Raw genomic sequence first — 112,120 nt, 5'->3', positions numbered from 1 at the left:
CGCTGGCCTATCTGGCATGGCGCAACAGCAAGCCCGCCCGCGCGATGAAGGCCGATGCCCTGGCTCTCTCTGCAGCGGAAATGGGCGTCGTCTTCTGTACCGTGGGCCTGGTAACCGGCTCGCTCTGGGCGCGGCCCGTCTGGGGCATCTGGTGGACGTGGGACGAGCGGCTGACCTCCACGACCGTGCTCTATCTCATCTATGTTGCATACCTGCTGCTGCGCCGCTTTGCTGCCGGGCCGCAGATGCGTACCCTGGCCGCGGTGATGGCCATCTTCGGCTACCTGGATGTGCCTATCGTCTACATGTCCACGCGCTGGTGGCGCACCCAGCACCCTGCCCCGGTGTTTGGCGGCGGCCCTGGGTCCGGCGTCGATCCGCGCATGATGCCCGCGATCTGGTGGAATCTGGCCGGGTGGCTGATGTGGGGAGTGCTGCTGGTGAGCATCCGCTACGCTGCCGCCTATCGTGAACAACTGAATGAAGAGCGAGCCGCGCTGCGCGCCCTGGAAGTTGCAGGCTGAGGAGATAGAAGCCAATGAACCCAATGTTCCACCGCCACCTCGTCCTCGCTTATACCTTCACCTGGGCGATCCAGCTCGCCTACTTCGCCTATGTCGGGCTGAAGTGGAAATCCTCCCGCAACCCTAAATGACTCCAGAAGAAACTTGAACACTCCTGCCTTCCTTGCCGTCTTAGCGGGTGAACGTTGCAGCAGCACGGGCAGCGCGCACAAGGAGCGGGCGGGAGTGCATGAGCGTGAAGAGGCGGAGTTTACGCGGTTCGTTGAGCGGCACTCCCGCTTCGTCTTTCGCGTGGCCTATGCCGTGCTCCGCAACGCGCATGACGCCGAAGATGCTCTGCAGGAGACCTTCTTGAAACTCTATCGAAACGGCGCCTGGCGCGACGTAAGCGATCCACACGCCTTTCTGGCGCGGGCCGCATGGCGCGTGGCTGTCGACCGGCTGCCGAAGCGCGACGATCGCGAGAGCGTCGCGCTCGACCTGCTGGATACGCCTGCATCCGATCTCGACCCGGAGCAGACGGTGATCGACGCCACAGCGCAGCACCTGATTCACCAGATGATCGACAGCCTGCCCGAGGAGCTGCGCCGGCCGCTGGCGCTCTCAACGATTGAAGAGCTGAACTCGCGTGAAATTGCGAGCGTGATGCAGCTGCCCGAGGGTACCGTGCGCACCAGGCTGATGCGCGCTCGGCAGATGCTGCGCGAAAAACTTGTGGCCGCTGAAAGGAGGACACATGCGACTGGATGATGAGCTGGACCGGCAGATCGAGGCCGCTCTCACGACTTACGCTGAACCGGCGGAGGGCATCGACGAACAGCTGCTGACCATGAGGACAATGGCGTTCCTACGCGCGTCGGCGAAGCCTCACAGACGGTGGCGCTGGATGGCGCTGGCAGCTCCGGCGTTTGCCTGCATGCTGCTCCTGGCCGCACTGCTCGCGCACCGGCCCGCGAAGCCCATCCTGCCGCCTGCGACGATGGCGCTCGCTCCCGTGCTGCCCACAAAGCCGGTGGAGACCGCAACTGCGCCGCAAAACAGGCCGCAGGAGGGACGGCTGCAGCGTGTCAGCTATCGGGCTGTTCCCCTCCGCCGGGCCGAGAGGCTGCCAAGATTACAGCAGTTTCCCACGGCCACGCCGCCGACGCAGCAGGAGCTGCTGCTGGCTGCCTTTGTAAAGATTGCGCCGAGGAGCACCGTACTGGCCATCGCAGAGGCGCAGCACCAGCCGATCCGACCGATTGAGATCAGCGGGCTGAAAATTTCACCCCTTTACCCAGAATCGCTGAACCAATAGGAGCTATCCCAATGCGTAAGTTTTCTACCTTCATGCTTGCAGCCGCAGCCCTGACGCTCGTCTCCGGACGAGGCGTTGCCCAGCAGCCGGAGAACACCAAGGTCGCCGCGCCCACCCACTACTACAAGCTGACCTACTCGGTTGAGGAATTTGGGGAGAATGGCAAGATCACCAACAGCCGTACCTATTCCACCGCTATCGCAGCCGGCTCAACCACGCCTGGAACAGTCGGGAATGCCATGTTTCTTTCCGCCCAGATTCGCACCGGGTCCAAGATACCTGTAACGACCAGCAGCAAAGGGGATATTCAATACATGGATGTCGGCGTCAATCTGGACGCGAACCATGCGCAGGAGACAGGAGGAAAATTGGCATTGGAAGTCTCTGCAGATATAAGCAGCATAACGCCCTCGCCCGCGACCTCTTCTTCGGCCGCGCCGATTATTCGCCAGAACAGGTGGGGATTTGCTCGTGTGGTCGTTCCGATCGATAAGCCGACTGTCATTCTGTCGTCCGACAATCTCGACAACAGGGGCAAGCTGCAGATTGAGCTGACTGCTACGCGAATGGATTAGGCTGCCACGGTTCCTCAAGAAAAATGCCCGCGTCTCTAGGTTGAGGCGCGGGCTCCTTTTTGGGGTTGACTAATTCTTCGTCACCGTCAGGTCCATCGGCTCTGTGAGGCTGAAGACCAGCCGCGAGCCCTGGGGCACGTCGACGACGCCCGGCTGCTGCTTGAGCAGGTGTACGGTGATGAGACCCGCGCCAACCGCGGTGCCAACCAGGGCACCGGTGGGGCCGGCGATCTTTGCGCCGAGCAGCGCACCTGTGCCTGCTCCCGCGCCGTACTCGACTGCATCTTTGCGGTAGTGCGTGCCGGGCTGGATGCCGCCCTCACTGCCGACGCGCGTGTTCTGGGCGCCGGAGGAGATGACCTGCGCGTAAAGGTGATAGGCCGAGCCGTCCGGCAGGATCACGCTTTCGGGACGAAGCCGCAAGGTCGCTGCCGGGCCGAAATGATGCCCCTGCTCCACTTGAACGACGCGTCCGCGCAGTTCTGAACCGGCAGGAATAATGACGCGTCCGTTCTTGTAGACATTGGAGGTGACCTGGGCGCGGAAGAGCGAGCCGTTCGCCGTCTCCTTGGTCGAGAGGCTGTCGATCAGGCGGGCATTGATGTTTGTGCCCTCAGGCAGCTGGTTGTTCGGGGATGGAATGACGCTGATCATGTCTGCGTCAGGGTCCGAGGGGCGCTTTGCAAAACCTGCGCTCGACGCCGGCTCATATTGCTGGGCAGGCGGATTCACGGACTGGATCATATCCGCATCCGGATTGGTGATCTTCGCCGGCACCACGGGAGGCGCATTCCGCGCGGGCAACACAGGCGATGCCGGAATCGCAGCCGAAGGTTTGGCCGCATGCTTGACTACCGGCTGAGGCGGCGCGTCATCGGTAGTTACGATCTGGTCATTGGCAGGGGGCTGGGAGACGCCCTGGTACTGATTGGGTGCAGACTGTTGCTGGGCAAACGATGCAGGCGCGGCAATAGCCGCTCCGAGAACTGCAGTGACGAGAACTTTCTTCATGTGCTGCTCCAATTTGGGCGATTCTACTCTATTGTGACAAACATGCATGCGACAGGCACAGGATACTGCTCTGCGGGCCAACAGGCGAACCATAGAGGTTAACTGCGCTGTGGCTGTCACCTCTCGATCACCACGCTTTGTTAGAATCACGACGGAGCAAAAGGGCGGAAAATCTTGCTGATTGACTTCATAGGCGGAACGAACGGGGATGCAATTCGGGTCGACCGCCGTCCAAAACTTAAGGAACGTTTAAGGCACCAGATTTCAAGGAGTGAAATGACAGAGATTGCTGCAATTCATGCGCGCGAAATACTCGACTCGCGCGGCAACCCGACCGTAGAAGCGGACGTGGTATTGGCTGATGGAACGATGGGCCGGGCGGCTGTGCCCAGCGGAGCCTCCACTGGCGAGCACGAAGCGGTCGAGCTACGCGATGGCGACAAGAGCCACTATCTGGGCAAGGGCGTCCTTCAGGCAATTGAAAACGTAGAGAGTGCACTGGCCCCTGAGCTTACGGGCATGGACGCATCCAACCAGCGGCTGCTCGACGCAACGATGATCTCGATTGACGGCACGCCGAACAAGAGCCGCCTGGGCGCCAATGCCATTCTCGCGGTTTCAATGGCTGCAGCCAGGGCGTCTGCCAACTCGCTCAAGATGCCGCTTTATCGCTATCTCGGCGGCGTCAATGCCGCGATCCTGCCCACGCCGATGATGAACATCCTGAACGGCGGCGCGCACGCGGACAACAATGTCGACTTCCAGGAATTCATGGTCATGCCCGTGGGAGCGGAGACATTCTCTGACGCTCTTCGCTGGGGCACGGAGGTCTTCCACACCCTCAAGGGCGTGCTGAAGAAGCGCGGCTACAACACGGCCGTGGGTGACGAAGGCGGCTTTGCGCCATCGCTCAAGTCCAACGTAGAAGCCATCGAAGTGATCCTGGAAGCGATCGAACTGGCAGGCTACAAGGCCGGCGAAGAGATCGCCATTGCGCTCGATCCGGCAGCCAGCGAGTTCTATGACAAGGAGTCGGGAAAGTACATCTTCAAGAAGTCTGACAAGAGCGCGAAGACCAGCGAAGAGATGGCTCACTACTGGGAGAGCTGGACGAAGCAGTATCCCATCGTGTCGATCGAAGACGGTTTTGCGGAAGATGACTGGGCAGGCTGGAAGTACTTCACCGATCTGGTGGGGCAGCGCATTCAGCTTGTCGGTGACGATCTCTTTGTCACCAATACGGAGCGCCTGCAGCGCGGCATCGAAGAGGGCATCGCCAACTCGATCCTCATCAAGGTGAACCAGATCGGCACGGTCAGCGAGACCCTGGAAGCGATCGAACTGGGCCGCCGCTACGGCTACACCTCGATCATCTCCCACCGCAGCGGCGAGACCGAGGACACCTTTATCGCCGATCTCGCAGTGGCGACAGGTGTGGGCCAGATCAAAACCGGCTCGGCCTCACGCACGGACCGCATTGCCAAGTACAACCAGCTGCTGCGCATCGAGGAAGAGCTCGGGCAGGCCGCTGAGTTTCTGGGGCTGGAAGCCGTCAACTTCGGCGAGTAGCACACACGGGCGCGGGGCTTGCACAAGCCCCGCGCTTTCCCCTCACCAGTTACAGATGGAGATGCAGTGTCGAACCTGAAGAAGCCGCTTGTCCTGACCATCCTCGACGGATGGGGTTATCGCCCGCAGATTGAAAACAACGCCATCGCCCTGGCACGGAAGCCTGTCTATGACAAGCTGCTCGCCGAGTATCCCAACACGCTGCTGCATGCCTCCGATCATTTTGTCGGTCTGCCGGATGGGCAGATGGGCAACAGCGAAGTCGGCCACCTGAATATCGGTGCGGGCCGCATCGTTCGCATGGATATCACGCGCATCGACGCGATGATCGCGAATGGCGACTTCTTCATCGATCCGGTGATCCTGGAAGCGATGAAGCGGGCAGGCGAAGAAGGGCGACAGCTGCACCTCTTCGGACTTGTCTCCGATGGCGGCGTGCACTCGCATATCAATCATCTCTATGCGCTGCTCAAGGTGGCTGCGCAGAATAATCTGGAGCGCGTCTTCGTTCATGCCTTCATGGACGGCCGCGACACGCTGCCCACCAGCGGCGCTGCTTATCTCTCCGCGCTGCAGCAGAAGATGCGGGAGTACGGCGTGGGCAAGATTGCCTCCGTCTCCGGCCGCTACTATGCGATGGACCGCGACCGCCGATGGGAACGCGAGAAGCTCGCCTTCGACGCAATGGTGACGGGCCGCGCCGAGGGTGGGGCCTATGCCGATCCGGTCGAGCGCATCAAGGAGTGCTACAACAACGGCATCACCGACGAGTTCATCGTTCCCTTTGTCGTCACCGACGAGCATGGGCACCAGAACGGCGTCATCCGCGATAACGATGTCTGCATCATGTTCAACTATCGCGCGGACCGCGCCCGCCAGATCACGCGAGTACTGGGCCGCAACAGTGGTTTCACGAAGCAGGCAGGCAGGGAGCTGCCCGGCGCGGACGATCTCGATCTGACGATTCCCCGCAATGAGGTTCCCTCAAACCTGCACTACGTGTGCATGACGCAGTACGACAAGCAGTTCTCGCTGCCGATGATTATCCTGCCGGAGTCGATGGAGAACCTGCTCGCGAACCTGCTCGCCCAGGCGAACCTGCGCAATCTGCGTATCGCCGAGACGGAGAAGTACGCGCACGTGACTTACTTCTTCAACGGCGGCATCGAGAAGCCCTTTCCGGGCGAAGATCGCGTGCTGATTCCCTCGCAGAAGGTGGCCACCTATGATCTCGCTCCGGAGATGAGCGCGTCAGGCATTGCCGATGCGGTCATCAAGGCGGCCGAGGATACGGCGTTCGACCTCGTGGTGGTGAATTTTGCGAATGCCGACATGGTGGGACACTCCGGCAAGCTGGAGCCCACGATCAAGGCTGTGGAGACCGTGGATGCATGCCTGGGCCGCATCTACAAGACGATCAGGCAGCAGGGCGGATCACTGCTTATCACCGCGGACCATGGCAATGCGGAGACGATGGTTGACCCCGTGACGGGAGGTCCGCACACGGCACACACCACCAACCCGGTGCCCTTCATCCTGGTAAGCGAGGACGCAGACAGGATGCGGTTGCGGCCAGCGGGCTCGCTTCGGGATATCTCCCCAACGCTGCTCGGCATTCTGGGACTGGCCCAGCCGCTGCAGATGACTGGCGGGGATCTGCGCCAGAAGATCAGCTGATCGCCCTTCCATTCCCACCAAGAAAGCGCCCCACCCTCCGCAAAGAGGCGTGGGGCGCAACTGTTTTCGGCGGTTAGTTATCGGTGCGACGGTGAAGCGTCGGGCGATCGTTGGGGTTCTGGTTATTCGGGTCGTTGGGATCGGTAGTGCTTGTGCGGCGCAGCGTCGGCTTGTTGCCGTTGCGCTTGTCGATCAACTTCCGCTTGTTCTCGATGCGGGCCAGCCGGGCCTTCACGTCTTCGAATTCAGAGGTCGTGACCATGTACTCAGGACGGGGCGGCAGATAACGCGCAATCTCCTCCTGCGTGTGCTGGATGCGATCGGGGGTCTGCGGATGGCTGGAAAAAGCCCTTGAGAGTGCTCCTGGCTTCTGCTTTTCCAGATTTTCGATCTTTTCGAACATGGCCACGAAGGCCTCAGGATCGTAGCCGGCGCGATACATGTACTGCACGCCGAGAAAGTCCGCCTGCGCCTCAAAGTCTCGCGAGAACTGGAGGAAGGCTATGGGGATGGCGAGCTGGGTCGCCTCATAGATGCCATAGCCGGTCATCGTGTAGCCGGTCATCATGATGAGAGGAATCGAGCCGATCTGCGCGTAATTCGCTCGGGTCAATTCGCGGGCCGCATGATGCGCGGCCACATGAGCAATCTCGTGGGCCATGACTCCGGCCATCTCGGCTTCGTCATCCGCGGCAAGAATCAGCCCGGAGTTCACATAGAAAAACCCGCCCGGCAGAGCCATGGCATTGATTTCATCGGAGTCGATCACCTTGATCGTGAAGGGCACCTTCGCATCGGAGTTGCGGACGATGTTCTGGCCTACGCGGTTGACGTACTCGTTCACAACCGGATCGGTGATGAAGCGGGTGCTCTTCTCAATCTCTGCCGCATACTGGCGACCCATCTTGATTTCGGAGTCGGTGGAATACCAGTTGCCCAGGCCGCGGCCGCCAATGGTGCGATTCCCTACCGCATTCACATCGTCGATGCTGCCCGGACGTACGCCGGGCATTGTCTGCTCGGAAGGCTGCGACGAGGCATCTGCGGCGGGAGACTGGTCCTTCTTGTCTTTTTTGTCTTTCTTTTTGTCCTTCTTCTTCTCGTTCTTGTCGCTCGACTGGTTCGCGGGTGCAGGTTGCTGGGGGGCGGCCGACGGTGGCCCCTGGTCGGGGGGCATGGCCTGCGCCCTGAGCACTCCTGGAGAGATCACAAGTGTTGCCACGACCGCGAGCGCGAGGCGGGAAAACGCTGATTTTGAGAGATGGGGAAACATGAGGTGAACCATGGGGCGCTCCGGGGATCCGCAGTGGGGAACCGGGCTACACCTGCCCTTATGTTCCTTAGACGTAGTATGCGCCTTTTTGGGCGGCAGTATCGATGCGATTATTTCCGGGCTTTGACAGTGACACAATAGAGCATGGGCTTGTTTCCGATGTTTTTGAAGCTGGCGGGGCGGCGCTGCCTGGTGGTTGGGGCCGGGGGCATTGCCGAGTCCAAGATCGAGAGCCTGCTGCGGGCCGATGCCGAGGTTACAGTTGTCGCGCCCTACGGGAAGCCATCCGTAGAGCAATGGGCCGCGCAAGGGGCTCTCCGGTGGAAAAGGCGAAGCTTTGAGACTGCTGACGTCAAGGGCATGTTCCTGGTCATCGCCGGTACGGATCAACAGTCGGTAAATCATACAGTTGCGGTCCAGGCGAGGAAACGCGGCATCATGGTCAACTCCGTCGACGATCCGCCTGATTGCGACTTCTACTACCCCTCCGTGGTGCGGAGAGGCGACCTTGAGATCGCCATCTCTACCGCCGGGCAGAGTCCGGCGCTGGCGCAGCAGCTTCGCAAGCGGATTGACGGGATGCTCGATGCGGACACCGGCCAATGGCTGGATGCGCTGGGCAACCTGCGCCGCGAGGTGATGGCCGAACTGCCGCTGGGCGAGGAACGGAAGGAATTGCTGCACAAGCTCATCTTCCGCGAGGTATGCGGCGAAGCCTTCTGCCCGTCGCGACGCATGGCGCAGGAGGAGATTGCACGGATCAAGACACAGGCCAAGGAGGCCAGATGAACGACGGCATAGGCAAGGTCTACCTGGTGGGCGCGGGGCCCGGTGACCCGGAACTGCTGACAGTGCGGGCAGCGCGACTGCTGAGCGAGGCCGACTGCGTACTGCACGACGACCTGGTTTCGGCGGAGATCGTCGCGATGGCGCGTCCCGATGCCGATGTGCGGAACGTTGGCAAACGGTGCGGAGATAAGACCATTACCCAGAATCAGATCAACGCGCAGATGATTGAGGCGGCCCGCGCCGGGCGCTTCGTAGTGCGGCTGAAGAGCGGCGACCCCATGCTTTACGGCCGCGCGGGTGAGGAACTGGACGCCCTGCGCCAGGCAGAGGTGCCTTTCGAGATCGTGTCCGGGGTGAGTGCGGCCTTTGCCGCCGCAGCCGCCGGCGGCGTCTCGCTGACGGACCGGCGCACCGCTTCCCGGGTGATCTTTGCCACTCACCACAAGGCGGCGGGCGAACCCTCGGCGCTCAAGGGGCTGCCGCCCGGCTCGACGCTTGCCCTGTACATGCCGGGCAAAGATTATGCCGGAATCACCGCCGATCTTCTCGAAAACGGCTGGACGCCGGAGACGGCCTGCCTGCTGGTGTCAAAGGCGAGCACAAAGCTGCAGCAGGTCCGCAAGACAACGATCGGGACGCTCACGGCGCTGGAGGGGTTACCCTCGCCTACAGTTCTGCTGGTCTGCGTGCCGCTCTGAGGCGATACAGATGGAAGCAGCAAAAATGCCTGGCATAGAAGTGAAGATTTAAAGGGGAGTGTGGTGCGCCCCGAGAGATTCGAACTCCCGACCTACTGGTTCGTAGCCAGTCGCTCTATCCAACTGAGCTAGGGGCGCACTTAGGTGTGTGACTCTCTAAAAATATCAGGACAGCCGCGGTTTCGCAAACCCTGATTGTGTTCAGCCTGCTTACTTCGCAGGAGCCGGCACCGGTTCGGCGGCTGGCTCGGGCTGCGGCGGAATCAGCGGCAGCTCTTCGGTGAGATTGATGCCGGCGCGGCGGAGGAGCTGGCCGACGATCGGTACGCTGAGGCGGGTGGCGTCATACTCGACGCGGATGGTCTTCCACTCTTCGTTGATCTGGATGCGGCGGATGCCGTAGACCTCGCTCAGCTTGCCGATGGCAAACATGGCGGCTTCTGTAGGGTGCTGCTCGTAGCGGAAAAGCACATCGACGGTCGTCATACTGTGGCAATGATAGCAGCGCTACAGGCCCTTGAGGTAGCCGACGATTTCCGGGCTGGTCCAGTCCTGCGGACCGATGAACTTGCGGCGTATTACGCCATGGCGGTCAATGATGTACGTCTCGGGCGGACGGGTGGTGCCGTAGGCCAGGTTGCTGCGCTGGGACTGGTCGATGGCCACCGTCAGGTCGATATGGTTGTCGACCAGGTATTGGCGATACGCTTCTGCGTCGGTATCGAAGCTGACCGCCAGCACGGCGATCTGCGGCATCTCGCGCTGCAGTGCCGTGAGCGAGGGAAACTCCTCCAGGCACGGCGGACACCAGGAGGCCCAGAAGTTGAGCACCACCACCTTGCCGCGATAATCGTGGAGCCTGAGCGTCTTCGCCCCATTGGTGATGGCAAAGCCGGGGGCCGGTTTGCCGATCTGGGAGGGGTGGTCACCCCTGTCGTTGCACCCTGAAGTAATGCCAATTGCGAGCAGACCAACAAGGGCGACGTGTAAGGAGAGGCGCATATTTCTATAATACGAAGACTCGTGGAAGACAGCGCAGCAACCAATCCGATTACGTTGAGCGTGCTGGTTCCTGCGCGCAATGAAGAAGCCTCCCTCGGCGACTGCCTCGCTTCGCTCACCGCGCAGTCAGAGGATGGCTGGCAGCTCGGCACAGACTGGGAGCTGATCGTCATCAACGACGGCTCAACGGATGCGACACGCGCCATCGCCGCCGGATATGCAGGCGTGACCGTGCTCGACGCAGCCGCGCCGCCCAAGGGGTGGACCGGGAAAGCAAATGCGCTCTGGACCGGCACGAAGGTCGCGCAGGGCGCCTGGCTTCTCTTTACAGACGCCGACACGGTGCACGAGCCGGGAAACCTGCGCCGGGCGCTCCACGAGGCGGAGAAGTACAAGGCGGCAATGCTGTCCTATTCGCCACGGCAGATTGTTTCAGGATTCTGGCAGCGGGCGCTGATGCCGCTGGTCTTCAGCGAGCTTGCCCTCGCCTATCCGCCCGCAAAGGTCAGCGATCCTGAATCGCGGCTGGCTGCGGCCAACGGGCAGTTCCTGCTGGTGGAGCGCGATGCCTACTTCAAGCTGGGCGGCCATGAGGCGGTCGCTGCCTCCGTGCTCGAAGATGTGGACCTCGCATTTCTCTTCAAACGGCGCAAGCTCGGGCTGCGCTTCCGGTATGCGCCGGATGCCCTCTCGACGCGTATGTATCGCAGCTTTGGCCAGATGTGGGAAGGGTGGACGAAAAATCTCGCGCTGCTCTTTGCCAATCCGCTGGTGCTGGCCGCGTGGCGGCTGCTCGACCTGGGACTGCTGATTCTGCTGCCACTGCTGGCGTTGTACTTTGCAGCCCCGCTCTCTCCGGCTACTCCGTGGATCACGGCGCGGCTGGTGTTGCTGCTGATCTGGGCACGGACGCTGTGGCGCATTTACCGGCGGGTTGCCAGGTCGCACTTCCCTGCCCTGGATGTGGCTTTGAGCATCTTCGGATTGCCTCTTTTCGCGGTCCTGCTCATCCGGAGCTGGTTTCATCACACTGTAAAGAAGCGCGTAATCTGGAAGGGACGCGATTACGAGAGCCGCCCGCGTTGAAGCGACGCGACGGCATGGAGCATCTCTAAGGGACACGCTATGGTATTGCTCACACGCAAGGCAGAGTTCTCTGCAGCCCACTACTACTGGAACGATAACTGGACGGCAGAAGAGAACGCGCGCGTCTTCGGCAAATGCTCCAACCGGAACGGCCACGGGCACAACTACACACTGGAAGTGACCGTAGAAGGTGTGCCCGATCCTGTGACTGGATTTGTCGTAGACCTGAAAGAGTTGAAGGACGTGCTGGAACGGGAAGTCGTCTCCGTCTACGACCATCGCCACCTCAACAAGGAGGTCGCGGAGTTCGCGAGCACGATTCCGACTACCGAAAACATGGCCATCGCCATCTGGCGCAGGCTCGATGGCAAGATACCCGGCGCAAAACTGCACCGCGTCCGCCTCTACGAGATGCCGGATCTCTTTGCCGACTACTACGGAGAAGCATGAGAGCCTACTTTTCGCGTCGATACCGGCTGAGCGCCTCTCACCGGCTGCACAGCGATGCGCTGACGGATGAGCAGAACCGCGCGACCTATGGCAAGTGCAATAACCCTTTTGGCCACGGGCATAACTACATCGTGGAGGTTACAGCCGGAGGCCAGGTCGATGCCGAAACAGGAATGGTCTGCAACCTCGTGGACCTGGATGGCTGCGTCCACAAACTGGTGATCGAGCGATTCGATCATACGAATCTGAACCTCGACCCGATGTTCCAGAAACTGGTCCCTACGACAGAGAATCTAACCATAGAGATCTTCCAAATTTTGAAAGAAGCTTTTCGCCCTGCTGAGATCGTCCGCGTGCGCGTGGAGGAAACCAGCAATAACTTTTTCGAGTACTCGGGCGAAGCATGAAAAGAGCCGCCATGTCCGAAGCAACTGCTCTCAGAGAACATATGATCACCGGGCTCGAAGATATTTCGACTCAGGACCTTTATCGCGAGATCATCCGCCGCTTTGACGAAGACCCGTCACGAGACGGGCTCGAGCGCACCCCCGAGCGCGTCGAGAAGGCGATGACTTTTCTCACCAAGGGCTATCATCAGGACCCGACAGCCATCCTGCGCGGGGCAATGTTCGACGTCGATTACGATGAGATGGTCCTGGTCAAGGACATTGAGATGTTCTCGCTCTGTGAGCACCACATGCTGCCGTTTTTCGGCAAGGTCCATGTCGCGTACATCCCCAATGGCAAGGTCATCGGGCTGAGCAAGATCCCCCGCCTGGTTGAGGTATTCGCCCGCCGCCTGCAGGTGCAGGAGCGGATGACGCGGCAGATTGCCGATGCGATCCAGGATGCGATTTCGCCGCAGGGCGTCGGCGTCGTGATCGAAGCCCGGCACCTCTGCATGATGATGCGCGGAGTCGAAAAGCAGAATTCCTCAACGGTCACTTCGGCGATGGTTGGAGTTTTCCAGAAGCAGAATACGCGCGCGGAATTCCTGTCGCTGGTGCGCGAGCGCAGGCAGGACGCCTTCTAGCCCTTATACTCAATCGAGTGAACGGGCTGCTGATTGTTGATAAACCAGGGGGGATGACCTCCCACGATGTTGTTTCACGCGTACGCCGCGCTGCCGGGGAGCAGTCGATCGGGCACCTCGGCACGCTCGATCCGATGGCGACCGGCGTGTTGCCGCTGCTGCTGGGCAAATACACCAGGCTGGCGCAGTTCTTTGGCCCCATGCCGAAGACCTATACCGGCTCCATTCGTTTCGGCTTCGCGACAGACACCTACGACAGGGAAGGAACCCCAGCAGGGGCGGAAGCGCCTCTGCAGTTCACCAGCGAGGAGCTGTTCGCCAGCGCAGCCCACTTTTCCGGCGAGATGGAGCAGATGCCGCCGCCCTACTCCGCCAAGAAGATCGGCGGCAAACCGGCGCACAAGATTGCACGGGCGGGTGAGATTCCCCAGCTGAAGCCTGCGCGCATTACGATCTTCAACTTTGAGATCACTTCGTTCGCGGGTGATACAGCGGACTTTCGCATCTCGGTTTCCTCGGGCGGCTATGTGCGCGCGGTGGCGCACGACCTGGGCCAGAGGCTAGGCTGCGGAGCGCACCTGAGCAGCCTGCGCCGGGTCACTGCCGGCCCTTTCGGACTTGAAGAGGCCTTGACCCTGCAACAGGTAGAGCAGCTGGCGCACGAAGGCAATCTGAGCGCGCGAATGCCACACCCTCGGCTCATCCTGCCGGACTTGCCCGCGGTCACCGCAGACGCGCAAACCATTGGCCGGCTTAGGAATGGCGCAGCCGTCAACCTGCCAGAGTTCGGCTCTGCCCCGCTGGTGAAAATCTTTGAGGGGCAACGGGAGCTGGTTGCCATCGGCAGGCGCATCGCAGGGACACTGTTTCAACCAATTGCGGTCATCGGCTGAAAGAGCGGTGGGCGCGATACGATAAAGAGAGTTATTCAAAAAAATTCCCGGAGTTCCCTTCCTTGAACGAGACCCTTACGGAACAGATTATTCGCCCGGCGCGAAACATTAACGGCAGCCTGCGCCTGCCGGGCGACAAGAGTATCTCTCACCGCTACGCGTTGCTGGGGGGGCTTGCGGAAGGCACGACGCGGCTTGCGAACTTCTCGACAGGCGCGGACTGCGCCAGCAGCCTGGGCTGCGTGGAGGCGCTGGGCGCCGAGATCACCCGCAGCGAGGACGGCGGCGTCGAGATCAAGGGCGTGGGTGGCAGATTCGCTGCGCCGGACGCACCCCTCGATTGCGGCAACTCGGGCTCGACTATGCGCATGCTGAGCGGGCTGCTGGCTCCACAGGCGCACACCTTCACCCTGGTGGGCGATGCCTCGCTGAGCCGCCGCCCGATGGAGCGCGTGCGCAAGCCACTGATGCAGATGGGCGCAGAGATTGAACTGACGGAAGGCCACGCCCCCGTGACGATCCGTGGCAAGGCGCTGAAGGGCATCGACTACACCACCCCTGTGCCGAGTGCGCAGGTGAAGACGGCGCTTCTCTTCGCCGGGATGCAGGCCGAGGGGACGACGACGGTTCACGAGTCAGTGCGCACGCGCGACCACGGCGAGCTGGCGCTGCGGGCCTTTGGCGCGAACGTAGAACGCACCCTGGACAGCGTGTCGATCGCGGGCGGCCAAACGCTCCGCGCCATTGAAGCCGTTGTTCCCGGCGATATCTCCTCGGCAGCATTCTTCTTCTGCGCTGCCGCACTCTTCCCCGGATCGAACCTGATCTTCGACGGACTGGGGATGAATCCCACGCGCGCCACCCTGTGCGATGTTCTGACCGCTCTGGGCGCCCACATTGGCGTGTTGAACCTTGAGGACAAATTCGGTGAGCTGGTGGGGACAGTGCAGATCAATGCCCCCAAGGACGGCATGACGGGAACAACCATCTCCGGAGGTCTCGCCGCCCAGCTGATCGATGAGCTCCCCGTGCTTGCAGCTATCGCTCCCTACACGGCGAACGGCATTCGCATTCGCGATGCCAAAGAGCTGCGGGTGAAGGAGTCGGACCGCATTGCCCTGGTAGCGAAAAACCTGCGCGCGATGGGCGCGGAGGTTGAGGAGTTCGAAGACGGGCTTGACGTGCCGGGTGGGCAGCCATTGCGCGGAGCGGTGATCGATGCAGGCGGCGACCACCGCATCGCCATGGCGTTCTCCGTCGCAGCCCTGCGGGCAGAGGGCGAGACACTGATTCGCGGTGCGGAGTCAGCGGCAATCTCCTTCCCCGAGTTCTTCACGCTGCTCGATCGCGTCTGCGAACGATAAGCGACCTCGAAGCAAAGCAAAGCCCCTGTCTCCGCAAAGAGACAGGGGCTTTTTCTGCAGAAAGCCACCTATGCCGGGTGGCTACTGCGGGTGCTGCGGAGTAGACTGCTGCTTCTGCTGCTGGAGATTCTGCTGCTGAGCAGGAACAATGGCTTCCGGCTCGTTCTTGGCAGGCTGGAGGCCGGGGATGACCGGCTGTTGATTGACCTGACCGCTCACCGCATCTCCCAATGCAATTCCATACTGATCGAGAGTGCTGGACAAGGTGTATTCGAGACCGGCCCGCGCGGTTGCGTAGGCGGTGGTGGCCGCAATCACATTGTTCTCGGCGACCGCCAGGTTGCGCTGCTGCTGCAGGACGAGAGCGGTGGTCGATGCGCCTAGCTTCAGCTTCTTCTGCTCGGCATCAAGGCTTTGCCGCGCATATTCGCGGGCCGCAAGAGCGGACTGCACCTGCGCACGATCGTTGGTCAGCGCGAACTGGCCATTGATCACATTCATGCGGGTCTGCACGTAGAGCTGCTCCAACCGCATCTGTGCCTGGCGATATTCCAGCACGGAACGAACCTGCTCGGCCTGAGCGGTACGGTTGCGGATGGGGATGTTGATGTTGAAGCCGACTCCCTTGTCAGGAGCGCTGCTGTTGAAGAGGTTTTGGAAAGTAGAGGCGTAGTTGATCGTAGGCACCGTGCAAGGCCCGAAGATCGGTTTGCAATCACGGCTCTGCGTACCGCCGATGGCGCTGGCGCCATAAAACGCATACGCATCCACGGTTGGCAGCAGGCCGTTCTTGACACCTTTTAACGTGATCTCATCGTTCTTGAGCGTCAGGATGGACTGCTCAATCGTTGGGCTATTGGCATCGGCCTCGCGCACCAGGTCATCGACCGACATCCGCTCTTCGGGCATCTCGATCAGGTTCACGCGGTCGGTGGGAATGACCGGCGCGTTGGACAGGGTTGGATCATCGAGATTGCGCGAGATCGCCTGCTTCATCACCAACTGCTGATACTCCAGGGCATTCTGTGAGGCCGTCAAAGCCTGCTTATCGCTGGCGACGGTGGCATCCACATTGACCACATCGAGCGGCGCGAGCGTGCCGATCTGGAGTTGCTTGCGGTCATCCGCGGCAAGCTGGGTCGACTGCTGAATGGCGCGCTGCTTAGCCTGAAGGTCCTCATACGCGCTCACCAGTCCCCAGTACATCGTCTCCACCTGGTTGATGGTGTAGAGAATCTGCGCGCGGAAGGCCGAATCCGTGATGCGGCGGTCGTTCTTGGCCTGCAGGATGAAGCGTCCGTTAATCCCGGTTCCAAAGCCCTGCAGAAGATGCTGGGTAAGCTGCGCCTTGAACGTCGATTGCAGCGTCGGGCTGTAGTTGTTGATGATGCTGTTATTCGTCTGGCGCGAGTTATTGAAAGTTACCGCCAAAGAGGTGCCGGTCAAAAATCCCTGGTTGTAGCCGAAGTTGTACTGGTCTAGATTCTGGTTCAGGGTGAGGGTGCCGGTCTGGAAGGTCGAAATCTGAGGGATCAGCGAGCGTTCAAGCTGAACCGTTCCGGTAATAACCGGGTCCATGTTTACCGGCAGCGGTCCGCCGCCATTGGTTGTAAGTGCAATGCCTGAGGTGCCGGTGGCCGCGCCGCCTGCTCCCGTCGTCGTTCCACCCGGGCCCGCGCCTGAACTTGTAGCAGTCGTGGAGCCGCCCAGCGTGCCCGTCACCAGACCGCTGTTCACGCCCAGCAGGGTAGAACCCGCCCGCGCGCGCAGCAGATCGGTATCCGCAATATCGAGGTTATAGCGCTGAATCGCGATGTCGAAATTATTCTCAAGCGCCAACACCACTGCATCGCTCAGGCTCAGATAGATCTTGCCGTTCTTCACCAGATCCTCAAGCCGCTGGGAGTTCGTGAAGCGCGGCACCGGAGCGCTGGTCGCCGTATAGGGCGCAAGCGGATTGGGGAAATAGCCCCGCGGCCGGGTGTAGTCACGGGCGTCAGGCCGCATGTAGAGCGGCTGAGTGAAGTTAGGCGCCGGCTCGGCGGGCAGGCCGCTGACCGTGGTCGGCTGGGGCGGCGGTGTCTGCTGCTGTCCATCTGCCGCATAGGCAGGTGCAGTGCCCAGCAGCAGGCAAGAAATCGCTGCCGCTGCCTGCAGGCGTTGAAACCATGAGGTTCCTGTTACCGTGGGATGGTTCTCGTTCCTGCTCTCAGCCTCAAACAGCAAATCCATTCGCCTCTCCATCTTCAACTGATTGCGCGGAATTTTGGTCTGCCGCGCAGCTATTTATCAACCCTCGAATTGGGGCACTTCCCGTTGTACGTTTGAAAAGGCAATTTCGTTCCACTTGCCTGAGTTCAAATCTGTTGCGCTTGCACGGGAAAGTCGAGTATATCGCAGCACATCTGATGCTTCGCGATCGACAAAGGACTTGAAATATTCGTTATCCTCGTCTTTGGTGCAGAACTGGAAAGTAACCCTCTCCTATGACGGCACGGAGTTTCACGGATGGCAGGTGCAGCCGGAGCACGCCACCGTACAGGGAACGCTCGCCGAAGCCATCCAGCATGTCACCGGCGAAAGGGTGCTGCCGCAGGGCAGCGGCCGCACGGACGCAGGCGTCCACGCGTTGGGCCAGGTAGCCAGCTTCGCACTGGCCGCTCCCATTCCCGCCGCCAACCTGATGAGAGCGCTGAACCGGTCGCTCCCCCCATCGGTACGAGTCTTAGCGGCCCACAAGGCAGCTCCGGAGTTCCATGCGCGCCACGATGCCCGGGCTAAGACCTATGAATATCGCATCTACCGGGGTGAAATCTGCCCTCCATGGCTGGCGCGCTATGTCTATGCGCTCAACTGGCCGCTGGATTTCGACGCGATGCAACAGGCAGCCCAGGCGGTCTGCGGGGAGCATGACTTTTCCTCTTTTGCAGCAAGCGACCCGGACCTGAAAACGCGCGGGGAAGGCGAACCGGTGTGCCATGTGCGGACTATTTTCCAATCCAGCTGGAGCCGCGAAGGCGATCTGCTGGTCTATCGGGTGCGCGGCTCGGGCTTTCTGCACCACATGGTCCGAAACCTGGCAGGAACATTCCTCGATGTAGGACGGGGGCATATCGCCGCCGAGGCGCTGCCCCAGGTGATGGCGGCGCGCTCTCGCAGCGCCGCCGGGCCCACAGCCCCGGCCCGCGGACTCTTTCTGGCCTCGGTCGAGTATGACCAAGAGGGACAGCCATAGGCAGGACTGCTGCACCGCCTATGGCTGCTTTTTCCTGCAAGGAGGTTTACTTCAGTCCCAGCTCGGCCATCGCGATCTGCAGGTCCTTCCATGCTTCCTTCTTCTGCCGAGGATCGCGCAGCAGGAAGGCCGGATGGTACGTCACAATCAGCTTCGACCCGCGCAGCTCATGCACGCGGCCGCGCAGCGCTGTCAGGGGGCTCTTCGCGCCCATCAGGTAGGTCGCCGCTGTGGAGCCCAGAGCTACGAGCACCTCTGGCCGCACCACGTCGATCTGCTGAAAGAGGAACTGCGAGCAGGTGTGCGCCTCTTCCGGCTCGGGAACACGATTCTGCGGGGGTCTGCATTTCACGATATTCGCGATGTAGACCTGTTCGCGCTTGAGCCCCATGGCGGAGATCATGTTGTTCAGCAGCTGCCCGGCGCGGCCCACAAAAGGCAGCCCCTGCGCATCTTCATCCGCGCCCGGGCCTTCGCCTACAAACATCAGGCGGGCATTTGGGTCGCCATCACCGAAGACAATCTTATTTCTGCCCTGCGACAGCGCGCAGCGGGTGCAATCGCCAATCTCTTCACGAATAGCGACCAGCGCGGCGGGACGCTTCGCCGGGGCAACGACCCCACCCACGGCGGGCTGGGCTGGAAGGGTTTTTCTGGGTGGAATGGCTTGCTCCTGAATCTCTACTTGCTCCTGAATCGCAGCAAGAGTAATGGGTTCAGCTACCGGAGGCGCGACTTCAACTGCGGCAGCCGGCTCACCGCGACGGTAAAAATCGAAGATCCCGAGGTCGCGGCAATAGGCAATCCGCGCCGCAAGCTGCTGATAGTACGCCGCGTCACTCATGAATCAAGAGTATCAATGAAAGCCGGGCTCAGCTGCCTGTCTCCGCCATGACCCGGGTGGGCCTGCGCAGCGCCAGCATTTCTTCGAGAATCCGGTCGGCGAGCTGCCGCTTCGGCATCTCCGGCAGGTCGATCGCCTTGTCCCGGGTCAGGAAGGTCACGGCATTGCGGTCGGAATCGAAGCCGATTCCCTCACGTGATACATCATTGAGCACAATCGCATCGGCGCCCTTGCGCAGCAGCTTGTCGCGCCCGTGGACGATGACATTCTCCGTCTCCGCGGCGAAACCCACAATCAACATCCCCGGCCGCCGCAACTCGACCACCTCGGCCAGAATATCGTTGGTCGGCTCCAGTTCCAGCGTCAACGGGCCGGATCGCTTGAGCTTCTGCTCTGCCTCTGCATGCGGGCGATAGTCGGCGACCGCCGCAGCCTTGATCACCATGGTTGTTTCACTCAGCCGGGCCAGCACCGCGGAGCGCATCTCCGCCGTGGTGACGACTGGGACAAGCTCGCAGCCAGCTGGCGCGCGCAACGCCGTCGGAGCCGATACCAGGATCACGCGGGCGCCGCGACGTGCTGCCGCATCCGCCAGCGCATAGCCCATCTTGCCGCTCGAACGATTGCCCAGAAACCGCACCGGATCGAGGGGCTCGCGGGTGCCGCCTGCCGTCACCAGCACTGTCTCACCGGCCAGATCATTGCGATAGTTGAGGGATTCGAGGACTGCCTGTGCAATCGTTTCAGGGGAGGCAAGCCTGCCGTCGCCCACCATGCCGCACGCCAGCGCGCCGCTCTCCGGCGGCACGATGCGGACGCCGCGCTGCGCCAGAGTCTCAACATTTGCCTGGGTCGCGGCGTGCTGCCACATATTCACGTTCATGGCAGGAGCCACAATCACCGGAGCGGTGGTCGCCAGGTACATCGTAGTCAGGAAGTCGTCCGCGAAACCGTGGGCAAACTTCGCCAGCACATTCGCGGTGGCCGGCACGACGACCAGCGCCGATGATGTCTGCGCCTCTTCGATATGTTCGATGGAAGAGGCGAGGGATGCGTCGCCAGTCTGCGACTCGTCCCACAGGCCGGTAATCACCTTGTGCCCGGTTAGCGCAGCAAACGTTAAGGGCTGCACAAACTGCCGTGCAGCCTCCGTCATCACAACGTGAACGTCAAGCGCCTGTCGCTGAAGCGCCCGAACTACCTCTGCTGCCTTATACGCCGCGATTCCGCCGGAGACGCCGACCGTTACTTTCATAGGAGTGATTTTACCCCTTCTTCACAAACGGCATCCCGACATCAGGCAGACCAGGGAGCGGCTGCCGAACGCACCCGGCTTTCCTGTCAGTTACAGTGCAAAGCGCGGGATATCCGCGCCTTCCACCTCAGGCTTCATCACCGGAACCTCGCGCTTCACATAAGGAATCTTGCCGGCCGCAATCTCGTCCTGGGCAATTTTGCAGGCCTTGCGGGAGCGAGAAGCCGTCAGCGGTTCGGAGCCATTCTGCAGCTGCCGTGCCCGCCTTGCCGCGACCAGAACGTAGCGAAAATTGCTGTCAAAGTCTTTTTCGAGACTGGCCTTTTCATCAACATTCATCTTCGTTTCCTCCGGTAGAAGTTGAGTTTCCTCTTACACGTTCGCAGGCTCCAGGCCAAACGCCCGCAGTACAGGATCAAGGCGACCTGCCGCCTTTGTCTGCCGGCACTCCTCCGCCAGTTTCGTCAGCCGCTCACTGTCGGGAGTGGTCACTCCCGGGTGATGGCGCTGCCGCTCTGCTGCGACGATGGCAGCCAACTGCTCCACTGCGTGGTCCAGAACGTCGTTGACGAGAATATAGCTGTAATCGCGGTAGTTCTCAATCTCATGTTTTGCCTTGTCCAGCCGCCGCTGGATCACTGCTTCATCGACTGAGCCCTCTGCCCGGCTGCGGTTGCGCAGCCGCGTCTCCAGCACCTCCGGCGTCGGCGGCATCACGAAGATACTCACCGCCTCAGGCATCTTCCCGCGCACCTGCCCGGCCCCCTGCACATCAATGTCGAGCAGCAGGTCCTTGCCGTTACGCTCGGCTTCGGTCAGGGCGCGGCGCGCTGTCCCGTAGTAGTTGCCGAAGACCTCCGCATGCTCCAGGAACTCATCCGCCTCCACCTGCCGCTCGAACTCTTCGCGGCTCGTAAAGTGGTACTCGCGCCCCTCCTGCTCAGAGCCGCGGGGCTTGCGCGTGGTCGTTGAAACAGAAAACTCCAGCCCATCGACCAGCGACCTCAACTGGCTCACCAGCGTCGATTTGCCCGACCCCGATGGGGCCGAAATGATAAAAAGTATCCCTGCCATTCTTGGCTATTCACTCCTGGCCTTAACTGGCCGTTCTTTCTGAGCCCTGTCCCTGCCTGACGCGCTGGCTTTTGCTGGTCTTTACTCCAGATTCTGCACCTGTTCACGCATTTTTTCGATAGCCGATTTCATCCCCAGCCCAAGTTCCGTTACTTTCGGACCGTTCCCGGCTACGCCGCCGGTCTTTGACAGCAGCGTATTTGCCTCTCGATTCATCTCCTGCAGCAGAAAATCCAGCTTCTTTCCCACCTCGCCGCCTGCCGCCAGCAATGTCCGAAAATGCTCGATATGAGCCCTGAGCCGGGCTGTTTCCTCTTCAATATCGCTGCGTTCGGCGATCATTGCCGCTTCCTGCAGCACTCGCTCGCGGTCGAAGCCGCCGCCCGTCATCACCGCGATCCGCTCCGCGACGCGCTCGAAATAAGCCCGCTGGACGTCTCCGCGAAGCGCGGCGACCTCTTCGACGGATGAGGCCAGCCTCGCCAGTTCCGCTTCGAGCACCGCTACGAGCGCGGCTCCCTCCTGCGCACGCATGGTGTTCATGGCCGCGATCAACGTGTCGAGCTCCCCCATGACAGCGTCATCCAAGCCGGCGAGTTCCTCGTCCCGCATGCGCTCTACACCATTGAACACTCCCGGCAGCCGCAACAAAGCATTCAGGTCGGGCTCGCCGCTGAGTACATGCTCCTGGGCGGCCTCGCGAAAGGCCGCCACATAGCCTGCCAGCAGAACCGCATCATAGCCGCCACCCGTCCGGGCCGCGCGTTCGAGCGTCAGGGTCAGCTCAATATGCCCCCGTGCGATCTTCTCTTTCAATGCGCGCCGCAGCCTCATCTCCAGCGCGTCTGTTCCTGATGGCAGCCGGAGATGCAGGTCGAGAAAACGGTGATTGACGCTCTTCAAGGTCAGGGTGAATCCCGCCTGCCCCGCAAGCCCGCGTGCGATCCGCGCAAATCCTGTCATCGAATAAATCGGCTTCTTCGTCATCACCTAACGTTTACTTCCTCCAGCAGGTTTTCGAAACTCTCCCTACACAGCATCCAGTTCTGCCACGCTCTGAAACTGCAGCTGATAAAGCCTCTGATAGGTCGGGGAGCAGCGCAGCAGTTCGTCATGGGACCCGATCGCAGTGATACGCCCTGACTCCACCACTGCAATGCGGTCGGCGCGGCGAACGGTCGAGAGCCGGTGCGCGATCACTACCACCGTCCTGCCGACCATCAGGTTTGCGAGCGCGGCCTGCACCAGCGATTCACTCTCAGAATCGAGCGCCGAGGTCGCCTCGTCGAGAATCAGCACCGGCGCGTTTTTGAGGATCGCCCGCGCAATCGCCAGCCGCTGCCGCTCGCCGCCCGACAGGCGAAAGCCCTTCTCGCCGATGGGGGTGTTGTAGCCATCCGGCATATTCAGGATGAAGTCGTGGGCCAGCGCAGCCTTTGCCGCCGCCTGCACCCGGCTCAGTGGAATATCGGGCTGGCCGTAGGCTATATTGTTCCGCACCGTATCGTTGAAGAGAATCGTCTCCTGGGTGACCTTACCGATCTGCTCGCGCAGAGACTTAAGGGTCACATCGCGCAGGTCGTGACCGTCGATCAGGATGCGTCCGCTGGTGGGATCGGAGAAGCGCGGAATCAGGTTCACCAGCGTCGACTTGCCCGCCCCGCTCGGCCCGACAAGCGCTACAACCTCGCCGCGCCGGATCGTCAGGTCAATGCCGTGCAGCACTTCCTTCTCGCCCTCGTCATCGCTATAGGAGAAGCCGACCTGCTGCAGCTCAATCGAGTCGCTGAAGCCTTTCAAGATGAAGGCGCGGGGCTTTTCAACCACCTCATCTTCGTCATCCATGAATTCAAAAATCGCGGAGGACGCGCCCAGCGCCTGCTGGAAGTTGTTGTAGTAGAGAGCGAACTTTCGAACCGGATCATAGAGCTTGAAGAGGGCGACGATAAAGGTGAAGAATGCACCCTCCGTCATCGTTCCTGCCTTGATCTGTCCGCGGCCCACCAGCAGCAGCAGCGCAATCGCGACGGCTCCGATCAGGTCCATCAGCGGCGAGCTGAGAGCCTGCGCCCGCACGGATCGCAGGTTCGCCCGGAAGAGCCGGTTGGCGGCTTTTCTGAAGCGCACCAGCTCCCAGAACTCCATGTTGAAGGCCTTGACGATCCGGTTGCCGGTGATCGTCTCGTGCAGGATGTTCTGAATCTCCGCGAGCTTGTCCTGCCCACGTCGCGTCGTCTGCCGGACACCGCGGCCAATCTTGCGGATCGACCCCGCGACCACCGGCACAAAGATCAGCAGAAACCATGCCAGCTTGCCTCCGAGAGCAATCACCACCGCGAGCGTAAAGATCAGCGTGAAGAACTGCTGCAGAAAATCGGAGAGCACCGAAGACATCGCATACTGCACCTTTTCGATGTCATTGATCAGCGCCGAAAGCAGCGTGCCGGTTGCGTGCTTCTGGAAAAACTTCACCGACCGGCGCAGGATCGCCTCATAGAGATCGTCCCGGAGATCAGTGATCATGCCGAAACCGGCATAGTTCACAAGATACGTACCGGCATAGTCGCAGATGCTCTTGAGCAGCGTGGATGCGACCAGCGCGAAAGCAACGATCGTCCAGTCGCCGTGCATATGGGGCGGCGTGAACTGCTGCAGGGTAAACCTGTAATGAGTATGAGGAATCTGGTAAAAAGTAATTTTCTCTGATGCACTACCGGGGCTGAGCACCCGGTCAAAGATCGGCCTGACCAGAAGAATGCGAAACGCATCGAAGAGGCCAACCAGCGCCATCAGCACTACCGACGAAACCGCCTGCAGCCAATATCGCCGCATGTAGTAGAGCAGGCGCAAAATCCGTTTCATCGAACCACCATCTGCCTATTTTACCCACGGCATAGTTGCACTTCCGACTTTGAACTGCCTAGCGCGGCATGTCGCGATGCGCTGTCTTCACTCTGTACGACTGCTTTGCCAGCCGCTTTTTGATCTCTTCGGCAATCATGACCGACCGATGCTGTCCACCGGTGCATCCGAACGCCACCGTCAGATAGCTCTTTCCCTCATGAATATAGTGGGGCAGCAGAAAGAGCAGCAGGTCTGTAACCTTGTCCAGAAATTCGCCTGTCTGCGCAAACTGCTTGATGTAGGAAACCACCTTGGGGTGCTTGCCCGTCAGCGGACGAAACTCCGGCACAAAGTGCGGATTCGGCAGAAAACGCACATCGAAGACCAGGTCGGCCTCAAGCGGGACGCCGTTTTTATAGCCAAAGCTGAGCGCCGATATCAGCAGGCTGCCGCTCGTGCTGCCGCCGGTAAACTTACTCTGAATATAGGCGCGAAGCTCATGGACGTTGAAGTTCGACGTGTCCACGATCACGTCCGCCACATTGCGGATCGGATCCAGCTTCTTGCGTTCTGACTGGATCGCCCGCTCGACCATCTCTTCCCGCCCGAGCGGGTGCGGACGCCGGGTCTCTGAAAACCGCCTCAGCAGCGCCGCCTTCGACGCTTCCAGGTACACCACCGTGGTCGGCAGGTCCTGCCTTACCTGTTTCAGAATCGCAGGAAAGCGTTCCAGCTTCTCACCCTCACGAATGTCCACTACCAGCGCTGCCCGTCGCGTGGCGCCGGATTCGCCGATCAGCTTGGCAAAGCGGGGGACAAGTTCGATGGGCATATTATCGACGGCGTAAAAGCCCAGATCTTCAAACGCCTTCAACGCGGAAGCTTTTCCTGAACCCGAGAGGCCGGTCAGGATTACCAGTTCGCGGGGGGCATCCGGCTTGGCTTCCTTGTCGCTACTTTTCACGGATTTCTTGCGGGGCATGGGCACATGCTAGCATTGCTGAGCAGTAAAAAAGCTGGAGAACCGGAGACTGTTCCCCAGGAAGACCATCACAAATAACTAACGGTGCAATCCTGCCGTTTACCACCGAACTCCATTCCGTAGGAGGGAGCATCCGCCCACGCTAAAAAGCAAAAGCCCTCAAGCGTCAGTGCTCAAGGGCTCGCCATATTTTACGTTCACATAGTCAACCAATACACCCCGAAAGCTACGATCCGATCTGGTCCAGATCGATCGACTCGAAATCTTTTCGCTCGATGCCCGCGCGAATCTGCTTCGCAGTCTTGCCCGCTTTCGTCATCTTGTAAACATAGGCGCCTTCCTTTGCGCAGGTGGAGCAGATGGCTCCATGGGTGCCCTCAAAACAGCTGTGCAGGCTCGTGTGGCCAAGCGCGCGGTCACAGTGGCAGTAGCAGGGCATCTGGTAGAGCATCGGCTGAACCTGGGCCGCTTCCTCGTAGACCTTCTTCTGCCAGGGGTAGCGGAAATACTCGCCGGTAAGCTGGCTGCCGGACATCACGGGCGGCAGCTTCTCGCCCCTGGCGGGAGGATTCACATGATAGGCCGGGATCTCTTCGCCCGGGTCAGACCACTGCGCATATCCCGCTACCGTAACCAGGCCCAGCACCATACCCATCAGCACACGCTTCATCGAGAACTCTCCTGTCCATCAGCTTAAACCAGCGCTACTGCGCCGGCGCAAAATCCCTGATCTGCGTTACCGTCTTTGCATCCAGCTCCGTCAGCAGATCGACAACCAGGTCAACGAGCTGGTCGAAGTCCTTCCGGTTCAGAATTCCGTTATGCGCATGAGTGTAACGCAGCGGCGCCACCAGGTTAATAGTCGGCACTCCACCATTGCTCTCCTGAATCTCTGCCGAGTCGTCTCCATAGCCCTGGACCAGGTCGAGTTGCAGCGGAATTCCCTTCTCCGACGCTGTCCTTTTGACGAGCGCGACGAATTTCCGGTTCGCCATCGCGCTCGAATCGAAGAGAAATAATCCGGGCCCGGCGCCGAGCTTTGCCTGCGTCTCCTCCGGATGATGTGCATAGGTGTCGCCCGCAATGCCGCCCTCGATGGCAATGGCAATCTCCGGCTTGATGACCTCAGCCGCAGTCCGCGCACCCCGCAGCCCGACTTCCTCCTGGGTGGTGGCTGCGAAGAACAGCTGGTTCGGATGGTTCTGCTTCGCCATGCGCTGCATCGCCTCGACCAGCACGGCGCAACCAACGCGGTCGTCCCATGCCTTGCCAAGATAGTTGTCCGTACCGTTCATCACCAGGAACTGGCTGTCAGGCACGACCGGGTCGCCCGGCTCAAGCCCCATGGCGGCAGCCTCTTCGGCATTTCTGGCTCCCACGTCGAGGTAGAGCATATTGCGCGGAAAGACCTTGCCTCGATCCTCCGCCGGGAGCACATGAATATCGCGTATCCCGGTCACGGCATGCACCGGACCCTTGGAGCCGAGAATGATCCAGCGCTGATCAACAAGCGCCTGATCGAGCCAGCCGCCCAGCATCTGCATGGTCAGAAAACCATTCGGCGTCAGCCGGCGCACCATGCCGCCCAGCTCGTCCATGTGGGCGTCCACCATCACGCGCGGGCCAGCGGAGCCCATCTGCGCGATCACCGAACCCATCCCGTCATAGCTCAGCGAGGAGGAGAGCGGCTTCATCTTTGCCACCATGATGGCGCGCACCGCCTCTTCCGCTCCCGGAGGTCCGGGCGCGTTCGACAGCTGCTCCAGAAGCTGCCGGGTGGCATCCTGGCCGAAAACCGGCGGCAGACACACCAGGCCCGCAAGCGCAAAGCACGCACAGACAAGTCTTTTCTTAAGCATTGGGGAAAAATAGCATAGAAATTCATCCGGCAACAGAACTTCTAAAGAGGGGAAAGGAGTCCGGCGCAAAAAAAAGGCGGCATGAACGGTACTTTGTTCATGCCGGGAGGCCAGTGACGCAACTTGCGGGTAAAGAGTCAGGAGCCAGGCTCGACTGCAACTCTTACCAAACCTGTTCTGCATATATAGACGCAGAGTCTAGAAGAAAAGTCGCCCAAAACTTAAAAAATATATTGTTTGGTGTAGCTCTCTTCCAATTTCTTGTAGCTTAGCCGAATTTCTATTTCGATTCAAGAACTATTTCAAATAATTCCATGAGGTGCGCTAAGCTCTCTGCATGAGCCCTGATCCGGAGACCGAACAGCATGAAAAACCGGTAAAGCCGGGGAAAACTGTGGTTCCGTGGCGCACTGGCCTGCTGATGGGGGGCTCTGCTCTTCTGGGAGGAATTGCGGTAGTTCTCTGGAATCGCCGTCTTCTGAGCGATCTGAGGGCCGAGATCAAGCCGCCCCCGGCGATGGAAGCCACCGACGAAGACTAGCCGAGCAGCGCGTTGCACGCCGCAGCAAGCTCGATGTCGCGCTCCGTCAGACCGCCGGCATCGTGAGAAACCAGCCCTAGGCGCACTTTGTTGTAGCGGATATCAATATCCGGATGATGGCCGGCAGCCTCCGCCTTGCGGGCTACTCGGTTGACGAAAGCCATCGCCTGCTCGAAATCGTCAAAGGTGAACTGACGGACAATCTCCTGGCCACTCAGTTCCCAGCCTGGGATCGACTTCAGCTTTTCTGCAACATGGGTGGGGCTAAGCAATGGCATGGCAACAACCTCTATCTCTCAAGGGCAAATGAAAACGGTGAAAACCTTGATTGACGGCTGATTTCCCGCCGCAACTCTTCCCAGATCCTGGTACCCATCGACAGGTAAACTTCCACAACATATGGATCAAACTGCGTCCCGGCACAGCGGGCAATCTCCTTACGCGCCTGCTCAAAGCTCTGCGCGCGGCGATAGGGCCGATCGGAAGTGATCGCGTCCAGCGTATCTGCAACGGCGAAGATTCTTGCCCCGAGCGGAATCTCCTCCCCGCGCAGTCCACGTGGGTAGCCGCTTCCATCATAGTGCTCCTGGTGGCTGAAGACGATCTCCGCAGGCTCCTGCAGATAGGGGATTTTCCGGAGCATCTCATAACCGCGCTCGCAGTGCTTGCGCATGATCATCTGCTCCTCTGCTGTCAACCGCCCCGGCTTCAGTAGAATGGCATCGGGGATGGCCATCTTTCCTATGTCGTGGAGGAATGCGCCCCTCGAAATGACGCTTATCTGCGCAGGCGTCAGGTCCATCTCCTGCGCCAACGCCATCGTATAGGCGGTCACGCGCTTGGAGTGCCCTTCTGTTTCCGCATCTTTCAGGTCCAGCGCATCGCCCAGCGCTTCAAGGGTAATATCGTACGATTGTTCGAGGTCAGCCATGGCCTGGCGCAACATCTCAGTACGGGCCGTGACTAACTCCTCCAGTTTCTGGCGATACATGGCGTTCTGCTGCACCAGCTTGCGGTAGTCCAGGGCGCGTCTAACAACCCCCAGCAACTGTTCCCGCTCAAAGGGCTTCAGCAGGTAGTCATACGCTCCCCTGCGCATGGCCGAAACCGCCACGCCGATATCATGAACGGCCGTCACCACCACGACAGGAACATCCGTCTGCAGCTTTCGCACCTGTTCCAGCAGCGCTATCCCGTCCAGGCCCTGCATCATGATGTCGGACAGAATCAGGTCAAAGGGTGCCTCTTTACTCACGCGTTCAAGCGCTTCCTGACCACTCGCAGCCATCACAGGCTCGTAGTCACTCCTCTCGAGCATCGCTGCGATGACTGTGCGAACATAGGGCTCGTCATCGACTACCAATATTCGTTCAGAACCCATTGTTCTCCGAGACCGTTTCAAGTGTACGCTGCCATAGCGTGCAGCCAAGCAAGGTTAGAAATCTTTCAATGAGACACTCTATCGGACTGCAAGGCAAAACTAAATAGTCCTTCCGGGTTAGTTGAGGAAATCAAACACCCAAAGGAAAAATTCATAAAATTCCTGACACTTCCCTGTGCCAGCTTCCTGATACTTAAGGTAATATTCGTTAAATCTAACTTATAGATGCGGTTCGCGCTTTCCAATCAAACTTTGGTATACCTGAAAGTAAGGTGATTGAGTGTTCGATTTCGAAAAGCAATTCTCTCAGGAGAAGACCGTGCGCATCGTCGCCACCCAGGGCCAGGAACGCACGCAGCAGGAAATTCAGCGGGACATCTACGATAGTCATCGCCATCGCGTCTTTTCCCTCGCCTTCTATATGACGGCGCACGAAATGCAAGCCGAATCGATTCTGACTGAAACCTTTACCGATGCATTTTCAGCTGCCAGCGAGCCGAATGCCGAGCTAATCGACGCCTCTCTGATGAACCGCCTGCGCAAGCATTTTCCGCTGAACGCGCATGAAGACTCGGCGCAGGCCACCCCGGAGGCCAATCTCTCCGGCCAGGGTGTCCGCCGTACCGACCTTGAAGAAGCCCTGCAGGATTTGCCACCCTGTGAGCGACTGGTCTTCCTACTTCATGATGTGGAAGGCTATGCTCCGGATGCAATTTCAAAGCTGCTCGGAGAAGATGTCAAGGCGGTGGGCAGGATCATGATCTCTGCCCGTATCCGGCTGCGCAACGCGCTGGCCAGCGCTGCCAACCGCCGTCGCGCCGCCTAAGACTTTGCCCGGCACAAAAGAGGCGACCTTAGTCTTTTTTCGGCTTGCGGGTTGTTGCCCAGTCCGGCTTCGTGACCTGCCGCGCCCGGCCTAGCGCCAGCGCATCCTCCGGCACATCTTCCGTGATAGCTGATCCGGCGGCGACATAGGCTCCGTTCCCGATCACCAGGGGGGCCACGAGGGTCGAATCGCTTCCGACAAACACCCTATCGCCAATGAGTGTCCGGTGCTTATTCACCCCATCGTAGTTGCACGTGATGACACCGGCTCCGATATTTACTCCGCTGCCAATCTCCGCGTCGCCCAGGTAGCTCAGGTGGTTTGCCTTTGAGCCCTTCCCCAGCTTTACTTTCTTCGTCTCGACGAAGTTGCCGACGTGCGCCTCCTGGCCAATTTCGCTCCCCGGCCGCAGGTGGGAATAAGGGCCAAGCAGTGCACCGCTCTCCACCCGCGCCTCGAGAATTACGCACCCCTGACGCACCAGAACTTTATCTGCCAGCGTCGCGTTCTCCAGCACGGAATAGGACCGGATGCGGCAGTCCTCTCCGATCACCGTGTCACCCAGCAACTGGACAAAGGGCTCGATCACCGTATCCGCGCCGACCTTGACCTGGGAATCGATTGTCACCGTCTCCGGGCGAAAGATAGTTACTCCTGAAGCCATGAGGCGCTGTGCCGTCTCCATCCGCATCGCCGCGTCGAGCTGCATCATCTCGGCGATGGTATTCGCGCCCAGCGTCTCAACCGCGTTGCCGGTCTTAACCGCGACGACGCGCGCGCCGTCGGCTGACAGCAGCTTTGCCATGTCTGTCAGGTAGTACTCGCCATGCGCGTTGTTCGTCTCAAGGGCGCTGATTCGCGCAAAAAGCGGCTCCGCCGCAAAGGCATAAATTCCGGTGTTGATCTCGCGCACCCGTGCCTGCTCAGGAGTCAGCGACTTCTGCTCGACAATCGCCTCGACCTCAGCTGATCCGGCGCTCTTGCGCAACACGCGCCCGTAGCCCGTAGGGTCAGCCGGCTCAGCCGTCAGGATCGTCATCGCCGCCTGCTGCTCCAGGTGAAAGTCGCGTACCTGGGCAATCGTCTCTGTCTTCAGCAGCGGCACATCGCCTGAGAGCACCAGCAGGTTGTCATATCCGGCCACGGCGCTCTGGGCACACTGAATAGCGTGGCCGGTGCCGCGCTGCTCAGCCTGCTCGACGAACCGCACTCCTGTCGCCTCGACAGCGCTCTTCACCTGGCCTGCCTGATGGCCGACAACAACAAAGATGTCCTTCGGCTCCACGATCTGCGCAGCCGCATCGATCACGTGCCGCAACAGCGCCTTGCCGCCGATCTCATGCAGCACTTTGGCCCGCTTCGACTTCAACCGCGTGCCCTTGCCCGCAGCCATAATGACGATTGCAAATTTCATACTTCCAGCATAAGCCACAACAGTGATCGCCCTGCCTCTGAAAACAGGGGCGAGGCGGCAGCCGTACTAGAATGATCCACGGAGGAAACCCAGTGCGTGCAGGCATCTTCACCCGCGAATACCCCCCTCATGTCTATGGCGGCGCAGGAGTTCACGTCGATTACCTCAGCCGCGAACTCGCAAAGAAGATCGAGGTCGACATCTATTGCTGGGGCGAACAGCACTCGGATGAAAGCAGCCTGCATGTCCGCGGCGAGCAGCCCTGGGCTGAGATCACCGAAGGCACGGAAGGCAAATTCAAGGGAGCGCTTGAGGCCTTCAGCCTCAACCTGACGCAGGTCAAGGCGCTCTCCGGCATCGATATCGCCCACACCCACACCTGGTATGTCTCGATGGCCGGCTTTCTTGCCAAGAAGCTCTACAACATCCCCTTCGTGCTTACCACTCATAGCCTTGAGCCGCTTCGTGCCTGGAAGGCCGAACAGCTGGGCACCGGCTACGCGATGAGCTCCTGGATGGAGCGCACCGCGATCCTCGACGCCGACGCGGTCATTGCTGTGTCGAACGGTACGAAGGAAGATATTCTCCGCGCTTACCCTGTCGACCCCGCGCGAATTCACGTCATCTACAACGGCATCGATCTCGCCGAGTATCAGAAGACCTCTGACCAGACCGCTCTTGCAACCTACGGCGTCGATCCTGCGGTGCCGTATGTGCTCTTCGTCGGCCGCATTACGCGGCAGAAGGGCGTCACCCACCTGGTCGACGCCATCCGCTACATGCCGCCCGAGACACAAGTCGTCCTCTGCGCCGGCGCGCCCGATACCCCTGAGATTGCCGCTGAACTCCGCCAGAAAGTAGACGCGGCGCGTCAGCACAACCCCCGCATCATCTGGATCGAGAAGATGATTTCGAAGCCTGAGGCCATCCAGCTCTACAGCAATGCGCGCGTCTTCTGCTGCCCATCTGTTTACGAGCCCTTCGGCATCATCAATCTTGAAGCGATGGCCTGCGGGGCGCCGGTCGTCGCCAGCGCAACCGGCGGCATCAAGGAAGTCGTCGTCGATGGGGAAACCGGCTACCTGGTGCCCTTCGAGCAGGACCCGGTCACCAGCTTCCCTTCCGATCCAGACAGGTTCGCCCGCGATCTGGCGGCCAAGGTCACCGCGCTGCTGGGCGATCCGCAAAAGTGCAGGCAATTCGGCGCAGCGGGTCGCCTCCGCGTGGAGCAGACGTTCAGCTGGACCGCGATAGCGAACCAGACCATCGCGCTCTATCGGCAGCTGATCGATCAGCAAAAGGCAGCCGCAAAGTGATCGAGTCAGGGTGAGGACGCGACCAGGAATGCTCGCGTCCTCGCCTCCGCTCAACAAAGCTGGTCGCACGCGGCTTTGCTGCGGGCTTCCGTTCCGCTAAGTCGCTTATCTATGTGGGAGATTCAAGGCCTGAATGGATGGAAAAGCTTATGGCGGAGAGGGAGGGATTCGAACCCCCGATAGCCTTGCGACTATGGCTGATTTCGAGTCAGCTGCATTCAACCGGGCTCTGCCACCTCTCCGCTTCACCCTTGCAAAGAGATTTTAGCATTGAGGACTGTGCAATAGTGGAGGCAGAAAGAGGTTTCCAGGCTGTGTCTGCCCTTCGGCTTCAGAATCAGGTCAAAGCGCTTGCGCTGGAAGCAGGATTTGCCGACGCCGGAATAGCACCGGTTCCCGTCTCAGGGTCTAAAACCGACAGGGAACACCGAGCTCGCTACCGGGAATGGGTTGATGCCGGACGCGCCGGCGAAATGGAGTATCTGAAGCGGACGAATGAAGAGGGGCAGCTGATTCGTTCCTCTCTGCGGATCGCAGCGCCATGGGCGCGGTCAGTGATTGTCTGCGCTGCCAATTACAATTCCCTCGCGCCGCGCTCGGTCGATCCTGCGCCAGCGGGCGCTGGATGGATTGCCCGCTATGCCTGGTCCGGACAGGAAGATGGGCGGCCTTCGGACTATCACAAGGTCTTACTGACTCGTCTCAGGAAACTCGAAGTATCGCTTTTTCAAAAACTTGGAAGCTTCGAATCGAAGTGCTACGTTGACACCGGGCCGCTCGTAGAGCGCGAAGCTGCCCGGCTGGCGGGGATCGGCTGGACGGGCAAAAACACCTGCACGCTCAACCAGGAGCTGGGCTCGTGGTTCTTTCTGGGCGTCATTCTGACGTCACTGCCGGTTCCAGAAGATGCTGCAACCCTGCCCGCCGCGGACCGCTGTGGAAGCTGCACCCGCTGCATCGATGCCTGCCCTACGAATGCCCTGATTGCGCCGCGGCAGATGGATGCCAGCCGCTGCATCTCCTACCTGACCATCGAGAAGCGCGGGGCCATCGACGAACAGTTGCGGGGCGGAATGGGCCGCCAGGTTTTCGGGTGCGATATCTGCCAGGATGTATGCCCCTGGAACCGTAAAGCTCCTGTTGCGAAGGACTTGCAGTTGCGGCCCCGCACTGCACTGGTGAACCCTGCGCTGGAGTGGCTTGCTTCGCTCGACCGCGATGATTTCGGCAAACTTTTCTTCGGATCACCGATAAAGCGCGCGCGTTATGAAGGATTGCGGCGGAATGTTGCGATTGCGATGGGAAACAGCGGGCTTCCGGAGTACCTGCCGACCTTGCAGGAATGGGCTTCCGGCACAGAAGAAGTGCTCGCGGATGCGGCACGGTGGGCGATTCGCCAGATTGAAAATAAGGGCTAAAACGGGGTCAAAAAGGGCGATTTTCGACCGGTTTTTGCGCGTTCTGGATAACTATTATCAAAGGATAATAGTTATCGCCCTACGAGCTCATTTCCGGGTAGAGACTGCAGATCGTCGCTGAGACCGCCGTAGCGGCGGTTGCGGCTCTGGTAGTTTTCAATGGCTTCAAGCATGTGGACGCCGCGGAAGTCTGGCCACAGGCGATCGGTGACAAAGATCTCAGTGTAGGCGATCTGCCAGAGCAGGAAATTGGAGATGCGCATCTCGCCGGAGGTGCGAATCAGCAGATCGGGATCGGGCATGTGAGCGGTGTAGAGATGCCGCTGAATGTCCTGCTCGGTGATATGTTCAAGCGCCAACTCCTTGCGCTGCACCTCCTGACAGAGGCCGCGGAAGGCGTCAACCAGCTCGGAGCGGGCTCCGTAGTTGAGGGCAAGGGTGAGGGTGGTGCCGGTATTCTGCTGCGTCTGTTCGGCGGCCCACTCCATGCGCTCTCTTACCTCGTGGGGCAGCTCGTCGGTGCGCCCGATGTAGCGGATGCGAACGTTGTTGTCGTTCATCCGCTTCACGTTGTTCGAGAGATAGGCGCCCAGCAGCCGCATGAGGAAATTGACTTCCGTCTTGGGGCGGCGCAGGTTGTTTTCGAGGGAAAAGGCGTAGAGCGTGAGCCACGGCAGGTTGATGCGCGAAGCGGTCTCAACTACAAACTGCACTGATTCCGCGCCCTGCTGATGCCCCAGAAAGCGCTTGAGACTACGCTTCCCTGCCCAGCGGCCGTTGCCATCCATGATGATGGCGACATGCTGCGGCAACCGGGAGGGATCGAGCCGGCGATAAATGGCTTGCTCTTCCGGAGACAACTCGTGGACGCGACTGGCTTGCAAACGACTCCCTCACGGTTGAACCTAGCACATGCGGCAGATGGTCGCAACGGCACGCTACCAGGCAATCTCCTGCGGAAAGAACTCCGCAAACAGATCGTCATAATAGGGTTTGATGGCCTTCAGGTCCGGTTTCGCAGCTCCCTTGGAGTAAAGATCATAGGGGTTGAATTTGCGGACCCACTCGAACATGGCCTCATCGTGCGGCGTCATCAGGTGCTTATACGCACCATGCTTGTGAGCAGGATAGAACGAGTGATAGCGCAGCATGGCCAGCGCCGGCTCGGGCAGGTAAGGCTTCATGACGTTGTAGATATATTCGTCATGGCCCCAGCTCATATGCACCTTATCAAGGCCGCAGTTAGGCTCGTAAATGCCGTAAAGAGTCTGATACTCAGGAACCTTGCTGTCCGGATTGGCGGCGAAGTACTCGGGGAAAACAATCTGATCGGAGTAGGCGCAGCCGACCGGGAAGGTATCTCCGACAACGGCCCACTGAGGCTCGCCGTAGAGGCAGAGAACTTTGCCCAGGTCGTGGACAAAACCGACTGCAACCATCCAGCGCGGGTGCCCGTCGTTGCGGATTGCCTCAGAGGTCTGCAGCAGGTGCTCGATCTGTGTGAGGTCGGTGTCGGGGTCGCTGTCATCGACCAGCGTATTCAGGAACTCTGCCGCTTCCCAGATCGATTTTTTACCGCGGGTCAGGCCAAGATATTCGCGCTCCTTGGCGAGGACAAAGTCGAGTGTCTGGTTGGCGTGGTTGAGCCGGTAAAACTCTGCGACACCGGGATTGGCCTGGGCATCGTAGACGCGAAACTCTTCCTGAGACTTGCCTTCGCGATAGCGGCTGGCAACAAAATCATCCCATTCTTCGAGCGATTCAAGCGGGTTGGCAACATCGAGGGTTCGCATGGAGTGCGCACCTCCTGACAGCTAGCTAGTATACGCGAGGCCATGCTTTCCATGATTATTTTGCTGATGCAGCGCTCGAGGCCAACCGGGGTCAACTGGGGGCAGAAGCAGGCGTGGCAAGGGCCTTCCGGATGTTGGCCTCGATCTCCTCCCGCGTGCCCAGGCCGCCTGTTTCCTCTACCACTCTGCCGTCGCGGCCTACGTAAATCGACATGGGGTAGTAGTCGCAGCAGTTGTAGGCCTTGTCCACAGCGTCGTCGCTGTAAAGCACGGGATAATTGAGCCCTACCTTCTGGCTGAAGGCGGGGACATTTTTTCTGTCCTCGGGCTCGTCTTCGTCGATGCCGAGGATCTCGAATCCCTGCGCTGCGTATTGCTTGCGAAGCTGCACAAACCAGGGCAGCTCCACGCCGCAGGGTGCGCACCAGGTGGCCCAGAAGTTAATGAGAACGGCTTTGCCGCGATAGTCCGAAAGCGACGTCTTTCTGCCGTTGAGATCACGCAGGGTAAACGCCGGGCTCATCCGGCCGCGAAGAGCCGGCAAGCCGTCGGCAGGTGCAGCATCGGAATCGGTGAGGACGGGGACGTGAGCGGGCGGCCTGACGCTCCTCTGTTTGACGATCTGCCAGCTCGACCACATGAACAGCGCAAGCGCGCAGACCATCACCGCGATAACAATCCGGTTCCGTTTCAAATCAAAACCTCGCAGGCGCTCTACAGGCTACGCAATGCGGCACAGGCGCGCTCCAGATCGGGCTGCTTCTTAGCAAAGCAGAAGCGCAGCAGATCTTCACCCCGGCCGCCGGTGAAGAAGGCAGTTCCCGCGACGGCGGCTATGCCGGTCTTCGCCAGGAGGGTGCGTGCCTTCTCCTTGGCAGTCGCGCCGGGAATGGAGCTGACATCGGCGAGCACGTAATACGCGCCGGTAGGGACCAGAGGGGTCAGCCCCGCATCGCGAAGCGCGCCGCAGAGCAGGTCACGCTTCTTTTCATATTCGGTGGAGAGGCCGGCGTAGAAAGTGTCGTCGAGCTCGACGAGGCCTGCAGCTGCGCCGTACTGAAAGGGCGACGGGCTGCAGACAAAGGTCAGATCGTGAAAGTAAGCGATGGACCCAAGCCAGCGGCGGTCGGCGCGCAGGTAGCCGATGCGCCAGCCGGTGATGCTGAAGGTCTTGGACAAGCCGGAGATAGTGATCGTGCGCTCGGCCATGCCGGGCAGCGAGCCCATGCTGACATGCTTCGCGCCGTCAAAGAGGAAGTATTCATAAATCTCATCGGTAATGACGAAGAGATCATGCCTGGTAGCGAAGGCGGCCAGCCGCTCCATCTCAGCCCGGGTGAAGACCTTGCCGCAGGGGTTGATGGGGGTATTGAGGACCATGGCGCGGGTGTTGGGCGTGACGGCTGCTTCAAGACGGTCGAAGTCGATCTCCCAGGTGTGCATGGCGAGCGGCACGGCAACCGGCCTCACCCGCATGCTGAGCAGAGTGTTGACGTGGTAGCCGTAGAGCGGCTCGAAAAGCAGAACCTCATCGCCGGGATTGAGCAGCGCCATCACGGTTGCGTGCAGCGCACCGGTAGCGCCGGAGGTGACGAGCAGTTCCGCATCGGGGTCCGCATCGATCCTGTTGTAGTGGGCAAACTTGCGGGCGATTGCATTCCGCAGGGGCGCGATGCCATCGAGGCGGGTGTAGATGTTGAAGCCGTCGCGGATGGCGCGGATCGCCGCCTCTTGGACCTGCGGCGGCAGCTCGGTGTCACAGACGCCCTGGGCCAGGTTGACTCCGCCGACGCGGTCACACTCGACGGTCATGGCGCGGATTTCAGACTGCATGATGCGCGGTGAGATTTCGCTGAGCTTGAGCTTTTCGGTCGCGGTTTGCATTGCCCTCTATCTAATCACGGAAAATGAGCGGAGGGTAGGGGCGATGAGCCAGCCGGCATAACACTTCCCGGTGAGGGGCATGCAACCCGGGCGAAGGGGACGATCTACACTAATCGCAGAGCCCTGCCCGATGCCCGAACCGCGCGAATCCGACCCGCAGGACGCAGCCACTCCCGGCAGCGAGTTGACCCGCAGGCACTGGCTGCGCAGAGCCATCTTTACGACGGAGCATCGCGCCATCGGCATGCAGTACCTGGCGCTGGCGCTGATCGCGGTCGCGATCGGCACGGTGCTTTCGCTGCTGATGCGGATTCACCTGGTATGGCCCAACCTGCGGCTTCCCTTCTTCGGCGTTGTTCCGCCCGAGGGGTATCTGGCGCTGGTCACGATCCACGGCACAATCATGGTTTTCTTTGTGCTGACGACGGCGCCGCAGAGCGGCTTTGCCAACCTGGTGCTGCCGGAGCAGATTGGCGCGCGCGGCATGGCGTTTCCACGGCTGAATGCGCTGTCCTTCTGGCTGACCTCGCTGGCGCTTTGCGTGCTGCTGGCGGCGTTCTTCGTGCCGGGCGGCGCGCCGATCTCGGGCTGGACCAGTTATCCGCCGCTCAGCGCAGTACCCGCCGCGGGCCCCGGCCAAGGCACGGGGATGGACCTGTGGATCGCGAGCATCGGCCTCTTCTGCATCGCGTCGTCGATAGGGGCGGTCAACCTGCTCACGACAATTGTCGGTGGCCGCTGCCGCGGCATGACCCTGATGCGGATGCCGCTGACGGTCTGGTCGTGGTTTGTGACTGCGATCCTGATGCTGCTGTCATTCAGCGTGCTCTTCGCCGCGATTCTGCTGCTCTGGTGCGATCGCCATTATGGAACCAGCTTCTTCGTCCCGATGGGCGATCTGGTGAATGGCACGATTGTGGGCAAGGGCGACGGCTCTCCGCTGCTGTGGCTGCACCTCTTCTGGTTTTTCGGCCACCCGGAGGTCTACATTGCAGTGCTCCCCGGGATGGGGATCGTCTCTTCGCTGATCGCCAACTTTACCCGCAGGCCGATCCTCGGCTATCGCATGATGGTGTGGACGACGGTGCTTATCGGACTGCTGGGGCTGCTGGTGTGGGGACATCACATGTTCGTCAGCGGCATGAACCCCTACGCCGGCACGGCGTTTGCCGTGACTACGATGGCCATCGCTGTACCCAGCACCGCCAAGGTTCTGAGCTGGCTTGGCACGCTGTGGGGCGGCGGCATCGAGCGCACGACGCCGATGCTCTACGTGCTGGGGTTTCTCTCCTTTTTCATCACGGGCGGGCTGACGGGGCCGATCCTGGCGCAGCCGGCGCTCGACACCTACCTGCACAATACGTACTTCGTGGTCGCGCATTTTCACCTGATCATGGGCATGGCTGCGGTCTTCTCCATCTTTGCCGGTGTCTGCTACTGGTTTCCGCTGATGACGGGACGCATGATGAGCGAGCGGCTGGGGCGGTGGCACTTCTGGCTGACCTTTGTGGGCGCTTACCTGGTGTTTTTCCCGATGCACTTTGCAGGCCTGGCCGGAGAGCCGCGCCACTACGCGCAGCTGACGGGAGCCACCTCGTCGCTGGCCTCGCTCGTGCCGCTGCAGACCGGCATCACGCACTCTGCCTTTCTGCTGGCTGCCGCGCAGTTTCTTTTCCTGTGGAACGTTCTGCGGAGTGCGCGGCGCGGAACTCCGGCAGAGGGCAACCCGTGGCGCGCGACGACGCTCGAATGGGCAGCGGGGCTGGACGCTCCAGCGGTTCACCGTGGGCCCTACGCGTATGATCCACAGGCTTTTCCTTCCGGCTTCAAAATGCAATGGGAAGCGGACGCAGAACAGGAGTAAGCTTTCTGTGAGAGGAAATCTCCCATGCCCGCCACCTTTACCCGTACACCGGTCGAGATTGAGCGCAAGGATACTGGCTACGGCGGCAAACCGCCTGTAGACAGGCGTCCGACTGGAGGCGGCGGCGATGGAGATAACTGGGACAAGCGTCCGCCTGGACGTCGCGGGCCCCGCGAACTGCTGAACCGCTATCGGCTGGGAGTGTTCTTTGCCCTGGCCGGGGATCTGATGTTCTTCATCGCGCTGGTCAGCGCATTTTTTGTGAGGCAGACGGCGGGACACTTTGACCCGCGAGAGAATTATGTCTCGGACTGGCACCCGCTCGCGATTCCGCCGATTTTGTGGATCAATACCGCGATCCTGCTGCTCTCAAGCGCAACGGTAGAGATGGGCCGCCGACAGCTCTTTCATGAGATCGATGTGATGGAGGAATGGCTGGGGCTGGGACGTCCGGCAGTGAAGCGCGCTGCCCCCTGGCTGATCGCGACTGCCGGGCTTGGAGTGCTCTTCCTGATGGGGCAGTGGATCGCATGGCAACAGCTTGCGAGCGAAGGGATGTTCTTCGCCACAAACCCTAACTCGCACTTCTTCTATCTCATCACTGCGACCCACGGCCTACACCTGGTTATCGGCATTGCGGCGCTGCTGACGGCGCTGGTTGCGGTCTTCGTTCTCCGCAAGATGGAGATGCGCCAGATCGTCGTGGACTGCACGGCGTGGTACTGGCACACGATGGGGCTCTTCTGGATTTTTCTCTTTGTGCTGATGGTTTACTTCCAGTGAAGCTGCTTCTGCTCCTCGCGCTTGCAGCATCTCCGCTGGCTGCTCATGCGCAGGGGTGCAGCCTTTGCCGCGACACGACAGCAGGCAGCAGCCCCCGCGCCCAGCAAGGGCTTCGGCGCGCTATTCCTGTACTGGGAGTGCCGGCGGCGGGAATCTTTATCAGCGCGCTGGTGATCGCGCGCAGGATCAAGCCGGGAGATTGACCGGCCACCCGCGAAGTTTTCCTTTATCGCTACATTCATATTCCAGCGCAAAAAACAGCCGCTCTACCTTTGCGCCGAATGAGCGCGGAAGGTAGAGCGGGCTAAGGGTGTCGGATCAGGCTGCGTGCTTTTTGACGAGGCCGTTGGGATCGATGACGAACTTCTTCGCCGCTCCCTTATCGAAGTCCTGATAACCCTTTGGAGCCTCATCAAGGGTGATGACGGTAGCGTTGACAATCTTGGCGATTGGCAGCCGGTCATGCAGGATGGCCTGCATGAGCTGGCGGTTGTATTGAAGGACCGGAGCCTGCCCGGTGTGGAAGTGGAGCGACTTCGACCAGCCCTTGCCGAAACGCACCTTGAGCATGCCGTGCTTGGCATCTTCATTGGGAGCGCCGGGATCTTCCACGACATAAAGCCCCGGAATGCCGAGGCCGCCCGCAACGAATGTCACATCCATCAGCGAATTGAGAACGCTGGCGGGCGCGGCTTCGCTTTTGGAGCCGTGACCGCTTGCCTCGAAACCAACTGCATCGACGGCTGCATCGACGACGGGCTCGCCGAGGATCTCGGCAATCTGGTCGCCGAGATTGTCGCTCTTCGAGATGTCGATGGTCTCGTAGCCCATCTTCTTCGCGTGAGCCAGCCTCTCGGGATTTCTATCTCCCACGATGACGACGGCTGCGCCGAGTATGTACGCGGAGGCCGCTGCTGCCATTCCCACTGGGCCAGCGCCGGCAATATAGACAGTAGAACCGACGTCCACACCAGCGCAGCGCGCTCCGTGGAAGCCAGTCGGGAGGATATCAGACAGCATGGTGAGATCGGTGATCTTTTCCATTGCCTGGTCTTTGTCCGGGAACTTCAATAGATTGAAGTCCGCATAAGGAACCATCACATATTCAGCCTGGCCACCAATCCAGCCGCCCATATCGACGTATCCATAAGCGCCACCCGGCTGCTGCTGATTCACGTTGAGACAGACACCAGTGTTACGTTCCCGACAGGCGCGACAGCGTCCGCAGGCCACATTGAACGGAACAGAGACGAGATCGCCAACATCGATGAAGAGGACGTCCTTGCCCTTTTCAATTACTTCGCCGGTGATTTCATGGCCGAGCACAATTCCTTTTGGGGCTGTGGTGCGACCGCGAACCATATGCTGGTCGGATCCGCATATGTTCGTGGAAACAATCCTGAGAATGACACCGTGAGTGATTGGCTTGCCGTTTGGGTCTTCAAACTTCGGATAATCGATGTTGTGGATTTCGACTTTCCCTGGACCTTCATAAACTACACCACGATTGCTCGCCATCTTTTTCTCCTGTTGCTGCTGTTGATGATTTACTTAGCGAAGGCGGCTGCGCCTGCTTCCGCGACGGTCTGATCCTGGACGCCGGAACCACCACTAATGCCAATTGCACCGACCACTTCTCCATTGCGCTTGAGCGGAACGCCGCCCGCGAAGATCATGACTTTTCCGTTATTCGAGGCATGAATACCAAAGAACTGATTGCCGGACTGGGAGTTCTCGCCAAGTGTCTTCGTATCGAGATCGAACGCACGGGAGGTGAAGGCTTTTTTCTGTGCAATGTCGATGCTGCCGATCCATGCTCCATCCATGCGCTCAAAAGCGACAAGATTGGCTCCCTCATCCACCACAGCAATGTTCATGGGCTGCTTGATCTCGGCAGCCTTATCTTTCGCCGCCGCAATGATGCGGCGAGCCTCTTCGAGCGTGACTCCTATTGCTTTCGGCATTTACTGCTCCTGTTTGCGCGTCGTTCGCAGCCTCGCTGGGTGAGTGAAAACCGCAACGTGCTACCAGAGATAAGATGCGAATCTCTCTCCAAGGAATGGATTTGGCACGAAACTTGTGTGTAAATTTACGATGCGCTGCAGCAATACCCACCTGCGCACGAACCCGTGCATCGACAGGAGACGGATGCAGCCCGTACACTGCACCTTAACTGGCGCGCAACCCGCAGAACCGGAACGCTACTGCGAAGCGCTGGAAGAATATCTCTGTTGGGCGCTGCTGCTCCCAGGCTTCGCTGCCGATGAATCGTGCATTCAAATGGATGGCCTCACCCAGCATGTGACTGAGGCGAGAGGCCAGCTCGAAAAGGCTGCATACTAAAATCAGATCAATGACAGAGATAGCAATCATCGGGGCGGGACTTGCAGGCCTGAACTGTGCGCTTACGCTGGAAGGCGCCGGAGTGGACGTCACCCTGATCGAAGCGGCAGATGCACCGGGTGGTCGTATCCGTACAGACATTGTCGAAGGTTTCAGGCTCGATCGCGGCTTCCAGGTGATGCTTACCAGGTATCCGGAAGCGGAGCGGGCATTTGACTACGAGGCTTTGAAGCTGCGGCCACTGCGCCCCGGGGCGCTGGTGCGGCATGATGAGAGGTTCCATCGCTTTGCCGATCCCTTTCGCGAACCACTGGCAGCGATGAGGTTTGCCCTCGATAATGTCATTCCGCTGCAGGACAAGCTGCGCGTCGCCAAGCTGCGCTCGTATGTGATGGCGGGCGAAACTGCTGACATCTTCGCTCATCCTGAAAATACGACGATGAAGTTCCTGCAGGAGTTCGGCTTCTCTGCGGCAATCCTTGAGCGATTCTTCATTCCATTTTTCGGCGGCGTTTTTCTAGAGCGTGAGCTGGGAACATCCAGCCGCTTCTTTGAATTTCTGTTTCGAATGTTTGCCAGCGGCCAGACCGCTGTGCCCGAGAATGGCATGGAGGAGCTTCCACGGCAGCTCGCGGCACAACTGAAAGCCGGAACACTGCTGACCCATGCGAAGGTAAGGCGGATCACAAGAAGCAATCGCCAGTTTGCGATCGAGACAGATACAAAAGGGATTATCGAAGCAGCCATTCTGGTGCTGGCGGTTGCGGAGCATGACTGCATTCCCCTGCTGAGCGGACTGGCGGCCAAGAGCAAGTTTTTGCCCAAGCCCCGCAAGTGGAACCAGACGACCACGTTTTACTACGCGGCAGAAAGCTCTCCGGTGGACGAGCCTATTATCGTGCTGAACGGCGAAGGCGCACAGGCGGGCCCTATCAACAATCTGGCGGTGATGAGCCGCGTTTCCTCGCAGTATGCGCCACCGGGAGCGGAACTGATCGCCGCAAGCGTGGTGGAGCAGGCACCCGATTCGGACGAAGGAATGGCCCTGCTCGAAAGAGAGGTTCGAGACCACGCGGCGCGATGGTTTGGCAGGACGGCGAACAACTGGCGGGTGATTGGAGGCTATCCGATCCAATATGCGCTTCCCTTTGCCAAGGCTACGCAATGGCAGTCAGGGCCGGTGCGGCCGGTGGAGGACGGAATCTATCTCTGCGGCGATGCGCAGGAGACGCCATCGATCAATGGCGCGCTGAAGTCGGGCCGTCGGGTGGCCGAAGCGCTGCTGGTCAGAACGGGAGCCCGGACGCCCCGTAATCGGGCCGACTTTGACGCATCCCCGAGCCTTTGATATAACCACAGAAGCGGATTTGTTCCACCCGCACCAAAACACTCCTCAGTAGCTCAATGGCAGAGCATTCGGCTGTTAACCGAAGGGTTGTAGGTTCGAGTCCTACCTGAGGAGCCAATTCTTTTCAACGACTTACGCCCCATCACAACTCCCCGAGTACCCTCAAAAATGCCCGACTGTGGGGACTTTTGTGGGTACTCCCCCTCAAAATGCTGCGTAAAATCAGGCGATTCTGAGCAATCGCGCGCGCCGTTTTTGCGTGCAATCGCGTTCTCGGTTGGCTCAGGCGCGTGACCGCTTTTGGGAGTCTTACCGCCGTTTCGGGGCGACTGTGGGGACTTTTGTGGGTACCCTTGCTGTGACTCATTCGCAGCGCTCGACTTACGGACAATTGCTTCGAGCGCACTGCGCTTTGCTTCCATCCGAATGTGGCTGTAATGCTTCAGCATCTGCTTCGAGACGTGGCCAGCGATGTCCATGATCGTCTGGTCGCCTGCGCCGCTCTCGGCAAGCTCGGTGATGAGCGTGTGCCGGTTGTCATGCCAGCGCCCCTTCACGCCCGCATTCGCGCGGACATTGCTCCAGACGGTCTTGAGCGTCGTGACGTGGCGCGTCGGGTCGGTCGGCTGGGGTGAGCCGAACGGAAAGACATACCACTCTGGCTTGGTCGCGCCGAACTTCTGCTTGTACCACTCGACGTAATTGGTCAGCACGGCGAACAGTTCCGAGTTCAAAGGTATGGTCCTGCCCTCCCCGCCCGCCGTCTTGGCGCGGCCTACAGCCAGATACTGCTTGGCAAAATTGATCTGCGCCCACGTCAACTGCTTAATCTCTCCATCGCGCATCCCGGCATTCAGGGCCAGTGTCAGCGCAAGGTAGATGTGGGGTGACCGGGCCTTCGCTGCCTCGGCAAGCATCCGCTGTTTCTCGTCCTCGCTATACGCCTTGCCGATGACTTCGCGTGTCTTCAGCTTGAGCATCTTCTTCTTGCGGAGGCGGACACGGATCAGGTCGCCCGGCTCGCCAAGAATGCGAAGCAGAAAGCCAACCTCTTCATTGATGGTCTTGGGGGACGCCTTTTCGCTGAGGCGGTCATTCTGATACTTGGCAACGACGGCCTCATTGAAATCGACCAGCATCTTCGCGCCCAGCAAGCGATTCAGGTGCCGGATCGCGTACTCGGCGAAGACAGCGGAATCTGGCAGCCGGAGTGCTGCAGCATCTCTTCGGCCTGCATATGTTTGAACTCGCTCCAACGTAGGGTGCGCCTATCGATGGCGAATTTGTCAGGCTCCGACTGAGTGCGGTACTCGGGGGGAATCCAAGTTCCCTCGAATTTTGAAACGTAACTTTCGCCTGTAAACTCTGCACTAGACTGGCGATTGCGATCCAGATCATCGAGACGCTTCATGAACAGCAGATAGGTGATCTGCTCGATGGCGGTAAGAGGGTTGCTGATACCCCCGCTCCAGAACTTGTTCCAAAGCTGGTCGATTTTGCTCTTGAGTTCGGGACTGTTTTGCAGCATGGAATTACCTGTTCCTTAGGCAGCTAACCCTTCGGTCAGCTGCAAGATCTCGTTGATTTCTGAAGGACTAAACACGCCGCGAATGCCTTGCGGATGAATTACCGTGAATGGCGCATTGATTAGGTCTTTCTTTTCCACCTTTTCGCGCTCGATGATGAAGTTCTTCAGCAGATTGAGAAATTCCATCTGTCGGCTGGAAAGAGTGGTGTGCGCGCGGATGAACTGATCAAAAGCGGCGCTCACTTCATCCGGGAAGCTCTTCAGCACTTCGATACCGAGGATGTGACGAATGAATTGGAGAAAATGGGCCTTGCGATTCTTGTAGACCTGGCGCAGCAGATCCTCCGTGATATGCGGATGTTCCTCGTGCAGTAACTCGGCCAGTTGGTCAGCTTCATCAGCACTGATAGCTTCGCCCCGCTTGATTCTTTGTAATACCGGGTTGTGCTCGGTAAGTTCGGCAATCAGAGCTTCGACCAAGCGGAAACGATCAATGCAGACCTATTGGCGTTTTTCAAGAGCTAAGGATATCGACTTGCCTGGCGGTCGATAACCGGCCAGCCACAAGCGGTTGAGTAGCGAACGCGATCTTTAGCCCTACCCCATCTCGTTTTGCAGAGGAAACATCTGCCATTCCTGTGGGAGGTGGCGCGCGGAAATATCTGATGGTTTCTGTAAATCGCAGCGCCACTCGGAACGGCGAACCCATTTTCAGGCACTTGATTCGCTCCACGAGCAGCGTAAATCATGAAGCTAAATGACAGAGAGATCCGTCTATGTAAATAAGTCAGCCTTCATTCCGATTCTGGCGCGTTCACGGCATCACAGGCTGACACGGATGAAGTCCATTTCTCTCGGCGAAGTGGTGGTAGTCGACCATAACTTTGAGAGCGATCAATCAGCCAAAAGTGATATGTTGTGAGCTATTACTCCCGTATCGGTTTCTCTTTGAAAATATCCCTTCTTCATGTTCTGTGAGGTGAGATCACATGCCGTTCCAACTTAATATCAATCGGAAGCCTCGAACGGTCGACGCCGCTGAGGACACCCCATTGCTATGGGTGCTGCGCGACGAACTCGACATGAAAGGCACCAAGTACGGCTGTGGCATTGGCCTGTGCGGTGCCTGCACGGTGCTCATGGATGGGACCGCCATTCGTTCCTGCCTGACGCCCGTCTCCGCCGTGACCGGCAACATCACCACCATCGAAGGATTGGGAGAGAACGGCAAACTGCATGCATTGCAGCAGGCGTGGATCGACCTTGACGTCGCCCAGTGCGGTTATTGCCAGGGCGGCCAGATCCTCAGCGCGGCGTCACTGCTCGCGCTTCATCCCAAGCCGACTGACGCCGAGATCGAAGAGGCGATGACCGGAAATATCTGCCGCTGCGCCACATACAACCGCATCAAGGCGGCGATCCATCAGGCTGCCGGGTCTCCGGCGGAGACGAAAGGAGAAGTCCATGCCGGCGAGTGAAACATTCGCACAATTTGATGCCGATATGCAGGCCCTGATCGCGGAGGTGGAGACCATCTCGCCTCCCGTTGCAATGATGGGGCGGCGATCCTTCCTGAAATTGGCGACCTTCGCCGGAGGCGGACTGGTGCTGGCTTTCCGGCTCGATACGCGCGCAGCCCTGGCGGAAGACAGCTCCGAAGCTGACGCAAGCAACCTCAATGCGTTCGTACGGGTTACGCCTGAGAATACCGTTATCCTCTATTCCAAAGGGCCGGAGATCGGTCAAGGGATCAAGACCGCCTTCGGTCTGATCATCGCCGAAGAGCTGGATGCCGACTGGAATACAGTGAAGGTCGACCAGGCGCCGATCAATTCCAAGGTCTATGGCTATCAGGGTGCCGGTGGCTCCACTTCCATCCCACGCGCCTGGGACCAGTTGCGTCAGGCCGGCGCCACCGCGCGGGCCATGCTCATCGCCGCTGCGGCCAAAGAATGGAAGGTGCCGGTGAGTGAATGCAGCGCCGCTGCCAGCGTCGTCACTCACACGCCCTCGGGCCGCAAGTTGTCGTATGGTGCTTTGGCAAAGGCGGCGTCGGCTCAACCGGTGCCCGACCCGACCAAAGTGCAGTTGAAGTCACGCGCCGAGTACAAGCTCCTGGGCAAGCGCTTTACCGGGGTCGACAACCTGAAGGTCGTCACCGGCCAGCCCCTGTTCGGCATCGATGTGCAGATGCCGGGCATGCTGTATGCCAACTACATCATGTGTCCTGCGGTAGGCGGCAAGGTTAAGAGCGCCAATCTGGACGAGATCAAGAAGATGCCGGGCGTAGTGGACGCCTTTGTGCTGGACGGTACCGGCACCCCGGCCGAGGTGATGCCGGGCGTGGCAGTCATCGCAAAGTCCACCTGGGAAGCGTTCAAGGCCAAGGCCGCCCTGAAAGTGGACTGGGACGAGAGCTCAGCATCGAAGGATTCGCTTACCCAGGCTGCGATTAAGGCCAAGGAGATCGGGGCTCAGATGCCGGCCCCGGCGAACAATGTCGGCGATGTCGATACCGCCTTTGGCTCCGCCGCCAAGGTGGTCGAGGCGTCCTACGACTACGCCATGGTCTCGCATCAGCAGCTGGAGCCACAGAACAGCACCGCATGGTGGCATGACGGCATCATGGAGATCTGGACGCCTACCCAGCAGGCGGATCGCGGCCTGGCAATGGTCGCCAAGATGTTGAATCTGCCCGACGAGAAGGTGACGGTTCACCAGATGCGCGCCGGGGGAGGCTTTGGACGCAGGCTGGCAAACGACTATATGTGCGAAGCCGCAGCCATCGCCATGAAGGTCAACGCCCCGGTCAAGTTGCAATGGAAGCGCGAAGACGATTTCGCGCACGACTTCTTCCGCGCTGGCGGCTATCACTTTTTGAAGGGCGCAGTCGACAAGACAGGCAAGCTCTCCGCCATCCAGAACCATCTGGTTTCTTTCTCGGCCGACGGAAGCCGTCCCGTCTCCGGTGGCGCGCGCAGCAACAACAGCTTCCCCACAGACATGGCGCCAAACGTGCGCTACGCCGTCAGCCTGATGCCGCTGCAGATTCCCTGTGGCCCGTGGCGCGCCCCCACTGACAATGTGCAGATGTTCGTGGCAGGAAGCTTCCTGCATGAACTCTCTGTAGCTGCGGGACGCGACCATGTGGAGTTTCTGCTGGAGTGGTTCGCCCGTCCGCTGGCCAAGTCCGAAGGTCCGCCGCCCGATCCCAGCCGCAGCTACAATGCCAGCCGGGCCGCCGGCGTACTCAAAATGGCTGCCGAAAAGTCGGGCTGGGGCAAGAAGCTTCCTTCAGGCAGAGGACTGGGGATCGCCTTCAGTTGCGCCTATGGCGGCCATGTCGCCGAAACGGTCGAGCTGAGCGTCGATGCGCAGAAACACGTCACCGTCCACAAGATCATCGTAGTCGCTGACATCGGCCCCGTCATCAACATGAGCGGCGCCGAGAACCAGGCCCAGGGAGGCGCCATCGATGCCTTGTCCACTGCCATGGGGCTGGAGATCGAAGCTGAGCAGGGCCGTATCAAGCAGACGAACTTCACTGGCTATCCAATTCTAAGGATGCCCAGCGCCCCACCGGTCGACGTCCATTTCATCCAATCGGACTTCCGTCCCGCAGGTCTGGGTGAACCTTGTGTTCCGCCTCTGGCTGCCGCGCTGGGTAATGCAATTTTCGCGGCGACCGGCGAGCGGGTACGAACCATGCCATTCAAGCGGGCGGGGTACACGATTTAGCAGTTACGCCGTCCCGCGGCCTGAATAAAAGTCCAAAGGAGCTTTGACTGGCACCGAAGCAGGTGACCATCCAATGAAGCCAGGAAGCAGAATGGCTGCAAGTATCTTGTCCTCGAGTGGGCGTTTCACCTTGCGCTTTTGGCTGCGCGGCGATTTTTCGCCAGTGCGATCAAGCCCACCCTTAGAGGCCGCACACCTGCGGCCTCTTGCGACGCTATTGCACCTCTATCGCGGAGACAATCGCGTCGCCTTTGCTCGGTCTAAACTGAATAATCACCATGCCATCCGTGGCCTTCACCTCGAAATCCCTTTGATAGGCGGTGAGGGAACCTCCGGCAGCGGCGGCCACATCCAGATTGGTGATAACCTTCTGCCCGTTCGCGAAGACGTCGAAGATGCGGTCGCCGCGATGCAGAGACGGCTCGACAAACGTGAGGATGACGTGGTGCGATCCGTTAGCGACAGAAATACGATAGGTGAACGATCCGGACCGGTAGGTGGCCGCTATCTCCTGCTTGTTGGTGCCGGCGATTTTCGGAGGAACCGGAACTCTTCCCCAAGCCGCCGGGCCGGAGATCGCACCGGCCGTTCCCCCTTCAAAGAACGTATCTGATCCAAAGTGTTTTCCTTCGCTATCCCCTGCGACCAGAGCACCGCAATCGATGTTCACGGTCTTCGCAGCAGCGTCGGATAGATGCCACTGCGTTTTATCTTCCACATCTCCGTTGGGAAACGACCCACTCGCGACGATGTTGTTCGTGCCGGGGCTGAGAACGACATCCTTCCAGACACAGATACGTTCCGGGCAATTTACAAGCACCCCAACGAGCCTACGGTTGATTCGCAGCGATGTCATTCGCGCGTTGCTGTACACCCGCACATCTGTTACGCGGTAGGCCCGTTCGGTATAAAGGCTGGAGTTGATGTGGACAGTAGGCGTGGCCGTCCAGTTGGCCTTGTAAAAGAAGTACGCGTCTTTCCGGTACTTATGGTCGAAGGTGACGATGCCCTTGGTATTGATGTCCTGGGCATTCCCCTCGTTGCGCCTTGTGCTACCGAAGTCGAAGGAGTTCCATAGGAACGTACCCCACAGATACGGTTTGCTGCTCAGAGTGGACCAGTTCTGCTCGTGAATGTAGGACTGGTATTCTTCCGCCTGGGGCCGATTGCGAGACTCCGGGCCACCGAGCGCATTGTCAGAGTGCAGCGAGATAGCGCCCCCGGCGCCGTACTCCGTTACAGCCATGGGCTGTAACGGGCGAGTGCGATGCAGGGCGTCAAGATGAGGGCCCAAATCGGAGGGCATGCCATAATACCAGCCGAAGTAGCGGTTTGCGCCGGAGAGGTCGGTGACCGAGGCTGTGATGGGCACGACGGTATCGGGTGCGTAGCGTATCCCCTCACAGCAGGTTGCCAGCGTTGTGGGCCTGCTCGGGTCCAGCTCATGCGCCAACTGGTTCAACTCTTTGAGTAGTGGCAGGGGATCTGGAATGGCACCTGTCTTGTTCCCCACGAAGGCCGGTATGCTGTTCCCAAAATCGATCTCATTGCCGATGGACCAGGTGATCACCGAGGGATGATTGAAGTTCTGCGCGATGAGCTCGCGCAGTTGCTGCCGGGCGTTCTCACGAAGCCCTTCGGTCGGCTGCAGGCTCTCGCCCAAGGTCCACTGGCTTACCAGGGGAATCTCGTCCCAGAGCACAAGTCCGTCCCGGTCCGCGAGATCGTGAATCGGCTCGCCATGCTGGTAGTGAGTGAGGCGTATACCGGTGACTCCCATCTCACGCATCATTGCCTCATCTGCGGCAACGTCCGCAGGCTCCGAGGCCCAGCCCTTGCCTTCGCGATCCTGGTGATAGCCCACGCCATGCACCGTCACGTGCTTTCCGTTCAGGAACAGCCCCTCGTTTGGATCGAATCGGACCTGCCGGATGCCAAAGGGGGAAGAGATACGGTCCACAAGCTGGCCGGACTTGTCTGAGAGTTCCACGACCAGCCTGTACAGATACGGATCCTCCACACCTTGCCAAAGATGCGGATGCGGCACAGCCAGGCTTGCGATACTCTCTGCCACACTCGCCGGTTCCACAGCGACGGTCTGCTCTTGTTGTGCCGCGACGTTGCCCATGAAGTCAATCAGAAGGGTTCGGAGCATCACAGTGCCGCTCTGCTCACTGTCGTTGCGCACCCTGGCGCGGACGTCTACTTGTGCCCTTCCAGACGCCAGAGACGTCGTCTTCGCATACACTCCGGAGGAGCCGTAGTCCATGAGATCGAGGTGCATCTTCCGGGTGAAGACCAGGCTTACCGGGCGGTACAGGCCACCGTATACGAAGAAGTCTCCCGTAAGCGGTAGTACGTCGGCGGTCGAGCTTCCAGGTGCGGGCTTTGTGTTGTCAACCTTCACCGTAAGCCTGTTCTCCTGACCCGGTTTCAGCGCGGCGGTGCTGTCCAAGCGAAAGCGCGAGAAGCCCCCCTTGTGTGTGCCAAGAAGGGTGCCGTTCAGCCACACGGTCGCGATGCGGCTTGCTGCGTCGAATTGCAGAAAGCTTTCCATGCCAGCCACATTCGCTGGAGGCGTAAAGGCGAGCTTGTACCATCCGACGCCCTGCGTGGTGACGACGTTCTGCGCGGTGTTAATGTGCGATGCAGGTGCGTCCTTGTAGTAGCCGACGCGGTTCCAAGTGTGAGGCACGCTGACGGTTGTCCATGTCGCATCCGGTTCAGCCTGGAGCTCTGTTGTGGATTCTGGTCCGAGTTTGAAGCGCCATCCATCGCGAAGTGACACTTCGACGCGAGGGGCTGCGGCCGTGGAACTGGCGGTGGTGCTCGTCTGTGTCTTCTGTGACTGACTTTCTATGGTGAGCGCACAGAGCAAGAGCAGAAACACGTAAAGGGGGCGGGGCATCATTGAGCTCCTGCAAGGTCCATGGGGCTGGGTGATAAGGACAGCCCATTCTAGATATCCCGCCAAGCGATGTCACGTAGATTGATCGCAGGGGGGCAAGCTCGGTCGAGCTCGCTGTGAACGTAGTTGTCGTTTCTATAAGACTGGCGATTCTCAGCCGCTGCCTCAAAATGGTTGTGGATTGACGACAACAGGCCTTAGCGCAAATCCACCGGCACGGATGCGAAGAGGCATCCGTGCCGGTCGTTCACTGGTTCCTCAAGATTCTGCTGTGACACTCGTTGTCCCAGATCATCGTCCGATTGGTTTCAGGATTGGTTGCCGCCCGATTTAGTCCCGGTATGCTGGGATTTCCGGTTGCAGCAAATGCGGCACACGAAGACGCCATCTTCTTCGCCAGCGCCTGCACCTCCGATGTATTCCCTGTCCCCTGCTCACAGCGCTTCTTGTTATCGAAGCAGAATTGAAGATCCGCCGTATGCCATGCGCCAGCCACGCCGTCGATCAGGAACGTGGTGGCCTCGCAACTGGTTAGCAGGAGAGCCAGTCGTTGAACACCGCGACTATCCCGGGTTCACCCGCACGAATGCCGGCGGCGGTGAACTGAGTCGCGAGAAGCGACTTCCCTGTCCCTTAGGCGCCACCGATGAGGAGGCTATCACCTTCCGGGATACCTCCGCCCATCATTTCGTCCAATGCCGGGATGCCCGAAGACAAGCGCTTTCTGTTTGTGCAATCAGTCGCTTCAAATGCGCCGCTCGCTTTAGCAGCACACTCCTCGTTATTCCGGCAGCGCGTATTGTCCGTCAACGCGGAATTTGCCCGTAGCGACAGGCGCTCCCGTATCAGGTTGGCCGCCGCCAATGCTGATTGTGTACTCCCCTTGGGCGATGATCGGATTGCCATCCTCCGTCACCATCCCCAAGTCGCGGGGCTTCAGGTCAAAGTGCACTTTCTGACTGGCGCCGGCGGCAAGATGCACGCGCTCGAATCCGCGAAGTGCAATCCGTGGCGCTCCTTTCACATCGGGGAACTTCAAATAGAGCTGAACGACCTCGTCGCCGGTCAGCTTGCCCGTATTCGTCACGGTCACATCCGCACCCACGGGCTGTCCGGCAGCAACGGCCTGTGTCGGGATATTGAGATCGTTGTAACTGAACTTCGTATAGCTCAGTCCGTACCCAAATGGATAAAGCGGCTTTCCGGTGAAGTAGCGATACGTACGATTCGCCATGCCGTAATCCTCGAAGTTCGGCAACTGATCGACGCCCTTGTAGAACGTGACCGGCAGCCTTCCCGCAGGATTGTTTTTGCCGCTCAGCGTCTCGGCGACGGCGGCTCCGCCCTCTTCGCCGGGGTACCAGGCCTCAACGATGGCGTCAGCGTGTTGGTTGATCCAGTTCACGGCCAGCGCGCTGCCGTTCATCAGAACAACTGCCAGCGGCTTGCCCGTGGCCGCCACCGCTTCCACCAAGTCTTCTTCCGGCTGGGGCAAGTCGATGCTGGTGCGGTCTCCGCCGAGAAATCCCGGTTCGCTAACGGGCATCTCTTCGCCTTCGAGCTGACTGGTGATGCCCACAACCGCAATCACGACATCTGCGGACTTAGCTGCGGTAATTGCCTCGGGCGAGACACCGGCCTGCGCCTTGTTCCAGATGAGTTCGGCATGCGGCTTGCTGTTCTGTGTGCCATAGGTCATGCTGATCGTCGCCTTGCGGCCCTTCTGCAAGTGAACGCGACCCATACCGGAGGACATCTCATCGCCCCCACCGAAGGCCGCTGCCACCTGCTTGTCATCTACGGTAAGCCGGCAGAACCCATGGCAGCGAACGCCGAGTTGATAGTCGCCCGATTCAGTGGGAGTGAGCGTCCCCGTCCATTGCACGCCGTATGCTTTCTTCCCGGCAACTTCCTTGGGCAGATTGCTCTCGCTCAGGTTCACGTTCGCTTCAGTGCGCGTGAGAATCGGCGTGGTCTTCGCCCCGGGAGACATGCGGCCTTCGCTGTATTCAGCTTTGAGGCCGGGCTTGCCATCGGGAGTGGCTAACAGCGTATCGGGCACGGGCTTTCCATCCGTGCGCAGAAACTGCGTGCCCGGAACGTAAGTGATCGTTGCATTGGGAAACTCAGCATGCAGGCCGTCGAGAACGGAGACGATGTGCGTGGGCTGCCCAGCGTAATTGCCAATCAGCGGCCGAGTCTGATCTGCCAGTGGACCAACGACAGCAATTTTTTTGATCTCAGGTTTGAGTGGAAGCATTCCATCGTTCTTGAGCAGCACCATGGACTCGTTCGCCAACTTGCGTGCATGATCGCGGTGTTCCTTGCTGTCGAGTTCCTTCTCATCGATTTTGGTATAGGGAACCATGTCTGCGGGATCGAACATGCCGAGTTTGATCCGCGCAGTGAAGAGGCGAATAAGCGCGGTGTCGAGCACGTTCTCCGGCAGGTATCCCTGCTGCACGGCATCAATGTAAGCCTTTTCGACGGGTTCGCCAAAGCGAGAGGTGAAGGTGACGCACTCGTTGTCCATGCCTCGAATGACGGAGATTGCGACGCCTTGGGCCTGCGTTGGGCGATACCTATGATTCGCCGCAACGTCCCGAACCGCATCGCAATCGGAGACAACGTAACCCTGGAAGCCCCACTTTCCGCGAAGCTGATCCTGAAGCAGGTACTGGTTGGCGCAAGCAGGCTCGCCGTTAATGGCGTTGTAGGCGCACATCACTGATCCAGCCTTGCCGTCGACCACGGCGGCGCGGAAGGCGGGTTCGTAGGTGTCCACTTCGTCGTGCTTGCTCACGTCGACATCTGCGAAGTGCCGGGTAGGCTCCGGTCCGCTGTGCACAGCGAAGTGCTTGGGCGTGGCAATGGCGAGGTAGTACTTGGGGTCATCGCCCTGCAGGCCAGTGACGTACGCAACGCCCATGCGGCCGGTGAGGAACGGGTCTTCGCCATAGGTCTCCTGACCGCGGCCCCAGCGCGGATCGCGGAAGATGTTGAGGTTGGGCGACCAGAAGTCCAGTCCGCCCATGATGCCCGTGTGTCCTTCGCGCTGGTTCTGCACGTGCTTGATGCGGCCCTCGATGCCAATCTGCGCGGCCATGGTGTGGATGCCGGGTGCGTCGAACGTTGCCGCCAGGCCGATCGGCTCGGGATACTCCGTCACACCCTGGTTGATTACGCCATGCAAAGCCTCACTCCACCATTGATAGGCGGGGATTTTGAGCCGGGGGACGGCGGCCGAGTTGTTCTGCATCTCGGATGCTTTTTCCGCCAGCGTCATGCGATGCACCAGGTCGGTGGCCCGCTGCTCCGGGGATAGCTGCGGATTCAAATAAGGAAGATTTGTGGCTTCCTGGGCAGCTGCAGTGTGTAGCGCTGCGGCAAGCAGGAGTGCTCCGCTGCAGGCTGCTATGCATTCGATGATTCGCGTCATGCGAGTTTTCATGGTTCCTCTCCAAGCGGTTTCAGCAAGCGGCACTTGTGGTCATAAAGCAGGTGGCTTCAGCTAATGCGGCTATCGATGACGCACGCTATTGTGCCTCCGGAGACTTGAAGACCAGCGCCGCGAACTGATGCAGATAGTCTCTCCAGTTAGGCCATGCGTGGAAGCCGCCGCTCTCATGCTCCTCCACATGGATTCCGGCATCTTTCAGGACGGCGACCGTGGCATGGCTGTTCTGAAGCGCAATGTCGTACTTGCCCGCATCCACCCAGAACAGGCGAAACGGCTTGCCCGACGCCCGGTACTGCGCCACGTCTGTGTCTTGCTCTTCCTTGATCGCGTTGGGGAACCATCCGGAGCTGAACACGCCCACGTAAGCGAAATCCGATGAGTCATCGAGCGCGATGTTCAGTGTCTGCAGGCCGCCCATAGACAGCCCTGCAATAGCACGGTGGTCGCGGTCGGCAACAGTTCGATAGTGCGCGTCGATGTAGGGCAGCACCACCTTTACTAGGTCATCATTGAAGGCGTCGTGGCCCATACGCGCGCCGGGCGTCAAACGGAAGTCCGTGGAGACGTGGCCTGCGGGCATGACGATCAGCATCGGGACAGCCTTCCCGCTGGCGATCAGGTTATCGAGAATCGCCCCTGCGCGTCCGACCGTAGGCCACGAGTCGTCAGAATCGCCTCCCCCGTGAAGCAGGTAGAGGACAGGCAATCTGGCGCTGCCATTCTCGTAGCCCGGCGGTGTGTAGACATGCATGCGGCGCTGGCCCCCTGTGGCAGACGAGTCATAGTAGATCGTTGCGATTACGCCGTGCGGCACGCCCGCTTTATACTCCATAAAGTCCGCGCCCGGAACCTCGTACATGCTGGATGCATGGGTCAGCGATTGCGAAGTGAGCGGGTTCCGCGGGTCTGTCGTGCTCACGCCATCCACCGTGAATGTGTAGCGATACATTCCAGGCTCGATGGGGCCGATGGTCGCTTCCCAGACGCCCTGATCTCCCTTGGTCAAAGGCACACCAGCCATATACTTACCCGTCTCTTCCGGAGTGATTCCCGGTGTGGCCTCCGGGCCCTCGGCATGCAGTTTCACTTCAATGGCGTTCGGCGCCCAAATGCGAAACCGGACATGGCGATCGGGCGTCACCTCGACCGACTTCAACGTGTCATTGGGTGTGGGAGCAGGCATTTGCATCGCGGGCCTCGGCGGCTGCGCTGCGGGTTGCTGAGGTGCTTGCTGCGCATGAACGCCAAGCCCAACGCAGAGCGCGCCGAATACAGAAACCGGGCTTAGGAACCTACTCCTTACCTGCATCATCCGACTCTCCTGTGAACTTCCAATCTTGTTCTCAGAACACCTCTTCGGAGCGCTGCCCGCCGAATGGAACGATGAACCATGTATGCAGACCTCTCACGAGAGTTGTAGGTTTTCACCGACATTGGAAGTTTCGGGCGTCCTGTGTGTCTCCGCTTCCGGTGTATTGCGCGTGTTTAGGATAGGCGCACAGCGGGCGGCTGCGTCCTGGAAACGCGCTGCCAGTGGCAACCACCGACTCGGGCGCCGCGCCCTTCTCTACCCACCCAACGAGTGCGCTGAGCATGTCGAAGTGATCCAACGACGGGCCGCCTCCACAGTGAGCCATTCCCGGCACAAGAAACATCCGACTCCACTCCGCCACCTTGTTCGCTCCGCCGTTCGTCGCGGCCAGCGACTTGTAGTATCCGAGTGTGTCGAGCGGTGAGAACCACGGATCACTGTCGCCATGGAAAAAGATCAGCTTACCGCCGTCCTGCGAGAACGTAGACAGATTTGTTGACGCTGGCTCAACCAGCGGATCCGACGCATGCAGCGCAGCGGCATCCACATCGAGTTCAGTAGCGGTGGTGTACGGGCCAAACAGACCATTCTTGCTCAGCGCCAGCAAACCGGGTATGCCGGTCGTCGAAGCAATACCCGTGTCGTAAAGAAAGCCAGGGTAGACCTGCGTTCCGTAAGTATTCTTTGGCCCTGCAAACGCCTTCTTGATTGCCGCAATCTTTTCAGGCGCAATGCACGTGTCCACCTGCCCCGATTTGCATGCGAGCACCGCAGGATCGAAGTCGCACCCTATGGGATCGAAGATCATGCCGTCCGCCACGCCATCGCGCGCGTCGCACTGCTTCATCAGGCCGTCCATAAAGATCTTGCGATCCGTCTCAGTCAAAAACTTATCGATCTCCGGCTTACCGGACGCGTCCTTTGGCGACGCCTTGTTGTAAGCCACCGGAATCCATTGTGCAATCGCGAGGTTTGACAGGCCGGTGCGCATCGCAGGATCGCCCGACACAATCCCATTGAACACGGTTGGAAAACGCTGCGACAGGATCATGCCCTCTCGTCCGCCTGTGGAGCAGCCGACGAAATAGGAGTAGGCCGCCGGCCTCGCGTAATAGCGGTCGATGATTTGTTTGGCGACTCCCGCCACCTCGGCGTTTGCCATATATGCGAAATCCAGATACGCCTGCTGGTCGCGCATGAAGGTGAAATCAAAGCCGCCAGTCTTCGCCTTGTGTCCAGAGTCCGTGCTTGCAACAGCGAAGCCGCGAGCGAGCGCCGGCTTGTCTCCTGTGTAGCTCGACCCAACAGGGTATGCTACGACACCGTTGCCGCCTCCGCCGCCCTGCATCATGAAGTCACCATTCCAGGCATCCGGCTCCGGAAGAGCTAGTGAAAACCCGATCCCGTACTCCACGCCATCAACGCCCTTGCGGCGGTTGATCATGCCGTCAACGCGGCAGTGCGCGGGCAGCGGTCCAACGGGCGATGCTCCCGGATAGGCAGGCGGGATAGTTTTCCCCTCCGGAACCGGCACGGAATCCGTGATCTCGACTTCGGTGAGTGTTGCGGTCTTCAGGGCGGCGCAGCGGTTCGAAGCTTCGGATTGTGCTTGTGCCGCGATCGAACATGCTACGAGCACGAGGATACCAATCTCTGAGTACCTCATTGGAATGGCCTTTCAGGAGGTCTGCACGGCGTCAGGTCCGCAGAACTCTCGACTATACCGATTTAGGAGCTACGGCGGCAACATAAATAAATCGCTTTATTGGAAGGGTTCCAACACTCTGCAGTGTCGACGTGGACGTAGCACGAGTTATCCGCGATGGGATCGTTACCGGGGTATTTTGAACAGGGTCACCGAGATCGTGGCGCCGAGAGGCAGTCGAAAACCTGGCCCAACTCGTCCTTTACGGAAACGGCTGCGGTTGAGCCGCAGCCGTTCAGAAGGTTCACATCTATCTTTGCGACATCTTACGGGCGGGGCGGAAGCTTTGGCGTCGGCGCAGGAGCGGAGCTCGTTACGTATGCAGCCGTAACATCGAGCCTCGCTTTATGTGGATCCTTTTCGGCCACCGGACCGTTTTCGGTGAAATCCATCAGCATGTCGGTTGCGGGCGAGTAGCGCGGCCATGCCGGCGTGTTGCCCGTGCTCGGATCGCCCGTCTTGGCGAAGGCCACCCAGTACTTCAGCATGGCCTGCGCGATCTTTTCATCCTCGGGCGCGAGCTCGTTTCCATACTTCGCCTGCACGGTATCGAAGACAAAAGGTATCTCGGTAGCATGGGGCGCGCCCGGCCATTTGCTTCGCATGGACTTTGCGACATATGAAAACCTGTACTCGTAGGCAGGCTGGCCTTCCGAAGCGAATACGCTGGCTACGAAACGAGCGGGCTCAACCATAAATCGATCCATGGAGACCTGGTACTGCACGGCGCGCAGCTCGCCCTTTCCGGTCGGATCGTACGCCGCGATCGCTTTCTCGCGATCCGCACCGAATGGCGCGAACAGCTCTTCCTTATCACGCGCGAAGCCGAAGCCGATATCCATGCTGTTGGTCCCGATCATCAGTGGGACATGCCAGCCGGCGCCGGACAGGTAAGCGGATTGCGGATCGGACAGGACCACGCGACCGTCGATAAAGGGTCCTGCATATCCGGGTTGATTCATGGTTGCCATGTTGAGATTGCCGAGCACCTTTTCGGCGGAGAGATGCCGTAATTTGTCCAGCGCGTCCTTATCGGTTCCGACCACTCCCAGGCTGCGCGCGAACTCGATGCCGACCGATTCAGCTGAGGTAGGCCCGTTCGGTAAGGCCGTGTTGAGGTAACGCTCTCCGCCAAGGTTGGTGCGGCCGCCGCCGGACTCAATGATCGCTTTGGAGAACAACCCCTGCGACAGAGGCGAGGTGAGCAACATGCTTACCGAGAAGCCGCCCGCCGACTCGCCGAAGACGGTGACGTTGGCGGGATCGCCGCCGAACGCGGCGATATTCTTTTGAACCCACTTCAGTGCGGCGATCTGGTCCATGAAGCCGTAGTTGCCGACCATCCCGTCCGCGTTCTCTTTTGTGAGTTCAGGAAACGCGAAGAAGCCGAAGCGGCCCAGTCGATAGTTGGCGCTGACAAAGACCACGCCCTTCTCGGCGAACTTGCTGCCGGCATACACCTCGGGGGAGCTGCCTCCATTGACGAAGCCTCCACCGTAGATCCAGAACATGACGGGCAGCTTCGCGTCCGCCTTGGTGCCGGCGGGACGCCACACGTTGAGGTAAAGGCAATCTTCTGCCGGCTTGGTGCCCAGCGGAGCAGCGTCACTGGGAAATGGAACCTGCATGCAATCTGCTGAGTAGGAGTTGGCCTGCCGCACATCGGACCACGGCTGCACAGGCTGCGGAGCGCGCCAGCGAAGTTCGCCGACCGGAGGTGCGGCAAACGGCACACCCTTGAATGATTCGACCTGCCCCTGCGTAACCCCCTGCAACTTGCCTGCATCAGTGCCGACTACGCCAGCCTGCGAAAACAAGGCCGGGGCAGCCAACAATGCAATTGCCGCCGCGGCAAGCTTCTTCAAACCATCCATTTACAGCCTCCGGGAACGTGTTACTTTATGCGATGCACGCGACTATAACAGTCCTCGGAAGCATGAGTACAATTCATTGATTCGAACGGAATAATCGAATTTCCCGATTACCTGTTTTTCACTCTTCTTCTTGTGTTCGTGGAAGCTGCGCTGCGATCTTCGCGCTTTCTAGCATGGAGTTTTTGCAAGAGATGGCGCACCAGGCTCTCGGAGGCCGGAGATAGAGTGGCATCTCTTCTCTGAAGCAGCTCAATCTGGCGGCTCGAAAACCGGTTGTTCAGTGGAATCATGCTGAAGTCCGAAGTGTCAGTGCCGGCTGCCGTCTCCGGCAGAATGGCTATCCCCAGATTGGCGCGAACGAAGGCCAAAGCGGTTGGCATGAAATTTGTCTCGTAGCGTATGTCGAGGAGCAATCGCTCGCGATGTGCAATGGCCTCAACTGCCTCTCTCACGCTGCTCTCCCGCCCCGGCAAAATTAATCCGTGAGCTGATGCCTCGCGAAGTGTGACGGTGCGCTTCTCCGAGAGCGGGTGCCCAGGAGGTGTAAAGACAACCAGGTGATCCTGAAACAAGGGAGTTGCGCGAAGCTCCGCATCGCGTCCGTGAAGGGTCCCGATTCCGAAGTCAACCTCTCGCTTGAGCACAGCTTCACGCACGCGTTCCGCGATCACGTCTGAAATCTGTACGCGAATCCCAGGGAAACTCTCAAGGAAACTTCGTACCAGTTCCGGGAGCGGTCCGGCGCATACGGTGGGTAGAGCAGCGATGGACACGAAGCCGGTTGACGCAGAACTCAGGTCGCGCGCATGCTCAACGATGGTCTGAGCATCGTGAAATAACCGTTGTAGCGGGCCGAAGACGTCCTTACCGGCTGCGGTGAGCATCACTCCACGCTTATTTCTGTCAAAGAGACGGACTCCCAGGCTCTCTTCAAGCTGTTGCACCTGGACCGTCAACGCGGACTGCGAAACATGCAGGTCATTGGCAGCACGTGTGAAGTTGCGCGTCTTTGCAATCTTGAGAAAGGCACGAATGTGACGGAGTTCGTGAATCATCGGAAATCCAGATTATAGACTTCTGATTTATGCAATGTACATATTGTGACGCAGCTCTCTATACTCGCACTATTTGGGAAAGGGTTGCATCAACGGTCGCTGTGCATGCTTGCCATCTGGGGTCTGATCACTATCCTCGGCATGATCGTGGCAATCGCCAGCCGCCGCGTGTCGCCCCTGATCGCCCTTTTTCTGTTTCCAGTAATCGCCTGCCTGATGGCGGGCTTCGGCTTGAAGACGGCGCAGTTTGCCCTATCCGGGCTGGTGTCAATCGCGCCTGTGGTGGCTATGTTCCTGTTTGCCATCCTGTTCTTTGGCGTTTTGACCGATGCGGGGACAATCGAACCGTTCCTCAAAATTCTGCTTCGTCGGATCGGCAAGAACCCCGTGCTCATCGTTCCGGGAACTGCTTTGCTGGCGCTGCTGCTACACCTCGACGGTTCCGGCGCAGTCGTATTTCTGGTTGCGATTCCCACCCTGCTGCCGCTGTATCAGGAACTCGGGATGGATCGGAGAATCTTGGCATGTGCGGTATCGCTCGCGGCAGGCGTAAACTTTTTGCCATGGACGGGGCCCACAATTCGCGCTGCGAGCGCACTCCACACCACGCCCTTGGCGTTGTTCAAGCCTCTCATTCCTGTTCAGATCGTGGGGCTGGTCTATGTTTTCGCGGTTGCCGTGTATCTCGGACACAAAGAGAGCAGACGCATTGGACAGACGAATTCAATGCCCATTCCAACGAGCACAATCGCAATAATCGCTCGGCCCGGTTCGCGTGTTCTCTTCGCCTGCAATTTGATTCTAGCTGCGGCAGTTCTAGGCCTTGTGATCAGCGGCAAGGTTGAGCCGGCAATCGTTTTCATGCTGGGCACAACACTGGCCCTGCTGCTCAACTTCGGATCAGTGCGCGAACAGAGCAAGGCGATTGATCGTCACGCGAAAGCGGCGTTGTCTATGAGTGCCATTCTCTGCTCGGCCGGCGTGTTCACGGGGATACTGAAAGGCAGCGGCATGCTCGCCGCCATGGCGAAAGCGTCAATCGCACACATACCGCCAGGGTTCGCGCCGCACATTCCCCTGGTGCTCGGCCTGGTCGCCATGCCGTTAAGCCTGCTGTTCGATCCTGACTCTTTCTATTTCGGAATTCTCCCTGTGCTTGCTGCCGCCGTTCAGAGCTTTGGATTGCCTGCGGCGAGCGTCGCGGAAGCCGCACTACTAGGACAGATGACCACCGGCTTCCCCGTAAGTCCGCTCACGCCGGCGACGTTTCTTGTGACTGGCCTTAGTGAAATCGAGTTAAGCACGCATCAGCGATTTGCTGGCCCGTTTCTGCTGGGAGCGTCCGTGGTGATGACGATCGCGGCGGTGCTGTTCCATGTCATTCCTTTGTAGGTCGGAGTCTTTATGCCAAACCGCAAAGGCACGGACGCTTTCATATTCCAGGCGAAGCTGGTGAAGATGATTTGTTGGGGTGAGCGCAGATGAAGAAAATCAGAATCGGCGCGGGAGCCGGCTTCTCCGGAGATCGGATCGAGCCCGCGGTGGAGCTCGCTGAGAAAGGACATCTCGACTTCCTTGTCTTTGAATGCCTGGCCGAGAGAACGATCGCGCTGAGTCAACTGCGCAAGCGTGAAGATCCTGACGCCGGCTTCGATCCGCTTCTCAGCGAACGCATGCATGCTGTTTTGCCGGCATGCCGCCACAATGAAGTTCGTGTGGTCAGCAATATGGGTGCGGCTAACCCGCGTGCCGCCGCGCGAGTGACAGCCGAGATCGCGCGAAGCCTGGGACTTCACGGGTTGCGCGTCGGATGTATCGAGGGGGACGACGTTCTGCATCTCAAAGACGCGTTCAGGCCCTTCGACGACGAGCCTCTTCCCGATCACACGAAGATCATCTCGGCGAATGCATATTTGGGCGCTGACGCCTTGGCCGAGGTGCTGGATCGCGGTGCAGATGTTGTTCTGACAGGAAGAGTAGCTGATCCCTCGCTGTTTTTGGGAGTACTGATCCACGCGTTTGGATGGCAGAAGGAATGGTGGGACTTAATGAGTCAAGGCACCGCGGTGGGCCATCTGTTGGAATGCGCCGGGCAACTTACCGGCGGTTACTTTGCGGATCCCGGATATAAAGATGTGCCGGATCTCGATCGCCTCGGGTTCCCGCTGGCAGAAGTAAGCGAAGACGGCTCAGCGCTCCTGACCAAGGTTGAAGATTCGGGCGGACTCATCACCATGCAGACCTGCCGCGAGCAGATTCTGTACGAGGTTCTGAACCCCTCCTCCTATATAACGCCCGACGTGATCGCTGACTTCACAGAGATTCGCTTTGAACAGCAGACACCCGGCGCAATGCGTGTGTCCGGTGCAAAGGGGAGGCCGCGTCCGCGGGATTACAAAGTCTCAATTGGAATGGATGACGGATTGATCGCTGAAGGTCAGATCTCGTATGCGGGACCGGGCACGCTGGCGCGAGCCGAGTTGGCACGGCAGATCCTCGAGAAGCGGCTTGCCCAAATTGGTGCGGAGGATCTAAGGATCGACCTGATCGGCCTGAGCTCTATGCACGGCATGCCGGCCGATTGGCCCGCACCCTACGAAGTGCGGCTGCGCGCTGCGGCGCGCTTCATGCACGAAATGGATGCGAAGCGCCTGACACATGAAGTGGAGAGCCTCTACCTAAATGGGCCTGCCGCAGGCGCAGGAGTCACATTCGCGGTGCGGGAGAACATCGCCATCGTGCCGGCGCTCATCGCGCGCGAACTCGTCACTCCGAGGATCTCGATAGAGGTGGCATGATGAAGCTTCGAACAGTTGCGCATGCGCGCGCTGGCGATAAGGGCAACCTCGTCAACATTTCAGTGTTCGCTTATCGCGATGAGGATTACGCGATGTTGGTTGAGCGCGTGACAGAGGAGCGTGTGAACGAGCTATTTCGCGAACTCATCACTGGGCCGGTCACACGATATTGCGTTCCGAATCTTTGCGGTCTTAACTTCGTGTTGCAGCGTCGATCAACCGATAGCGTTACGCGCTCCTTACGTCTCGACGCGCATGGGAAGAGTCTCAGCTCGCTTATGCTTTCACTGGAGATCTAATCAGATGAGATCTGCATACATCATCGCGTCCGCCGTAAGTGCCGCATTGAGCAGCTCCGCCCATGCCCAGACGGGACAAGGCGCCTGCGAACGGCTGCGATCTCTCCACAGCAGCTCATCGTGCATCCTCACAGCGGAGTACAGCGCGGCCGGGGAGTTTCGAGCGCCTGCCGCGGGGTCATTCAATCCGCCGCCTCTCCTGCTGTCGGCGCATTGCTCGGTGAAGGCCTTCACTCCTACCGGCTCTGATAGCGGAGTTACTTCAGACATCTGGCTGCCTGATGCAGCAGGCTGGAACGGCAAGCTGCGTGGCACGGCAATGTAGAGATGGTTCGGGACCTCATCACTCACAACGCTTCCATCAACGTCTTCGAGGCCGAGCATGGCGGCAGTCCACTCGCATGGGCGCTCCACGGCTCCCTGCATAGCTGGGAGCGCGAAAATGGAGATTATGCCGGCGTCACTCGGGCATTGCTGATCGCCGGAGCGGCCATACCAAAGCCAGAGCGTCCGCTGGAGGCCACTGAAGAGGTTTTGGCAATTCTCAAGCAGCACGTATCCTGAGTCTGGACCCGCGGCTACATTGGCGTTTCCCATTACCAATCTTTAAACGTGTTTTGAATAGAGTTCAGCATCAATGAGTGATTTCGCCGTGGGCATTAGTGGATGCGGGTAGACTGAGACAGGAAGTGCTTTGGAAATATGAGGGATTGATGGCGCTGAATGACGAAATCATTACCCAGATTGACGAGATTCTCGGCAGGTATAAGACTCTCCGGTCTCGATCCAAATGGTCAGATTTAAGCGACCTCAACGATACTGGCGAACCCACAGCGATTCTTACGCTGATTTGTGACACTGTTAAGAGATTTGCGCCGCCCAGGAGCCAATATTCTGAGTCCGTAAGCAGGCTCCTGCAAGAGTACGGCCCTGATGGCTGCGGTGCTATCACCCCTGCCATGGGAGTGTTGAGTGCATTGCGAGATGCATACAGCTCTGGCTACTCGAGGCGTTTCGCAGAACTCGTTCATGCTGAACTTTTCAGCGATTTTCTTGAAATGTCTGAATATCTACTGTCGGAGGGATTCAAGGATCCGGCCGCGGTCATAATCGGTAGCGTTCTTGAGGAACATCTTCGGCAACTCTGCGTTAAGAACAGCATTGACATAAATGCTCCCAGCGGCAAACCTAAAAAAGCAGACCAACTAAATGCGGACCTTGCTGGTCAGGGTGTCTACTCGAAGTTAGATCAAAAATCAGTGACAGGGTGGCTAGACCTGCGTAATAGGGCGGCCCACGGCAAGCACAACGAATACACCATGGAGCAGGTCACTATTCTGCTCACATCAGTTCAAAATTTTATGACACGTATACCGGCTTAGAGCCCTTGATGGCGACGTCCTCGAGCTGTCATCATTAGAGGCAAGATCGGCAATAGTGTTTAGCGCCAGTAAAGAGCGGAAGCGGCCACAAAGATAGCCTTCTCGTATTGGGTGAAGGATTCATCAGTCCTCATAAGTAGGCTTCTCGTTCGTAATGGGGTTCTGCTAACTGAAAACTGTTTCCCGATCCAATCGTCGATTCGGAACGAGTCGATGCTTTGTCGAGTGTCTAGCTGAGTCCGCGTTCCACCATGACCACTAGCCTCTCTCCCAGCGCCAGAACTATCTCACGTGGCATCTTGTGCAGCGGTCCCTCAAGCGCCAGAAGCGCCAGACCGTGAACTGTCGACCACGCGAGATATTCCGCATCTTTGCGGTCCTTTTTGCCAAGCAAGCCGCTCTCCTGCATGCGGTCCAGAGCTAGCGAAAGCAGTTGAAACGGGTTCAACCCCATCGACGCGGTGTTCGCCGGATTTTGCTCATGTACAGGCGGTGGAACCGAAAAAGCCGTGCGAAACATTCCCGGCTCGCTCATCGCAAATCCTAAATATCCCATCCCCACGGCACGCAAACTCTTTCGTGCAAACGCTTGTGAATCCCGGCCTGGGCGACACTTCTTCATCTCATCTTCAATTGCCGCGGCTAACCGTGACAGACATGCCGACCGTACGGCATCCAGCAGCTCAGCCTGGCCAGCAAAATGTCTGTAAGCCGCATTGGGAGAGACACCCGCCTGCCGGGTTGCCTCCCGCAGAATGACTGCATTGGGTCCTCCAGCACGAGCCATCTCAAGCCCGGCGGCCACGAGTGCGTTGCGCAGATCACCGTGACGAAAGGTCTTGCGTTTCTCAAGGATGACGTTCTTTTTCATTGCCTGTTTGAGTAGAGTGTACCGCGAAAGGCTAATTGTAGACAGCATCCACTTCCAGGTGATAGCGTATGTGGACTGTGTTTACTTTTGTGGCGATACGTCGCTGAGTGGAAGGTGCAAAATGGCAGACGGATTCATCTGGTACGAACTTGTCACCAATGACATGGACAAGGCAGTCAACTTTTACAAGAAGGTAGTCGGGTGGGACATCAGGGACGCCGGCATGCCCGGTTTCACCTACATGCTCTTCGGTAAAGACGGAAAAGACGTCGGCGGCATGATGACCTGGGCTGGCGCTGACGCGCCTGATCTTCCTCCTCAGTGGATGGGGCACATTCACACTGCGAAGCTGGACGAGGAGCTGAAGGCTGTAACAGCCGACGGCGGGACTATTGTGAAGCCGGCTCAGGATATCCCGGGCGTCGGACGTTTCGCGGTCGTGCTTGATCCACAAAAGGTGAAATACCTGCTCTTCGAACCGAGTCAGCAAGATGCTCCGCCTCGTCTGGATCAGATGGCGGTGGGTAATGTGGGATGGCACGAACTACTTACCGACGATCAAGCGAAGGCTTTTGACTACTACTCCAAGCATTACGGCTGGCAGAAGGACTTTGCGCACGATATGGGCGCCATGGGTACTTATCAAACCTTCCGGAGCGACCAGCCTCTCTACACCGGCGGAATGATGAACCGTAAAGGCCCAGGCATGCCCGAAGATATTCCGCCACACTGGCAGTTCTACTTCATCGTCGATGACATCGAGGCTGCGCAGAAACGTGTGATCGACGCCGGCGGCAACATCCTCATGCCTCCGATGGACGTGCCCGGAGGCTCGCGCATCATGCAGGCCACAGACGACCAGAACGGCCACTTTGCTCTCATGCAGGCACCAAAATCGTAACCGCGATGTACTTCATGCCCGGCGAAGCCGTTCTTCATTCGCAGAAGAACGGCGGCCGCCGAACTACCACGAACTTTGAAAAGCAGAAAGGAACGATATGTCCGAGAAGATGATCACTTGCCTGTGGTTCAACCAAGGCAAAGCCCGCGAAGCAGCCGAGTTCTATGCCGCCACCTTTCCCGACAGTCACGTCGGGAAGACAAGCGCCTCGCCTACAGATACGCCATCCGGCCCCGAAGGCCAGGAACTCCTCGTTGAGTTCACCGTCTGCGGACGAAATTTTCTGGGTCTCAATGGCGGTCCGATGTTCGTCCCGAACGAAGCGGTCAGCTTCGTGATTCTTACCGACGACCAGGCCGAGACCGACCGCCTGTGGAACGCCATCGTCAGCAACGGCGGCCAGGAAAGCATGTGCGGCTGGTGCAAGGACCGCTGGGGTTTTTCATGGCAGATCACTCCGCGTGCGCTGCTGGCGGCGACGGCGGATCCGGATCGCGCTGCAGCCAAGCGCGCGATGAACGCGATGATGACGATGCGGAAGATCGACATCGCCGCGATCGAGGCGGCGCGCGCGAAACAATAGCAGATCATCCACTCAAAGACGGAGAGCAGCTACGATGTGAGATCAAGTCGCCTACGCAGCCGGTGTAATGGATGGAGGAGGAAGGAATCATACTTTGCGGATCGTCAGGACTGGACAGGTCGCGCTTGCTGCGACCTTGTAGGCGGTTCCGCCGGCGAAATGGGAAAGGGCTGAGGTGAAGACGCCAGCTCCCCGCGCGCCAATCACGATGAGATCGGCCTTACGCGTTTTGGCTTCTTCGAGAATGACTGCTTCCGGCGTTCCGAATCCGACGATGCAATCTGCTCTGGGCTTGAGATCTGCGTGATCTGCGAGTAGCTTTTCAAGCTTCTCCAAGGGCTCTGCGGTGGCCATTGCCCGCTCAAAAGTGAAGGATACGTCTTGATCATCTTTTACGTGGAGCAGAACGAATGCTGCCCCGTGTTCTCTTACGATGGACGCGGCATAGCGAAAGCCAATCTCTGCACCCGGAGAAAAGTCTGTGGCGTATAGAAGCCTCCTTACCGCAATCTCCCTCTCGCCACTGCAATGGCAGTGCGGCCCGACGGTCAGTACCGGTATCGAGGAGGCTCGAAAGATGGCTTCCGCAGTCGATCCGAGGACGGCCTTTTCAAGGCCTGTCTCGCCCGCCGTTCCCACGACTATCAAGTCCGCATCCGCTAAATCATCCAGCAGATCGAGCGTGCCCCCGGCATGGAGAACGGTGGTGCAATTGATGCCCCGAAGAAAAGGCGCTTCCGTCTGACTCAGCAGACGATTTTCCAAACTCTGCCGCACGTCTTCTAAAACCTGGTAGGAAAATGCCATCTCGGGAGCGGCAAACGCATACGTCGGCGGAGTATAAGCATGAGCGATGACCAGGCCAGCCTTATATCCGCGTGCAAAGGTGGCCGCACAGCGCAGAGCAATGTCTGCATTCTTTGAAAAGTCAGTGAGGACAGCAATCTTTTCGATCTTCAATTTGGCGGGTGGCGTGACTCTAGGAACGGCGGTCATAGTGACCTCTTCTCCGGGACCGTGCAGAGTTATCATCCATGTCCAGTGGCGACACTTGAAGTGATCTCCGTCACAAGCTTTAGTATTGTGGCTGAGAGTTCCTTTGCGAGTTGCAGGGAGGCATCGCTCATGACATCCACTAACCGCCGTCACTTTGCAGCCATGCTCGCAGCGATCGGCCTGGTTCCTGAACGCGCGCTTTTCGCAGACGCGGGCCACGCGGCGCGCAAGCCCGAAGATGTAGAGCTGCTTAGACTCACCCACAATGGATGGGTTCCGAATAACGAGCAGCTTCCTGTTCTGATCTACCGCGGCGCGTTCGATGTGACAGGAGAAGACCCGGCGGCCATTTTCGAGAAGGCCTTCATGCGCAACGGCTGGCCGCCGCAATGGCGCAATGGCGTCTACGACTTTCACCACTACCACTCAACGGCGCACGAGGTGCTTGGATTTGCGGGTGGACAGGCGACGCTGCTTTTGGGGGGAGAGAACGGGCATGAAGTAATCGTGAGGAGCGGCGATGTAGCGGTGCTCCCCACCGGGACCGGCCATTGCAGGCTCAAGAGCAGCGCTGACTTCCTGGTGGTGGGAGCGTATCCGCCCGATCAGCAATGGGACATCTGCCGCACTCCTCCTTCGCAGTCCGCAGTCGATCGGATGCGCCACCTGCGCTTTCCAAACTCCGACCCAGTTACAGGCGGAGCAGGAAGCCTGACGCAGTATTGGCATCAAGCTGGCTGACGATCCGGCAGCCAGGCTGGCGTTGCCGTTTCACGACTTCGTTGACAAGAGCTATGGTCGCCCCTTACAAACGATATAGCTATGTTGAGGTGAAGGAGTTCGCCCTTAACCGCTGCCCATCCATGTTTCTGATGTAAGGACGAGCAGATGATAACTCCTGGCAGGGAACCCTGTCGGGAGTGAGTCGCGTCCCGACAGAGATCCCGAACAACCTGAACGATAGAACGCGCTCTGCCTGATGGCATTGGCGTGAGCAATGGTGTTTGTGTGGTTGCGCGGTCAAAACGCCAGCCTGGCAGAAGCAGGAGGGATACTTGCAGAAATACTTCTTTATGGCGGTGGGCGGTGCGTTTGGAGCTATCGCGCGCTACGCGGTAGGCTCTGTCGTTGCTGGCCGCATGGGTACGAAATTTCCCTACGGCACATTTATCATCAACATCAGCGCCTGCATCATCATCGGATTCTCACTGGTGTTTCTGGGCAGACGCACGGAACTGAGCGCTGCGTGGAGATTTCTTATCCCAGTTGGTTTCGTGGGAGCTTACAGCACATTCTCAAGCTTCGAGTGGGAGACCTTTACCAGCCTGCAGACCGGGGCATTCATGATTGCCGCCTTGTATGTCACTCTTAGCCTGTTGCTCGGCCTGCTGGGAGTGTGGCTGGGGGTTCTGCTCGCGAAGGCGGTCTCATGAAGATCAACAAGACTGGACTCTGGTGTGTTGCGTACTAAAGGGGGAAAGCATGTTGTCTGCCGGTAAAGCAGTCAAAGTCTCGATTTACCTCAGCGAGGGATCCACCCACCATGGCGTCCCCATCTATTCGACAATTCTCGATTTCCTTTTCTTCAGAGGAGTTGCCGGTGCGACGGTAACGAAAGGCATCGCAGGCTTCGGCGCTGACCACCACCTGCACTCCGCCAACCTCGTGGATCTTTCAGACCATCTTCCGCTCAAGATTGAATTTATCGAGACGCAGGCCAAGGTGGACTCGCTGCTCGGCCGCCTAGAAGAGATGGCGGGCTCCGGCATGATCGAATTGCAGGAAACGATGATCGCGAAGCCGGCTCAGGCAGGGAAAGAGAAGAAAGCTGCAGCGCAGCAGCAATTGAAGATTGAAGGCAAGGCAAAGATGATGCGCATCTATATCGGCGAAAGCGATCAGTGGCAGGGAAAGCCTCTCTACCAGGCGTTGGTGCAGGCCCTGCGAGCCAATGATCTTGCCGGAGCGACGGTCTATCGCGGAATCCTCGGCTATGGCGCGCATCGTCGGATTCATAAGGAAAGCCCGCTTCACCTCTCCCGCGATAACTCGATGATGCTTACGGTGATCGATACCGAAGATAAGCTGAACTCCTTTTTGCCAGTAGTAGAGAGCATGGTTCAAGAGGGGCTCGTGGTTCTCTCGGATGTAGATGTAATCAAGTATTCTCACCGGGCCCTGGACATGGGTGAGGACACGCCGGAGAAATGATTCGCTGTTGAGCAGAGGCCAGCGCTATGGCTGCTCGCAGTCCTCGTGAACAACGAGGACTGAAGCGTGTGCGCTTCGAACGAGCGTCTCAGACGTAGAGCCCTCTAGCCAATGTCGCACACGGCCAATTTCACGGCGCCCCACGATGATGAGGTCTACACCTTCCTCTTCGGCTTTGCGCTCAATTTGCGCTTCAGGTTCGCCGTCCGCAATCTCCGTCACCACGTCTGCGCCCAGGCTGCGAACCCGAGAGGCAGTCTTTTCGAGTTGCTCCTCCAGCCTCCTGCGCGTGCCTGATGCCTCCTCCAGCCCAAGTCCTTCGGCCTGTGCTTCAGCCGTGAGTGGAGGAACTACGCCCAATAGAATTAGCTTCGCATTCAGGCTCCTTGCCAGCGAAATTGCAACCTCAGCGGCACGGCTTGAGCCCGATGTACCGTTGAAGCCCACCAGTATCTTTTTGAACGCAGTCTCGGTTTCCATTTCAATCGCACCCTCTTTATAACCTGCCTGCGTGTCGATCAGCGCGTCGACACAAGCATCACTCTGTTTCAAACGAGCGGTTCCACGACTGTATGACTCGTGTCTCTCGCTCAAACCCAAGCGTGCTCACCGAACCTGTACCAAGGGTGAACAGCCGTCCCGCTTCCGGCGGCAGACCAATCCATGTCGCTGCAAGGATGCGAAGAAAATGAGCGTGCGAAAACAGGGCCACGCGGCCGCCTGCATCGAGCGCCCGCGCGATGATCTTCTGTGCTCTCGCAGCCACTTCCGGAAGCGCTTCCCCGCCCTGCGGGGCGCTCTTCCAGATGGACCAGCCGGGCTGCTCTTTTCGTATGTCAGCGGTTGTGCGGCCTTCGTAATCGCCGTAGTCCCACTCGCGCAGGTTTTCATCGATCTGCGCGACATCGGCATAGCCGGCAATGCGGCACGTCTCATAGGCACGCTGGCGAGGGCTGCTGAGCACAAGCGAAAAGCTCTTGCCCTGGAGATAGTTGTGAATCTCACGGGCACGCTCTTTGCCATGCCCGGTGAGAGGGATGTCAGTCCGGCTGGTATGTGCGCCCGACATACTCCATTCGGTTTCTCCATGGCGTATCAGCCAGAGTTCAGTCTTTTCCTGCTCCATCACCAAGTGTCCCTTTTTATATTGTCTTCGTGCAGGTCGCTGCTACAGATACGGAAGGTGTAATGATAAATGGTAGGATGCGGAGTTTCGTTCTTCGCTCGTGCTATGAGCGCGCTTGCGTTACGCTTTCGTCACTGCCTTCAAAAAGAGGCGCGCGTGCTTCAAGTTGCGACAGCACTACCGTTATGCTAATACTGAGATCAGGCGAAGGAATCCGCCTTTATGTGCCTTCCGATACGGAAAGGCTGATGACTCCTACCCTGCGTAGGAGCTTTTTTTGCTCCCACGCTGAAAGCGATTACTACCGAGCAAAATGACCGACTATCTCGACCTTCCTATCGGCGAAAACTCTCCTGAAATTGTCACCGCAGTCGTGGAGATTCCTCAGGACTGCATCAACAAATATGAATATGACAAGACGCTGCGGGTCTTCCGACTGGACCGCAACCTGCATTCGCCCGTCCACTATCCGGGGGACTACGGCTTTCTTCCGCGGACGCTGGCAGAGGATGGCGACCCGCTGGATATTCTGATTCTTGGCGATGCGCCTACATTTCCCGGATGTATTTATCACGCGCGGCCTATCGGTCTTTTTGAGATGCTCGATCAGGGCATTCCGGATGCCAAGATTCTTGCCTATGCCACGGGCAATCCCCGATTCTCCAGCATCCAGAACTATACCGACGTACCGTCGCACATCCTTCGCGAAGTCGTGCATTTCTTTTCTATTTACAAAGACCTCGAAGGCAAGCGCACTCAGGTTCTCGGATGGAAAGATCGCCAGACTGCGCATGAAGTTATTCTCGCCAGCCATGAGCGCTACATGAAACAACAGGCCTGATACCAGCCGTCGATCGCACTCGTATACTCGTCGATAGCACTCCATCTCTCGCGGCTGGAATGAGAACGCATGTTACGAATTTCATATGAAGAGCTGGCGGATACGCTTACGCGCGTGCTGCTGAAGCTGAAGTTTGAGGAAGCGCGCGCAAAGACCTGCGCCCGGCTTTTCACCGACACCGCTTGCGATGGAATCTACTCGCATGGCGTAAACAGGTTTCCGCGCTTTGTGAAGATGATTCACAACGGAAGTATCGACGTCAGCGCAAGCCCTGTTCCCGTGCTCAGATGCGGCGCGCTCGAACGATGGGATGGAAAACTCGGCCCCGGAAATCTGAACGCGTATGAGTGCATGGGGCGAGCTATCGAACTTAGTCGCGAGCACGGCGTGGGGTGCGTAGCGCTGGCCAGGACGAACCACTGGATGCGCGGCGGCACCTATGGGTGGCAGGCCGCAGATGCCGGAGTCATCGGAATCTGCTGGACAAATACGATGGCGAATCTGCCGGCATGGGGTTCAACCAAACCGAGCGTCGGCAACAATCCACTGGTGATCGCGATACCGAGGCCCGGCGGACATGTGGTACTGGACATGGCGATGTCACAGTTTTCTTATGGCGCGCTGGCGTCCTATCGTGCACGAGGAGAGTTGCTGCCGGTTGAAGGAGGCTTTGACGCGGAGGGCAAATTGACCCGCGACCCGGGCGCGATCGAACAGTCGCAGAGACCGCTGCCGGTTGGCTACTGGAAAGGCTCAGGATTGGCGCTTGCGCTGGATATGGTGGCTGCGATGTTATCTGCCGGCAACGCGACCCACCAGATTTCGACAGACGCCCTGCATGAGTCGGGACTCTCGCAGGTCTTTCTCGCCTTCGACCTCTCCCGCTTTGGATCGCCAGATACTTTGGAAGAAACAGCAGACCAGATCATCGAGTTTGTGCAGGCGAATACAGGCTCGACGGGGCGAATCCGCTATCCGGGAGAGCATACGCTTGCAACGCGTGCAGAGAACCGGAAGCTTGGCATCCCCGTCGATCCTGAAATCTGGGCCGCGGTGCTGGATATGCTGGGAGAAACTCCTTAGCTCCAACGCGGCTGGAGTAGCCGCGCTTTTGCTGCGTGGCTACTTCCCTTTTTCTCCGTACCCCATACCCGCGAGCACACCTCGCATATAAGAAAAGCTGGCGATGACGCCGGGCATGGGATTGTCTGCGTGGACCTCATACTCGAGATCGACATAGCCCTTGTAGTTGATGGCGATCAGCGCCTTGAAGATATCTCTGACGGGCATCTTGCCGGCGCCGACTGGAACCTGGCTCTCTTTGCTCTGGAAATCTGTCAGGTCCTTCATGTGCAGGTTGAACAGCCGTGGACCTACTTCGTGAATTGCCTGCACTACATCTGTTCCGGCTCGCATGGTGTGGCCGACGTCGATGCAGCAGCCAATCCGTGGATCCATGTTCTTCACTGCCTTCAGAACATCGAGCGGCGAGTGCCAGATCTTGTCTTCAGGGCCGTGGTTATGAATGGCCAGCCGAATGTCGTACTCCTTCACGAACTTTTCGATTCGCGGCAGAGTCTCCGGGTCTGGATCGCCAGCAACGATGACGGGGATCTTGGCCCGCTTGCAATATTCAAACTTGCTGCGGATGTCCTCGTCTTCGTCTTTCCGAAAGTAGATCGCGCCAGCCGCATGCAGCGTGATGCCCGCGTCGGCGTAGGCCTGAACGGCCTGCATCTCCTCCTGCGGATCCATGGGAAGATGATCTTTCACATCTTTCGGGTTAAGGGAATCAACATTCAGATCTTTCATGAACCCGATCAACTGGGCGCGATCGAAATCTCTGAAAGTGTAACTGGCAAGGCCCAGATGAATTGGCGAGTTTGCGTTGTGCGAGCCGTACGGCTGAGCCAAAACGGGGGTTGTTTTGACAGCAGCGCATACGGCCGCAGCGATAGCGCCTGAGCGAACGAAGTTTCGACGCGACAAGGTGTTTTTCATCATGTGCCCTCTTGCAGCTTCCAATTGACAACGCGGACTGCTTTACCTGACCGGAGGCTAGATATGTGGCGCCCAGCCCTTTTCATATTCGCGGCCCCAGAACTTCATGGCAGCCGGATCATTCTGAATGTGGCCCTGCTGCGGATCAAGGTGCAACTCGCGGTTGACCTCCCATGAGATGTTGGAGAGTTGAAGCATCGTCACAGCCACATTGCCGACCGAGATAGGAGCATTGAGCTTCTGGCCAGTGCGGATTCCGGCGATGAAGTTGGCGAAGTGAGCATCGGTCATCGAGTCGCGCCCGAGCAGATCCGACGACGAGGTTTTATCGCCGGTTTTGAACTCGCTGGTCTTATGGCCCTTCAGGTCATAAATCTCATAGCCGTCGCGATCGACGAGCACCGATCCGGTCGTTCCCATGATTACGGAGCCGCGATCGCGGTTATAGAACTTCATTCCCTGGCAGCTCTTGCCCTCCCAGGAGATCATTTTGTCGTCGTATTCGAAGCTGGTGACGAGCGTGTCGTAGAACTGCCAGTCGTCTTTGAACTGATATCTGCCGCCGGAGGAGCTGACGCGATTCGGATAGTCGACGCCGAGCGCCCAGCGGCACACATCAACTTCGTGCGTTCCATTATTCAGCGCTTCGCCTGTTCCCCATATCTTGAACCAGTGCCAGTTATAGGGCTGCACATTGTCTTTGTAGGGTCTTCTTGGGGCAGGTCCCTGCCACAGGTCCCAATCGAGCTGTGGAGGAACCGGAGCTTCCTTTCCGATGCCGATGGACTTTCTCGTGTTGCTGTACCAGCACTTGGCGTAATAGGGCCGACCGATCAAGCCTTCATGGATCTTGCCGACAATTTCAATTGTGTGGGGCGAGGAGCGCTGCTGTGTGCCCATCTGCACGAGCTTTCCGTACTTGCGCTGCGCCTCGACCAGCATCGCACCTTCCGCAGGGTTGTGGCTGCAGGGCTTCTCGACATACACGTGCTTGCCGGCCTGCAGCCCGGCAAGAGCCAGAGGCGTATGCCAATGGTCAGGAGTGGCAATCGTGATTGCATCTACATCCTTGTGTTGGAGCAGTTTTCTGAAATCCTGGTCGGTCTCCGGTGTGTAGCCGAGTTCCTTCTGCACGTTTCCAGCGAACCTTGCCATCGTATGGGTATCCACATCGCAGACCCTGGAGATGCGCGCCGTCGCCTGGTTCGCCTTGAGTGCTGAAAGGTGTGCATAGGCTCGACTGTTGAGTCCGATCACGGCAAAGTTGAGACGATCATTGGATCCGAGGATCTGCCCGTAGCTCTTTGCTGTCGATCCGATAGCCAGGCCGGCCGCCCCTATGGCAAGTGTGTCAAGAAACTCACGTCGATTAATCATCATTCCCCTTCTGACATCCGGTTAGCATTTCGAGCGCTAGCGCATCCTCTGCAAGCAGGCTAGCCATTCACAAGCATCTTTCTAACTGCATGCCCAGCATGCCTGCCTGAATCCAGGCGAGCCGCAGAAGACATGCTTTTCGCAATACCTGATGCACACGTCCCGCGGTACAGGCGCAGATCAGTACAAATGTTGGCGCGAACCGCAATATAGTTTCAATGCAAAACAAATGTCAAGCATGTTGCCGAAGAGGCCCGGGACCGGGAGTCCATCGTCTATGAAGGATGGCGAAGGCCGTCGGGCGGGATGGCAGATGATAAGCTGGCCACCTCGGTTCCTCACCGAAGAAATGAGAGATCAAAAAAAGATGACCTCTAACCGACGCGACTTTCTCAAGATCAGCTCTGCTGCTCTTCTCTACAACTGCGTAGCGGCCCACGCCAGCGCAGCGTCTCCCTATCCTCTTGGGCTGCCCCTGGGGCTGCAGCTCTACTCCGTGCGCGAGATGTTGCCGACGAACTATGAAGGCACCCTTAAGCAGATTGCAGAGCTGGGATATCGCGAGGTGGAAGCGGCGGGATTCTACGGCCACAGCGCCGCGCAGGTGAAGCAGGCCATGAAGAATTCCGGCTTGCGGTGCGTCAGCGCACACTACTCCTATAACGATCTTCAGAAGCAGTTTGAGCAGGTACTCGACTTCAATCGAGAACTCGGAGTCAGCTACATTATCTGCTCCTTTCCGGGATTCAAAGACCCGGCCCGGCTGAAAGGCATGCCTTACAAGAATCAGATCGAGGCTTTCACCATCGACGATTGGCGGTGGAATGCCGAGCAGTTCAACCACATGGGCGAGAAGGTGCGCGCGGCGGGCATGCGCTTTGGCTACCACAATCACACGATGGAGTTCCGCGCGCAAAATGGCGTGGTGCCTTATGTCGAGTTACTGCGCCTGACCGATCCAGCGCTGGTTACGATGGAGATGGATTGTGGATGGGTGGTCGTGGGTGGCGGCGATCCTGTCGAGTACCTGCGGCATTATCCGACGCGCATCTCCATGCTGCACGTGAAGGACTTCAAACGGACAGAGAAGCCAACATCCGTGACCGCGCCACCGCCAGCTGCGGAGCTAGGCCAGGGCACGATCGATTATCGACCCATCTTCAAGCAGGCTGCCATCGCCGGACACATCCGGCACTGCTTTGTAGAGCAGGAGGAGTTCGATAAGCCGGCGATGGAGTGCCTGAAGATCGACGCGGATTACATGCGCAATCTGAAGGCTTAAAAAAACTGATGCCTCACGGGCAGCGCTGCACAACACATTTAGCTGTGCAGCGTTGCCCGGATCACCACGCTCAGCACAATCATCAGCAGCGCTGCAGCCGGTATTACATGGAGAGCCTTCCGCAATCGCAGAGGGTCGCCCCCGGCAATCGCTCCAATCACGCGCGAACTCACAGCGAGCCCCAGCCAGCCGCAGGTAATGGCGAAGCCGATCGCTGTGCTCGTCATCTGCGGTGATACGTCAGCCACGATGGCAAGCACGGTGGGAAAGACGGGAGCCATGGAGAGGCCAGCGAGCCCGACCAGGATCAAGGCTGCGGCTGGCCGCTTCGTCCTCAGCATGAGAAACGTCGTGACAGCCATCACGATGGAGGCCATCAGGGTGACGGTGGTGGCAGATGTTTTGAGGAGGATCGATGATGCCAGGAGGCGCCCCAGCAGCAGTCCGAGGGCAAAGCCCATGGAGAGAATATTCAGCGCCCGCGACTCGGGAATACCCTGTGCGATGAGGTGGCGCGGGAGCCAGTTCCACACTCCCACTTCGCAGGAGACATAGAGGAAAAGAAACAGCCCCAGCAGCAAGACCATCGGCCTGCCGAGCACCTGACCGATGTTAGCCAGCATGAAGTCATGGACGCCTGTGGGCCCGGGCATTCGCGTGGCGATCTCGAGCACCAGAGTCAGGGAAGAAAAGGCAGCGATGGAGTAGCAGAGACGAATCCAGTTTTTCCGGAAGAGATTCGCGGCGATGAAGGGCGTAACGAATCCTCCGAGTCCGAAGAAGAGGTTCACCATGTTGAGCATGCTGGCCCTGTGGGCGTTTCCCACATCGCTGGCCAGCGCGTTCGCCCCTGTAATAACGATGCCTCCGCCCACGCCCAGGATGAAGAGGAGAGACAGGATGCCTTTGAATCCCCGCACCCGTGGCAGCGCGAAGAGGGCTATCGATATGAGCGAGAGCCCCAATATAAGACCAACCTTTTTACCCTCAGCATCGAGCAAAGGGCCGACGCCAAGAGAGGCGAGCATGAGGCCGAGCGCCTGAGCGAAGGCAATATTGCCATTCTGACTCGGGGTGAGGTGGAAGCGCTCGGAGAGATCCGGCAGGATCGTTCCCAGGGTAGCGGCGATCATGCCATAGACAAAAATGGCCAGAACAACGGCAAGAACTAACATCAGGAAATATACCCTTCCTTACGCCTCATGAAACAGATTGAACTCTAGAAGAAAGCCGTGCGGCAGGAACGTGCCTCCGCCCCAGCTTCCGACATGTCGCACCAGTATGAACCAACCGCAGCCATTGCGCGATAGGCCGCCCGTGGCGACTTAGCCGCGGGATGATTCAACAGGCACGGCGCATCGAGCGCAAGCGGCAATGCAGATATCTTCCCTGCAGGATGGACACGTATGTCTCAAATGGAATTATTATCATCTATCGCGTGCGACGGCTCGCGATGCTTTCCGGGGAATAAAACATCATGTCGTTGGTCTATCTCGTAGCCAGTGGCGATCTTCGCCTCAGCGCCAACCAGGTTTGCTGGCCCGCCCAGCTTGCATTGGAGACGCTACTCCTCAAGGCAGTTGAGAGCTTTGGATTTGAAGTGCGGAGAGCTCACAGCTTTCAACCGGAAAAACAGCACGGATTCATCGACAGCCAAAGATATGGCATGGACGTCTTCCGGGAGATACCCGCCGGTGCACCGGTGATCGTCGCTGAGGCAGTGTGGCAATACAGCCACCACGTTCTGGCGGGGCTCTATCATCATGACGGCCCGATTCTGACGGCGGCCAACTGGAGCGGGCAATGGCCGGGGCTTGTTGGCATGCTGAACCTCAACGCTTCTCTGACGAAGGCGGGCGTTGCCTACAGCACGATCTGGAGCAAGGATTTCACGGACGAATACTCGCGAGCCGGATTGGAGCAGTGGCTTCACGGGAAACGCATCAGGCACGATGCTTCCCATGTGAAGCGTCTCGCCGCGCAGACAGTCTCCGGTGTTGCAGGCGAGACGGGCCACGAGGTGGCCGCCGGCCTTCTCCGCGACAAGGCGATCCTGGGCGTCTTCGATGAAGGCTGCATGGGCATGTACAACGCCATCATTCCCGATGAACTTCTTCACCCGATGGGCATTTTCAAGGAGCGGCTGAGTCAGTCGGCGCTCTACGCGGCGATGAGGGTGATTCCAGCCGAGGAGGCCCAGGCGGTTCGTGACTGGCTCGGGCAAAAGGGAATGAAGTTCGAGACTGGGCCGGATGGCGCGATTCATTTGACGGAAGAGCAGATTCTCGACCAGTGCCGCATGTATATCGCAGCGCTGCGAATCGCCGATCAGTTCGGCTGTGCGGCCATTGGCATCCAGTACCAGCAGGGACTGAAGGATCTGGCGCCCGCCTCCGATCTTGTCGAAGGGCTGCTGAACAATGTGGACAGGCCGCCGGTGCGGCATGCGAGCGAAGATCGCGTTTTATATGAGGGCGAGTGCCTGCCTCACTTCAACGAAGTTGACGAATGTGCCGGTGTCGACGCACTCGTGACCAACCGGGTGTGGCGCAAACTGCAGCTCGATCCTGAAACGACGCTCCACGACATTCGCTTTGGCGAAGAGTGGCAGGGGCAATTCGTCTGGGTCTTCGAGATTTCAGGCGCAGTGCCACCACAGCATCTGGTGGGTGGCTATCAGGGCGCGACAAGCGAACGCCAGCCTCCGATGTACTTCCCGCTGGGCGGTGGGACGCTGAAAGGAATCAGCAAGCCTGGCGAGATCGTCTGGAGCCGGGTGTATGTCGAGGATGGGCGGCTCAAGGCGGATATGGGCCGCGGTACGGTGCTCGATCTGCCGCGTGAAGAGGTGAATCGCCGCTGGCAGCTGACGACTCCGCAGTGGCCCATCATGAACGTCGTGCTGCATGGGGTAACGCGTGACCAGATGATGGGTCGGCATAAATCCAACCACGTGCAGGTGGCCTACACAAAGGACGGCGCCACGGCGACAACGGCCCTGATGGCCAAGGCGGCAGCGTTTCACCAGCTAGGCATTGAGGTCTATCTCTGCGGAGTCGAGCAGAACGCCAGTTCGGCAGCTATTTAGGCTGAGCCTTATGCAGTGCCGGCACGGGCGAGGTCATCCGGCGAATTGACGTTCGTAAACCACTGGTGAGGTGGGCTGGGAAGGCCGAAGTTTTCCTGGGCAGTGGCTACGGATTCGACGGAGAAGAGATCGGTGCGTAGCCCTGTGACCACACGCATGACTTTGCCGTCGCCCTGTGCGAGAGCGGCGGAGATGCGGGGCAGGAGCGTTCTCGAATAAACGGCGCAGAGTGGCTGGGGCTGACCGGCGATTGTGGGGATGGTTGCTGCTGCTCCGGTGAGGCCTACGCGAGCGAGCAGCAGACGCAGGAACTCCGGCGGCAGAAGCGGGAGATCGACGGGCAGAAAGAGCGCAGCTTCAGCGACGTTGGATAGCGCAGCCTCGATGCCGCCCAGGGGGCCAGCGCCGGAATGCAGGTCTTCCACGATGGGTGCGAAGCGCCGGAGATCAGGCCTGGAACCGGCGATATGCGGGTCGAGGCCGACGCCCACCAGAAGCTCCACAGCGTGCTCGATCAACAAGCGGCCGCGAAAAGGCAGCAGCGCCTTATCGCGGCCCATGCGGGTGCTGAGGCCGCCTGCGAGGACAAATCCCTTCACTGCCCCAGCTCTTCAAAGAAGGCGACAACGGACTCGATGCCGCGATGGAAGTTCGCGATGTGGAACTTCTCGTTTGGCGCATGGAGATTGTCGTCAGGAAGGCCGAAGCCCATCATGACGGTGGGAATCTGCAGGTGGCGCTCGAAATCGCCAACGATGGGAATAGAGCCGCCCGAGCGGATGAAGACCGTCTCCTTGCCCCAGACGGAGCGGAGGGCCTGGGTGGCTGCGCGGATATATGGATTATCCGTACCGATGACGATTGCGTCGCCGGAGTGAATCAGCCGGACTTCCAGCTCAACGCCGGCGGGCTTGAGTGACTCTACAAAGCTCTTGTAGAGGGCGAAGGTGTGGTCGGTGGTCATGTCCGGGACGAGACGCATGGAGACCTTGGCGACCGCTTTGGCCGGGATAACCGTCTTCGCGCCTGCGCCGGTGTAGCCGCCAGGCATGCCGTGGACGTCGAGCGTAGGGCGCGCCCAGGTGCGCTCCAGGACACTGTAGCCGGGCTCGCCGGTGAGCTCAGGGGAGCCGACTTCGGTGGCGCGGTAGTGCTCCTCATTAAACGGCAGAGCCTGCCAGGCGCGAAGCTCGTCCTGGCTGGGAGGCTGGATGGCGTCGTAGAAGCCGGGAATGAGGATACGGCCGTCCTTGTCCTTGAGCTGGGCGATGATCTGGGCGAGAGCAACAAAGGGATTCGGCACCGCGCCTCCGTACATGCCGGAGTGGAGGTCGGTCCTGGCGCCGCGGACCTCAATCTCGGTATAGATCATGCCGCGCAGCCCTACGCACAGGGTGGGCAGGTCGGGAGCGAACATCTCCGTATCGGAGACGAGGGCAAAGTCGGCCTTGAGGCGCTCAGGGTGTTCGCGGACGAAGCGCGCGATGGATTCGCCGCCGACCTCTTCTTCTCCCTCGAGAATGACGCGGACGTTGAGGGGCAGCTTGCCGTTGCCGGTGGAAAACAGCGATTCCAGCGCCTTGAGGTGCATATACATCTGGCCCTTGTCGTCCACGGCGCCCCGGGCGTAGAGGTTGCCGTTGCGCTCGGTGGGCTCGAAGGGCGGGGTGAGCCACTCATCCAAAGGATCGGGCGGCTGCACGTCATAGTGGCCATAGCAGAGGCAGGTGGGCTTGCCTGCTGCGTGCAGCCAATCGGCATAGACGAGCGGGTGACCGCCTGTCTCGATGATCTCGACGTGCTCCATGCCGATGCGGGTGAGCTCGGCGGCGAGCAGCTCGGCGACGCGACGCACGTCTCCCTGATGCTCAGGCAGGGTGGAAACGGAGGGGATGCGCAGGAGGGCTTTGAGTTCGTCAAGGAAGCGCGCTGACTGGCTGCGCGCGAAATCAATTGCTGGAGAGGACATGGGTGCTCCGGTTTCAGTGAATGGAGTGCGACTCATGAGTATATCGCCGGGCCGATGACAGGAAGCGACGGTTCGCGCCGGCTAACGTCTAACTGATAGAAGTGTAGGCTGACGTCTAAATCATAGAATTATGGATGAAAGATTACATAAACCTCATCTTGTAATTGAAGAAGACATGATAAAAGAATGTCTGACAAAGGCTTCATAAAGCTGTGATAGATTTAGCCGGATCAGCTAAGGACTGTCTCCATTGGCGGCGAACCAAGTTTCATGCATCTGGAAAAACCCGAACATAACGCGTGACTATCGCACTGGCGTTTCCCTTCATAGTCATACAAACCATTCAAACGAAAAGCTGCAGTTCATTCCGGCATTTGCCGAGAAATGGTCGCCCATGCGCCGGGCGCTGGAACACCTGTGCACCAAGTCGGCCATTCCCGTCGATTTCGGACGGGCCTACTGGACTCCGCCTCTAAGTCCGCGGCACGCGCTCGAGGTGGAGACGAAGCAGTTTGAAGACGGCCTGGGACTGGCAGCCCTGGTGTCGATCACCGACCACGATTCGATCAAGGCTCCGGCAGCGCTGCAGATGTCTGCGGAGACTGACGGGGTGCCGTTGTCGATGGAGTGGAGTGTTCCCTTCAGGGGAAATGTCTTCCACCTGGGGATCCAGAATCTGCCGCCGGAGCGGGCGCAGGCGATTGCCGACGAGCTCAACGCTTGCACTACGGCAGCCTGCGAGGAGCACGCGAGCGATCTGCTGTCGATGCTCCACGGTATGCCCGATGTGCTGATTGTGTTCAACCATCCGCTGTGGGATATGGCGGGATGGGGGACGGACCGGCACGCTGCAGCTATCGACCAGTTCATCGAACGGAACCAGGGCATGCTGCATGCACTGGAACTGAACGGGATGCGGAAATGGACGGAGAACCGCTACGTGATGCCTCTGGCGGAGCGCTGGAAGCTGCCGCTGATCTCGGGCGGCGATCGCCACGCGTGCGAGCCCAGCGCATCAGTGAACCTGACGAATGCGCAGAGCTTTGCCGAGTTCGTACACGAGGTGCGGCGAGAGAAGCTGAGCCACGTGCTGTTCATGGCGCAGTACGCCGAGCCGATGTGCGTGCGTGTGACCCACTCGGTGCTGGACGTGATCCGCGAATATCCGAACTACCCCGAGGGCTGGAGGCGCTGGGATGACCGGGTCTTCCATCCTGACAGGAATGGGGTGCCGGTGCCATTATCGTCGATGTGGACCAAGCCACCGGAGTACATCAATCGAGTCATGGCTTTTGTTCGCCTGGCAGAGAACACTACAATTCAGAAGGGGCTGCGGCGCATCTATCCAGGCGATGCGGAGCTGCATCCTTCTGAGGTTGTGTCTTGAACGAAGAGAACCCGCGCATCGCGTTTTTCCCTGACGCCTACAACGAGGTGGATGGGGTCGCGATGGTAGCACATCACTTCAGGGACTATGCCGAGGATCACGGGCTGCCCTTTCTTCTCTTCCATGCGGGCGACAGCGATGAGTGCGTGCGCGAGGGCTCGGTAACAAGAGTCCAGCTGAAGCGGAGCCAGTTGAGCTTTCCGCTCGATCGCGCCCATGATTTCGACCTGGCATTCATGCGGCACTATGGCAGGGTAGCCGCGATGCTGCACGAGTTCCAACCAGACTACATCCAGATTACGGGACCAAGCGATGTCGGCATCCTGGGCATGACGCTGGCGCGGAAGCTGAAGATCCCGCTGGCAGCCTTCTGGCAGACGAATCTGCCGCAGTACGCGGGTCTGCGGATGAGGCGAAGCCTTTCCCTGTTGCCACAGAAGATCGCGGCGAGCGCCGGAGGGGCTGCAGAGCGCCTGAGCGCCGTAGTGACGAACAGCTACTATCGCGTGCCGGAACTGCTGTTTGCGCCAAATGTGGAGATTGCCGCGGAGCTGGCGAAGGCCACAGGCAAGCCTTGTTCGCTGATGCGGCACGGCGTCGATCTGCAGCTCTTTGACCCGGCGAAACGCGAACGCACCAGCGAAGCATTTACGATCGGGTATGTGGGAAGGCTCTCCACTGAAAAGAACGTGCGGATGCTGGCGGAGATCGAGAGGGCGCTGCTGGCGCGCGGATGCCGGGAGTTCCGCTTTCTGATCGTGGGGCAGGGGACAGAAGGCGAGTGGCTGCGCGAGAATATGTCTTACGCTGAGATCGCGGGTGTGTTGCGCGGTGAGGCGCTGGCGCGGGCTTTCGCAGGGATGGATGTGCTGGCTTTCCCTTCAGAGACGGAGACGTTTGGGCTGGTAGTGCTGGAGGCCCTGGCCTCGGGTGTGCCGGCGGTAGTGACCGACCGGGGCGGACCGCAGCACACGGTACGGCACGGAGAGACTGGATTTGTGGCAAGAAATGCGGAGGAATTTGCCGCATCGATTGAGACGCTCATGACGCAGCCGGAGCGGCTGGCGGCCATGCGCGTTGCAGCACGCGAGGATGCGCTCGATGCTTCATGGGAGCGCGCCTTTGAAGATATTTACCGGAGCTATCGAGACCATGCGCTGACCGCAGAAGGATTGCAGGCGTATCCGCTCGACTCCGCACGACCGGCTGGAGTTTAATGCGTATTTTTCCCTGGGTTGCTCTTTTCTCTCTGCTGATGGCGCCGATGCAAAGCCCGGCAGCCACGCCTACACAAACTCCTCTCACACTCTCCCAAGTGGTGCAGAAGATGATCGACCGCAACATTGCGCGGGCACGCGCGCTGGAGAGCTTTGAGGTGAAGCGGACGTACACGCTCTCCTACAAAGGCTTTCACAGCGACCTGCACGCCGAGGTGGTCGCGGACATGACCTACACGGCTCCGGATACGAAGGTGTTTCACATTGTCTCCGAGAGCGGCCCCAAGCTGCTGGTGAACGAGGTGATCAAGAAGCTCATCAAGGCAGAAGTGGATGCTTCCAACGCGGAGAATAAGAAGCGGGTTGATCTGAATACGGAGAACTACACCTTCAGCAACCTGGCATACCAGCCGGAGGCGGACGGATGCTCCTACAGCGTCTCGGTGGAGCCGAAGACGCCGACAAAGTATCTCTATCGCGGCGAGGTATGGATCAACGATCGCGACTTCGCGGTGTGCAGGATCAACGTGGAGCCGGCGAAGAATCCTTCCTTCTGGATCACGGGCACAACGATCAACCATGTCTATGAAAAGGTCGGGGATTTCTGGCTGCCGGAGAAGAACAAGAGCGTATCCACGATCCGGATCGGCGGCCATGCCACGCTGATGATTCTGTATGACGACTACAAGATACTGAAGGCGGAGCCGCTGCCACAGTAGAGAGCTGAAAAGGCCGGCGACCTGAGAGGTTCGCCGGCCTTCTGCTTTGTGGCTAGACGCCGATGACGGCGCAAAGCTCCTTGACTGCATCGGCACTCTTCTGGAGTGCGGCTGCTTCCTCGTCGGTGAGCTTGATCTCGATGATCTGCTCAAGGCCGCGCGAGCCGAGCTTGCACGGAACGCCAACGAAGTAGCCGTCGATGCCATACTCACCCTGAAGATAGACGGCACAGGGAAGAATCTTCTTCTTATCCTTGAGAATGGCCTCGACCATCTCCACGGTTGCGGCGGAGGGGGCGTAGTAGGCGCTCCCGGTCTTCAGGTGCTTGACGATCTCGGCACCGCCGTCGCGGGTGCGCTGCACGATGGCATCGAGGCGATCCTTGGGGATCAGCTCAGTGATGGGAATGCCCGCCACGGTGGAGTAGCGCGGAAGGGGAACCATGGTGTCGCCGTGGCCGCCAAGAACGAAGGCTGTGACGTTTTCCACGGAGACCTTGAGCTCTTCGGCGATGAAGGTGCGGAAGCGTGCAGAGTCCAGCACACCGGCCATGCCTATGACGCGCTCGCGGTTGAACTTGGCCTGACGGAAGGCGGCCTGCGCCATGGCGTCGAGCGGGTTGGAGACGATGATGAGAATACAGTTGGGCGAGTGGGCGACGACCTTGCCCACGACATCGGACATGATCTTGTAGTTGGTCTGCAGCAGGTCATCGCGGCTCATGCCGGGCTTGCGCGGAATGCCTGCGGTGATGACAACGATATCGGAGTTGGCAGTGTCGGCGTAGTCGTTGGTGCCGGTGATGTGGCAGTCGCGCTTCTCAATGGGCATGGCTTCGAGCAGATCGAGCCCTTTGCCCTGGGGAATGCCTTCCGTGACATCGACGAGGACGATGTCAGCCAGTTCCTTCGAGGCGATCCAGTGTGCTGAGGTTGCGCCGACGTTCCCTGCGCCTATGATGGTGACTTTCTTACGCATGCTTCTCCTTCTTTGGTGTTGCGGTGACTGCACCAGTGTGAATATGAAGTTGGCGGGGCTCGGTTCCCTGCGCAGAAACAGCACAAGAAAACAGGACCCCGGCAAACATCACAAGAACTGCAAGTGCCTCCACGATGAGGCAAACCTTTGTTGCTTCGCTACTTCATATTTTCAATCATGCGGGTAGCAAATTCGCTGGTCTTGACCTTGGTTGCACCAGGCATCTGGCGTTCGAAATCATAAGTGACGTACTTCTGCTGGATGGTTTTTTCGAGCGAGCTCTCGATGAGCTTCGCGGCTTCGCTCCAGCCGAGGAACTCGAAGAGCATGACGCCGGAAAGCATCACGGAGCCCGGGTTAATGACGTCCTTATCGGCATACTTGGGAGCAGTGCCGTGGGTCGCCTCGAAAACTGCATAGCCGTCGCCGATGTTGGCTCCGGGCGCGATGCCGAGCCCGCCAACCTGTGCGGCGCAGGCGTCGGAGATATAGTCGCCGTTGAGGTTGGGGCAGGCTAGGATGCTGTACTCCTCAGGACGGATGATGACCTGCTGGAAGATGGAGTCGGCAATGCGGTCGTTGATGAGGATCTTCTGCTTCCACTTGCCGTTGCCGTGGCTTGCGCCGATGGAGTCGAGTACTCCCTTGACCTCGGCGTAGAGCTCCTGACGGAACTGATCGTTGCCGAACTCAAGGCCCGGCTCAATGAGCGCCGCGTTCTGCTCGACGGTGAGGCCGGGGTTCGCCTCCTGGTTGCCGAGGATCCAGCTCTCGCGCTCGGTGACGACCTGATCGCGGAACTCATCCACGGCTACTTCATAACCCCATTCGCGGAAGGCGCCCTCAGTGAACTTCTGGATGTTGCCCTTGTGGACGAGGGTGACGGACTTGCGGTTGTTCTCAATGGCGTAGCGAATGGCATAGCGCACGAGCCGCTTGGTGCCGAAGATGGAGATGGGCTTGATGCCGACGCCGGAATCCTCGCGGACGCGCTTCTTGCCGCCCTTGAGCATTTCGTCGTTGAGGAAGCTGATGAGCTTCTTCGCCTCAGGAGTTCCCTCTTTGAATTCGATGCCTGCGTAGACATCTTCCGTGTTCTCGCGGAAGATGACGACATCGAGCTTTTCAGGGTGCTTCACGGGGCTGGGGACGCCCTGGTAGTACTTGACCGGGCGGACGCAGGAGTAGAGGTCCAGAATCTGGCGCAAGGCTACGTTGAGCGAGCGGATGCCGCCGCCAACGGGAGTGGTGAGCGGTCCTTTGATGGAGACACGCAGGTCGCGTGCGGCGTTGACGGAGTCATCCGGAAGCCAGGTCTTGAACTCGCGGAAGGCTTTTTCGCCAGCGTAGATCTCAAACCACTTTACGGAGCGCTTGCCTCCGTAGGCTTTTTCGACGGCGGCGTCGAAGACGCGCTGCGAAGCGCGCCAGATATCGCGACCGGTGCCGTCGCCTTCAATGAACGGGATGATGGGGTGATCGGGAATCTGATACTTACCGTTGGCGTACTCAATGGGCTGGCCGCCCTCAGGCAGGGCCATGTTGTTGTATTTCGTCTGCATTAAATGCGGATCTCCGTGCGCAGGACTCAAAACTGCTTCGAGGCTAACATCCGCAAAAGACGAGTGGCAATCGAGGGCGCATCTCAAGGGGAGAAGAGACAATCCGGACGATCCGCTGAAACCGATCGAGACAGCAATTCGATCCGCACTCAAGGAGAGAAAATGGCAACCGATGACCGCGTATTAAGAGAACAGCTTGTGGAATTTCTGCGACTGGGGAGCGCTCATGCCGATATCGAGGCAGCGTTTCACAAGTTTCCGCCCGAGTTCTATGGGGCGAAGAGCAAGGGTGCATCGCACTCAGCCTGGCAACTGCTGGAGCACATGCGGTTCACCGTGCATGACCTGCTCGACTTCTCAACCAATGCCGAATACGTTGCGCCGAAATGGCCGGAGGACTATTGGCCCGGCAGCGAGGCACCAGCCGACAAAGCAGAATGGGATGCGTCAGTGAAGGCCCTCCAGGAGGACATGGCTGCGTTTGAGAAGCTGGTCGATAATCCCCGATCAAATCTTTATGCGCGGATTCCCTGGGGTGAAGGGCAGACCCTGCTTCGCGAGGTGCTGCTGGCCGGAGACCACACCAGCTATCACCTGGGGCAGCTGGTGGCGTTGAGGAAAGAGCTGGGCGCGTGGGAGGGATGAGGCGCAGGGAACAGGGCCAGCGAATCAGCTATCGACTGGCCCTGAGCTCTACATGGCACTCGATGCAGTGGTCGCTGCACCGGAAACGGGAAGGTCCTGGGTTAACAAAAAGCCAAACGAGGCACTCTTGTTCGGTGCGGGATCGAGAGCAACGGCGGTGTAGATGCTGCCGGCAGGAAAGTTCGTGCCGGATGCGCCGCTGTCTATGAGGGTCGTGCCAGGATTGCCTGCCGGTGTCACCCGGATCTCATAGGTTCCGGAAGCGACCTGCAAATAGCTCGTCACGGTGCCGAGAGTGAGATTTTTGAGCGTGGGCGTGGTGGGGTTTTTCGGATTATTGATATCTGTTCCAGGCGCGGTCACATAAACATCGACCGGGCCGGCTGCGGCCGAGGCGTGAACGACTCGGATCTTGAAGTTGTTGGCCTTCGGGGGCGTAAGGTCGTCATTGATGACCTGGAGCTGGAGGCTTACGGGAACACCGATGGCGAGCACCGTGTAGTACTGGTTCTGCTGAAGGCTCTGGGTGGTGCTGAGGAGCGCGTTCGTGTCTTTGCCAGCGGCGAAGAGTTGAATGCTGAGGTTGGCGCCAGCCGGGACATGGGCATAGCTGGAGGTGGCGTTCCCAAAGGCGAGGTTCTGGGCGGCGAAGCTGTTGCCCACCTTGATATCGACGTTGGTGGCTCCGGAGGATGCGTGGATTACTTTAACGTAGCTGCTGCTGCCTAAGGCACAGCCGCCAAGGACAGTTGTTGCTGCAAGTGAGGCAAGGGCGATCCATCTTTTAGTCGTACTTATTGGATGCAACGAGGTGATACCTCCGAGGAATGGGACGATTGCGACAGCCCTTTGTTATGTGTATCGAGGCCGGATTTATTTTACAGGGCTCAAAAGGGCGAGGAGCGAAATCACTTCCAGCTGACGGCGAGCTGCCACCGCAGATGTCGCAGAGAGGTCTTGTGCAGGACGCGCTCGTACTCTTCAAGTTCGCCGATGACGCTGCAGGTTTCAGTACCAAGCGCAGTGGGCGAGTCCTTGAGAAAATCGAGGAGGGTGGAGATGGTCGCCAATCCATCGTCGGGAGAGAACCACTGCGGCGGCGGCAGGGTCTTGGCCCACTCGGGGTCACCTGCGCCCTCTTCGAGGAGCAACGCCATGGAGTTCTGATCGGCGGAGAAGAATTCGAGTAGCGGCTTGATACCGAGCCTGGCGGCGAGCTTCTCCAATGCATCTTCGTTGCGCGCGAGGGCGCGGCCGTTTACGAAAATATCGAAGCCGGGGTCTTCACCCTCAACGACTATGTACATCGAGGCGCTCATTCTGAGGACCAGTTTAGCGCAGGAGCGCGCTCTGCCTTGGTGTTTAAGATGCAGGAGTAACCCGAAAGATCAATGTTTCTTTGCCATCCTGCCGCCAGAGGGCGAGGAAGCTGACGAGCATGAGAGCTGCTCCGGCGAACATGAGCCAGCCGGGCTGCTGGCGCAGCAGGAACGCGCTGAGGGACAGAGTAACGACCATCTGAGGCCATACGAGGGCTGCGACCCTGACCGCATCTCGCTGAGCGAGGAGCCACCAGGTAAGCCAGGCGGCGGCGGTATTGACGGCGAGCGCGGAGATGAGCAGCGCAGCGAGAGGAGGAGCGGCTGCCAGGTGTGGAGAGGGGAGACGAAGGCTGAACAGCCAGAAGGCCGCTGCCGCGGTGGCATGCTCCACAAAGAGAAGCGGCGCAAGGGGAACACCGGACACCAGCAGTCGCCGGGCGTAAGCAAGAGAAAAGGCGAGCAGGGCGATGGCGGCGCCAAGCGCCAGCAGGCGGGCCCACTGGTCGGCGCGCAACTCAAGTGCGCTGGAGGCGGCGAGAACCATGCCGGCTATGCCCGCGATGCTGAAGTTACGCAGAAAGCTGGATTGAGAGTCGAGCGCGAGCAGCAATGGAACCGAGCACAGGGCCACGGGCACTACTCCGGCAGCGAGGCGCTGACCGGCCCAGGAGAGCAGCAGCCATGGCAGCAGGTCAAAGGTGATGCCAAGCAGAATGCCCCCGAGAGGCGGACGGCTGCCTCCCTTGCGCAAGAGATCTCTGAGGAGGATAAGGCCAAAGACTGTGGCGGAAATGGCGAACTGGATGGAGAGGGTTCGCCAGGTTTCAGGAATCTGCAGGAGCCACTGACTGCCCTGAATCAAAGCAATCAAAACGATCGCAGACGCCCGCTTACGGCGAGAGATCACAAGGAAGAAGCCCTTTCAGGCTGTTCGTCCGATAGGCTCATCGAGCAACGACTTGACGAGCGAGATAAGGCTCTCCGGAGCAAATGGCTTCGCCCGGAAAATCACATTCAGATCTTTGTACTCGTCCTCGGCCTCCAGCAAACCGCTGATGACCAGCACTGTGACCTCAGGAAGTTTTTTACGGAGGTTGGTGATGAATTCGGGACCATTCATCCCAGGCATGAGGTGATCCGTGATCACAAGGCTAATCGCCTCGGATAGGCCCGGCTCCTCAATCTTCTTCAAGGCTTCGACAGCATTGCCGGCGAGAACCCCACAATGACCTGTGCGCTCCAGAATTTTCAGACGGGTAGTAGCCTGCAGAAAATTGTCATCAACCAGCAGGATTTCGGGAATCATTATTTACGACCAGCCTCCAGATAAGCCCCGTGCAAGGAATGATGACAAATGCGAGACCCCGGGTTGCATTCCCTAGAAAAGGTTTTACCTCTCGCGGATAAAAAATACAACTTGCGGATGAGGAAAACATCCATCGGCATGTAGATTACCTTAAACTTCGGTAATCTTGAGAAGGAATATGGCGCAAGCTGGGTCCCTGAGCTGAGCGCGTTATGATTAATAGCTGGCGCACCCGCCAAATTTCGGCTTAGGACACTCATGAAAACCGGCATCATCGGTCTGCCCCAGGTAGGCAAGACTTCCCTCTTCAAAATTCTGACCAAAGCCAAGGTCGAGGATCGCGGCTACAGCCGTGAGGCCCATCTGGGCGTGGCGAAGGTTCCTGACGAGCGGCTGGACCAGCTGTCAGCCCTCTACGACCCGAAGAAAATTATCTACGCGACGGTCGAGTATGCGGACGTGGCGGCGATCGGGCAGGAAGCGCTCAAGGAAACATCGTTCCTGGCGAATCTGCGGAACGTGGATGCGCTCATCCATGTTCTGCGGGCCTTTGAGGACGATTCGATTCCCCATGTGGGTGAGATCGACCCGCTGCGCGACATTAAAAACGTCGAGTTCGACCTGATGATCTCCGATCTGACACAGGTGGAGAAGCGGCTGGAGCGCGTGGAAAAGGACCTGAAGAAGATGCGCACGGGGGAGCTCGAAAAGGAGCATGCACTGCTGCTGCGCGCCAAGGAGTCACTGGAAGCGGAGAAACCGCTGCGCGAACTGGAAATGACGGCGGAAGAAAAGAAGCTGATTCGCGGCTTCATGTTCCTCTCGCAGAAGCCGATGCTGTATGCGCTGAATATTTCAGAAAGCGCCACGCTCGGGGCAGACCTCGAAGGCGCCGTGGCCAAGTACAAGCTGGAAGAGGTAGCCTCACGGCCGAACGCCGGGGCGACAGCCATCTGCGGGAAGGTCGAGGCAGAACTGGCGGCGATGGACGATGAGGAGGCCGCGGAGTTTCTCGGCTCCTATGGGCTGACGGAGAGCGGCTTGCGACGGCTGATCCGCAAGAGCTATGAACTGCTGGGGCTCATCAGCTTCTTCACCGTAGGCGAGGATGAGTGCCGCGCGTGGACGGTGCCGGTGAACTCCCGGGCGCAGGAAGCGGCGGGAGCAATCCACTCCGACCTGGAAAAGCACTTCATCCGGGCAGAAACGATCCACTGGGATACCCTGCTGGCGGCCGGCTCTGAGGCGGTAGCGCGCTCGCAGGGGACCCTGCGGCTGGAAGGCAAGGATTACCTGGTGCAGGATGGCGATGTAATGCACATCCGGCACAGCGGCTAAACCTGAATCGATGATTAGAGAACAGGGAGTACGCCCCTGTTCTCGCCCGTTTACGGCGTTTCCGCCGTCCTTTTTCCATGAACGTCTTTGATTGCTGACTCATGATGCTTTCGCTCATTCTCGGTGGTGTGGCCGCGTTCGCCGATATCTTCGGCGGCCTGGTGCTGGTGCGCTCGAACTGGGAGAAGCGCTACCTGCGCTACTTCGTGGCGCTGGGGGCGGGCTTCATGATGGCCGTGGCGCTGCTCGAGATGGTTCCGGAGAGCGTGTCGACCTTTCCCAAGTGGGCTCCGCTGCTGATGCTCGCCGGTTATTGCGGCATCCATCTGCTGGAACACACGATTACGCCGCATTTTCACTTCGGCGAAGAGACGCATCACGACGAATTCCTGTCAGCACACACCAGCTACTCAGTGCTGGCCGGCCTGGCGATGCATGCGCTGTTCGATGGTGTGGCGATCGCTTCCGGCTTTGCATTATCGAGTGCGCTGGGGTGGCTGATCTTCCTGGCAATCTTCCTGCACAAGATACCCGAGGGCTTCACGGTGGCGTCAGTGATGCTGGCTGCGGGACAGAGCCGCCGGGCGGCAGTGTGGTCTGCAGTCGTGCTGGCGTCGTCAACACTTGCGGGCGTGCTGGTGATCGGGTTGTTACCGTCCTGGGTGAAGGCGGGACTGCCGCTGTCGGCGGGAGTGGCGGTCTACGTGGCAGCGACAGATCTGGTGCCGGAGGTCAACCGCGAACCGGGGATCCGGATGGCGCTGGTCTTTTTCGCCGGGGTTATTCTCTTCATACTGCTGCGAATGCTAGTGCCGTGAGCTGACGGCTCCGCTAGCTGGAAGGCATGCGCTGGGCAGACGAACTGCGAGATTTACGGCCTCTGTTTTTCAAGAGGAAGGAACTGCGGCACTGCGCACATTCCCAGGGATAGAGACCGATTCTGGGGTAGATGTTTTCCTGGAAGAATCCGTGCCGAGCTACCCGGCTCAGCTCAGTTTCTCCGCATTTCGGGCATCGCAGTTTCGTCTTATTCATAGACAGAGATAGCCAGCGTTCTTTCTGGGTAATAATTACTTTTTTATTACGATACCCCTCTTTTAATAGATTACGAGGGGGTAATAAATTTAATAACCACAATTTATTGATGAAGCTAAAAAAGCGCACCCTTAAGGTGCGCTTTTCAGGCTATTGAAAGACTACTGGGGTCCGCGGCTGCCGCCCGCGGTACCATTGCCGCCGCCCGGTCCGCGACCGCGGCCGCGACCACGACGCCGGCGACGCTGCCCGGCCGGGCCACCACCGCCAGGGCCACCCGAGCCAGCGGGACGGCTCTCGCCACCGCCAACAGGGGCGCCTTCAGCGCGGTTGAAGTTTGGCTCATCGCCGCCCTCATCCTCGCCTTCACCCTCGTCGTCGAAGTCGTCTCCGCCTTCGATAGTGATGGTGTTGTCGTTCGAGAATGGCTGACGCTCGCCCTCATGCTGCGGGGCTGAAGCGGCCTCGTCAGAGACGGCGCCCGGCTCAGGCAACCCGAGCTTGGCGCGCTGCTCCTTGAGAAGCGCCTTGCGGGAGAGCTTAATGCGGTTGCCCTCGATGCCCAGCACCTTGACGAGAACCTGATCGCCTTCGCGGAGCTCGTCTTTAACTTCCTTCACACGGTGCTCGGCGATCTCGCTGATGTGCAGCAGACCGTCGGTGCCGGGGAAGATCTCGACAAACGCGCCGAACTCCGCCAGCCGGACGACCTTGCCGAGATAGGTCTTGCCGATCTCGGGCACTGCGGTCAGATCGTTGATCATCGCGAGCGCTCTCTCAAGGCCCTCGGCGTCAGAGGATGCCACGTTGACACGACCGGTGTCGTCAACATCGATCTTGACCTGGGTGGCCTCAATGATGCCGCGGATGGTCTTGCCGCCGGGTCCGATGAGGTCGCGAATCTTGTCGGTCGGGATCTGCATGGTGCGGATCTGCGGCGCGAACTTCGACTTCACATCGCGGGGTCCGCTCAGCGCTGCGTCCATGGTATCCAGCAGGAAGAGCCGACCGCGACGGGCCTGCTCCATTGCTTCGCGCATGATCTGGCCGGTGATGCCGCCGATCTTGATATCCATCTGGAGAGCAGTGATGCCGTCACGGGTGCCGGCAACCTTGAAGTCCATGTCGCCGTAGTGATCTTCCGCTCCGGCAATGTCGGTAAGGATGGCGTAATCATCGCCCTCTTTGACGAGACCCATGGCGATGCCGGCGACGGCTGCCTTGAGGGGAATGCCTGCGTCCATGAGCGCAAGACTTGCGCCGCAGACGGAGGCCATCGAGGATGAGCCGTTCGACTCAAGGATGTCGGAGACTACTCGCAGCGCGTAGGGCGACTCTGCCTCACTGGGCAGAACGGCTGAAATGGCGCGCTCGGCGAGGGCTCCGTGGCCGATCTCGCGACGGCCTACGCCGGTCATGCGGCCCACTTCGCCAACCGAAAACGGCGGGAAGTTGTAGTGCAGCATGAAGCGCTTCTTCTGCTCGCCCTCGAAGCTCTCAAGCCTCTGGGCGTCATCACCGGTGCCGAGGGTTGCGGTGACCAGCGCCTGCGTCTCGCCGCGCGTGAAGAGCGCCGAGCCGTGGGTGCGGGGCAGCACACCGACCTCAATGGTGATGGGACGAATCTGGTCAAAGGCGCGGCGATCGGGACGAACGCGATCCTTGGTGACCTGCTCGCGGAAGATGCGTTCGCGCAGGGTCTCGTAGTAGGTCGCGAGCTTCTTCTTCGCGTTGGGATCGTCAGCGGGCAGCTCGGCGGCGAGCTCGTCCTTGATCTGCTTGATGAGCGAATAGCTCTCGGCCTTGGGGTGCGCGTGGGTGTCGAGCGCGTCCTTGAGGCGTGCGCCGATCTTGGTTTCGAGCGCCTCGTAGTATGCGGTGTCAAACTCGGGAGCCTTGACCGCGCGCTTCGGCTTGCCGGCGCGGGAGACGAGGTCGTCGATCGCAGCGCAAATCTTCTTGATCTCGACGTGAGCGAACTCGATGGCGTCGACGACGGTCTCTTCCGTGACTCCGGTCGAGCCGCTTTCGATCATCACGATACCGTCTTTGGTGCCGACGACGGTGATGTTGATGGGGCTCTCACGGCGCTCAACGTAGGACGGGTTGATGACGAACTCGCCATTTACCTGGCCGACACGAACCGCACCGACAGGGCCGCCGAAGGGGATGTCAGACAGCGCGAGAGCGCAGCTTGCGGCGTTGATTCCGATGACGTCGGGGTCATTTTCCTTATCCGCGGAGAAGACCAGTGCGATGACCTGCGTCTCGTTGCGGAAGCCCTCAGGAAACAGAGGGCGGATGGGACGGTCGATCTGGCGGCTGGTGAGGATCTCGCGCTCACTCGGACGGCCTTCACGCTTGATGAAGCCACCGGGGATGCGTCCACCTGCATAAGCGTATTCGCGATAGTCGACGGTGAGGGGAAAGAAGTCAATGCCTTCTTTGGGATCAGGCGAGGCGACGGCGGTGGCCAGCACAACGCTGTCCCCCTGGGTGACGAGTGCAGCGCCAGAGGCCTGCTTGGCCATGCGGCCGGTTTCAAAGGTCAGATGCTTGCCACCGGCAAGCTCGACCGTGATGTCCTGCTTCATACAATCCTCTTTTCTTGATTGGAGCCAGTGCGGAAAGGCGCACGGAGGAAGAGCGGGGGGTGGGACGAGGTGAGAGCCGCGCATTGCGCGCGACGCAGACAGGAAAACAACTCCTGTCTCACCGGGATGCCTCGGGCGTCTGGAGACAGGAGGAGGCACGGCCAGCAAACCTTACGCCTGCTGGACATCCAGCCAGGCGTGTATGTTCCCTCAGCGTGTTCCGTTGCGTCAATGGATGGGACAAGGTGCTCGCTTATTTGCGGATGCCCAGCTTGCCGATCACTTCCCGGTAGCGGTCAGAGTCGTTTGTCTTCAGGTAATCGAGCAGACGGCGGCGCTTGCTCACCAGCATCAACAGGCCGCGGCGCGAAGCGTGATCCTTCGCGTGGGTCTTGAAGTGCTCAGTAAGCTCGCCGATGCGCTCGCTCAGGATCGCAATCTGTACCTCAGGACTTCCGGTATCGGAGTCGTGGGTGCGAAAGCGGGTGATAATGTCAGTTTTCTTTGTAGGTGCCAGCACGACGGTGCGTTACTCCTATTGCTTGATTCAGTCCACTTCCTAAGTGTCTGGTCTAAGAGTAGCATGGCTGGCTTTTCCGCGGCCAGCGAAGCAGTCCATTCCTGTCGCCAATTTAGACAGGTTCGCGAGTGTAGGAGCCATTGACGAGGCGAAGGATGCCGGCAGGATTTGCGCTGCGCAGCTCCTCAGGCAGCGCGGCATCGGGAAACTGCTGATAACAAACGGGCCTGCTGAAGCGGAAGATGGCCTGCGTGCCGACGGAGGTGGAGCGGCCGTCAGCGGTAGCCGGATAAGGGCCGCCGTGAACCATGGCATGGCAGACTTCAACACCGGTAGGGAAACCGTTGAAGAGCAGGCGGCCGGCTTTGCGCTCCAGGATGCGAACGAGCGCCTGGTGCTCCAGCAGGTCGGCCTCGGTGCCGAAGATGGTCGCGGTGAGGCTGCCACGCAGCGCCTCGGCGGCGCTGAGGAAGCTGGCTGGCTCAGTGCAGCGGATGAGCAGCGCGGCGGGGCCGAAGACCTCCTCCTGCAGCTCAGAATTGTCGAGGAAGGAACTGAGCTCGACTTCATCCAGCTTGGCAGTGGCGGCAAAAGACGCGGTGTCGGGCACCGAGGTGGCAGTGGCGGATCTCTGCGCATGACCGCCTGCTTCACGCTGGCGCAGAGCCTCAGCATAGTGGCTGGCGATGCCGGAGGTGAGCATGGTGAACGACGGGGTTTCGATGACGCGCTGCTGCAGCTCCGTGGTGAAGGCGGCGTTCTCCCCCGGTAGGAAGACGAGGCCGGGCTTGGTGCAGAACTGGCCTGCGCCGAGAGTGAAGGAAGCGGCAACGCCGGTGGCGATCTGTTGACCCTGCTGAGCAAACGCGCCCGGCAGAATGAAGACGGGGTTGACGCTGCTCATCTCAGTGAAACAAGGGATGGGCTCGGGACGGGCCGCGGCGAGATCCATGAGCGCGCGACCGGCCTGAAGTGAGCCGGTGAAGCCGACCGCCTTGACCAGCGGGTGCTGTACGAGTGCCTTGCCGACGGCAATACCCGAGTCGAAGAGCAGAGAGAAGACACCCTCGGGCAGGCCGCAGGCGCGGACGCTCTCGGCAATGATCCTGCCTACGAGTTCGCTCGTGCCGGGATGAGCGGGATGTGCCTTGACGATGACGGGATTGCCGGCCGCGAGCGCTGAGGCTGTATCGCCACCAGCGACGGAGAAGGCCAGCGGGAAGTTGCTCGCGCCAAAGACTGCGACGGGGCCGAGCGGACGCAGCATGGAGCGTATATCCGGCTTGGGCAGCGGAGTTCGCGCCGGGTCCGCGGTATCGATGCGCGCCATCAGCCAGGAGCCCTCTTCGATGAGATCGGCGAAGAGCCTGAGCTGGTTGGCGGTGCGGGCGGTTTCGCCGATGAGACGCGGCTTCGGCAGGGCGGTCTCTTCATGGGCCCTGGCTACGAGGGCGTCGGTGGCTGCCTGCAGGCTGTCGGCTATGTGGCGCAGGAAGCGGGCCTTGTCGCGACCTGAAAGCCAGGCGTAAACGCTGAAGGCCTGGGTGGCGAGATGGACGGCGCGATCAACTTCTTCATGGGTCGAAGAGTAGAAGTCCGGGGCAATGGCTTGCCCGGTCGCGGGATTGAAGGCGCGAAAGGCGCTGCTGCTGCGCGAGCCGCGCTGCGAGCCAAGAATCGCGGTGCCGGTGAGTGCGGTGATTGCTTCCATTGCTGAATTGCTCCCGTGATCGGTTTAGGCAGAGATAGACGCTGAGGCAGCGCGAGCCGTACGCAGAGTAGCCAGCGCGTGGCTGCGCTCCTCGCCTGCAAGTATGAGACGGGGCGCACGCACGCGCTCGTTGCCCATGCCGGTTTCCTGCTGCACGAGTTTGATGAGCTGGACGAACTTGGGCACCGTATCCATTCGCAGGAGCGGCAGAAACCAGCGATAGAGGGCAAAAGCCTCGGCGTTCTTTCCGGCGATGGCAAGGTTGAAGAGCTCAACGGACTCGCGGGGGAAGGCGTTGACAAGCCCGGCGATCCAGCCGGTGGCGCCTGCTGCGATTCCCTCAACGATGGCGTCGTCGACGCCGACGAAAATCTGCAGCCGGTCCTCGAGCAACGCGCGGATGGCGGAGACACGACGGACGTCTGTGCTTGACTCCTTCACGGAGTGAAAGTTGGGGTGCTCGGCGGCCAGCTCGGCGATCTGCTCAGGAAGGAAATCGACGCCATAGGCGACGGGATTGTTATAGAGCATGCAGGAGAGCGGAGTCGCCTGCATGACGGCGGCGACGTGGGCCTTCATCTCAAGCCAGTCGCCCTTGTAGACATAGGGCGGAAGGATCATCAGCCCGGAGCAGCCTGCTGCGGCAGCGGCGTGGGCGAGCGAGACTGCCTCCTGCGTGGAGAGGGCGGAGATCGCTGCAACAATGGGGGCGCGGTTGCCGGTTCCCTCAGCGATTGCGTTGAGGATGGCGACCTTCTCTTCGAAGGTGAGCGTGGAAGCCTCCCCAAGTGAGCCGAGGAGCACCAGTCCGGTGCAGCCCTGATCGAGCATCCAGTTGGCATGCCTGACCATGAAGGGATGGTCCACCCGCATTTGCTCGTCAAAAGAGGTGGTCATTGCGGGCATAACGCCGTACCAGTTCATTGTGTCTCCTTAGCTTCAAAATCATTGTCGCGCAACTTGTGGGTGAAGTGAGCGAGGGTAGAAACCCGCGCGGGAAAAACGGGAGGCCGGACAGAGTCCTGATTCCATCCGAAAAGAAAATGGGTCGCGGCGCCGCAGATTCTTCCCTGGCAGGGCCCCATGCCGCAGCGGGTGTGGAGTTTCGCGGAGCGCCAGGAGGTGTGCTGCAGGAGATCGCGCAGGGGCACATCTTCGCAACGACAGACGATGGTTTCCGGGGTGGGGATAGAACGAAGCTCAGAACGAAGGGCAAAGGTCTGGGCGAGGGTGGATGCGAAGCCCTGCGCCCGGCTGCGGGCACGAAAGTGGGTTCGAGACTGGTCGTGCCGCCCTGCTGCGGCGAGGCCAGCGATCTGGCCTTCAAGGAGAGAGAGCTCGACGCCACCAATGCCAGTCGCTTCCCCGGCACAGTAGACATCCGGAACAGAGGTGGACTGAGTTTCATCGACAGCAACAAAGCCATCCTGCAGGCGACAGCCTAACAGGGAGGCGAGCTCAGTGTTCGGCACGAGGTGGAAGCCGCAGGCGAGATAGTCGCAGGCAAGCTGCCATTGCCTGCGCCTCTGCCGGAGGGTGATGCCGGTGAGTTTTTCCGCGCCGGACGCGGCAACCGGCCAGCAGCTGGTGCGGAAGGGAATGCTGATGGTCTCGCGCCCATAGCGGAGAGTCTGCAGCAGCTTGTCGCGATCGCGGGCGAGGGTCATGCCGAAGCGGGCGAGGCGTCCGAGGCTGGCCTGTTCGCAAACCATGAGCACCTTGGCCCCGGCATGACGCAGATAGGCCGCGACGGCCATGAGCAGTGGTCCGGTGCCGGCAACAACCACACGCTTGCCCTCGACGGAGAGACCGGACTTGACCATAGCCTGGAGTGCACCAGCGCCCATGACGTTGGGAAGCGTCCAGCCAGGAAAAGGCAGAAAGCCTTCACGCGCGCCGGTGGCGAGGATCAGCTTGCCATACTCGATGGTGAACGCGACGCCATCGGCGGCTTCCGCTACAAGCGTGCGCGGCGCTGGATGATCGACGATTCTCACGCCGGGCAGGTGGGTGATCAGAGAGGCGCAGGCTTCAAGACGCTTGTGCCACTCCTTCGTTTCACCGGATGGAGTCAGACCTCCTCGCCATATCTGGCCTCCGAGACGAGGATTATCGTCAACAATCGCGACCCGCTTGCCGGACTCGGCAGCGACGATGGCAGCGGCGATCCCGGCGGGGCCTCCACCGGCAACGACTATCTCGAAGGAGAGGCTCATTGGGTACACACATCCATGCCGGGCTCGCAGAGGATCTGGCAGGTGCGGCGGTGTGGAACGCCATCAATGACAGCGCGACACTCGAAGCAGATGCCCATGCCACAGAGCGGGCCGCGAGGCTTGCCCGAGACGGAGACCCGGCAGGGCGCAGAGGCAGACATCATGGCAACTGCGACCGTCGCCCCCGAAGGCACGGTGATCCGGTTGCCGTTGACGGTGAGAGAGATGGTTTCAGGCATGGGCGGCCTCCGCGGCAAATCGCGAGGGTAGATAGGGATCGAGCGGAATGGCAGGCGCGGCGCCGCGGAAGTGGTCGGCCAGCAGCCGCGCGGTGGCGAGCGAGGTGGTGATGCCGAGGCCCTCATGTCCGGTGGCGAGAAAGAGCGTGGGATCGCGCTCGTCGGGGCCGATGAGCGGCAGTTTGTCAGGCGTCGCGGCACGAAAGCCGGTCCAGCTGCGGATGGCGGAGAGCTCGGCGATGCCGGGCATGTATTGACCCACCCGATCGAGCATTGCGGTGAGAATGCGGCTCTCAATCCCGGGACTCTCCTCATCGTACTGGCGCGAGGAGCCGATGAGAATCTGGCCGGTTTTGCGCGGCTGCACGTTGAAGGCGACGGAGTCTCCGCTGACGGAGTGCGCACTTTTGAGATAACCGAGCTCGACAAGTTGATGCCTGACGAACCCCGGATAACGATCCGTGATGACGAGGTGGCCTTTACGTTTTCTGATCTGCAGGCCCGGGGTCAGCGCACCCGCGAGAGCACCTGCGGCATTGATGATGCGATCGGCGGCAAAGGTAGTGCCATCGCTCAGCTGGAGGCTGCCATTGCCGCAGTGGAGAACGTGGGCGCCTGCGCAGAGGTCAGCGCCCTGCTCGATGGCCTGGTTGAGGAGATGAAGTGCGGCGGCTGACGGGTAAAGCACGGCGTCGGACTGAATCAGAAGGGCTCCGGCGAGACCGGGGCGGAGATTCGGCTCCGCTTCGCGAAGTTGCGCCTGATCGAGCACCTCGACCGGCACGCCGGCGGAGCGGTAAAGCTCCTGCTTGCGAAGAACCTCGGCCATCTCTTCTTCGTCGGCGGCCACCCAGAGTGTGCCGCAGGTTTCATACTCAGCGGAGGGCGGAAGCTGGCTGGCGAGGTCGCTCCACAGCAGCTGCGAATAACGAGTGAGCGCGAGCTGCGCGGGCGAGTCGTCCATGACGACGATGTGGCCCATTCCGGCAGCGGTTGCGCCGCCGCCGATGGTTCCCTGCTCAATGATGGCGGTGCGCATTCCTGCCTGGGCGCACTCACGCGCACAGGCCGCGCCTACGATGCCGGCCCCGATAACGACGGCGTCGTAGCGCTGGGTCATCGGCGGATTCCCCAGGCAAAGGGATCTCCGGGCGTAACGAGGAGCGAGCTCTCGGCGGTGATGTAAGCCTGACCGGTGATGGAGGGAATCATCTGCCCGTCGCGCAGGCGGATGGAGCCCTCGAAGACAGTGCCGAGGATGCCCTGCTGCCGCCATGGCTGGCCGGGAGCGAGCTTGCCGTCGGCGTAGAGGCAGGCCATCTTCGCGCTGGTTCCGGTGCCACACGGCGAACGGTCATACGCCTTGCCGGGACAGAGGACGAAGTTCCTGCTGTTGACGCCAGGGGTGGCGGAGGGGCTGAAGATCTCGACGTGGTCGATCTCGCCGCCGTTGTCACCGGTGATCCCGCTGGCGGCAAGCGACTGGCGCACCCGCCAGGCAAAGTCGGTGAGCGAATCAACGTTTTCCAATGCCAGGTCGAAGGGATGTTCCCCGATGAGGAAAAACCAGTTGCCGCCCCAGGCAATATCACCACGCACCACTCCAAAGCCCGGCACATCGACCGCCACATTGGCTGCTGAGCGATAGCTGGCGACATTTTCAACGGTGACTGAGCCGGAGGGATGAAGAACGGCCTCAACGGCACCGACGCTGGTCTCGACAAGGTGGCGGCCGGGGCCGATTCTGCCAAGATGGGCAAGCGATGCGATGACTCCGATGGTTCCGTGACCGCACATGCCTAAATAGCCGACGTTATTGAAGAAGATGACGCCTGTGGCAGAGGCTGGGTCCTGCGGCTCGCAAAGGAGACCGCCGACGATTACGTCAGAGCCGCGCGGCTCGTTGACGACGGCCGAGCGGAAGCAGTCATGGTCTGCCCGGAAGCGTGCGAGACGCTCCGCCATGCTGCCGGAACCGAGGTCAGGACCGCCGCCAATGACGAGGCGTGTCGGCTCGCCGCCGGTATGCGAATCGATGACTGAAAGAGTGTGCGAAGGAGATGCCATGGCGCCTGCAAAATTGAATAGGTAGCAGGGCTCAATATATCAGCCGCAGAAGGCTAAAGGCTTGCCGCCCTGCACGCACAAATGGAGCGGCTTCGGGACGATGCAGGCTGTCCATTATCGGACATGGACTGTCCGGAAATGGACATTCCTTGCCCAAGGGTAGACTGGCGGTCTTTTCGAATGAGGAGGATAGGGTGGGAGAAGATTGGCCTTCCGGTTGCGATCAAGGTTCTCTGAGGAGTAAGCCTTGAACACTCTAGCCGCCGATCTGAAGTATGCCCTGCGCCAGTTACGCACATCGCCAGGGTTCGCCATTGTCGCCTTACTTGCGCTTGCGCTGAGCGTGGGGGCGGCAGCGACGGTCTTCAGCGTGGTCGATGCCGTGATGATCCGCCCGCTACCGTTTGCGCACGCCGACAGGATCATGATGCCGGAGACAATCTCCCGGTCCGGCTACAGCCAGCCGCCTTCGTATCTCAGCTATCGCGATATGCGAGCGCAGAACAAGTCCTTTGAGGAGCTTGCCGGATACAGCGACTTCTTTACGGTGAACCTGCAGACTCCGTCCGGGCCGGTTTCCCTGCATGCGACGAAAGGGACGGATAATTTTTTCCGGGTCTTTGGAGTTGCGCCGCTGCTGGGGCGCACCTACCTGCCCGGCGAAGACCAGCCGGGACGCGATGATGTGGTTGTGCTGAGCTACCAGGTGTGGCAGGACAACTTCAACGGGCAAAAGGACATTCTGGGACATACGGTCGATTTGGACGGGCACCCGTACACGGTGATCGGGGTGATGCCGGCCGACTTCGAGTACCCGATGAGAGGACAGCGGCTCATCTATACGCCGCTGCATCCGCCGGAAGCATGGGCCAAGGAGCGCGGCACGCACTGGCTGAGCACAGTCGGACTGCTCAAGCCGGGCATGAGCCGCCAGCAGGCAGAAGCCGATATGTCGCGGGTGATGGCTGACCTCGGCAAGGCTTATCCAGACACCGACGCGGGCCGCAAGGTGGAACTGCGTTCGCTGGCGCAGGCGGTAACGGGCGATGTACAGGGGCCGCTGACCACGCTGTCCTTCGCGGTCCTGGCGCTGCTTGCGATTGGCTGTGTCAATGTAGCCGGACTGCTGCTGGCGCGGGGTGTAAAGCGGGAACGGGAGATTGCCATGCGCGCAGCGGTGGGAGCGAGCCGTTCCCGGCTGGTGGGACAGATGCTCACCGAAAGCCTGGTGCTGGCGGCACTGGGCTGTATTGGCGGGTGTGGAGTCGCCGCTGTGCTGCTGGCGGCGCTGAAGTTTTTCCTGGTGCATGCGATGGCACGGGGCGAGCAGGTGGGACTTAATCTGCCGGTGTTGGGCGCAGCGCTTGCAATCTCGGTGGTGACGACGGTGGTTGCGTCGCTGGCGCCTGCGCTGCGGCTCTCGGGCACCGATCCAAACCGCGCATTGAAGGCAGGCGGAAGCGCGGGAACAGGACGCGGGCAGCATCGCCTGCGAACGGCCTTTCTGGTGACCCAGGTAGCGCTATCCATGGTGCTGCTGGTTGTATCGGGACTGATGATGGCAGCCCTGGTTCGAACCCGCAACACGCCACTCGGGTTTGAACCGGACAATATTGCTGCGCTGGAACTGAACCTGTCACCGGGCCGGTACGAAAATCGCGACCCGCTGACAGGCTTCTACAACCCGCTTTTAGAGCGTGTTCAGCACTTGCCGGGAGTCCAGGCTGCGGGATACATCAACATGGTTCCGATTCGAAGCTACGGCAGCAACTCCGATGTCCATATCAAGGGGCAGCCGCCTTATCCGCCGAACCAGGAGATGCTGGCCGAGGAGCGCTTCGTCTCGCCCAGCTACTTCAAGGCGCTTGATCTGAAGCTGGTGCAAGGGCGACTGCTGGATCGTGCAACAGACCGTCCGGGCGGACGTCCTGCGATTGTGGTGAACCAGGCTTTCGTAAAGAAGTTCTTCCATGCCGGCGCCGACCCCATTGGCCAGTATCTTGACAGCGGCGGGCTGTCCGAGAATCCTCCAGTTATCGTCGGGGTTGTCTCGAATGCAAGGCAGAACCTGAACCAGCCGACGCTGGCCGAGATGGACTTCCTGGATGCCCAGACGCCTGCGGAATTACGCAACCAGGTACTGCAAAGCAGCAACCTTGTGATCCGCACCAAGGGCGATCCGCGCGCGGTCTATAGCGCCGTACGGCGGGCACTGCATGACGTTGACGCAACAGTCCCCTTTGGTACGCCGGAAACGATGACGGAGATTGTCGCCGACCAGATGGTGATGCGCCGGATGGAAGGGTGGCTCTTCGGCATCTTTGCGGGACTGGCGGTGATGCTGGCGGTGATTGGCCTCTATGGTCTCATCAGCCATGAAGTAGCGATCGGCACCCATGACATTGGCGTACGCATGGCAATCGGCGCAACGCGGGAGCGCGTGGTCAGAGGCATCTTTCAACGAGTAGGAGCGATGCTGCTGGCGGGCGTGGCGGCGGGGCTGCTGCTCACGGCAATGGCGCGCAAAATGATCGACGCGGTGGTGCGGATTGAGCCCGGGCGTGATACGGCTCTCATTCTGCTGCTCGCTGTGGGGTTAATGGTTGCAGGACTGCTGGCGGCCGTATGGCCCGCACGACGTGCGGCCTCAGTGGAGCCGATGGAGGCGCTGCGCTATGAGTGAACTTGCACCCGCGTGAGGAACTTGTCGCGGAAACAGTCCGTGCATAAGTCCTTTGCGCTCGTCGTGATCATGCTCTGACGGTGACTGTACAGCCGAAGACAGAAACACCCGGATGATGGCTCATCCGGGTGTTTGATTTTTGAGTTTGGCTAACTTGTCAGTTTTTGGCGGCAAGCTGCTGCGCCTGGAGCGTGACGAGACCGCTCAGGTCGGCCTTCTCCAGTCCATGGACATTCTTGTTAAACTCGTCCACCTTGCTCGACCAGTTCATGGAGCAGAACTTGGGACCGCACATGGAGCAGAAGGCTGCTTCCTTGTAGTAGTCGTCAGGCAGCGTCTCGTCGTGCATGGAGCGCGCCGTCTCAGGATCGAGCGAGAGGGCGAACTGCTTCTCCCAGTCGAAGGTGTAGCGGGCGTAGCTGATGGCGTCATCACGATCCTGCGCACCGGGCCGGTGACGGGCGATATCGGCGGCGTGGGCCGCGATCTTGTAGGCGATCATGCCATCCTTGACGTCCTTCTCGTTGGGAAGCCCGAGGTGCTCCTTGGGAGTGACGTAGCAGAGCATCGATGCGCCGTGCCAGCCGATCATCGCGGCGCCGATGGCGCTGGTGATGTGATCGTAGCCAGGAGCGATATCCGTAACCAGCGGCCCGAGGGTGTAGAAGGGCGCGCCGAAGCAGTATTCGACTTCCTTATCGACCTGCTCCTTGATCTTATCGAGCGGCACGTGACCGGGGCCTTCGATCATGACCTGCACGTCGTCCTGCCAGGCGCGTGCGGTGAGCTCGCCGAGGGTCTTGAGCTCAGAGAACTGGGCATCGTCGCTGGCATCAGCGATGGACCCCGGGCGCAGGCCGTCGCCGAGCGAGAAGCTGACGTCGTACTTCGCCATCACCTTCACGATGCGATCGAAGTTCTCATAGAGGAAGTTCTGCTTGTGGTGGTGGGTCATCCACTGGGCGAGGATGGCTCCGCCGCGGCTGACGATTCCGGTGATGCGCTTGGCAACCATGGGAACGTACTGGATGAGCACGCCGGCGTGGACGGTGAAGTAATCGACGCCCTGCTGCGCCTGTTCTTCGATGACCTCAAGGTAGACATCGATGTTCAGATCTTCGAGCTTCTTGACGCGGTTAAGCGCCTCATAGATGGGAACGGTACCGATGGGCACGGGCGAGTGGCGGAGGATGGCATCGCGAATCTCCGGGATGTTGCCGCCGGTGGAAAGGTCCATGACCGTGTCCGCGCCGAACTGCACTGCCATGTGCAGCTTGCGCAGCTCCTCGTCAATGTTCGAGGAGACGGCGGAGTTGCCGATGTTCGCGTTGACTTTGCAGCGGCTGGCGACGCCGATGGCCATTGGCTCAAGCTCAGGGTGGTTGATGTTGGCGGGAATGATCAGGCGGCCGGCGGCGATCTCATCGCGGACCAGCTCGGCGGTGATCTTCTCGCGTTCGGCCACGAACAACATCTCTTCGGTGATCTGGCCCTTGCGCGCGAAGTGCATCTGCGACACGTTGCTGTCGCCGGTGCGCGCAGCCTCGGCTTTGCGCTTGACGATCCATTCGGCGCGGGGTTTCAGGATTTCCTGCATGGAACCGGAATGGAGTATGCCGTTGCTAGCCATGATTCACCTCATCTAAAAGAAAAGCGCTGCGTTGTTGGTTTGGATGTAGAAAATTCCATCGCAGCTCAGATGTGATTATAAAGTCGAAAGCAGGCGGCTGCGGATAAGGCTTGACGACGTCATTTCGTCTGCCTAGGCTTATTGCTATGAAGTCAAATAATCAGGGTGTGCGCGTCGCGGTCGCCATCTTCGTGATTCTCGCCGGAATTATCTACCTGGCGATCAGCGGTCAGCAGGCGAACAAGAGCTACTACGTCACGATCGCCGAACTGCATGGGATGGGCAACAAGGCGTATACGCGGCATTTGCGCGTCGCCGGGAACGTGCTTCCGGGCACGATTCAACACACCGGCACGAATGCCGACTTCACCCTGGTGGAGAACGGCCTGAAGCTGCCTGTGGTCTACCACGGCGAAGAGCCGCCACCGGATACCTTCAAAGACAATGCACAAGCCCTGGCGATCGGGACCTACGGACGCGATGGAGTTTTCCACGCTACGCAACTGCAGGCGAAGTGCGCCTCGAAGTATGCACCCAAGGCACCGGGTGCGGCTCCTGCGGCGACCGCTTCCGCCGTGCTGAAGCCAGTCTCAGAACAGCGCTAGTCCGGCGGCGGCGCAGAGATGCGGCAACGCAGCTTTGCGCCGGACCGAAGGATTCCCCGGGCTTTGATTCCAAGCATTGAGAGTGAAAGCATGGGATCGCCCACTTCCCCGCTATACTCAGCAACAGAATGCCCGTCGCTGCCAGCCTGAAGACCGTCTCGAAACTCTATGGAACATTTGCAGCCCTGCGCAAGGTCACAGTCGACTTTGAACAGGGGCGCTGGTATGTACTGCTGGGCGAGAATGGCGCGGGCAAGTCGACGCTGCTCCGCGTGATTGCGGGGCTGCTGCAGCCGACCTACGGCACCGTGCTGGTGGGCGAAGGGCCTCCGCACCAGGGGCGCGACCGCATCGGCTACATGAGCCACGCGGCGATGCTCTACGACGAATTTACGGCGGTTGAGAACCTGCGCTATTTTGCCAGCCTCTACCGGGAGCGGCCATGCCAGGCACCTGAGGCAGCTCTCGATGCTGTCGGGCTGGACCCAACACTGAAGCGGCCGGTGGGGCAATATTCCCAAGGGATGCGGCAGCGGGTTTCGCTGGCGCGGGTGCTGATTTCGCAGCCGGAACTGCTGCTGCTCGACGAGCCGTTTTCGAACATGGATGTGGCGAGCGCCCGGCAGATGCTGGCGTTGCTGGCTGCCCAGCGAGCGCAGGGACGAACCGTGCTGCTGACTACCCACCAGCGGGAGCTCGCTGAGCCGCTGGCCGACTATGTGCTGACGATGATGGCCGGCAGTGTGGCTTCGCTGCTGGCGACGGAGACTGCGAAATGAAGACCAACGCTGCCCGATTCCTCGACTCGCTGGGCATTCACTATGAACTACGCGACTATGAAGTGGACCCCGAAGACTTGTCGGCAACCTCGGTCGCGAAGAAGATCGGACTGCCGGCGGAGCAGGTCTTTAAGACGCTGCTCTGCGTAACCAGCGACCGCGAACATATTTTTGCGGTGATACCGGGAGATGCGGAGCTGGACTTCAAAAAGCTGGCAGCGGCGGCTGATGCACGAAAGGCAGAGATGGTCTCGCTCAAGGATGTGCAGCCGCTTACCGGCTACATTCGCGGCGGCGTGACCGTCTTCGGAGCGAAACGGCCCTTCCCTGCCTTCGTCGATGAGACGATGGAACTCTTCGACATCATTTCAGTCTCGGCAGGTGTACGCGGAACGCAGATTTTGCTGGCGCCGGGCGACTACCTGCGGGCGGCGCTGGCGCGAGTAACCGACCTCACCAAAGATGGGCCTGCATGAAGCAGCGGCCGTATTTCCTGATTCACCTGCTGAAAGACCTGCGCCTGGAATGGCGATCGCGGGATGCGATCAACTCCATGCTGTTTTTTGCGCTGCTGGTGGTTGTGCTGTTCTCGCTTGCCTTCGACCCGACGCGGGCGGTCTCACGACAGATTTCAGGCGGGATTCTTTCGGTGGCGGTGATGTTTGCTTCCGTCACGGCGCTCAACCAGGCGTGGGCGCGCGAGCTGCGCCACCAGGTGCTGGACGCGCAGCGGATGACGCCGGCGCCGGCGGCTTCGCTATTTATCGGCAAGGTGCTGGCAAATTTCATTTTTGTGAGCGTGGTGGAGCTGGCGCTGGCGCCGCTATTCACGATTTTCTATAACCTGCATGCGATCGGGCAGGGGTGGCTGCTGTTGGTGGTGCTGCCGCTCGGAACGTGGGCCCTGGTGGTAAACGGCACGTTCTTTGCAGCGCTTTCAATACGCACCCGTAGTCGCGAGCTGCTGCTGCCGCTGATCCTGTTTCCGATTTTCATTCCGGCGCTGCTGGGAATGGTGCAGGCCACGACGAATATCCTGACGGGCGAGGCCGACCCCGGACTTTGGATCAAGCTCCTCGGCGTCTATGACGTCATTTTCACGACGGTGTGCCTGCTGCTGTTCGAGCTCGTGCTGAACGCGGAGCAGTAAGGCCCGGATCAGGCCACATCATTTGAATCCCCACCGTCGGGACAGTATGATTCATTCGATACAGTTTTCTAACTGGAGAGTGAACGCAATGCGAGTTGGAGTGTTGACGGGCGGCGGAGACTGCCCTGGATTGAATGCGGTGATTCATGCGGTGGTTCGCAAAGGTATCACCCACTACGGCGATGAGTTTGTCGGTTTTCTTGAGGGCTGGCGCGGTGTGCTCGACAACAACACCATGCCGCTGACGCTTGAGGCAGTCGATGGAATTCTGATCAAGGGTGGCACGATTCTGCGGACCTCGCGCACCAATGTCCGCAAGATCGAGGGCGGCATCGAGAAGTGCGTCGCCACGATGAAGGCGAACAAGCTTGATGCGCTGATTGCCATCGGCGGCGACGATACCCAGTCGGTGACGAATGCGCTGATCCAGGCGGGAGTGCCCGGAGTGGGCGTACCGAAGACCATCGACAATGACCTGAATGGCACGGATGCCTGCTTTGGTTTCGATACCGCGGTATCGATTGCCACGGAGGCGATTGACCGGCTGCACACGACGGCCGAGGCGCACAACCGCGTCATCGTCTGCGAAGTGATGGGACGCGATGCCGGATGGATTGCACTGACGGCAGGTGTGGCAGGCGGAGCTCACGCGGTGCTGGTGCCGGAGAAGCAAATCGATCTGGACCATGTCTGCAAGCTGCTGAAGCACAACCATGACAATGGGAAGAAGTACGGCATCGTCGTCGTTGCCGAGGGCGCCAAGCTGCCGGACACAGGCGCGCAGGCTACGCTCGGAAACAAGGTCGACTCCTTTGGCCATGCGAGACTCAGCGGCATTGGCCAGGTGCTGGCGGACGCGATCGAAG

Annotated in this window: 108 protein-coding genes, 3 tRNA genes, 1 pseudogene and 1 riboswitch (2 of these 113 cut by a window edge); of the genes and pseudogenes, 53 read left to right on the top strand and 59 right to left on the bottom strand. The window is 59.6% G+C overall.

Going from position 1 to position 112,120, the window contains the following annotated elements; all coding sequences use genetic code 11:
- From C7378_RS03390 to C7378_RS03375, 4 genes are all read left to right on the top strand, one after another.
- On the top strand, positions 1–524 hold the 3' portion of the coding sequence (locus C7378_RS03390) for a cytochrome c biogenesis protein (RefSeq protein ID WP_131991677.1). It extends 181 nt beyond the left edge of the window; 524 of the gene's 705 nt are visible here — the last part of the coding sequence; its start codon lies off the left edge, out of view; its stop codon occupies positions 522–524.
- 144 nt (positions 525–668) lie between these two features.
- Positions 669–1,274, top strand: coding sequence for an RNA polymerase sigma factor (locus C7378_RS03385; protein ID WP_243648036.1), 606 nt, complete (start codon positions 669–671; stop codon positions 1,272–1,274).
- Positions 1,261–1,821 (top strand): hypothetical protein, encoded by a 561-nt coding sequence (locus C7378_RS03380; protein WP_131991674.1) that lies wholly within the window; start codon positions 1,261–1,263, stop codon positions 1,819–1,821. Before C7378_RS03385 ends, C7378_RS03380 begins: the two co-directional genes overlap by 14 nt.
- 11 nt (positions 1,822–1,832) lie before the next feature.
- Positions 1,833–2,396, top strand: coding sequence for a hypothetical protein (locus C7378_RS03375; protein ID WP_131991671.1), 564 nt, complete (start codon positions 1,833–1,835; stop codon positions 2,394–2,396).
- A 69-nt stretch (positions 2,397–2,465) separates the two neighbouring features.
- Here C7378_RS03375 and C7378_RS03370 read toward each other — a convergent pair whose 3' ends face one another.
- Positions 2,466–3,407: a hypothetical protein gene (locus C7378_RS03370; protein WP_131991668.1), complete on the bottom strand. Its 942-nt coding sequence runs from the start codon at positions 3,405–3,407 to the stop codon at positions 2,466–2,468.
- A 276-nt stretch (positions 3,408–3,683) separates the two neighbouring features.
- Here C7378_RS03370 and eno point away from each other — a divergent pair, with 276 nt between their 5' ends.
- Both eno and gpmI read left to right on the top strand, forming a co-directional pair.
- Positions 3,684–4,976: a phosphopyruvate hydratase gene (eno, locus tag C7378_RS03365; RefSeq protein ID WP_131991665.1), complete on the top strand. Its 1,293-nt coding sequence runs from the start codon at positions 3,684–3,686 to the stop codon at positions 4,974–4,976.
- 75 nt (positions 4,977–5,051) lie between these two features.
- Positions 5,052–6,653: a 2,3-bisphosphoglycerate-independent phosphoglycerate mutase gene (gpmI, locus tag C7378_RS03360; protein ID WP_131992785.1), complete on the top strand. Its 1,602-nt coding sequence runs from the start codon at positions 5,052–5,054 to the stop codon at positions 6,651–6,653.
- Positions 6,654–6,726: 73 nt separating this feature from the next.
- On the opposite strand, the gene C7378_RS03355 is transcribed toward gpmI, so the two are convergent.
- Positions 6,727–7,938 (bottom strand): M48 family metallopeptidase, encoded by a 1,212-nt coding sequence (locus C7378_RS03355; protein WP_131991662.1) that lies wholly within the window; start codon positions 7,936–7,938, stop codon positions 6,727–6,729.
- Between the two features lie 147 nt (positions 7,939–8,085).
- Here C7378_RS03355 and C7378_RS03350 point away from each other — a divergent pair, with 147 nt between their 5' ends.
- Together C7378_RS03350 and cobA are read left to right on the top strand one after the other, a co-directional pair.
- Positions 8,086–8,715, top strand: a complete 630-nt coding sequence (locus C7378_RS03350; protein WP_243648035.1) for a precorrin-2 dehydrogenase/sirohydrochlorin ferrochelatase family protein — start codon at positions 8,086–8,088, stop codon at positions 8,713–8,715.
- Complete coding sequence (gene cobA, locus C7378_RS03345) at positions 8,712–9,413, top strand: uroporphyrinogen-III C-methyltransferase (protein ID WP_131991656.1); 702 nt, start codon at positions 8,712–8,714, stop codon at positions 9,411–9,413. The genes C7378_RS03350 and cobA overlap by 4 nt, the downstream gene beginning before the upstream one ends.
- A 61-nt stretch (positions 9,414–9,474) precedes the next feature.
- On the opposite strand, the gene C7378_RS03340 is transcribed toward cobA, so the two are convergent.
- From C7378_RS03340 to C7378_RS03330, 3 genes are all read right to left on the bottom strand, one after another.
- Positions 9,475–9,551 (bottom strand) — tRNA-Arg (locus C7378_RS03340).
- A gap of 72 nt (positions 9,552–9,623) precedes the next feature.
- Positions 9,624–9,899, bottom strand: a complete 276-nt coding sequence (locus tag C7378_RS03335; protein WP_131991653.1) for a hypothetical protein — start codon at positions 9,897–9,899, stop codon at positions 9,624–9,626.
- Positions 9,900–9,920: 21 nt separating this feature from the next.
- Positions 9,921–10,415 carry a TlpA family protein disulfide reductase gene (locus C7378_RS03330; protein ID WP_131991651.1) on the bottom strand — a complete coding sequence of 165 codons (495 nt, stop codon included), beginning with the start codon at positions 10,413–10,415 and terminating at the stop codon, positions 9,921–9,923.
- Positions 10,416–10,436: 21 nt separating this feature from the next.
- Between C7378_RS03330 and C7378_RS03325 the strand changes: the two genes are divergently transcribed.
- From C7378_RS03325 to aroA, 6 genes are all read left to right on the top strand, one after another.
- Positions 10,437–11,501 carry a glycosyltransferase family 2 protein gene (locus C7378_RS03325; protein WP_243648034.1) on the top strand — a complete coding sequence of 355 codons (1,065 nt, stop codon included), beginning with the start codon at positions 10,437–10,439 and terminating at the stop codon, positions 11,499–11,501.
- A 39-nt stretch (positions 11,502–11,540) separates the two neighbouring features.
- On the top strand, positions 11,541–11,951 hold the full coding sequence (locus C7378_RS03320; protein ID WP_131991645.1) for a 6-pyruvoyl trahydropterin synthase family protein: 411 nt from the start codon (positions 11,541–11,543) through the stop codon (positions 11,949–11,951).
- Positions 11,948–12,358 (top strand): 6-carboxytetrahydropterin synthase, encoded by a 411-nt coding sequence (locus C7378_RS03315; protein WP_131991642.1) that lies wholly within the window; start codon positions 11,948–11,950, stop codon positions 12,356–12,358. Before C7378_RS03320 ends, C7378_RS03315 begins: the two co-directional genes overlap by 4 nt.
- 11 nt (positions 12,359–12,369) lie before the next feature.
- Positions 12,370–12,984 carry a GTP cyclohydrolase I FolE gene (folE, locus tag C7378_RS03310; protein WP_243648033.1) on the top strand — a complete coding sequence of 205 codons (615 nt, stop codon included), beginning with the start codon at positions 12,370–12,372 and terminating at the stop codon, positions 12,982–12,984.
- Positions 12,985–13,001: 17 nt separating this feature from the next.
- Complete coding sequence (gene truB, locus C7378_RS03305; protein WP_131991636.1) at positions 13,002–13,877, top strand: tRNA pseudouridine(55) synthase TruB; 876 nt, start codon at positions 13,002–13,004, stop codon at positions 13,875–13,877.
- Between the two features lie 62 nt (positions 13,878–13,939).
- Positions 13,940–15,241, top strand: a complete 1,302-nt coding sequence (gene aroA, locus C7378_RS03300) for a 3-phosphoshikimate 1-carboxyvinyltransferase (protein ID WP_131991633.1) — start codon at positions 13,940–13,942, stop codon at positions 15,239–15,241.
- Positions 15,242–15,322: 81 nt separating this feature from the next.
- Here aroA and C7378_RS03295 read toward each other — a convergent pair whose 3' ends face one another.
- Entirely contained in the window at positions 15,323–17,473 is a 2,151-nt protein-coding gene (locus C7378_RS03295; RefSeq protein WP_131991630.1) for a TolC family protein, read from the bottom strand.
- 199 nt (positions 17,474–17,672) lie between these two features.
- Between C7378_RS03295 and truA the strand changes: the two genes are divergently transcribed.
- Positions 17,673–18,476: a tRNA pseudouridine(38-40) synthase TruA gene (gene truA, locus C7378_RS03290; protein ID WP_243648031.1), complete on the top strand. Its 804-nt coding sequence runs from the start codon at positions 17,673–17,675 to the stop codon at positions 18,474–18,476.
- A gap of 46 nt (positions 18,477–18,522) precedes the next feature.
- Here the strand turns inward: truA and C7378_RS03285 are convergent, their stop codons facing one another.
- From C7378_RS03285 to C7378_RS03245, 9 genes are all read right to left on the bottom strand, one after another.
- The gene (locus tag C7378_RS03285; protein WP_131991627.1) at positions 18,523–19,320 is read right to left on the bottom strand and encodes a uracil-DNA glycosylase; all 798 of its coding nucleotides are present in this window, start codon (positions 19,318–19,320) and stop codon (positions 18,523–18,525) included.
- Between the two features lie 28 nt (positions 19,321–19,348).
- Entirely contained in the window at positions 19,349–20,575 is a 1,227-nt protein-coding gene (gene coaBC, locus C7378_RS03280) for a bifunctional phosphopantothenoylcysteine decarboxylase/phosphopantothenate--cysteine ligase CoaBC (protein ID WP_131991624.1), read from the bottom strand.
- 90 nt (positions 20,576–20,665) lie between these two features.
- The gene (gene rpoZ, locus C7378_RS03275; protein ID WP_131991621.1) at positions 20,666–20,914 is read right to left on the bottom strand and encodes a DNA-directed RNA polymerase subunit omega; all 249 of its coding nucleotides are present in this window, start codon (positions 20,912–20,914) and stop codon (positions 20,666–20,668) included.
- Positions 20,915–20,947: 33 nt separating this feature from the next.
- Positions 20,948–21,649, bottom strand: a complete 702-nt coding sequence (gmk, locus tag C7378_RS03270) for a guanylate kinase (RefSeq protein WP_131991618.1) — start codon at positions 21,647–21,649, stop codon at positions 20,948–20,950.
- 81 nt (positions 21,650–21,730) lie between these two features.
- A complete protein-coding gene (locus C7378_RS03265; RefSeq protein WP_131991615.1) occupies positions 21,731–22,636 on the bottom strand; it encodes a YicC/YloC family endoribonuclease in 906 nt (301 codons plus the stop codon).
- Between the two features lie 42 nt (positions 22,637–22,678).
- On the bottom strand, positions 22,679–24,511 hold the full coding sequence (locus tag C7378_RS03260) for an ABC transporter ATP-binding protein (RefSeq protein WP_131991612.1): 1,833 nt from the start codon (positions 24,509–24,511) through the stop codon (positions 22,679–22,681).
- Positions 24,512–24,569: 58 nt separating this feature from the next.
- A complete protein-coding gene (gene rapZ / locus C7378_RS03255) occupies positions 24,570–25,457 on the bottom strand; it encodes an RNase adapter RapZ (RefSeq protein ID WP_424221100.1) in 888 nt (295 codons plus the stop codon).
- Positions 25,458–25,701: 244 nt separating this feature from the next.
- Positions 25,702–26,145 carry a CYCXC family (seleno)protein gene (locus C7378_RS03250; protein WP_131991606.1) on the bottom strand — a complete coding sequence of 148 codons (444 nt, stop codon included), beginning with the start codon at positions 26,143–26,145 and terminating at the stop codon, positions 25,702–25,704.
- 34 nt (positions 26,146–26,179) lie between these two features.
- The gene (locus tag C7378_RS03245) at positions 26,180–27,334 is read right to left on the bottom strand and encodes a M42 family metallopeptidase (RefSeq protein WP_131991603.1); all 1,155 of its coding nucleotides are present in this window, start codon (positions 27,332–27,334) and stop codon (positions 26,180–26,182) included.
- Positions 27,335–27,671: 337 nt separating this feature from the next.
- On the opposite strand from C7378_RS03245, the gene C7378_RS03240 reads away from it, so the two are divergent.
- Complete coding sequence (locus C7378_RS03240) at positions 27,672–27,875, top strand: hypothetical protein (protein ID WP_131991600.1); 204 nt, start codon at positions 27,672–27,674, stop codon at positions 27,873–27,875.
- Here the strand turns inward: C7378_RS03240 and C7378_RS03235 are convergent.
- Both C7378_RS03235 and C7378_RS03230 read right to left on the bottom strand, forming a co-directional pair.
- Positions 27,872–28,153: a 4a-hydroxytetrahydrobiopterin dehydratase gene (locus tag C7378_RS03235; protein WP_131991597.1), complete on the bottom strand. Its 282-nt coding sequence runs from the start codon at positions 28,151–28,153 to the stop codon at positions 27,872–27,874. The two genes, C7378_RS03240 and C7378_RS03235, sit on opposite strands and share 4 nt — an antisense overlap.
- 11 nt (positions 28,154–28,164) lie before the next feature.
- Complete coding sequence (locus C7378_RS03230; protein WP_131991594.1) at positions 28,165–29,256, bottom strand: HD domain-containing phosphohydrolase; 1,092 nt, start codon at positions 29,254–29,256, stop codon at positions 28,165–28,167.
- Positions 29,257–29,536: 280 nt separating this feature from the next.
- Between C7378_RS03230 and C7378_RS03225 the strand changes: the two genes are divergently transcribed.
- Positions 29,537–30,082 carry an RNA polymerase sigma factor gene (locus C7378_RS03225; protein WP_131991591.1) on the top strand — a complete coding sequence of 182 codons (546 nt, stop codon included), beginning with the start codon at positions 29,537–29,539 and terminating at the stop codon, positions 30,080–30,082.
- 28 nt (positions 30,083–30,110) lie between these two features.
- On the opposite strand, the gene glmU is transcribed toward C7378_RS03225, so the two are convergent.
- The gene (gene glmU, locus C7378_RS03220) at positions 30,111–31,496 is read right to left on the bottom strand and encodes a bifunctional UDP-N-acetylglucosamine diphosphorylase/glucosamine-1-phosphate N-acetyltransferase GlmU (protein ID WP_131991588.1); all 1,386 of its coding nucleotides are present in this window, start codon (positions 31,494–31,496) and stop codon (positions 30,111–30,113) included.
- 92 nt (positions 31,497–31,588) lie between these two features.
- Between glmU and glgA the strand changes: the two genes are divergently transcribed.
- Positions 31,589–32,812: a glycogen synthase gene (gene glgA, locus C7378_RS03215; protein WP_131991586.1), complete on the top strand. Its 1,224-nt coding sequence runs from the start codon at positions 31,589–31,591 to the stop codon at positions 32,810–32,812.
- A gap of 150 nt (positions 32,813–32,962) precedes the next feature.
- Here glgA and C7378_RS03210 read toward each other — a convergent pair.
- Positions 32,963–33,054 (bottom strand) — tRNA-Ser (locus tag C7378_RS03210).
- A 72-nt stretch (positions 33,055–33,126) separates the two neighbouring features.
- Here C7378_RS03210 and queG point away from each other — a divergent pair.
- A complete protein-coding gene (gene queG, locus C7378_RS03205) occupies positions 33,127–34,230 on the top strand; it encodes a tRNA epoxyqueuosine(34) reductase QueG (protein ID WP_131991584.1) in 1,104 nt (367 codons plus the stop codon).
- 71 nt (positions 34,231–34,301) lie between these two features.
- On the opposite strand, the gene C7378_RS03200 is transcribed toward queG, so the two are convergent.
- From C7378_RS03200 to C7378_RS03185, 4 genes are all read right to left on the bottom strand, one after another.
- A complete protein-coding gene (locus tag C7378_RS03200) occupies positions 34,302–35,114 on the bottom strand; it encodes an isoprenyl transferase (protein ID WP_131991582.1) in 813 nt (270 codons plus the stop codon).
- A 54-nt stretch (positions 35,115–35,168) separates the two neighbouring features.
- Complete coding sequence (locus C7378_RS03195; RefSeq protein ID WP_131991580.1) at positions 35,169–36,023, bottom strand: inositol oxygenase family protein; 855 nt, start codon at positions 36,021–36,023, stop codon at positions 35,169–35,171.
- Between the two features lie 91 nt (positions 36,024–36,114).
- Positions 36,115–36,717, bottom strand: coding sequence for a TlpA family protein disulfide reductase (locus C7378_RS03190; protein ID WP_131991578.1), 603 nt, complete (start codon positions 36,715–36,717; stop codon positions 36,115–36,117).
- Between the two features lie 20 nt (positions 36,718–36,737).
- The gene (locus C7378_RS03185; protein WP_131991576.1) at positions 36,738–37,907 is read right to left on the bottom strand and encodes a pyridoxal phosphate-dependent aminotransferase; all 1,170 of its coding nucleotides are present in this window, start codon (positions 37,905–37,907) and stop codon (positions 36,738–36,740) included.
- A 130-nt stretch (positions 37,908–38,037) separates the two neighbouring features.
- Between C7378_RS03185 and C7378_RS03180 the strand changes: the two genes are divergently transcribed.
- From C7378_RS03180 to C7378_RS03170, 3 genes are read left to right on the top strand one after another with little or no spacing between them, the layout of a single operon-like run.
- Entirely contained in the window at positions 38,038–39,771 is a 1,734-nt protein-coding gene (locus C7378_RS03180) for a cytochrome c oxidase subunit I (RefSeq protein ID WP_131991574.1), read from the top strand.
- Positions 39,772–39,795: 24 nt separating this feature from the next.
- Complete coding sequence (locus C7378_RS03175; RefSeq protein ID WP_131991572.1) at positions 39,796–40,554, top strand: cytochrome c oxidase subunit 3; 759 nt, start codon at positions 39,796–39,798, stop codon at positions 40,552–40,554.
- A complete protein-coding gene (locus C7378_RS03170) occupies positions 40,551–40,757 on the top strand; it encodes a hypothetical protein (protein WP_131991570.1) in 207 nt (68 codons plus the stop codon). Before C7378_RS03175 ends, C7378_RS03170 begins: the two co-directional genes overlap by 4 nt.
- A gap of 115 nt (positions 40,758–40,872) precedes the next feature.
- Here the strand turns inward: C7378_RS03170 and fdhA are convergent, their stop codons facing one another.
- Positions 40,873–42,072, bottom strand: coding sequence for a formaldehyde dehydrogenase, glutathione-independent (gene fdhA, locus C7378_RS03165; protein WP_131991568.1), 1,200 nt, complete (start codon positions 42,070–42,072; stop codon positions 40,873–40,875).
- Between the two features lie 29 nt (positions 42,073–42,101).
- Entirely contained in the window at positions 42,102–42,518 is a 417-nt protein-coding gene (locus tag C7378_RS03160; protein WP_131991566.1) for a GlcG/HbpS family heme-binding protein, read from the bottom strand.
- 184 nt (positions 42,519–42,702) lie between these two features.
- Between C7378_RS03160 and C7378_RS03155 the strand changes: the two genes are divergently transcribed.
- The 3 genes from C7378_RS03155 to C7378_RS03145 all read left to right on the top strand — a co-directional run bounded on the left by C7378_RS03155 (position 42,703) and on the right by C7378_RS03145 (position 44,362).
- Positions 42,703–42,897, top strand: coding sequence for a hypothetical protein (locus tag C7378_RS03155; protein ID WP_131991564.1), 195 nt, complete (start codon positions 42,703–42,705; stop codon positions 42,895–42,897).
- Positions 42,898–42,907: 10 nt separating this feature from the next.
- Complete coding sequence (locus C7378_RS03150) at positions 42,908–44,245, top strand: protoporphyrinogen/coproporphyrinogen oxidase (RefSeq protein WP_131991562.1); 1,338 nt, start codon at positions 42,908–42,910, stop codon at positions 44,243–44,245.
- 42 nt (positions 44,246–44,287) lie between these two features.
- A tRNA-Asn gene (locus tag C7378_RS03145) sits at positions 44,288–44,362 on the top strand.
- Positions 44,363–44,724: 362 nt separating this feature from the next.
- Here the strand turns inward: C7378_RS03145 and C7378_RS18140 are convergent.
- The 3 genes and pseudogenes from C7378_RS18140 to C7378_RS03130 all read right to left on the bottom strand — a co-directional run.
- A pseudogene (locus tag C7378_RS18140) lies at positions 44,725–45,162 on the bottom strand (site-specific integrase); the annotation flags it as partial.
- Positions 45,163–45,404: 242 nt separating this feature from the next.
- Positions 45,405–45,773, bottom strand: coding sequence for a type I restriction-modification system subunit M N-terminal domain-containing protein (locus tag C7378_RS03135; protein WP_207901314.1), 369 nt, complete (start codon positions 45,771–45,773; stop codon positions 45,405–45,407).
- Between the two features lie 15 nt (positions 45,774–45,788).
- On the bottom strand, positions 45,789–46,253 hold the full coding sequence (locus C7378_RS03130) for a type I restriction-modification enzyme R subunit C-terminal domain-containing protein (RefSeq protein WP_243648029.1): 465 nt from the start codon (positions 46,251–46,253) through the stop codon (positions 45,789–45,791).
- Positions 46,254–46,762: 509 nt separating this feature from the next.
- On the opposite strand from C7378_RS03130, the gene C7378_RS03125 reads away from it, so the two are divergent.
- Together C7378_RS03125 and C7378_RS03120 are read left to right on the top strand one after the other, a co-directional pair.
- Positions 46,763–47,251 carry a (2Fe-2S)-binding protein gene (locus C7378_RS03125; RefSeq protein ID WP_131991560.1) on the top strand — a complete coding sequence of 163 codons (489 nt, stop codon included), beginning with the start codon at positions 46,763–46,765 and terminating at the stop codon, positions 47,249–47,251.
- Positions 47,238–49,511, top strand: a complete 2,274-nt coding sequence (locus C7378_RS03120; RefSeq protein ID WP_207901312.1) for a xanthine dehydrogenase family protein molybdopterin-binding subunit — start codon at positions 47,238–47,240, stop codon at positions 49,509–49,511. The genes C7378_RS03125 and C7378_RS03120 overlap by 14 nt, the downstream gene beginning before the upstream one ends.
- A gap of 214 nt (positions 49,512–49,725) precedes the next feature.
- On the opposite strand, the gene C7378_RS03115 is transcribed toward C7378_RS03120, so the two are convergent.
- From C7378_RS03115 to C7378_RS03080, 6 genes are all read right to left on the bottom strand, one after another.
- Positions 49,726–52,422, bottom strand: a complete 2,697-nt coding sequence (locus C7378_RS03115) for a glycoside hydrolase family 2 TIM barrel-domain containing protein (protein WP_243648028.1) — start codon at positions 52,420–52,422, stop codon at positions 49,726–49,728.
- Positions 52,423–53,200: 778 nt separating this feature from the next.
- The gene (locus C7378_RS03100; protein WP_243648027.1) at positions 53,201–55,870 is read right to left on the bottom strand and encodes a glycoside hydrolase family 3 C-terminal domain-containing protein; all 2,670 of its coding nucleotides are present in this window, start codon (positions 55,868–55,870) and stop codon (positions 53,201–53,203) included.
- A gap of 85 nt (positions 55,871–55,955) precedes the next feature.
- The gene (locus tag C7378_RS03095) at positions 55,956–57,062 is read right to left on the bottom strand and encodes an esterase (protein WP_165876622.1); all 1,107 of its coding nucleotides are present in this window, start codon (positions 57,060–57,062) and stop codon (positions 55,956–55,958) included.
- 241 nt (positions 57,063–57,303) lie between these two features.
- A complete protein-coding gene (locus tag C7378_RS03090) occupies positions 57,304–58,857 on the bottom strand; it encodes a tannase/feruloyl esterase family alpha/beta hydrolase (RefSeq protein WP_131991556.1) in 1,554 nt (517 codons plus the stop codon).
- A 305-nt stretch (positions 58,858–59,162) separates the two neighbouring features.
- A complete protein-coding gene (locus C7378_RS03085) occupies positions 59,163–60,770 on the bottom strand; it encodes a carboxylesterase/lipase family protein (RefSeq protein WP_131991554.1) in 1,608 nt (535 codons plus the stop codon).
- A gap of 107 nt (positions 60,771–60,877) precedes the next feature.
- On the bottom strand, positions 60,878–61,825 hold the full coding sequence (locus C7378_RS03080; protein WP_131991552.1) for a LysR family transcriptional regulator: 948 nt from the start codon (positions 61,823–61,825) through the stop codon (positions 60,878–60,880).
- A 105-nt stretch (positions 61,826–61,930) separates the two neighbouring features.
- Between C7378_RS03080 and C7378_RS03075 the strand changes: the two genes are divergently transcribed.
- The 3 genes from C7378_RS03075 (at position 61,931) to C7378_RS03065 (ending at position 64,922) form a co-directional block, all read left to right on the top strand.
- Positions 61,931–63,217 carry a CitMHS family transporter gene (locus tag C7378_RS03075; RefSeq protein ID WP_131991550.1) on the top strand — a complete coding sequence of 429 codons (1,287 nt, stop codon included), beginning with the start codon at positions 61,931–61,933 and terminating at the stop codon, positions 63,215–63,217.
- Positions 63,218–63,306: 89 nt separating this feature from the next.
- Entirely contained in the window at positions 63,307–64,623 is a 1,317-nt protein-coding gene (locus C7378_RS03070) for an acyclic terpene utilization AtuA family protein (RefSeq protein ID WP_131991548.1), read from the top strand.
- Positions 64,620–64,922, top strand: coding sequence for an AtuA-related protein (locus C7378_RS03065; protein ID WP_243648026.1), 303 nt, complete (start codon positions 64,620–64,622; stop codon positions 64,920–64,922). The genes C7378_RS03070 and C7378_RS03065 overlap by 4 nt, the downstream gene beginning before the upstream one ends.
- On the opposite strand, the gene C7378_RS03060 is transcribed toward C7378_RS03065, so the two are convergent.
- Positions 64,923–65,192, bottom strand: coding sequence for a hypothetical protein (locus C7378_RS03060; protein WP_131991546.1), 270 nt, complete (start codon positions 65,190–65,192; stop codon positions 64,923–64,925).
- Positions 65,193–65,249: 57 nt separating this feature from the next.
- Between C7378_RS03060 and C7378_RS03055 the strand changes: the two genes are divergently transcribed.
- Complete coding sequence (locus C7378_RS03055) at positions 65,250–65,486, top strand: hypothetical protein (protein ID WP_207901310.1); 237 nt, start codon at positions 65,250–65,252, stop codon at positions 65,484–65,486.
- Positions 65,487–65,635: 149 nt separating this feature from the next.
- The gene (locus C7378_RS03050) at positions 65,636–66,304 is read left to right on the top strand and encodes a hypothetical protein (protein WP_131991544.1); all 669 of its coding nucleotides are present in this window, start codon (positions 65,636–65,638) and stop codon (positions 66,302–66,304) included.
- 229 nt (positions 66,305–66,533) lie between these two features.
- On the opposite strand, the gene C7378_RS03045 is transcribed toward C7378_RS03050, so the two are convergent.
- On the bottom strand, positions 66,534–67,175 hold the full coding sequence (locus tag C7378_RS03045; RefSeq protein ID WP_131991542.1) for a TetR/AcrR family transcriptional regulator: 642 nt from the start codon (positions 67,173–67,175) through the stop codon (positions 66,534–66,536).
- 121 nt (positions 67,176–67,296) lie between these two features.
- Between C7378_RS03045 and C7378_RS03040 the strand changes: the two genes are divergently transcribed.
- Positions 67,297–68,076 carry a VOC family protein gene (locus C7378_RS03040; protein WP_131991540.1) on the top strand — a complete coding sequence of 260 codons (780 nt, stop codon included), beginning with the start codon at positions 67,297–67,299 and terminating at the stop codon, positions 68,074–68,076.
- Positions 68,077–68,173: 97 nt separating this feature from the next.
- Positions 68,174–68,659: a VOC family protein gene (locus C7378_RS03035; RefSeq protein ID WP_131991538.1), complete on the top strand. Its 486-nt coding sequence runs from the start codon at positions 68,174–68,176 to the stop codon at positions 68,657–68,659.
- Positions 68,660–68,746: 87 nt separating this feature from the next.
- Here the strand turns inward: C7378_RS03035 and C7378_RS03030 are convergent, their stop codons facing one another.
- On the bottom strand, positions 68,747–69,655 hold the full coding sequence (locus C7378_RS03030; protein WP_165876621.1) for a universal stress protein: 909 nt from the start codon (positions 69,653–69,655) through the stop codon (positions 68,747–68,749).
- 129 nt (positions 69,656–69,784) lie between these two features.
- On the opposite strand from C7378_RS03030, the gene C7378_RS03025 reads away from it, so the two are divergent.
- From C7378_RS03025 to C7378_RS03015, 3 genes are all read left to right on the top strand, one after another.
- Positions 69,785–70,396, top strand: a complete 612-nt coding sequence (locus C7378_RS03025; protein ID WP_131991534.1) for a cupin — start codon at positions 69,785–69,787, stop codon at positions 70,394–70,396.
- A 314-nt stretch (positions 70,397–70,710) separates the two neighbouring features.
- Positions 70,711–71,088 carry a fluoride efflux transporter CrcB gene (gene crcB / locus C7378_RS03020; protein ID WP_243648025.1) on the top strand — a complete coding sequence of 126 codons (378 nt, stop codon included), beginning with the start codon at positions 70,711–70,713 and terminating at the stop codon, positions 71,086–71,088.
- Between the two features lie 49 nt (positions 71,089–71,137).
- The gene (locus tag C7378_RS03015) at positions 71,138–71,866 is read left to right on the top strand and encodes a DUF190 domain-containing protein (protein ID WP_165876620.1); all 729 of its coding nucleotides are present in this window, start codon (positions 71,138–71,140) and stop codon (positions 71,864–71,866) included.
- 24 nt (positions 71,867–71,890) lie between these two features.
- Here C7378_RS03015 and C7378_RS03010 read toward each other — a convergent pair whose 3' ends face one another.
- The gene (locus tag C7378_RS03010) at positions 71,891–72,418 is read right to left on the bottom strand and encodes a universal stress protein (RefSeq protein ID WP_131991530.1); all 528 of its coding nucleotides are present in this window, start codon (positions 72,416–72,418) and stop codon (positions 71,891–71,893) included.
- Entirely contained in the window at positions 72,405–72,992 is a 588-nt protein-coding gene (locus C7378_RS03005; RefSeq protein WP_131992763.1) for a histidine phosphatase family protein, read from the bottom strand. The genes C7378_RS03010 and C7378_RS03005 overlap by 14 nt, the downstream gene beginning before the upstream one ends.
- A gap of 194 nt (positions 72,993–73,186) precedes the next feature.
- A riboswitch (Fluoride riboswitch) is annotated at positions 73,187–73,257 on the top strand.
- A 48-nt stretch (positions 73,258–73,305) separates the two neighbouring features.
- Between C7378_RS03005 and C7378_RS03000 the strand changes: the two genes are divergently transcribed.
- Both C7378_RS03000 and yiaK read left to right on the top strand, forming a co-directional pair.
- Positions 73,306–73,833 (top strand): inorganic diphosphatase, encoded by a 528-nt coding sequence (locus tag C7378_RS03000; protein ID WP_131991528.1) that lies wholly within the window; start codon positions 73,306–73,308, stop codon positions 73,831–73,833.
- Between the two features lie 69 nt (positions 73,834–73,902).
- On the top strand, positions 73,903–74,916 hold the full coding sequence (yiaK, locus tag C7378_RS02995) for a 3-dehydro-L-gulonate 2-dehydrogenase (protein ID WP_131991526.1): 1,014 nt from the start codon (positions 73,903–73,905) through the stop codon (positions 74,914–74,916).
- 39 nt (positions 74,917–74,955) lie between these two features.
- On the opposite strand, the gene C7378_RS02990 is transcribed toward yiaK, so the two are convergent.
- Positions 74,956–75,645: a sugar phosphate isomerase/epimerase family protein gene (locus C7378_RS02990; protein ID WP_341539113.1), complete on the bottom strand. Its 690-nt coding sequence runs from the start codon at positions 75,643–75,645 to the stop codon at positions 74,956–74,958.
- Positions 75,646–75,891: 246 nt separating this feature from the next.
- Complete coding sequence (locus C7378_RS02985; RefSeq protein WP_131992757.1) at positions 75,892–77,211, bottom strand: Gfo/Idh/MocA family protein; 1,320 nt, start codon at positions 77,209–77,211, stop codon at positions 75,892–75,894.
- 367 nt (positions 77,212–77,578) lie between these two features.
- Between C7378_RS02985 and C7378_RS02980 the strand changes: the two genes are divergently transcribed.
- Positions 77,579–78,493, top strand: a complete 915-nt coding sequence (locus C7378_RS02980; protein WP_131991524.1) for a sugar phosphate isomerase/epimerase family protein — start codon at positions 77,579–77,581, stop codon at positions 78,491–78,493.
- Positions 78,494–78,531: 38 nt separating this feature from the next.
- Here the strand turns inward: C7378_RS02980 and C7378_RS02975 are convergent, their stop codons facing one another.
- Entirely contained in the window at positions 78,532–79,668 is a 1,137-nt protein-coding gene (locus C7378_RS02975) for an MFS transporter (RefSeq protein WP_131991522.1), read from the bottom strand.
- A 302-nt stretch (positions 79,669–79,970) separates the two neighbouring features.
- Between C7378_RS02975 and C7378_RS02970 the strand changes: the two genes are divergently transcribed.
- Positions 79,971–81,581: a fucose isomerase gene (locus C7378_RS02970; RefSeq protein ID WP_131991520.1), complete on the top strand. Its 1,611-nt coding sequence runs from the start codon at positions 79,971–79,973 to the stop codon at positions 81,579–81,581.
- A gap of 8 nt (positions 81,582–81,589) precedes the next feature.
- Here C7378_RS02970 and C7378_RS02965 read toward each other — a convergent pair whose 3' ends face one another.
- Together C7378_RS02965 and C7378_RS02960 are read right to left on the bottom strand one after the other, a co-directional pair.
- Complete coding sequence (locus tag C7378_RS02965; RefSeq protein WP_131991518.1) at positions 81,590–82,180, bottom strand: molybdenum cofactor guanylyltransferase; 591 nt, start codon at positions 82,178–82,180, stop codon at positions 81,590–81,592.
- Entirely contained in the window at positions 82,177–83,550 is a 1,374-nt protein-coding gene (locus C7378_RS02960) for a dipeptidase (protein ID WP_131991516.1), read from the bottom strand. Before C7378_RS02960 ends, C7378_RS02965 begins: the two co-directional genes overlap by 4 nt.
- A gap of 250 nt (positions 83,551–83,800) precedes the next feature.
- On the opposite strand from C7378_RS02960, the gene C7378_RS02955 reads away from it, so the two are divergent.
- The 3 genes from C7378_RS02955 to C7378_RS02945 are packed head-to-tail and all read left to right on the top strand — an operon-like array spanning position 83,801 to position 86,873.
- A complete protein-coding gene (locus tag C7378_RS02955) occupies positions 83,801–84,937 on the top strand; it encodes a PHP domain-containing protein (RefSeq protein ID WP_131991514.1) in 1,137 nt (378 codons plus the stop codon).
- The gene (locus tag C7378_RS02950; RefSeq protein ID WP_243648023.1) at positions 84,934–86,154 is read left to right on the top strand and encodes a glycosyltransferase; all 1,221 of its coding nucleotides are present in this window, start codon (positions 84,934–84,936) and stop codon (positions 86,152–86,154) included. Before C7378_RS02955 ends, C7378_RS02950 begins: the two co-directional genes overlap by 4 nt.
- Positions 86,154–86,873, top strand: a complete 720-nt coding sequence (locus C7378_RS02945) for a hypothetical protein (RefSeq protein WP_131991512.1) — start codon at positions 86,154–86,156, stop codon at positions 86,871–86,873. Before C7378_RS02950 ends, C7378_RS02945 begins: the two co-directional genes overlap by 1 nt.
- A 52-nt stretch (positions 86,874–86,925) precedes the next feature.
- Here the strand turns inward: C7378_RS02945 and mdh are convergent, their stop codons facing one another.
- Together mdh and C7378_RS02935 are read right to left on the bottom strand one after the other, a co-directional pair.
- Positions 86,926–87,852, bottom strand: a complete 927-nt coding sequence (gene mdh, locus C7378_RS02940; protein ID WP_131991510.1) for a malate dehydrogenase — start codon at positions 87,850–87,852, stop codon at positions 86,926–86,928.
- Between the two features lie 158 nt (positions 87,853–88,010).
- Positions 88,011–89,414: an NADP-dependent isocitrate dehydrogenase gene (locus C7378_RS02935; protein ID WP_131991508.1), complete on the bottom strand. Its 1,404-nt coding sequence runs from the start codon at positions 89,412–89,414 to the stop codon at positions 88,011–88,013.
- Between the two features lie 162 nt (positions 89,415–89,576).
- Here C7378_RS02935 and C7378_RS02930 point away from each other — a divergent pair, with 162 nt between their 5' ends.
- Positions 89,577–90,059, top strand: coding sequence for a DinB family protein (locus C7378_RS02930; protein WP_131991506.1), 483 nt, complete (start codon positions 89,577–89,579; stop codon positions 90,057–90,059).
- Positions 90,060–90,107: 48 nt separating this feature from the next.
- On the opposite strand, the gene C7378_RS02925 is transcribed toward C7378_RS02930, so the two are convergent.
- The 4 genes from C7378_RS02925 to C7378_RS02910 all read right to left on the bottom strand — a co-directional run bounded on the left by C7378_RS02925 (position 90,108) and on the right by C7378_RS02910 (position 92,687).
- Positions 90,108–90,866, bottom strand: a complete 759-nt coding sequence (locus C7378_RS02925; RefSeq protein ID WP_131991504.1) for a DUF4397 domain-containing protein — start codon at positions 90,864–90,866, stop codon at positions 90,108–90,110.
- Between the two features lie 101 nt (positions 90,867–90,967).
- Positions 90,968–91,366 carry a hypothetical protein gene (locus C7378_RS02920; protein WP_243648022.1) on the bottom strand — a complete coding sequence of 133 codons (399 nt, stop codon included), beginning with the start codon at positions 91,364–91,366 and terminating at the stop codon, positions 90,968–90,970.
- 55 nt (positions 91,367–91,421) lie between these two features.
- Complete coding sequence (locus tag C7378_RS02915; protein ID WP_131991500.1) at positions 91,422–92,252, bottom strand: hypothetical protein; 831 nt, start codon at positions 92,250–92,252, stop codon at positions 91,422–91,424.
- Between the two features lie 51 nt (positions 92,253–92,303).
- Complete coding sequence (locus tag C7378_RS02910; RefSeq protein WP_131991498.1) at positions 92,304–92,687, bottom strand: response regulator; 384 nt, start codon at positions 92,685–92,687, stop codon at positions 92,304–92,306.
- Between the two features lie 258 nt (positions 92,688–92,945).
- On the opposite strand from C7378_RS02910, the gene ychF reads away from it, so the two are divergent.
- Both ychF and C7378_RS02900 read left to right on the top strand, forming a co-directional pair.
- Complete coding sequence (gene ychF / locus C7378_RS02905; protein ID WP_131991496.1) at positions 92,946–94,025, top strand: redox-regulated ATPase YchF; 1,080 nt, start codon at positions 92,946–92,948, stop codon at positions 94,023–94,025.
- 101 nt (positions 94,026–94,126) lie between these two features.
- Entirely contained in the window at positions 94,127–94,843 is a 717-nt protein-coding gene (locus tag C7378_RS02900) for a ZIP family metal transporter (protein ID WP_131991494.1), read from the top strand.
- Between the two features lie 378 nt (positions 94,844–95,221).
- Here the strand turns inward: C7378_RS02900 and pnp are convergent, their stop codons facing one another.
- The 8 genes from pnp to C7378_RS02860 all read right to left on the bottom strand — a co-directional run bounded on the left by pnp (position 95,222) and on the right by C7378_RS02860 (position 104,407).
- On the bottom strand, positions 95,222–97,654 hold the full coding sequence (gene pnp, locus C7378_RS02895) for a polyribonucleotide nucleotidyltransferase (protein ID WP_131991492.1): 2,433 nt from the start codon (positions 97,652–97,654) through the stop codon (positions 95,222–95,224).
- Between the two features lie 253 nt (positions 97,655–97,907).
- Positions 97,908–98,174: a 30S ribosomal protein S15 gene (gene rpsO, locus C7378_RS02890; RefSeq protein WP_131991490.1), complete on the bottom strand. Its 267-nt coding sequence runs from the start codon at positions 98,172–98,174 to the stop codon at positions 97,908–97,910.
- Positions 98,175–98,286: 112 nt separating this feature from the next.
- Positions 98,287–99,885 (bottom strand): aldehyde dehydrogenase (NADP(+)), encoded by a 1,599-nt coding sequence (locus C7378_RS02885; protein ID WP_131991488.1) that lies wholly within the window; start codon positions 99,883–99,885, stop codon positions 98,287–98,289.
- A gap of 24 nt (positions 99,886–99,909) precedes the next feature.
- Positions 99,910–100,809, bottom strand: a complete 900-nt coding sequence (locus tag C7378_RS02880; RefSeq protein WP_131991486.1) for a dihydrodipicolinate synthase family protein — start codon at positions 100,807–100,809, stop codon at positions 99,910–99,912.
- Entirely contained in the window at positions 100,806–102,101 is a 1,296-nt protein-coding gene (locus C7378_RS02875) for an NAD(P)/FAD-dependent oxidoreductase (RefSeq protein ID WP_131991484.1), read from the bottom strand. The genes C7378_RS02880 and C7378_RS02875 overlap by 4 nt, the downstream gene beginning before the upstream one ends.
- On the bottom strand, positions 102,098–102,340 hold the full coding sequence (locus C7378_RS02870) for a (2Fe-2S)-binding protein (RefSeq protein WP_131991482.1): 243 nt from the start codon (positions 102,338–102,340) through the stop codon (positions 102,098–102,100). The genes C7378_RS02875 and C7378_RS02870 overlap by 4 nt, the downstream gene beginning before the upstream one ends.
- Positions 102,333–103,460 carry an NAD(P)/FAD-dependent oxidoreductase gene (locus C7378_RS02865; protein WP_131991480.1) on the bottom strand — a complete coding sequence of 376 codons (1,128 nt, stop codon included), beginning with the start codon at positions 103,458–103,460 and terminating at the stop codon, positions 102,333–102,335. The genes C7378_RS02870 and C7378_RS02865 overlap by 8 nt, the downstream gene beginning before the upstream one ends.
- Complete coding sequence (locus tag C7378_RS02860) at positions 103,457–104,407, bottom strand: proline racemase family protein (protein WP_131991478.1); 951 nt, start codon at positions 104,405–104,407, stop codon at positions 103,457–103,459. Before C7378_RS02860 ends, C7378_RS02865 begins: the two co-directional genes overlap by 4 nt.
- Before the next feature lie 247 nt (positions 104,408–104,654).
- On the opposite strand from C7378_RS02860, the gene C7378_RS02855 reads away from it, so the two are divergent.
- Positions 104,655–107,090, top strand: coding sequence for an ABC transporter permease (locus C7378_RS02855; RefSeq protein ID WP_131991476.1), 2,436 nt, complete (start codon positions 104,655–104,657; stop codon positions 107,088–107,090).
- 157 nt (positions 107,091–107,247) lie between these two features.
- On the opposite strand, the gene thiC is transcribed toward C7378_RS02855, so the two are convergent.
- Positions 107,248–108,720 (bottom strand): phosphomethylpyrimidine synthase ThiC, encoded by a 1,473-nt coding sequence (gene thiC / locus C7378_RS02850; protein ID WP_131991474.1) that lies wholly within the window; start codon positions 108,718–108,720, stop codon positions 107,248–107,250.
- Between the two features lie 146 nt (positions 108,721–108,866).
- Here thiC and C7378_RS02845 point away from each other — a divergent pair, with 146 nt between their 5' ends.
- From C7378_RS02845 to C7378_RS02825, 5 genes are all read left to right on the top strand, one after another.
- Positions 108,867–109,325: a cytochrome c maturation protein CcmE gene (locus tag C7378_RS02845; RefSeq protein WP_131991472.1), complete on the top strand. Its 459-nt coding sequence runs from the start codon at positions 108,867–108,869 to the stop codon at positions 109,323–109,325.
- A 128-nt stretch (positions 109,326–109,453) separates the two neighbouring features.
- Positions 109,454–110,104 carry a heme ABC exporter ATP-binding protein CcmA gene (gene ccmA / locus C7378_RS02840; RefSeq protein ID WP_131991470.1) on the top strand — a complete coding sequence of 217 codons (651 nt, stop codon included), beginning with the start codon at positions 109,454–109,456 and terminating at the stop codon, positions 110,102–110,104.
- A complete protein-coding gene (gene ybaK / locus C7378_RS02835; RefSeq protein WP_131991468.1) occupies positions 110,101–110,580 on the top strand; it encodes a Cys-tRNA(Pro) deacylase in 480 nt (159 codons plus the stop codon). The genes ccmA and ybaK overlap by 4 nt, the downstream gene beginning before the upstream one ends.
- On the top strand, positions 110,577–111,254 hold the full coding sequence (locus C7378_RS02830; RefSeq protein ID WP_131991466.1) for a heme exporter protein CcmB: 678 nt from the start codon (positions 110,577–110,579) through the stop codon (positions 111,252–111,254). The genes ybaK and C7378_RS02830 overlap by 4 nt, the downstream gene beginning before the upstream one ends.
- Before the next feature lie 88 nt (positions 111,255–111,342).
- On the top strand, positions 111,343–112,120 hold the 5' portion of the coding sequence (locus C7378_RS02825) for a 6-phosphofructokinase (protein WP_131991464.1). It continues 260 nt past the right edge of the window; the window shows 778 of its 1,038 coding nt (coding positions 1–778); its start codon is at positions 111,343–111,345; its stop codon lies beyond the right edge, outside the window.

The sequence above is a fragment of the Acidipila rosea genome, from assembly GCF_004339725.1.
Classification (GTDB): domain Bacteria; phylum Acidobacteriota; class Terriglobia; order Terriglobales; family Acidobacteriaceae; genus Acidipila; species Acidipila rosea.
Note: the sequence above shows the minus strand (reverse complement) of the source record. Positions and strands in the feature narration are given on the sequence as shown.

What these genes read in the sequence shown, in the direction of transcription:
- C7378_RS03355 (WP_131991662.1), bottom strand. Translation starts at nt 7,938, where the DNA reads ATGGTTCACCTCATGTTTCCCCATCTCTCAAAATCAGCGTTTTCCCGC.
- C7378_RS03120 (WP_207901312.1), top strand. Translation starts at nt 47,238, where the DNA reads ATGCCGGCGAGTGAAACATTCGCACAATTTGATGCCGATATGCAGGCC.
- cobA (WP_131991656.1), top strand. Translation starts at nt 8,712, where the DNA reads ATGAACGACGGCATAGGCAAGGTCTACCTGGTGGGCGCGGGGCCCGGT.
- C7378_RS03000 (WP_131991528.1), top strand. Translation starts at nt 73,306, where the DNA reads ATGACCGACTATCTCGACCTTCCTATCGGCGAAAACTCTCCTGAAATT.
- C7378_RS03125 (WP_131991560.1), top strand. Translation starts at nt 46,763, where the DNA reads ATGCCGTTCCAACTTAATATCAATCGGAAGCCTCGAACGGTCGACGCC.
- C7378_RS03065 (WP_243648026.1), top strand. Translation starts at nt 64,620, where the DNA reads ATGATGAAGCTTCGAACAGTTGCGCATGCGCGCGCTGGCGATAAGGGC.
- C7378_RS03135 (WP_207901314.1), bottom strand. Translation starts at nt 45,773, where the DNA reads ATGCTGCAAAACAGTCCCGAACTCAAGAGCAAAATCGACCAGCTTTGG.
- C7378_RS03350 (WP_243648035.1), top strand. Translation starts at nt 8,086, where the DNA reads ATGTTTTTGAAGCTGGCGGGGCGGCGCTGCCTGGTGGTTGGGGCCGGG.
- C7378_RS02880 (WP_131991486.1), bottom strand. Translation starts at nt 100,809, where the DNA reads ATGAACTGGTACGGCGTTATGCCCGCAATGACCACCTCTTTTGACGAG.
- C7378_RS03050 (WP_131991544.1), top strand. Translation starts at nt 65,636, where the DNA reads ATGGCGCTGAATGACGAAATCATTACCCAGATTGACGAGATTCTCGGC.
- C7378_RS03330 (WP_131991651.1), bottom strand. Translation starts at nt 10,415, where the DNA reads ATGCGCCTCTCCTTACACGTCGCCCTTGTTGGTCTGCTCGCAATTGGC.
- C7378_RS03250 (WP_131991606.1), bottom strand. Translation starts at nt 26,145, where the DNA reads ATGAAGCGTGTGCTGATGGGTATGGTGCTGGGCCTGGTTACGGTAGCG.
- C7378_RS03040 (WP_131991540.1), top strand. Translation starts at nt 67,297, where the DNA reads ATGGCAGACGGATTCATCTGGTACGAACTTGTCACCAATGACATGGAC.
- ccmA (WP_131991470.1), top strand. Translation starts at nt 109,454, where the DNA reads ATGCCCGTCGCTGCCAGCCTGAAGACCGTCTCGAAACTCTATGGAACA.
- rpoZ (WP_131991621.1), bottom strand. Translation starts at nt 20,914, where the DNA reads ATGAATGTTGATGAAAAGGCCAGTCTCGAAAAAGACTTTGACAGCAAT.
- C7378_RS03090 (WP_131991556.1), bottom strand. Translation starts at nt 58,857, where the DNA reads ATGAGGTACTCAGAGATTGGTATCCTCGTGCTCGTAGCATGTTCGATC.
- C7378_RS02920 (WP_243648022.1), bottom strand. Translation starts at nt 91,366, where the DNA reads ATGTACATAGTCGTTGAGGGTGAAGACCCCGGCTTCGATATTTTCGTA.
- C7378_RS03295 (WP_131991630.1), bottom strand. Translation starts at nt 17,473, where the DNA reads ATGGATTTGCTGTTTGAGGCTGAGAGCAGGAACGAGAACCATCCCACG.
- gmk (WP_131991618.1), bottom strand. Translation starts at nt 21,649, where the DNA reads ATGGCAGGGATACTTTTTATCATTTCGGCCCCATCGGGGTCGGGCAAA.
- C7378_RS02985 (WP_131992757.1), bottom strand. Translation starts at nt 77,211, where the DNA reads ATGATTAATCGACGTGAGTTTCTTGACACACTTGCCATAGGGGCGGCC.
- C7378_RS02935 (WP_131991508.1), bottom strand. Translation starts at nt 89,414, where the DNA reads ATGCAGACGAAATACAACAACATGGCCCTGCCTGAGGGCGGCCAGCCC.
- folE (WP_243648033.1), top strand. Translation starts at nt 12,370, where the DNA reads ATGTCCGAAGCAACTGCTCTCAGAGAACATATGATCACCGGGCTCGAA.
- C7378_RS03150 (WP_131991562.1), top strand. Translation starts at nt 42,908, where the DNA reads ATGACAGAGATAGCAATCATCGGGGCGGGACTTGCAGGCCTGAACTGT.
- C7378_RS03235 (WP_131991597.1), bottom strand. Translation starts at nt 28,153, where the DNA reads ATGCCATTGCTTAGCCCCACCCATGTTGCAGAAAAGCTGAAGTCGATC.
- C7378_RS03055 (WP_207901310.1), top strand. Translation starts at nt 65,250, where the DNA reads ATGGTTCGGGACCTCATCACTCACAACGCTTCCATCAACGTCTTCGAG.
- C7378_RS03080 (WP_131991552.1), bottom strand. Translation starts at nt 61,825, where the DNA reads ATGATTCACGAACTCCGTCACATTCGTGCCTTTCTCAAGATTGCAAAG.
- C7378_RS03060 (WP_131991546.1), bottom strand. Translation starts at nt 65,192, where the DNA reads ATGTCTGAAGTAACTCCGCTATCAGAGCCGGTAGGAGTGAAGGCCTTC.
- yiaK (WP_131991526.1), top strand. Translation starts at nt 73,903, where the DNA reads ATGTTACGAATTTCATATGAAGAGCTGGCGGATACGCTTACGCGCGTG.
- C7378_RS03095 (WP_165876622.1), bottom strand. Translation starts at nt 57,062, where the DNA reads ATGCCTGCTCCCACACCCAATGACACGTTGAAGTCGGTCGAGGTGACG.
- C7378_RS02970 (WP_131991520.1), top strand. Translation starts at nt 79,971, where the DNA reads ATGTCGTTGGTCTATCTCGTAGCCAGTGGCGATCTTCGCCTCAGCGCC.
- C7378_RS03075 (WP_131991550.1), top strand. Translation starts at nt 61,931, where the DNA reads ATGCTTGCCATCTGGGGTCTGATCACTATCCTCGGCATGATCGTGGCA.
- C7378_RS03015 (WP_165876620.1), top strand. Translation starts at nt 71,138, where the DNA reads ATGTTGTCTGCCGGTAAAGCAGTCAAAGTCTCGATTTACCTCAGCGAG.
- C7378_RS02875 (WP_131991484.1), bottom strand. Translation starts at nt 102,101, where the DNA reads ATGAGCCTCTCCTTCGAGATAGTCGTTGCCGGTGGAGGCCCCGCCGGG.
- C7378_RS03100 (WP_243648027.1), bottom strand. Translation starts at nt 55,870, where the DNA reads ATGAAAACTCGCATGACGCGAATCATCGAATGCATAGCAGCCTGCAGC.
- mdh (WP_131991510.1), bottom strand. Translation starts at nt 87,852, where the DNA reads ATGCGTAAGAAAGTCACCATCATAGGCGCAGGGAACGTCGGCGCAACC.
- glmU (WP_131991588.1), bottom strand. Translation starts at nt 31,496, where the DNA reads ATGAAATTTGCAATCGTCATTATGGCTGCGGGCAAGGGCACGCGGTTG.
- C7378_RS02910 (WP_131991498.1), bottom strand. Translation starts at nt 92,687, where the DNA reads ATGATTCCCGAAATCCTGCTGGTTGATGACAATTTTCTGCAGGCTACT.
- C7378_RS02870 (WP_131991482.1), bottom strand. Translation starts at nt 102,340, where the DNA reads ATGCCTGAAACCATCTCTCTCACCGTCAACGGCAACCGGATCACCGTG.
- C7378_RS03335 (WP_131991653.1), bottom strand. Translation starts at nt 9,899, where the DNA reads ATGACGACCGTCGATGTGCTTTTCCGCTACGAGCAGCACCCTACAGAA.
- C7378_RS03070 (WP_131991548.1), top strand. Translation starts at nt 63,307, where the DNA reads ATGAAGAAAATCAGAATCGGCGCGGGAGCCGGCTTCTCCGGAGATCGG.
- C7378_RS03260 (WP_131991612.1), bottom strand. Translation starts at nt 24,511, where the DNA reads ATGAAACGGATTTTGCGCCTGCTCTACTACATGCGGCGATATTGGCTG.
- C7378_RS03185 (WP_131991576.1), bottom strand. Translation starts at nt 37,907, where the DNA reads ATGCAAACCGCGACCGAAAAGCTCAAGCTCAGCGAAATCTCACCGCGC.
- C7378_RS03195 (WP_131991580.1), bottom strand. Translation starts at nt 36,023, where the DNA reads ATGCGAACCCTCGATGTTGCCAACCCGCTTGAATCGCTCGAAGAATGG.
- C7378_RS03005 (WP_131992763.1), bottom strand. Translation starts at nt 72,992, where the DNA reads ATGGAGCAGGAAAAGACTGAACTCTGGCTGATACGCCATGGAGAAACC.
- C7378_RS03175 (WP_131991572.1), top strand. Translation starts at nt 39,796, where the DNA reads ATGCCCGCCACCTTTACCCGTACACCGGTCGAGATTGAGCGCAAGGAT.
- C7378_RS03320 (WP_131991645.1), top strand. Translation starts at nt 11,541, where the DNA reads ATGGTATTGCTCACACGCAAGGCAGAGTTCTCTGCAGCCCACTACTAC.
- C7378_RS02990 (WP_341539113.1), bottom strand. Translation starts at nt 75,645, where the DNA reads ATGAAAGATCTGAATGTTGATTCCCTTAACCCGAAAGATGTGAAAGAT.
- C7378_RS02960 (WP_131991516.1), bottom strand. Translation starts at nt 83,550, where the DNA reads ATGTCCTCTCCAGCAATTGATTTCGCGCGCAGCCAGTCAGCGCGCTTC.
- C7378_RS03245 (WP_131991603.1), bottom strand. Translation starts at nt 27,334, where the DNA reads ATGCTTAAGAAAAGACTTGTCTGTGCGTGCTTTGCGCTTGCGGGCCTG.
- C7378_RS03045 (WP_131991542.1), bottom strand. Translation starts at nt 67,175, where the DNA reads ATGAAAAAGAACGTCATCCTTGAGAAACGCAAGACCTTTCGTCACGGT.
- thiC (WP_131991474.1), bottom strand. Translation starts at nt 108,720, where the DNA reads ATGGCTAGCAACGGCATACTCCATTCCGGTTCCATGCAGGAAATCCTG.
- fdhA (WP_131991568.1), bottom strand. Translation starts at nt 42,072, where the DNA reads ATGGCGAGCAATCGTGGTGTAGTTTATGAAGGTCCAGGGAAAGTCGAA.
- C7378_RS03380 (WP_131991674.1), top strand. Translation starts at nt 1,261, where the DNA reads ATGCGACTGGATGATGAGCTGGACCGGCAGATCGAGGCCGCTCTCACG.
- C7378_RS03315 (WP_131991642.1), top strand. Translation starts at nt 11,948, where the DNA reads ATGAGAGCCTACTTTTCGCGTCGATACCGGCTGAGCGCCTCTCACCGG.
- C7378_RS03240 (WP_131991600.1), top strand. Translation starts at nt 27,672, where the DNA reads ATGAGCCCTGATCCGGAGACCGAACAGCATGAAAAACCGGTAAAGCCG.
- C7378_RS03115 (WP_243648028.1), bottom strand. Translation starts at nt 52,422, where the DNA reads ATGATGCCCCGCCCCCTTTACGTGTTTCTGCTCTTGCTCTGTGCGCTC.
- C7378_RS02930 (WP_131991506.1), top strand. Translation starts at nt 89,577, where the DNA reads ATGGCAACCGATGACCGCGTATTAAGAGAACAGCTTGTGGAATTTCTG.
- C7378_RS02830 (WP_131991466.1), top strand. Translation starts at nt 110,577, where the DNA reads ATGAAGCAGCGGCCGTATTTCCTGATTCACCTGCTGAAAGACCTGCGC.
- eno (WP_131991665.1), top strand. Translation starts at nt 3,684, where the DNA reads ATGACAGAGATTGCTGCAATTCATGCGCGCGAAATACTCGACTCGCGC.
- coaBC (WP_131991624.1), bottom strand. Translation starts at nt 20,575, where the DNA reads ATGAAAGTAACGGTCGGCGTCTCCGGCGGAATCGCGGCGTATAAGGCA.
- C7378_RS03370 (WP_131991668.1), bottom strand. Translation starts at nt 3,407, where the DNA reads ATGAAGAAAGTTCTCGTCACTGCAGTTCTCGGAGCGGCTATTGCCGCG.
- C7378_RS03155 (WP_131991564.1), top strand. Translation starts at nt 42,703, where the DNA reads ATGCAGCCCGTACACTGCACCTTAACTGGCGCGCAACCCGCAGAACCG.
- C7378_RS03230 (WP_131991594.1), bottom strand. Translation starts at nt 29,256, where the DNA reads ATGGGTTCTGAACGAATATTGGTAGTCGATGACGAGCCCTATGTTCGC.
- C7378_RS02885 (WP_131991488.1), bottom strand. Translation starts at nt 99,885, where the DNA reads ATGGAAGCAATCACCGCACTCACCGGCACCGCGATTCTTGGCTCGCAG.
- C7378_RS03285 (WP_131991627.1), bottom strand. Translation starts at nt 19,320, where the DNA reads ATGAGTGACGCGGCGTACTATCAGCAGCTTGCGGCGCGGATTGCCTAT.
- C7378_RS03375 (WP_131991671.1), top strand. Translation starts at nt 1,833, where the DNA reads ATGCGTAAGTTTTCTACCTTCATGCTTGCAGCCGCAGCCCTGACGCTC.
- C7378_RS03030 (WP_165876621.1), bottom strand. Translation starts at nt 69,655, where the DNA reads ATGACCGCCGTTCCTAGAGTCACGCCACCCGCCAAATTGAAGATCGAA.
- C7378_RS03180 (WP_131991574.1), top strand. Translation starts at nt 38,038, where the DNA reads ATGCCCGAACCGCGCGAATCCGACCCGCAGGACGCAGCCACTCCCGGC.
- C7378_RS03025 (WP_131991534.1), top strand. Translation starts at nt 69,785, where the DNA reads ATGACATCCACTAACCGCCGTCACTTTGCAGCCATGCTCGCAGCGATC.
- C7378_RS02975 (WP_131991522.1), bottom strand. Translation starts at nt 79,668, where the DNA reads ATGTTAGTTCTTGCCGTTGTTCTGGCCATTTTTGTCTATGGCATGATC.
- ychF (WP_131991496.1), top strand. Translation starts at nt 92,946, where the DNA reads ATGAAAACCGGCATCATCGGTCTGCCCCAGGTAGGCAAGACTTCCCTC.
- C7378_RS03035 (WP_131991538.1), top strand. Translation starts at nt 68,174, where the DNA reads ATGTCCGAGAAGATGATCACTTGCCTGTGGTTCAACCAAGGCAAAGCC.
- C7378_RS03085 (WP_131991554.1), bottom strand. Translation starts at nt 60,770, where the DNA reads ATGGATGGTTTGAAGAAGCTTGCCGCGGCGGCAATTGCATTGTTGGCT.
- C7378_RS02860 (WP_131991478.1), bottom strand. Translation starts at nt 104,407, where the DNA reads ATGGCATCTCCTTCGCACACTCTTTCAGTCATCGATTCGCATACCGGC.
- C7378_RS02980 (WP_131991524.1), top strand. Translation starts at nt 77,579, where the DNA reads ATGACCTCTAACCGACGCGACTTTCTCAAGATCAGCTCTGCTGCTCTT.
- C7378_RS03160 (WP_131991566.1), bottom strand. Translation starts at nt 42,518, where the DNA reads ATGCCGAAAGCAATAGGAGTCACGCTCGAAGAGGCTCGCCGCATCATT.
- C7378_RS02900 (WP_131991494.1), top strand. Translation starts at nt 94,127, where the DNA reads ATGATGCTTTCGCTCATTCTCGGTGGTGTGGCCGCGTTCGCCGATATC.
- pnp (WP_131991492.1), bottom strand. Translation starts at nt 97,654, where the DNA reads ATGAAGCAGGACATCACGGTCGAGCTTGCCGGTGGCAAGCATCTGACC.
- C7378_RS02865 (WP_131991480.1), bottom strand. Translation starts at nt 103,460, where the DNA reads ATGACCCAGCGCTACGACGCCGTCGTTATCGGGGCCGGCATCGTAGGC.
- C7378_RS02845 (WP_131991472.1), top strand. Translation starts at nt 108,867, where the DNA reads ATGAAGTCAAATAATCAGGGTGTGCGCGTCGCGGTCGCCATCTTCGTG.
- ybaK (WP_131991468.1), top strand. Translation starts at nt 110,101, where the DNA reads ATGAAGACCAACGCTGCCCGATTCCTCGACTCGCTGGGCATTCACTAT.
- C7378_RS03265 (WP_131991615.1), bottom strand. Translation starts at nt 22,636, where the DNA reads ATGACGAAGAAGCCGATTTATTCGATGACAGGATTTGCGCGGATCGCA.
- C7378_RS02945 (WP_131991512.1), top strand. Translation starts at nt 86,154, where the DNA reads ATGCGTATTTTTCCCTGGGTTGCTCTTTTCTCTCTGCTGATGGCGCCG.